Below are 112,973 nucleotides of genomic sequence, written 5' to 3' on the forward strand. Positions count from 1 at the left end.
AGCCCACATCTGGGCTGATGCCGAACCGCCGGCACAACTCACGCCGGTTCGCTCCCTCCTGCATGGCAAGCCACACGAACTCTCGTCGTTGATCCATCACCGACACCTCGTTCCAGGGCATGGACGGTCTCCCGAATCGACCAATCCAGCCCATTTTGATGTGTCAGCTATGTCTCCGAACACCCGTCAGTGATCTGTCCGGGCTAAACACTTCGCGGGCGATGACAGCGAGGGGCTGAACGACCAAATCTCATCCTCATCACGACATTTTCTCATCCCGGCCGCGGTTGCATTTCCGGCGTTGCATCATATGATGCTTATCATCTTTCCAATTATCGCCAGGGAGTTCCGTCATGGCCGAAGCTGCCGATCCCGTCGTCATTGTCTCCGCCGCCCGCACCCCGCTCGGCCGCTTCATGGGCGAATTGTCGCCGCTTGCCGCGCACAAGCTCGGCTCGCACGTGATCGGGGCCGCACTCGAGCGCGCCAGGCTCGCGCCGGAGAAGGTCGACGAGGTCTTCATGGGCTGCGTGCTGCCGGCCGGACAAGGCCAGGCGCCGGCACGCCAGGCGGCACGCAGCGCCGGTTTGCCCGACGCCACCGGCGCCACCACCGTCAACAAGGTCTGCGGCTCCGGCATGAAGGCGACCATGCTGGCGCACGACATCATCCGCGCCGGTTCGGCCGAGATCGTCGTCTCCGGCGGCATGGAGAGCATGAGCAACGCGCCGTATCTGCTGGCCAAGGCGCGCGGCGGCTATCGCGTCGGCCATGACCGCATCATCGACCACATGATGATGGACGGGCTGGAAGATGCCTATGAGAGCGGCCGCTCCATGGGCGATTTCGGCGAGGCGACGGCAGAAGCCTACCAGTTCACCCGCAAGGACCAGGACGCCTATGCGATGGAGACGCTCACCCGCGCCCGCAAGGCGGTCGAGGGCGGCGCGTTCAAGGCCGAGATCGCGCCGATCACGCTGACCGAGAAGGCGGGTCCCCGCGTGATCGCCAATGACGAGCATCCGTTGAAGGTCGACCCCGCCAAGATCCCGGGCCTCAAGCCGGCATTCCGCGCCAACGGCACCATCACGCCGGCGGCCTCCTCCGCCAATGCCGATGGCGCGGCGGCGCTCGTGCTGACGAAACGCTCGCTCGCCGATCGGAGCAGCCTGCCGGTTCTCGCCGAGATCAAGGGCCATGCCACCCACAGCCAGGAGCCGCAATGGTTCACCACGGCGCCGATCCCGGCGATCCGCAAGCTGCTGGACAAGGTCGGCTGGGCCGCCTCCGATGTCGACCTGTTCGAGATCAACGAGGCCTTCGCCGTGGTGGCGATGGCGGCGCAGCGCGATCTCGGCATTCCCCGCGACAAGCTGAACGTCAACGGCGGCGCCTGCGCGCTCGGCCACCCCATCGGCGCCACCGGCGCGCGGTTGATCGTGACGCTGTTGCATGCGCTCGAGGCGCAGAACCTCAAGCGCGGTGTCGCCGCGCTGTGCATCGGCGGCGGTGAAGCCACGGCAATCGCCGTCGAGCGGCTGGCCCACTGACGTCTCAATGTCCGAAATTGAGGGAAGTATGACATTTTAGACTTCCCTCGTCTGTGCCAAAGATTGCAACGAGATGCGGGTCCTTCTGGGGCTCGACAACCATGATTGAGGCCTGATGATCTCGAACTGGCTCGCGGCGGCACTGTCCCGCCGCGACATCCATTACGGTTGGGTGATGGTCGGCGTGACCTTCCTTGCCGCGCTGATCAGCGCCGGCACGGTCGGCGCGCCCGGCGTGTTCATCGTGCCGCTGCAGAAGGAATTCGGCTGGAGCACGGCGGAAATCTCCTCGGCGCTGTCGATCCGCTTCATCCTGTTCGGACTGATGGCGCCGTTCGCAGCCGCCCTGCTCAACCGCTATGGCCTGCGCAACGTCACGCTGGCCGCGCAGCTGATCGTGGTCTCGGCACTCGTAGCCTCGCTCGGCATGACCGAGGTCTGGCAGCTCATCGCGCTGTGGGGCGTCGTGATCGGCATCGGCACCGGCATGACCGCCTTGGTGCTGGGCGCGACGATCGCGACGCGCTGGTTCGCGGCAAGGCGCGGCCTCGTGGTCGGCATCATGACCGCGAGCGTCGCCACCGGCCAGCTCGTGTTCCTGCCGCTGCTTGCAAGCCTCACCGAACGTTACGGCTGGCGGCTCGCGCTCGGCTTCGTCTGCATCATGCTCGGCGTCTCCGCACTGGCCGTCTTGCTCGCAATGCGCGACCGGCCGAGCGATGTCGGCCTGCGCCCGTTCGGCGACGAAGGCACCGACCCCCTGCCCGCGCCGCCCGTCAGCCACGGCTCGATCACGGCGGTGGCGCTCGGCACGCTGGCCGACGCCTCGAAGTCGACCGCGTTCTGGATCCTGTTTGGGACCTTCTTCGTCTGCGGTGCCTCGACCAACGGTCTCGTCCAGGTGCACCTGATTCCGATGTGCCTCGATTTCGGCATCCCGCAGGTGCAGGCGGCGAGCCTGCTCGCCGCGATGGGCATCTTCGACTTCTTCGGCACCATCATGTCGGGCTGGCTGTCGGACCGCTACGACAACCGCTATCTGCTGTTCTGGTATTATGGCCTGCGCGGGCTCTCGCTGATCTTCCTGCCCTTCAGCGATTTCTCGTTCTATGGCCTCTCCGTCTTCGCGATCTTCTACGGGCTCGACTGGATCGCGACCGTGCCGCCCACGGTGCGGCTTACCGCGCAGAAGTTCGGGCCCGAGCGCGCCAATCTGGTGTTCGGCTGGATCTTCGCCGGCCATCAGCTCGGCGCCGGCGCCGCGGCGTTCGGGGCAGGTTTCTCGCGAACGGTCTATCAGAGCTACCTGCCCGCCTTCTTCATCGCCGGCGCGCTCTGCGTGTTCGCCGCGCTGATCGTGCTGGCGCTGTCGCGGCAACCGAAGCCGCAGGCGGCGATGGCGTAAGGCGGCACAAGCATGTCTCCCCGGTGCGACGTGCACCGGCAGGACAGAGGGCTCGCAACTCTCTCCTCCTGACCATTGCGAGCGCAGCGAAGCAATCCAGGACTGGTACCGCGGAGAGATTCTGGATTGCTTCGCTGCGCTCGCAATGACGGAGCAAGTTGCATTGTCTCAGAACCTGATGAGCACTGCTCTTGCAGACGCGGCTCTTGCAGGCACGCTTTCGCGTTCTCGCGGCTCATTTCGCCCGAGCTTCAGGCGGGCTCCTCAGGATGAGGATCGCCTGCGCGACTACAGTTTCAACGAGCGCCGATGCCGATTAGCCTCGTCCTGAGGAGGCGCGGAAGCGCCGTCTCGAAGGACGGGGCGTGCGCGCAGGCTGCCGCAGCGGGGCCATGAGCTCTTCCCTACGCCGGACCCGGCATGTTGCCTGCGAACTGCGGATAGCATTCGCGCAGCTCCTCGCGGATCCGGCCCCGGATCAAGGCCAGTGTCGCCTCGTCCGGCGACGGCGTCGTGACCTCACATTGCTCGTTGTCGTACGCAAAGCCCGTCGTGCCGCGAATGTCGCGCCAATCATACCCTGGATGCGTGCTCTCGAGGCGAAAGCGTCCCGCCTCGCGCTTGAAGGAAAACAACGCCGCATTGGTCAGCAGCGCATGCGGGCCGCCGCGCCGATAGACCGTCTCGTCGGTGACGCCAGGCGCAGACACGAAGTCGACGCGCTCGACCAGGGAGCGCAGGCTGTGCTCTTCCCGGAACAGGATGACTCGCGGAACGAGGAAATAAAGGTAGGCGGAGCCGAACGAGCCGGGCCATCTGACCGGATTGTTCGGATAGTCGCCGGTGCCGACCAGATTGACGTTGCCCTGGCCGTCGATCTGGCCGCCTCCGAGAAAGAAGGCGTCCAAACGTCCCTGCGCCGCGCAATCGAACAGCTCCTCGGCACCGCCGGTGAACGAATTGTGCTTGACCGAGCCGAGGATCGAGACCTGCACGCGCTCCAGTCCGTCACGCTCGTTGAGCGCGCGCAACAGCATCGCTCCCGCCGCCGGCATCGGCGATGATTGACCGACCGCAACATGCCGCACACCCTTCAGCAGCCGCGAGATCGTGTAGATCATCAACTCACGGCTGGTGCACGGCTCGCTCATGCCGCGCTCCTCGAACCCCGGATGTAGGCCTGGAAACCTTCCGGCGAGCGCGCCGCGCGCGCGTATTTCTCGACCTCCTGCCCGTCCCTGGGATATTCGGCGTAGAGCCCGGTGGGCCACCCGCCGTTCTTCAGCTGTGCCACCGCGCTCACGTAGATCGCGGGCAGGACGCCGGCGGCCATGCTCTCGTCTTCGAGCAGCGAGACCTCGGAAATGCGCTCGACGGTCACGAAGGCCTGCTTCGACGCGTGCGCGAGCAACATCACCTCGCGCCGGCGCCCCAGCCGGACGTTGCCGAACCGGTCCGCTTCAGGCGCATGAAACAAGGCGATGTCGGGCTGGATCGCCGAGACCACCACGATCTTCTCACCGTCGTCGAACGGATTGGACATCACTTTCCAGTCGTCCCGTTTCTTCAGGACGTCACTGCCGATGATGCCGCGGATCGGCATGAACGGAACGCCCTTCTCGGCGGCCGTGAGCCCAGCGAACACCGCTGGACAGGTCGCGTCGCGAAGGCGAATGGATCCGTCGCGGACAGCCCGGCTGAAACACGGCGCGCCGCCCGCTTCGCCGAGACTGACGGCGCTGGTCTCCAGTGTCGCCACGGCACCGGCGCCGATGAGCATATCGACCTGCATGCCGCCGATCGGCGCACAGACCACGTGCAGATCGCGAATGCCGCGGTCGATCAGCAACCGAACCAGTCCCGGCGCCGCAGCATAGTCGTCCGGTGCGAGACCAAGCTTGCACCCCGACGGTATCATCTCCGCCATCTTCTGCGGCGTTACAAAGTCCGTCATCTCTTCACACCTCCCATCGATTTCCAATCATGCCGACGACCGAACAGGGTCGATTTCGCGATCGGTCCGCAGCATCGGATCCTGTGGCCCCCGATCGCGACCATACGGCCCCAGTCAGCCGCGCCCCATGCTGTAGAATTCCGCGTTCGGACGCATGCTGGTGACGTTGGCAAGCCGGTTGGAGAGGCCGAAGAAGGCCGTGATCGCGGCAATGTCCCAGACGTCCTCTTCCGTGAACCCGTGCGATTTCAGCGTGGCGAAATCGGATTCGGAAACCTTGTAGGCCTCCGTCGAGACGCGGACGGCGAAGTCGAGCATCGCCTTCTGCCGATCCGTGATATCGGCCTTGCGGTAATTGACCGCGACCTGATCGGCGATCAACGGATCCTTGGCGCGGATGCGCAGGATCGCGCCGTGCGCGATGACGCAATATTGGCATTGATTGAGATTGCTGGTCGCAACCACGATCATTTCCCGCTCGGCCTTGGTGAGGTTGCCCGGCTTGTCCATGAGCGCATCGTGGTAGGCGAAGAACGCGCGAAACTCGTCCGGCCGGTGCGCGAGCACGAGGAAGACGTTCGGAATGAAGCCGGACTTCTCCTGGACGGCCAGGATACGGGCGCGAATGTCGTCTGGCAGGTCGGCGAGATCAGGGACAGGAAAGCGACTGATGGCAGGTGCCTGGGTCATGGCCTGAATATCCTTGGGGCTTCCTTGGGGCTATTCTACGGGACTCCCCCTCGCCTTCTTCATGTCCTTGGGCCCGGGTCATTGCAAGAAATCCACGGGGTGAATGCGTCGAGCGCGTCGGGGCGTCGTTCCCCGCAATCAATGCCCGCTTCGATGCCGTAAGGCAATGCGGGTTGCTGTAGACCAGCCCCGCGCGCAGGTGACGGTCCGCTCAGGATGAGGCGACGCAGCATCCGGGTTCGTCGAGACCTGTGCCGCGCACCCGGTTCTCATCCTCAGGGCCCGCCGGCGGCCGGCGTCTCGAAGGATGGGCGCAGGCAAGACCCGCTCCAATATGCAATAGCCCTGTCCGCTCGCGCGAGACTAACAGGTCTTCTGCTGCAAATGCTGGACGCAGGTGCAGGTGGTCACCCCCGCTCCATATTTCACGTCGTAATAGGGAAAGCTAGAGGAGCCGCCCGGGCCGTTGGTCGAGCAGCGCGGGAACAGGTAATAGCTGTCGGACAGCTTGACGGTGCCCGCGATGGTGAAGCCGAGATTGGGCGTGTAGTCGTAGGACACCTCGCTCAGGATGAGGGAGATGTTGGCATTGGTGGTGCCGCCTGGCGCGGTGAAGGACGACAAGGTCATGGAGGAGCCCTTCGTTCTCGCGGCCGACGCGTTGGTCGACCTGCTCCATTGCACCGTCGCATTGCCGCTGCTGTCGGTCGAGACTTCCGAGACAGTGATCGTCATCAAGGACGTGCCGCCGTTCGTGATGGGATATGGCGCCATGATGGCACTCGCAGCCGCGAGAATGCCGTCCATTTGGGTCGTGCTGACGGCCGTGTTCTGCGTGATCATGTCGGCAACACTGTGCGCGGTCGCGCTGACCTTGACGTTCATGGAGAGCGCGTTGCCGAGCTCGACGCCGCCGACATAGAGCAACAGCATGAACGGCGTCACGATGGCGAACTCGGTCGCTGCAACGGCGCGGACATCGGTCAACAGGTGACGGGCGCGAGACGACAGGGCGGAGATCATCAGGTGGCTCATGGCTCGTTCTGGAACGCGGCGGACGACATGATCAGCCGGTTGCCGTTGCTGAGGTTCGAGAGGTTGAAACCGAGCGGACCGAGGACGACCGGCCACTCGTACATGATGCGGAGCACGACGATATCGCCGGGCTGGCCGGGGTTATATTGCCAGACATTGGAGACCTTGCCCGAGCCGTCATAGGTCAGGGTCGGCATCCCCGTGTTCGCGGACGTCCACGAGGTCGCCACCTGCAGGTCGACCATCAGGCCGCTGCAGTTGAACAGGATCAAGATCTGGTCGCAGACCTTCTGCTTGAAGACGGCCTGGGTCATATTCGCTGACTGGACCTGTCCGGTCATGACGAGGCGCGCCGACTGGCGCACGATGGATTCGAGCGTCTGCTGGGCGAAGAAGACCAGAAAGGTCTGGATCAGCGCAATGACGAGGGCGAGGAACGGCGCAGCGACGAGCGCGAACTCGACTGCCGTGGCGCCCCTGCTATCCCGCGCGAAAGCGGCGCAGCGATCGCGGCGTCTCCTCATTGTGGCGGCGGATACGGACATGGCCTCTTCCTACTGCACGAGGCTTGCCGTGCTCGACGCAACCTTGATGAACAGGTCCGTCAGCGCCTGGTTGATGTCGCCGCCATTCTGAACGTTCGCGTACAGGCCTGGAGACGCACAGGACTTCAGCCGTTGTGCGATCGTGCCCGTCGACGAGGTCGGGTTGTTGAACTGCGCGATCCGGCTGTTGTACCAGCCGTCGCTCGGCAGTTGCAGATACTCGGTGTAGAGGATCGCGATACGGATGTTCCGCTTCTTGATAGTATCGCATATTGCCGTGTTGAGCGGCTGCTGGCATCGCAAAGTCGTCGAGTTGGCCTGCGGAAGCGGGTAGGTCGCATTGGGATCGCAGCTGCCCCCCGTCTTCGGAATCAGCTTGTCCTCGACGCCGTCGGTGACAAGGAAGACCACTTCCTGGGGCGTCCCGGCCGCGGTACCGTCGCCGGGATTGGGCATAATCGCATTGAGGTCCGTCAGCCCCTTCGAGATGTCGGTGCCGTAGTCGGTCGTGTAGATGCAGGCGCCCTTGCTGTCGACAACGGGGCAGTTCTGATGGTCGACCTTCAGGAGCTGAATGTTGCCGATCTTCGTGCCAGCGGTGGTCGGGGTGGTCAGCGTCTGGATCGTGTTCAGGGCGTAGTCGAAAGTGTAGATGGCAGCCTGATAGGTCGTGTTGTTGATCGCCGACATGCACTGCATGACGCCGCCCGAGGTGCCCGATTGCGGGCAGGACCACGGCCCGACCATCAATTGCTTGACGGCATTGGTCACGAGATCGATCCGCAGCGTGATGTTGTTCGCACGCGCGACCGTGAGATTGTCCTTGTTCGTCGCGCTGGGGCTTGCGTTGTTGGGGCGCGCCTCGTGGCAGGCGAATGCGCAATTCCTCGCGTAAGAGGGCTGGCTCTTCGTGGCGAGAACCATGTTGTCGATGTCTTTCTGGGTGGCCGCCAGCGCCATCGACGGGGAATCATCCAGCAACAGGTAGAAATTCATGTTCGGGGCGCTGGACGCCTTCGCCGTCGCCGAACCCGCCACCTTCCAGGTCTGCTTGCCGAGAACGCCGGGGAAATTGTTGACGGACTCCGCAGCGTAGGACACCGTGATGGTCCGCGACAAACCGACATCCGTGACCGTGACCGTCGGCGTCGGCACGGCGGCGAGCCCAGGAAGATTGGCCTTCGCAGCAAAGACGGCAGCCGCCGTGTTCTCGATGGTGGTCTTGTTGGTCTGCGTCAGCATCGCGGGCCGCACGGCTGCGATCGCGGCCGCATCGGCGGCTGCGTTCAATTGCTCGCGCTTGCGCAAGGCCAGCGTGTAGTCGAGCGTCATGCCCAGGAGAAAGATGATAGGAACCATCGTCAGCGCGAAGATGATGGCGACGTTGGCCTTCCGGTCTGTCGCGAAACAGAGCATTGCGCGGCGGAGCATGTCGTTCATCCTGGCTGCCGTCGTTGCGGCAGCGGTCCTTTCCCTGAGATCGACGGAAGAGGCCGCCGGGTTTGGATCCCGGCGCTCGCCCATCACGGGCGGAATATGGCGATGGCTCTCTTAATCAACGCTTACGGGGAATCCGCAAACAGCGGCCGAAGCGGTTCGAGATGTCTCAGATCGAGATGGCATCATTAACGTCGCTTGAATCCGATCGCAGAGATTGGCGGTAAACCCAAAGCATCCCAGTAAAAATACCGGAGGAGACGTGACATGCGCGGGCCGACGGAGCGCGTCGGTCGCTGGAAATCCGAAGGCCAATCCCATGCCCCCGGCCGGCGCAAGCCTGCCCGCCTGGACATCCGGGTGAGAGGCATATTTTGCCGTTAGACTCCACGGCGCAAACGTGGACAATGCTCCGAAGCACGCCACGTGCGCAGTGCACATCAAGATGCGCCAGGGGAAACAAATGCCGGTTGCCGGTCCGTCGTCCGAACCCATCATTCCAACCGTTCCGCTCACCGCCCAGATGCGCGATTCGCTGCGCGCGATCGTGGGCGAGAAGGGCCTTATCGAGGACGAGCACGGCAAGCAGCCCTTCGTGACGGATTGGCGCGGATTGCTGGTTGGATGTGCCGGCGCCGTGGTTCGTCCCGGCAGCACCCAGGAAGTGGCGCAGGTGGTCAGGCTCTGCCATCAGCACGGAATCGCGATCGTGCCGCAGGGCGGAAACACCGGCCTGATGGGCGGCGCCACGCCCTGGCCCGCGCACACGGGAATCGTGCTGTCGCTTGGCCGCATGAACCGCGTGCTGGACATCGATGCCACGGGATACACGATGACGGTCGAGGCCGGCTGCGTGCTGCAGACCCTGCAGGAGACGGCGGCAAGGCACGACAGGTTCCTGCCCCTCAGCCTCGGCGCCCAGGGCTCGTGCATGATCGGCGGCAATCTGTCGACCAACGCCGGCGGCGTGCAGGTGCTCCGCTACGGCAATGCCCGCAATCTCGTGCTCGGACTCGAGGTCGTGCTGGCGAGCGGCGAGGTCTGGGACGGCTTGCGCGCGCTCAAGAAGGACAATACGGGCTACGACCTCAAGCACCTCTTCATGGGCGCCGAAGGAACGCTCGGCATCATCACCAAGGCCGTGCTCAAGCTGTGGCCAGCGCCCAAGGACGTCTGCACGGCGTGGCTGGCGATCCGGGATCCGCGCGCGGCGCTGGAGATCCTGTCGGAAGCCCACAGCGCGTCCGAGGACAATGTCGGCTCCTGCGAGCTGATGAGCCGCGCCGCGGTCGACATGGTGCTCCGCCACATTCCCGGCACGCAGGATCCGCTCAGAGCGGACACGCCATGGTACCTGCTGCTGGAATGGTCGTCGGCGCGGGCACGGCAGGACGGGACCGCGGGCATCGCCGAGAAGATGGAGCAGTTTCTCGCCGATCAACTCGAGGCCGGACGCGTGCTCGACGCGGTCATCGCCCAGACCGGGCATCAATCGCACAACATGTGGCGCATTCGGGAGAGCGTCGCAGAGGCCTCGCGCGCCGAGGGGCCGGGGCTGAGCTATGACGTCTCGGTGGCGATCTCGAGGATTCCGGAGTTCATCGATCTCGGGCTCGAGGCCGTGCTCGACATTCTCCCGACCATCCGGCCCTATCCTTTGGGTCACATCGGCGACGGCAATCTGCACTTCTCGTTCATGGCGCCGCTGGGCATGGACCAGCAGACGCTGACGCAATACAAGGCCGCCATCACGCGGGCCGTGAACGACCTCGTCACCTCCATGGACGGCTCGATCTCGGCCGAGCACGGCATCGGCATCGACAAGCTGGACGAGCTCAGCCACTACCGCTCGAAGACCGAGCTCGACATCATGCGCACCATCAAGCGCGCGCTCGATCCGCAGAACATCATGAATCCCGGCAAGGTGCTGCGGCTTTGACTCGAGAGGGCGTAGGATGGGTAGAGCGCTTGCGAAACCCATCACAGCTATTCGGCCGGAGAGATCGCGATGCGTTTCGCTGCGCTCTACCCATCCTACAGCCTCTGCCGGTGAGAGGCGCTACTGCAGGATCGCAGCCGCGATCTTCTCCGCCGACATCAACACCGGAAAATTGGTGTTGGCGCACGGTACCACCGGGAAGATCGAGGCGTCGACGACGCGCAGGCCCTGGATGCCCTTGACGCGGCCCTGGTTGTCGACCACCGCCATCGGATCCTCAGTGCGGCCCATGCGGCATGAACAGGAGGCGTGCCACACGCCGATGGTGGCCTTGCGCACGAAGGCCTCCAGCGCCTCATCGTCGTTCATGACCTGATCGAAGGTGAAGCCTTCGACCACGAAATTGTCGATCATGTAATGGCGCAGCGCTGCCGGCCCGTCCATCAGGGCCGCGGCGATCCTGGTCAGAATCCTGTTCCTGGTATTGACCACGCCGATCTTGCGCACCTTGTCGGTGTAGGCGGCCGGAAACGGCTTGTCCGTCACGCGCTTGACGATGTCGCTCATCTGAATGGCCGCCATCTTGCGGAAGCCGCTCATCAGGCGATCGAGATCGCGCCGGTCGGACAGCAGATTGAACTCGACAATCGGCTCCGCGGAGGGATCGCGCGAGGCAAGCCTGACCTGTCCGGTCTCCGAATAGGTCTTGTTGACAAAGGTCAGGAGCGAGCCGATCTGCTCACCGACCGCGTGCCAGGCCGACTTCGAGAGCAGGACGACGAACATGTCGCCCTTCGGCACGCCTGCAAGGCCCGAGGAGTAGCGCAGGCCCAGCTGCATGTGGCGCCTTGTATGCTCGTTCATGCGCGCGCCGCGGCGAACGAAGGACGACAGCGAGATCGAGGGATGATCCATCAGGCGCTGGCCGACGCCCGGCAGGCCCATCAGCACGGGAATGCCCATATCCTTGAGGTGGCCGACCGGCCCGATGCCGGCACGCAGGAGATGCGCTGGCGAATGGATGGCGCCGCTGGAGAGGATGATCTCGCGTCCCCGGAATTCCTGCTCGCGTCCGTCGACGACGGCCTTCACGCCAATGCATTGCGTGCCTTCGAACAGCAGCTCGCGCACCTGAGTATTGGTGGAGATGGTGAGATTGGCGCGCTTTCGGGTGTCGCGATCGAGATAACCCATGGCGGCCGAGACGCGCTGCTCGCCCTGGTTGGAATGCGTCACCGGGAAAAAGCCGTCGACGAACTCGCCGTTCTGGTCCGCCAGGAACTGATGGCCGGCCTGCTGGAAGGCCTCGGCAAACGCCTGCGAATGCTTGGTCCAGTGCTCCCTGGGGATGCGGCGGACCGGGATCTTGCCGTCCTTGCCGTGATAAGGACCGTCGAAATCGAGGTCGCGCTCGACCTTCTTGAAGAAGGGCAGCACCTCGTTCCACGTCCACCCTTCGGCGCCGCGCGCGTCCCATTCGTCGTAATCGGTCGGTGCGCCGCGATTGGCCATCTGGCCGTTGATCGAGGAACCGCCGCCGAGCACGCGCGCCTGCTCGTATTTGCGCAAGGGAGGCCGCGCCTCGTTCGGATTGTTGTGGCTGACGACCTGGGTCGTGACCTTGAGCTCGGTCCAGTGGAAGCGCGGATCGAAATAGGCGGTGCCCGGATAGCTGTCGCGAATTTCAGCCGGCTCGTTGCCGGGCGGTGTGTCCTGTCCGGCCTCGCACAGCAGGACCCTGTTGGCGCTTCTGGCCGAGAGCCGGTGCGCCAGCACGGACCCCGCCGAGCCGCCGCCGACGATAATGAAGTCGTACACGATTGGCGTTTCCTGTTGTTTTTGTTGGAGGAGCTTAGCGCGGGACTGCGACGCGTTGGAAGCTTGATTGCATCGCCATCAACCCGTCATCCTGAGGCGCTCGCGCAGCGAGCCTCGAAGGATGCACGGCCCCGATGCAGCCGGGCCGTCGTCCTTCGAGGCTCGTCCTGCGTTGCAGGACGAGCGCCTCAGGATGACGGTGATGGAGTTGTGCTTCAGCCGCGTCTAAGGCCTGATCGAAAAGTTCTCCGGCGGCCCCGGCTTGCGCAGCGGCTCCGCGAGGCGCGCGAACTCGCACAGCAGCGAGCGCGTCTTGCGGGGATCGATGATCTCCTCGACCCAGAATTTCTCGGCCGAGCGGAACGGCGAGCGCAGCTTGTTGAGACGCTGCTGGATCTCCTCCAGCTTCGCCGCCTTGTCCTCGGCCGCATCGATGTCGGCGCGATAGGCGGCCTCGATGCCCCCTTCTAGCGGCAACGAGCCCCAATAGGCCGACGGCCAGGCGTAGCGGATCGAGAAGCGGTCGGCCGGCTGATGCACGACCCCCGCAACGCCGAACGCGTTGCGCAGGATCACGGTGCACCAGGGCACGGTGGTCTGGTTCACCGCGGCCATGGCGCGGACGCCGTGGCGGATGGTCGCCGCCTTCTCGGCATCGAGCCCGATCATGAAGCCGGGGCAGTCCATGAGGTAGACGATCGGCAGGTGGAAGGTCTCGGCGAAGTCGACCCAGCGCACCACCTTCTGGCAGGCGTCCGCCGTCCAGGAGCCGCCATAGTGGAAGCTGTCGCTGGCCAGCACCATGACCGCCCTGCCCTCGAGCCGGGCCAGGCCGACGATGATGGGCTTGCCGAAATTCCTGGCAACCTCGAAGAACGAGCCCTTGTCCACGACGGACTCGATGATCGGCCGTATCTTGTAGACCTGCTTGCGGTTGCGCGGCACCGCGTTCATCAGCGCTTCGTCGCCGCGCTCCGGATTGTCGGTGCAGGGCAAGGTCGGCGGCAGCTCGTAGACCGATGACGGCAGGTAGGACAGGAAACGCCGCGCGCAGGCGAACGCCTCTTCCTCGGTATCGACGGCATGGTCGATTGCGCCGGCGCGAGTCTGGATGTCGGCGCCGCCGAGCTCCTCCTTCGAGAGGTCCTGCCCCAGCGCCTTCACCACCGGCGGCCCCGCGACGAACATCGCGGACTTCCGGGTCATGATGGAATAGTGGCTGGCGGCAAGGCGCGCGGCTCCCAGGCCCGCCACCGAACCGAGGCCGAGCGCGACCACCGGCACGCACGACAGGTTCTCCGTCGTGAAGCGGTACCAGCGCGTGCCGCCGATGCCGCCCGGCAGGTTGGCCGCACCCTTGGTCTCGATGGTCTTGACCGAGCCGCCGCCGCCGGAGCCCTCGATGATGCGGACGATGGGCAGGCGCAAATCGTGCGCCATCTCCTCCGCCATCAACGGCTTTGCCGAAATGGACGCATCAGCCGAACCGCCGCGGACCGTAAAATCGTCGCCGACCACGACCAATGTACGCCCGTCGACGCGGGCGCGGCCGAACACGCAGTTCGCCGGCGTCAACTTCTGCAATTCGCCGCTGGCATCGTACTCGCCGATGCCGGAGACGGTGCCGATCTCGTGAAAGCTGCCCTTGTCGGTCAGCTTGTCGATGCGCTCCCGAACAGTCAGCCGGCCCTGGTCATGCTGTCGCTTGACCTTGTCAACGCCGCCCATCTCCCGCGCGAAGGCTTCGCGCCGGGCGAGCTCGTCGAGTTCCGGCTTCCAGTTCATTCACTCCCTCCGAACGGATCGGCTTGTTGTTGTTGTGCACGGCCATCGCGACCGGTTTACGCGCGATGCGGTTGTTGAAGACGTCACCCTCCGCGCCCTCGAGCAGGCCGCCGAGCGAACGCCCGAGCTCGAGCATCAATGGCGCGACTTCGGCATGCAGCCGCTCCTCGTCATACATCGCCGAGAGCAGGCCGATCGTGATGACCACGAAGGTCTGGTATTGCGGCGACCATATCGGCAGCGCGAGACCATTGATGTGCGGGCTCCACAGGCCGCAGGCCACGACATAGCCGCGCTCGCGCAGCATCTGCCGGTTGGCTTCGATGCGCGGCTTCAGGATCTTCGCCGCCTCGGGAGCTTCCCGCTCCATCTCCGCGATGAAGGCATCGCCGACCTCCGGCGCCAGCGCCGCGGTGTAGGCCGCGCCCGCGGCGGTGGAGGCCATCGCGATGCGGCTGCCGGTGCCCTCGTGCAGGCCGAGTGCGGTCGCCGAGCGCGCGAACAGGAGATAGACGAGATGGAAGCGATCCGGAACGACGAAGCCGACCGTTCCCGGCAATTGCTCGGCGACGTCCTGCAGCCGCTGGCGAATCATGCTGCGCAGCTGCGCGCCCTTCATCATCGTGGCGCTCATCGCGACCGCGCTCGGGCCGATGCGATATTTCTGATCGCGCGGCAGATAGACCAGTTGTCCCATCCGCGTCAGCGTGTGCGTGAGCCGCGACACCGTCGAGCGCGGCAGGCCGCAGCGATTTGAAATCTCGAGATTGCCGAGCCTGGCCTCGTGGCCCTCGAAGCATCGCAACACGTCGAACGCGCGCGAGACCACTTGGATGACATCTCCCTCACCGGCATCGCCAGCGTGCACGCCTTGCCTACTCAACCGCTCCGATCGTCGTCCCATGTTCCCTACCGTATGTTCCGCTGTGCGGAATTAAATTCCGCTTGCAGACGACGCTACCTCAGGCATTTTGCGGCGACAACAAAAAGGCGATGGCATGCCAGAAATTAAGATCGTCACCGAGATCGCGGGACGCATCTGCGCAACTCCCGTGCAAGTTGGAGGAACCGTCGCAGATGGCGATGACGTTGTGGTGGTCGAAGCCATGAAGATGGAGATACCGGTGTCCTCGCCCGCAAGCGGCACGATCACGTCTCTGCTGGTGAAACTCGACGACGTCGTCGCGGAGGGTCAGGCGATCGCGATCGTCGCGTGCTGAGTGTTCTGTCCGGAGTTTGCGCGACAATCTGTCAGCCTCATTCCCGCATGCGCGGTACGGCGTTGCCATCGCTCGATCGCGGTGACATGATCTGTTGCAACAAAACGTTGTTTCAAACAAAGAACGAAAATCTTCGCGGCAAAGCGAGGATCATGGGAGGGAAACATGCTTCGTGGGCTGCTCGTGCTCGCGCCTGCCTTGGTGGCAGGCATTTCTTTTGCGTCTACACGCTACTCGTTCGCCGAAGACATCAAGCTGCCGGCGACGCTGGCCTTCACCGCCTATGACACCGGCACCGCCGGCTTCAACATCGCGGTCGGCGTCGGCAAGATGATGAAGGACAAGTACGGCACCGACGTGCGCGTGCTCCCCGCCGGCAACGACGTCGCCCGCCTTGCGCCGCTGCGCGCCAAGCGCGCGGTGTCCTCGGCGATGGGGTCTGGCACCTATTTCGCGCAGGAAGGCGTGTTCGAGTTCGGCGCGAAGGAATGGGGCCCGCAACCGCTTCAGACCCTGCTCTCGACCGTCGACTGCAATTGCGCCTCGCTTGCGGTGGCCGCCGACACCGGCGTGAAGGAGCTGAAGGACCTGAAGGGCAAGCGCGTCGGCTTCGTGGTCGGCTCGCCCGCGCTGAACCAGAACTCGCTGGCGGTGCTTGCCTTCGCCGGGCTGACCAAGAACGACGTCAAGGCCGTCGAATTCGCCAGCTATGGGGCGATGTGGAAGGGCCTCATCAACAACGACGTCGATGCCGCCTTCGGCACCACCATCACCGGCCCCGCCAAGGAAGCCGAGACCTCGCCGCGCGGCCTGATCTGGCCGCCGCTGCCCGCCAAGGACAAGGAAGGCTGGGCGCGGATGCAGAAGGTCGGCTCGTTCTTCTTCCCGCAGGTCGCTACCTGCGGAGCCGGCATCTCGCCGGAGAAACCGGTCGAGCTCGGCAATTACCCCTACCCGATCTTCGTGGCCTACGCCTCGCAGCCGGCCGATCAGGTCTATGCGATGACCAAGGCCATGATCGTGAATTACGACGCCTACAAGGATTCCGCGCCCGGCGCCGGCGGCCTCGCTGCCGATCGCCAGACCAAGAACTGGGTGGTGCCGGTGCATCCCGGCGCGGTGAAGGCGCTGAAGGAGGCCGGGCAATGGAGCGATGCGCAGGAGGCGCACAACAACAAGCTGATCAAGCGGCAAGAGGTGCTCGGCGCGGCGTGGACCGATTACGGCAAGTCCAATCCGCCGGCGGACGACAAGGCGTTTCTCGAGGGCTGGATGAAGGCTCGCGCGGCGGCGCTTACGAAAGCCGGCATGCCGAACGGGTTCGAGGAATAGAGCGAATGTTGTTGGGTTTGATGCCGCTCCGCAAGAGGTGCGCCCCCTCTCCCGCTTGCGGGAGAGAGTTGGGGAGAGGGTATCTCCACAGTGGGATTCCCCCAGAGGCGAAAGCCCTCACCCGGCGCTGCGCGCCGACCTCTCCCGCACGCGGGAGAGGTTGAATCCGCGGCCCGAGCGATTCAAACAACGGCCATTCGCTTAGTCAGTTACCAGCCCACGCCCGGGATCAATGATGTCCTCCTCCACCACCACCGCCCCGCAAGACGAGGCCAAGCGGGTCGTGTTCGACGATCCGCATGGCGCCGCCGCCAACATGCAGGAAGCGGAGGTCACGCGTGTGCGTACGCTGCGCGGCGCCTGGCGCTGGCTGCTGGTGGCCGCGACCGCGGCGACCATCCTGCTGTGCATCAACCAGCAATTCTCGCTGCGATTCTTCGTCGGCTATACCCAGCTCAACACGGAATATTTCTACCTCCTGATCGCGTTGATGCTGCCGTTCACCTTCCTGATCTTCCCGGGCACCGAGCGCGCGCCGCTCGACCGGATACCCTGGTATGACCTTGTCCTGTTCGTCGCGACCTTCGCCGCCGCGCTGCTGCTGATGTCGAACGTCCGCAAGGCGGCGGAGGCCGGCTGGGAATTCGGCGGCGCGCCGAACAACGTGATCGCCGCGGGCCTCGTGATGTGGGTGATGCTGATGGAGGCGCTGCGCCGCACCGGGGGCTGGAGCCTGCTGCTGAGCGTCTTGCCCTTCACCGTCTATCCGCTGTTCGCCGAGGCCGGCTGGCTCGGACCGTTCCGCGGCACGCAATCGACGATCGAACAGGCGACTGCCTATCACGTGCTGTCGGGCGAGAGCCTGCTTGGCATTCCGATCCAGGCCTTTGCCGACACCGTGATCGGCTTTTTGGTGTTCGGCACCGCGCTGATGATGACCGGCGCAGGAAAATTCTTTATCAACCTCTCTTTCGCGCTGTGCGGCACCTTCCGCGGCGGTGCGGCCAAGGTCTGCATCTTCGCCAGCGGCCTGCTCGGCATGATGTCGGGCTCGATCATCTCCAACGTGCTCACCGCCGGGACCATGACCATCCCGGTGATGAAGAAGAGCGGCTTCCGCGCCTCCTATGCGGCAGCTATCGAGGCCTGTGCCTCGACCGGCGCGGTGCTGGCACCGCCGGTGATGGGCGCCACCGCGTTCGTGATCGCGCAGTTCCTCAACGTCAGCTACGCCGATGTCGCCCTCGCCGCGATCATTCCGGCCGTGCTCTATTACGCCGGCCTGTTCATGCAGGTCGACGCCTACGCCGCGCGCCACAAGCTGAAGGGCATTCCGCGCGCCGAGCTGCCGCGCGTCATGGATACGATCAAGGACGGCTGGTACTACGTCTTCGTCATCGCGCTGTTGATCGTGATGCTGCTCTACTTCAAGCGCGAGAGCCATGCGCCGTTCTACGCCACCGCGCTGCTGCTCGTGCTCAACCAGTTCTTCTCCAAGGACACGCGCTGGACGCTTACGACCATCGGCAAATTCCTCGAGGTCAACGGCCGGACCTTCGTCGAGCTCGTCGGCATCCTCGCCGGCTGCGGCCTGCTGATCGGCGCCTTCTCGATGACCGGCGTGGTGTCGAGCCTCGCCAACGACCTCTTGCATATCGCCGGCGACAATCCCTTCCTGCTGCTGGCGATGTGCGCCCTCACCAGCCTCATCCTTGGCCTCGGGCTGACGACGACGGCCTGCTACATCTTCCTCGCCATCCTGGTCGCGCCCGCGCTGGAGAAGCTCGGGCTCAACCGCATGGCGGTGCACATGTTCATCTTCTATTGGGGCATGCTGTCGTCGATCACCCCGCCGGTCGCGATCGCCTCCTTCGCGGCCGCCGGCATTGCCGGCTCGCCGGCGATGAAGACCGGCTGGGAATCGATGTGGGTCGGCAGCATCATCTATTTCCTCCCGTTCTTCTTCGTGCTCAATCCGGCGCTGGTGCTGCAGGGGCCGAGCCCGTATCTCGCCGGCCTCGGCCTGATGGGGCTCGCGGCGTTCGGCACGCTGTTCATCTGCGGCGGCATTCAGGGCTACCAGCCTTTCGTCGGGGACTTGCGCGGCGCCGGCGTGCTGGAATGGCCTCTCCGCGTGCTGCTGGTGATCGGCGGCTTCGTGGTGGCCACGCCCGGCGGCGGCATCATGCCGCTGTCGCAGCTGCAGGTGACGCTGCTCGGCCTTGGGATCCTCCTGCCGACGATCTTGATCGCGCTTCTGCTGATCCGACGCCAGCCCGCGATGCCGGACGGGTTGCGCGTCCCCTGATTGCGTTGCACAAGTGAGGCGATGACACCGCTCTCGCCTCTCGCAGCCGCCTGGACCCGCTCGAAACCGCCTTTGCTGCGGTTTCTGGACAATTGCCTCAACGAATTCTCTGCCGAAACTTCAGGCAGCGTTGCCGACTACATTCCCGAGCTGAGCAAGGCCGACCCTGCCTGTTTCGGCATCAGCCTCGCCACCCTGGATGGCCACGTCTACGAGGTCGGCGACTCCAGGGTGCCCTTCACCATCCAGTCGATGTCGAAACCGTTCGTGTTCGCGCTGGCGCTGGATCTGCTCGGCGCCGGCAGGGTCGAGAGCGCGATCGGCGTCGAGCCCTCCGGCGATCCCTTCAACTCGATCCGCCTCAACTCCGAGAACCACCCGTTCAACCCGATGGTCAACGCCGGCGCCATCGCCTGCACCGGGCTGATCCACGACAGCAAGGGCGCAGAAGCCTTCGAGCAGATCCGTCTCGCACTCGGTCGCTTTGCGGGCCGCGAGCTCGCCGTGGACGAGGCCGTCTATGCTTCCGAAAGCCAGACCGGCGACCGCAACCGCGCCATCGCCTATCTCCTCAAGACCAACGCGGTGATCTCAGACGACGTCGCCGCCGTGCTCGACGTCTATTTCCGGCAATGCGCGGTGCTGGTGACCGCGCGCGACATCGCGGTGATGGCGGCAACGCTGGCCAATCGCGGCGTCAATCCGGTCACCGGCGAGCAGGTGCTGACGCCTTACGCGATCTCGCGTACCCTCTCGGTGATGACCTCGTCGGGCATGTACGATTATGCCGGTGAGTGGATCTACCGCATCGGCATTCCCGCCAAGAGCGGCGTCGGCGGCGGCATTCTGGCGGCGCTCCCTGCCCGCCTCGGGCTCGGCAGCTATTCACCGCGCCTCGACAAGCACGGCAACAGCGTGCGCGGCATCAAGGTCTGCGAGGCGCTGTCCTCACACTATGACCTGCACATGCTCAACCGCAGCGACGATGCCCGCAACGCCGTCATCGCCGATTACGATATCGGCAAGAGCCCGTCGCGCCGCGTGCGCCGGCCACAGGAGCGCGAGATCCTGGCCGCGCACGAGCAGGAGGTACGGGTCATCGAGCTGGTCGGCACGCTGTCGCTGTCGGCCGTCGACTACGTCTCGCGCCGGCTGGCCGGACGACCGCGGCCGCAAATCGTCGTGTTCGACCTGCACCGTGTCACGTCCACCACCCGCGCAGGCGCGCGGCTGATTGCCGAAGCCTTCGAGGAGCTCGCGGCCCTGAACGTCACTGTGGTGCTGTCCGGCGTCAGGCGCGCCTCCAGGGAATGGGAGTCTTTGCGGGAATGGACCGCCGAGCTGAAGAACGTCCGCGACTTCTACCTGCTCGACACCGCGGTCGAATGGGCCGAAGACCAGATCGTCTACCGCTATGGCGGCTCGATCGACTTTCACGAGACCACCGAGCTTGCCGAGCAGCCGCTGCTATCAGGCATGAGCGAGGAAGAGCTGACGGATCTCGCCTCGATCTGCACGATCCGAACGTTTCAGGCCGGCGCGAAGATCATCACCACGGGAGATCCCGCAGAGTCCCTGTTCTTCCTGCGCAGCGGCGCGGTGCATGTCACGCTGCCCGACGGCGTGCGGCTGGCGACGCTGACCGCCGGCATGGCGTTCGGCGAGATGGCGCTGCTGGAGCCGACGCGTTCGGCCGACGTGTTCGCCGACATGGCGGCGACCGCGTTCGAAGTGCCGCTGAAGGAGTTCGAACGCTTCCGTAAGCAGCACCCCCGCGCCAGCGAGCGCGTCATGCGCAACCTCGCGCAGCTGCTCGCCGACCGCCTGATCGTCGCGAATGCGAAGGTGGATATTCTGACGTCGACGTGAGTGATCCAAGGCATGATGAAATGAGCCGCGCCTGCCGCCCCAATGGAGGTGCGTTCCCTCCCCCCTTGTGGGGGAGGGTTAGGGAGAGGGGTGGCCCAGCAAAAGGTGCGGCTCGTGACGATAAGTATAGGAGCACGAACGAGAGAGTCCCTTCGTGGCACCCCCCTCCCTGCCCCTCCCCCACAAGGGGGGAGGGAACGGAGAGAGCTTTGCTGTGGCCGAGCCTCAACCTCAGTCGGTGGCGCTCTAACGGCTCGCCGCCTCGCTCAGCCGTCGCTTGATCTTCTTTGCGCTCGCTTCGAGCAACTCTGACGGCTGCTGGCCGGTCGCGGCGCAAAGGCAGGCCCAGTAGTAGATGACATCGCCGAGCTCATCGACCAGACCCGCCTTGTCGAGCCAGTCGTCGCGCAGCAGCTTCTTGATGTGATCGGCGACCTCGCCGGCTTCACCGGCAAGACCGAGGCCGAGATAGGACAGCCGCTCGTTGGACGGATGCTCACCGACCTTGGCAATGGTCGCGGCCCAGGCCGCATATTCGTCGATCGTCATCGGCATCTCTCGCCGCGTTCTTGGGTCAGCCTACCACTTCGGTGACGGGTTGGAGATCGATTTCGAAGGTCTCCAGAAATTTCGAGGTCATGATGTAGAAACCGACCGAGAGCTGCAGCTCGACCAGCGCGGCCGGCGTCAGCTTCGACGCGATCGCCTTGAAGGTCGCATCGGTCGGCTTCCTCAGCTTGACGATCTCGTCGGTGAAGGCGAGCGCGGCGCGCTGCACCTCGTTGAAGCAGGTCGCCGCCTGCCAGTTCTCGAGCGCCTCGTTCTGCGCGTCGGTGACGCCGACATTCTTGCCGATCCGCTTGTGCGCAACGATCTCGTACGGCGCCTCACACAGGATCCCGGTGCGGGTGATCGCGAGCTCGCGCACGATCGGATCGAGCTCGCCCTTGTGGCGGATCGCGCCCCCGAGCCGGCAGTACTGCTCGAAATAGCTCGGCGAGTGCGCCATCATGCGGAAGATGTTGGCGTTGCGGTTCTTGTCGAGGATCTCGCGGGTGCGGTCGGATGCCTTGGACAGGTCGCTGTACTGAATGCGGGCCATGATTTTCCTGAAGTTTTCCCAGAGCTCTTTATTCTTTTTGTAGTCGCCGGCGAGAGTTCCTCGAAACTCTAGTCTTGCACCGACGCGGGAGCAACATCATCGAGTCAAAATGCCGCCGCATTGCTGATCGACCTTGAGACAGTCGATATTCGCCGCGTGGGGACACATTGCGGTGAGTACTCGAGAAGTGGGGTGTTCCGAGTAAAACAATTGGCCGTCGGGTGCGCTAGCCGCACAACGATGAGTCACGCCCAAGTCTAGGGAGAAAACGGCATGAAGGAAGCCACCAAGGGGGCGGCCTCGGGAGCGCTCGCGCATATGCTGGCGGTGACGGCGATGCTCGTCATCGCCAGCATCTTGTTCTACGGGCGTTAGAGTCCTTGTTTGCGCATGATCCTTCCGGAAAGCCGGCTCACACCTTTTCCGGATCATGCGCGCAGCGTTTTCGTCATTCCGGGGTGGCTCTCGCACAGGCCAGGCCCAGAATACCCGTTCCAGGCTCGGTCCTCCGGACCGCCCCCGAATGACGAATCCCGCTCCGTGGTCCCCACTATTTCTTCCTGGCAAAGAACGGCACGAGCTTGCCGGCAAAGGGTCTGAAGCTCGCGATGACCGAATCGCCGATCGCAAGGTCATTCTCCCCGTGCGCCATCATGCGAAAACCTTCGGCGCAATCGACCAGCAGGATGTTGTAGGGCACGTGCGCCCGCGTCTCGGGCGTGGCGGCACGGCAGATCAGCGAGGCCGCATAGACCCTGCCCTTGCCGCTGGCGCGCAGCACGCGGGAATCCGATTCTCCGCACGCCGCGCAGAAGGCCCGGTGAAAATACTGCACGTGCCCGCATGAGGTGCAGGCCTGGTAAGTGATGGCCTCTTCGCCTTTGGTCCAGTCCGCCGGAGGCTCACTCATCGCACCCGCTCCAGGAACATGCTCACGTGCGACGACAGGACGCCGCCGTCGCCATGCAGCAGCGCGATCGAGGCATCGCGCACCTGGCGGGCAGCCGCCCGCCCCGTCATCTGCAAATGCGCCTCGACCAGATGCGCCATGGCGCCGCCGACGCCGCAATGGCCGTAGCTGAGCAGGCCGCCATGGGTGTTCAGCGGCATCGCGCCGTCGCGGCCGAAATGACCTGAGCGCACGCGGGCCGCGGCTTCGCCGCGACCGGCAAGGCCAAGGTCTTCCAGCAGCATGGCGAGCGTGATCGTGAAACTGTCGTAGATCGCGGCGTAGCGCACGTCGGAGATCGCAAGGCCGCAAGCCTCCCTGGCCCGCGCGATGGAGATCTCGGCGCCGAGCTCGTGAAGCGCGGGCGCGGCCGTGACATGCTGATGGGTATGCGCCTGGGCACAGCCGCGGATGCGCACGCCCGCCTCGACGGTTCGCTCGCGGCTGATGACGAAGGCCGCGCCGCCGTCGGACACCGGGCAGCAGTCGAGCAGCTTGAGCGGTATCGCCACCGGCTTCGAGGCCATGACGTCGGCGACCGTGATGGGATCGCGGAATTGCGCGCCGGGATGGGTGCAGGCGTGGCTGCGCATCAACACCGCGAACTCGGCGAGATCCTGTTCGGTCACGCCGTATTCGTGCATGTATCTGCTGGCGACGAGGCCGTAATAGGCGGGAATGGTCGGTCCTAACGGCACCTCGTAGTCGGGATGGCCGACCTGTGCCAGCGCCTGGATCGAGGCATCGCGGCTCTGCCCGGTGAGGCGGTTCTCGCCGGCGACGACGAGCACGTGGCGCGCCACGCCTGACGTGACGAGGTGATGCGCCAGCATCGTCATCGCGAGCCCCGTGGCGCCGCCGACCTGCACGGCGTGAGCGTAGGCAGGGCGGATGCCGAAATGCTCGGCGAACACGGTCGCCAGCATGATGTGGGGCGAGACGGTGGAATAGCCGCAAAGAATGCCGTCGATGTCCGAACGCTTCAGCCCGGCATCGTCGAGCGCGGCTTGCGCCGCTTTGCTCATCAGGTCCAGCGAGGACGAGCCCTCGTGCTTGCCGAACGACGTGAGGCCGACGCCGGTGACGAAGCTCATGCTCTCTCTCCGCTGTCATTCCGGGGCGGCCCGAAGGACCGAGCCCGGAATCTCGAGATTCCGGGTTCGATGCTGACGCATCGCCCCGGAATGACGGATGAGGGAGTCGCTGTCATATCGTCATTCCCTACTCCGGCGCCGACCGCGTCACACCATCGCGGACCATGGCGGCGATCTCGTCAGCGGAATAGCCGAGCTCGCGCAAAATCTCCGCGCCGTGCTCGTTCAGCCGCGGCGCCAGCCGCACCGGCTCGGCGTCGGTCTCCGACCAGGTCGCCGTCACCTTCATGCTGCGGATCGGGCCCTCCGTCGGATGGGTTACGACCGGGAAGAAATTCGTCGCCTCCAGATGCGGATCGTGCAGGATCGAGGCAAGATCATGCATCGGCATCACGGGCACGTCGGCCTTCGTCAGCAGCTCGATCCATTCGGCCGTGCTGCGCGTCTCGAAGATGCGCGCGAGCTCGGCATAGACGACGTCGATGTTGGCGGCACGTCCCGCGAAGGTCGCGAATTTTGGATCGGCGCGCAGGTCGTCGCGCGCCGTCGCCTTGAAGAAGTTCTCCCACTGCTTGTCGTTGTAGACGATGACGCTGAGATAGCCGTCCGAGGTCTTGTAGGGCCTGCGGTCGCGCGAGAGGTGGCGGGCATAGCCGCCCTTGTCGAGCGGCGGCTCGTAAGTGAGGCCGCCCATATGGTCGCCCATGACGAAGCCGGCCATGGTCTCGAACATCGGGACGTCGACGCGCTGGCCGCGGCCGGTGCGGTCGCGGTGCACCAGGCTGGCGCAGATCGCGCCGACGGCGGTGAGACCGACGATGCGGTCGACCAGCGCGTTCGGCACGTAGCGCGGCACGCCGTCGCCGGTCTGCGCCATCAGCGCCGGCAGGGCCGTGGCGCCCTGGATCAGATCGTCATAGGCGGGCTTTGCGGCATAGGGCCCGTCCTGGCCGAATCCGAACACGCCGGCATAGACGAGACGCGGATTGATGGCGGACACGACATCGTAGCCGAGCTGAAGCCGCGCCATCGCCTGCGGACGGACGTTGTAGACGAGGACGTCGGCGTCCTTGAGCAGCCGCAGCACTGCCTCGCGGCCGGCAGGCTTCTTCAAGTCGAGGCAGATCGAGCGCTTGCTGCGGTTGGTGTTGAGGAACACCGGGCCCATGCCGGCGTGGCGCATCGGGCCGATCAGGCGGGTGACGTCGCCGTCGAGCGATTCCACCTTGATGACGTCAGCCCCGTAGTCCCCGAGCATCTGGGTCGCATAGGGCCCCATCAGCACGGTCGTCATGTCGATGACCTTGATGCCCTTCAGCGGCCCCATCGTTCGCTCCCGATTGCGCAGGGCTCAAGGCGCGGCCCCGCGATTTCGGTCCAGCTAAAGGCAGCGAGGCCGCACGTGCAAGGGCGGCCGGCGTATGGCCGCATGCGCCGCGCGGCGATACCGGCCGCTATTTCTTCTGGCGGGATTCGCGGATCTTGAGCAGCCGGTCGAGTTCGTCGTTCTGCTGGTTGATCCGGTCGGCGATGCGCGACTCGCTCTGCTCGCCCGAGGCGGCCGCGGCCTGCTCGATCAGCTGGCGGATATTGTCCTCGAGGATCGCGATGCGATCGTTGAGTGCGTCCATCGACAGCGAGTCTTCGTACTCAGTGCTCATGATGCGTTCCCTGCTAGTCAATCAGGAGCTTTAAGGGCCCCCTTTGGGCCCACCATGATCTAGCGCAAGAAAGAAGTCGTAGGGTGGATTAGCCGCAGGCGTAATCCACCAACTCTGTCTCCGCGGAGACAAAAGAGGTGGGTTACGCCAGCACCTGCGCTTCGCGCAGCCGCAGGCTAACCCGCCCTACAAGCTTACTTCAGCGGCTCCAGGATGGAGACGTAGTTGGCGACCGCGGCCCCGCCCATGTTGAAAATGCCGCCGAGCTTGGCATTGTTGAGCTGCATGCCCTCGGGCGCCTGGCCTGCGAGCTGCATCGCGGTCATCACGTGCATCGAGACGCCGGTGGCGCCGATCGGATGGCCCTTGGCCTTCAGACCGCCGGACGGGTTGACCGGCAGCTTGCCGTCCTTCAGCGTCCAGCCTTCCTTGATGGCGCGGGCGCCCTGCCCCTTCGGCGTCAGGCCCATCGCTTCGTACTCGATCAGCTCGGCGACGGTGAAGCAGTCGTGGGTTTCGACGAAGGAGAGATCGGACAGCGTCACCCCCGCCTTCTCCAGCGCGCGCTGCCAGGCGACGGTGCAGCCCTCGAACTGGAGGATGTCGCGCTTGCTCATCGGCAGGAAGTCCTGGGCGTGCGCGGTGGCGCGGAAGCCGATCGACTTGGCCATTCCCTTGGCGGTCTCGGCATCGGCCAAGACCAGCGCCGCGGCGCCGTCCGACACCAGCGAGCAGTCGGTGCGCTTCAGGGGGCCGGCGACGTAAGGATTCTTCTCGCTCTCGGCGCGGCAGAAGTCGAAGCCGAAATCCTTGCGCATCTGGGCAAAGGGATTGGCGACGCCGTTCTTGTGGTTCTTGGCCGCGATCAGCGCCAGCGCATCGGACTGGTCGCCGTATTTCTGGAAGTAGGAGCTGGCGATCTTGCCGAACACGCCGGCAAAGCCGCCGACGGTGTCACCGTCCTCGGGCAGATAGGAGGCCTTGAGCAGGTTCTTGCCGATCTCCGCGCTGGGGGTGCGGGTCATCTGCTCGACGCCGACGACGAGCACGATCTTGGCGGCGCCTGCGGCAATCGCGCGCAGGCCCTGATGCACCGCGGCAGATCCCGTGGCACAGGCGTTCTCGACGCGGGTCGCCGGCTTGAAGCGCAGCTTCGGATCGGCCTGGAGCACCAGCGAGGCGGTAAAATCCTGCGGCGAGAAGCCGGCGTTGAAATGGCCGAGCACGATCTCGTCGACATCGCCGGCCGAAATGCCGGCATCCGCCATCGCCTCATTGGCAACGCGGGTGACGAGGCTTTCGACGGTTTCGGTGTCGAACTTGCCGAACGGCGTATGCGCCCATCCGACGATGCTGGCGGTCATGATGTTCTCTCCCTGGGGATCTTGTCCTGAGCTAAGTCTTAGCCCAGGGATGGCAAGACTTCACGCGGCTTTCAGGGCTTTCAGGGTGCGCTGGCAGATGGCTGTTATGCCGGCCCAGTTCCCGGCCCTGATCTCCGCCGTTGGGCAAAGCCAGGAACCGCCAACCGCGACCACGTTGGGCTCGGCGAGCCAGCTCGCCGCATTGGCCTCGCCGATGCCACCGGTCGGGCAGAACCGGACGTTCGGGAACGGCCCGCCGAGCGAGCGCAGGCCCTTGATGCCGCCGGCCTGCTCGGCCGGGAAGAATTTTGCCACGTCGAAGCCGTGCGCCAGCGCCATCATCAGCTCGGACGCCGTGGCGATGCCCGGCGCGAACGGCAGGGAGCTATGGGTGGCGGCCTTGAGAAGGTCGGGGGTCAGGCCCGGGCTGATGCCGAACGCGACGCCGAGCTTCTCGACACGGGTGAAGTCGGCCGGATTGAGGATCGTGCCGATGCCGACGACCGCCTCGGGCACTTCGGCCATCATCGCCCGCGCCGCCTCGATCGCAACGGGGGTGCGCAGGGTCACCTCCAGCGTGCGGACGCCGCCGGCGACCAGCGCACGCGCCAGCGGCACGGCGTCCTGGATGCGCTCGATGGTGAGGACGGGTATGACGGTCGCGTCCCTGAACAGCGCGACGAGGTGGTTCTGTTGGGCAGTCGTGGGCATAGGATCTCGATTCACTTGGTCGCTTGACGCGGGGCCGCCGGCCGGTGCCGCTTCTTCGGCGGCATGGCATAGCCCGGAATGATGGCGCCGGGATAGCAGATCACGAGGCTGGCGAGGCGATGCCCGGCCTGGGCGGCCTCGACCGGATCGGAACCGGCGAGCCGGGCGGCAATGTAGGCGGCAGCAAAGCTGTCGCCGGCCGCCGTGGTGTCGACGACCGGCTTGGACATCGGTTCGGCGCGGACCTCGCTCGTGCCGCCGGGGAAGCGCAGCAGGCTGACCGGCTCGGCGAGGCGGAATACCAGCTCGGGCGCCGGGATGCGCGCCATCAACTGGTCGTTGCTCTCGCCGGGATAGAGCGCGAGCAGATCCTCGGTCGAGGTCAGCACGATGTCGGCGGTCGCGAAGGCTGCGGCAAAGACCTCCCGCGCGACGTCGCGGTCCGGCCATCCCCGCGCGCGGAAATTGGTGTCGAACACGAAGCGGGTGCCGAGCAGGCGGGCGCGCTTGATCGCCGCGAACAGGCGCTCGCGCCCCGGAGCATCGTAGATCGAGAGCGTGATCGCGGAGAGATAGACGATGTCGTAGCTCATCAGCGAATTGAGCAGCTCGTCGGTCTCCGGCAGATTCATCAGCTGGCGCGCCGCCGCGCTGTCGCGCCAGTGAAAGAACTGGCGCTCGCCCTTCGCATCCGTCTGGATCATGTAGAGGCCGGGCAGCTTGCCCGCCAGCCGAACGACACGCCGCGTGCCGACGCCCTCCGTCGTCCAGGCCGCGATCATCTCGTCGCTGAGGGCATCGTCGCCGAGCGCGGTGAGATAGTCGACCTTGATTTCGAGCCGCGCCAGATAGACTGCGGTGTTGAGGGTGTCACCGCCGAAGCCGCGTGAATAAAGCCCGCCGCCCTGCCCGGCAGACGCCCCGCCCTGGGCCTGCCGGAGCTCGACCATGCATTCGCCGATGCAAGCAACGCTCGCCATCACCAGGACCCGCTCAGTCAGAGATCAGGCGACGAAATTGCCGCCGAGCTCGTCTTCGATGTGAATTCGGATGATGTCGTCGAAGGTCTTCTCGGCGGTGGTGAAGCCGAGCTCGAGCGCCCGCTTTGGGTTGAAATTGCGCGGCCAGCCGCCGACGATACCGACGATGAAGGGATCGGGCTCGCGCTTGATGCGGGCAGCGACCTTCTCACCGGCAACGCGCTTCAGGGCCGCGATCTGCTCGCCGACCGTGGCCGAAAGTCCCGGCATGGTCAGGTTGCGGCGCGGGCCGACCGCGGCGAGATCCATGGTGCCGGCATGGAGCAGGAAGCCGACGGCCGAGCGCGGCGTGGCGTGCCAGTGGCGGACGTCCTCGGAAACCGGGAGCACCGCTTCCTTGCCGGCCAGCGGCTCGCGCAGGATGTTGGAGAAGAAGCCGGAGGCCGCCTTGTTGGGCAGGCCGGGCCGGATGCAGATGGTCGGCAGGCGGATGCCGATGCCGTCGAGGAAGCCGCGGCGCGAATAGTCGGCCAGCAGGAGTTCGCCGATCGCCTTCTGCGTGCCGTAGCTGAGCAGCGGGGTGTGGAAGAACTCGTCGCCGATTGCATCCGGGAACGGCGCGCCGAACACCGCGATCGAGGACGTGAAGACGACGCGTGGCTTGTAGCCGCCGCCAACCAGCCTGACGGCATCGAGCAGCATCCGCGTGCCGTCCAGATTGATGCGGTAGCCCTTGTCGAAATCGAGCTCGGCCTCGCCCGAAACGATCGCAGCCAGATGGAAGATCACGTCGGGACGGCCGGCGATCAGCTTTTCGGCCGCGCCCGGCACGGCGAAATCGCCCGACACCGTCTCGACGGAGAAACCGGCCTTCTCCGGCTTCTTCGGCTCGACCACGTCATGCATGGTCAGTTTGGTGATGTCGCTCTTGCCGAGCCGACCGTCGCCGAGCAGCCGTTCACAGAGTTTGCGGCCGACCATGCCGGCGGCGCCCAGAACCAGAATGTGCAAGAGCTCAACTCCTTGTCATTGGCCGGAGCGCGCCGCTCCTGGCGCGCTCTTAAGCAGCCCGGCGGTCATTCCTTCACGGCGCCGGTCATCGCGGACACATAATGCTCCACGAAGAAGGCGTAAAGGATGACGAGCGGCAACGAGCCGGCCAGGGCTCCCGCCATCAGCGAGCCCCAGCGGTAGATGTCGCCGTCCACGAACTCGTTGACGATCGCGACCGGCACCGTCTTGTTGCTGGTCGATTGCAGGAACGTCAACGCGTAAATGAACTCGTTCCAGCACAGTGTGAAGCAGAAGATGAAGGCCGAGATCAGGCCGGGAATGGCGAGCGGCAGCACGATCTTGATCAGGATCTGCCAGCGGCTCGCCCCGTCGATCAGCGCACATTCCTCGAGCTCGAACGGGATGGTCTTGAAATAGCCCATCAAGAGCCAGGTCGAGAACGGGATCAGGATGGTCGGATAGGTCAGGATCAGCGCCAGCGGCGAGTCGAACAGGCCGTACTGAAACACGACGGTGGCGAGCGGGATGAACAGGATCGAGGGCGGCACCAGATAGGCGAGGAAGATCAGTCCGCCGACGAGATTGGCGCCCTTGTAACGCAACCGTACGATGGCGTAGGCCGCAAACACCGATGCGACGATCGAGAGAATGGTGGCGCAGATCGCCACGTACATCGTGTTCCAGAGCCAGTACGGATAATAGCTCTCGAACAGCAGCTTGTGGAAGTGCTTGAAGGTCGGATTCCAGGTCCAGAACGGGTTGTACCTGTCGAGGTCGAGCAGCTGCTCGTCCGGCTTCACCGAGGTCAGCGCCATCCAGTAGAACGGAAACAGGAGGACCACGACGATGATCGCGAGCGGCAGGTACAGCGTCACGAGCCGGCGCGGCACCGACTGCAGATAGCTCATGCCCTCGCTGTTATCGACGCGCGCGGACGCCGACAGCACCGACTTGAGATCGACCTTGGAGGCAGGAAGATCAGTCATTGTTCTCTCCCTGTTGCCACTTGCGGCGCTGCAGGCCGAACCAGGACACCATGATCGCAGCGAGCAGGAACGGAATCATGGCGCTGGAGATCGCCGCGCCCTCGCCGAGCTGCCCGGCGATGATCGCGCGCTGATAGGACAGCGTCGCCATCAGATGGGTGGCGTTGACCGGGCCGCCGCGAGTCATCGCCCAGATCAGCTGGAAGTCGGTGAAGGTGAACAGCACCGAGAAGGTCATCACGACGGCGATGATCGGGGTCAGCAGCGGATAGGTGATGTAGCGGAAATTCTGCCAGCGCGTGGCGCCGTCGAGCGTCGCGGCTTCGTAGAGCGACGGCGACACCGTCTGCAGGCCGGCGAGCAGCGTGATCGCCACGAACGGCACGCCGCGCCAGATGTTGGCGAAGATCACGCAAATGCGTGCCCAGGTCGTGTCGCCGAGGAAGTTGATGTTCTGATCGATCACACCGAGATGCTTCAACGACCAGGAGATGATGGAGAATTGAGAGTCGAAGATCCACCAGAACGCCAATGCCGAGAGCACCGTCGGCACGATGAAGGGGATCAGGACCATCGCGCGAAGCATCGCCTTGAACGGCATGTTCTCGTTCAGCAGCAGCGCGAGATAGAGCCCGATCGCGAATTTGAGGGCACTGGCGACGAAGGTGTAGAGCAGCGTGTTGAACACCGACAGCCAGAAGATGGAATCGTCCCACAGCCACTCATAGTTCTCGGTGCCGACGAATTGCCCCACCCTGCCGATGCGGGTGTCGGTGAAGGACAGCCAGATACCGAGCCCCAGCGGATAGGCCAGGAAGAAGATCAGGAACGCCATGGCCGGCACCATGAACCAGAAGCCGAGCCAGTTGCGGTTGTGTTTAAGCTGGGTCCAGGCGCCGCCCTCGCTCATCTGAGGCTTGGCCCGGGGAATTGCGACATCAGCCATGCCCGATATCCCTGATCGAAATGTTGACGAGCGGGCGGCGCGACTGCCGCCCGCTCCGTGATCCTCAGCGATAGATGCGCTTCAGCTGGCGCTCGGCTTCCGCCATCGCGCCCTTCGCATCCTTGGTGCCGGTGCAGTAATTGGCGAACATGTCGACGACGATGAAGTCGGCGATGGCCGTTGCCGCCTTTTCGCCGACCGTGCCGATGCCGGAGGCCGGCAGCGTGCGCTTGGAAGCCTGCGAGAACACCTCGTTCTTGGGATCGGCCTTCCAGATCGGCGCCGCCTCGTAGGCGTTCAAGGTCTGGGTCAGATAGCCCTGCGCGCCGTCCAGCCACTTCTCGTAGTTCTCCTTCTCCAGCATGAAGGCGACGAAGGCCTTCGCCGCGTTCGGATATTTGGTGAAGTTGAAGGCGAGAATCGGCAGCGCCAGCTGCAGCTCGGTCGGCTTGCCGACCGGCCCGACCGGCCAGAGCGCATGATACGTGTCTGCGGTCAGCTCCTTCTTGCTCGCATCGGTCTTGGCGGCGACGTAGATCGAGATGCCGTTGGCCGTGCAATAGAGCTCGCCGGCGAGGAACGCCTTGTTGTTGGAGGAATCGTTCCAGGACGCCGTGCCCGGAATGAAGTTGTCATACAGCGCCTTGCAGTACTCCAGCGCCTTCGCCGTCTCCGGCGAGTTGATGACGATCTTGTCGTTCTGGTCGACCGTGTAGGCACCGTGGCCCCACAGCACCCAGTGCAGCCACGAATTGCCGTCGCCCGACGCATGCCCGAGCGCGAAGCCAGCCGGCGTGTTGTTGGCCTTCAGCGCCTTGCACATCTCGAGGAAGCCGGGGAAGTCCTTCGGGAACTCCTTGAAGCCGGCCTTGTCGAGCGCCGACTTTCGGTACGTCATGTAACCGCCGTTGGTCGCGACGGGGATGCCGAGCCAGTCGTTGCCCTGCATGCAGGTCTTGGCGGCCGCATCGGTCCAGCCGCCGTATTTCTTGCCGAGATAATCGGCGACGTCGTTCATCTTCAGCACTTTGGTCGGGAACAGCTGCGGCAGCGTGTGCAGGCCCCAGGCGAGGTCGAGCCCCGAGCCGGTATTGGCCGCAACCGAGGCCTTCGGCTGCACGTCCTCGAAGGATTCGCTGAACACGTTCATCTCGGTGCCGGTCGCAGCCTTGAACGCTGCCACCATCTGGTTGAACGCATCGTCCTCTGCAGGCACGAAGCGCTTCCAGCGCATCACGGTCAGCTTGGCGCCCGCCTCCGGCTTCCAGGGCGCGCTCTGCGCCCAGGCCTTGGCGAAGTCGAACAGCGCCGGCCCGGTGAGCATGCCGGTCGCAGCCAGTGCCGTTCCGCCTTGAAGCAGCGTCCGGCGGGTAAAGTCTTGCATGTCGTCCTCCCTGTGATGCTTTTTATTGTCTTAAGTAAAACTCACACTACGCGTTCAGGCGTTTTCCCGTCGCCTCGTCGAACAAGTGCACCAGTGACGGATCGGGCTTCAGCCGGATCTTGTCGCCCGGGTTGAACTGGTGACGCTCGCGGAAGACCGCGACGACCTGCTCGCCGCCGATCTTGGCGAACACCTGCGTCTCCGAGCCGGTCGGCTCGACCACGATGATCTCCGCTTCGGCACCGTCGTCGGCGATGGTGAAATGCTCGGGCCGCACGCCGTACACCGCAGGACGGCCGTCGGACGCCGCGGGCGCGGTCTTGAGCGGCAGCTTGACGCCGTTCGGCCCCTCGAAGGTCGCGACACCGTTGGCGCGCACATGCCCCTTCAGGAAGTTCATCGCGGGCGAGCCGATGAAGCCGGCGACGAACTGGTTGTCGGGCTTGTCGTACAGCTCGAGCGGCGTACCCATCTGCTCGACGATACCGTCATGCATGACGACGATCTTGTCGGCCATGGTCATGGCCTCGATCTGGTCGTGGGTGACGTAGACGGTCGTCGTCTTCAGCCGCTGGTGCAGCTCCTTGATCTCCGTGCGCATGGCGACGCGCAGCTTGGCGTCGAGGTTCGACAAGGGCTCGTCGAAGAGGAAGACCTGCGGGTCGCGCACGATGGCGCGGCCCATCGCGACGCGCTGGCGCTGGCCGCCGGAGAGCTGGCGCGGGTAGCGATCGAGCAGCGGCGCCAGAGCGAGGATCTCGGCGGCGCGCTTGACGCGCTTGTTGATCTCGTCGGCGCTCGCATTCCGCAGCTTGAGCGAGAAGCCCATGTTGTCGGCAACGGTCATGTGCGGATAGAGCGCGTAGTTCTGGAACACCATCGCAATGTCCCGCTCCTTGGGCTGGACATTGTTGACGACGCGGTCGCCGATCGAGATCGTGCCGGAGGTGATATTCTCGAGACCGGCGAGCATGCGCAGAAGCGTCGACTTGCCGCAGCCGGAGGGGCCGACCAGGACGACGAACTGTCCATCCTCGATCGGTACGGTCACGCCGTGCAGGACTTCAAAATTGCCGAACGATTTCCGCACGTCGCGGATGTGCACAGACGACATCTAGCTCCCTCCTCGATAGTCCACGACGCCCCTGGCGCCGCGACCGTCTTGTTTTTCAGACTTCGCCGAACGAAGCCCGACCGTAGCGGGCAACATTGTCGGCAGTTTGTGCGGTTTTGGCAATTTGTCTTTGGTTAGTCGCTGCTGGTAGCGCTGTCAACGTTCCTTTGTTTGCGGGACTGACTGTGTTAAGAGCAGCAAATGGGTCGAAAACGCACCAAGTCAGGCAAAATCCGGCTGGCGGAAGTCGCCGAGCTTGCCGGCGTCAGCCCGATTACGGCGTCCCGCTTCTTTCGTAATCCGGAAGCCCTCTCGGTCGCCAAGCGGACGCGGGTGGAGAGCGCGGCCAAGGAGCTCGGCTACGTCCCGAACCTTGCGGCACGCGCGCTGGCCTCGCAACGCACCGAGGTCATCGGTGTCTTGATCCCCTCTCTTACAAATAACGTGTTCTCGGACGTGCTGCGCGGCATCTACGATGCGTCCGAAGGCAGCCGCTACTCGATCCAGCTGTCCAACACGCGCTACAGCATTCTCCAGGAAGAGAAGCTGCTGCGCCTGTTTCTCGCGCAGAAGCCGGCCGGGCTGATCGTCACCGGAATCGACCAGACCGCCGAATCGCGCGCGATGCTGGAGGCCGCCGACTGCCCGATCGTGCAGATCATGGAGATCGGCCCCGATCCGGTCGACATGATGATCGGCTTTTCGCACTATGATGCGGCCCGCGCAGCGGTTGCGCACCTGTTCGACCAAGCCCGCCGCAAGATCGGCTTCATCGGTGCGCGCATGGATCCCAGGGTGCAGCGGCGGCTGGACGGATATGTCTCGGCCATGAAGGACGCCGCATTGTTCGAGCAGCGCCTCGTCGTCACCACTGCGACACCGACCTCGGTGACGCTCGGCTGCGCCCTGTTCGCCGATCTCCTGGCGCGGGAGCCCGACCTCGACGCGGTGTTCTGCGCCAATGACGACCTCGCGCTCGGCGTGCTGTTCGAATGCCGCCGCCGCGAGATCGCGGTCCCCGACCAGATCGCAATCGTCGGCTTCAACGACCTCGAATTCATGGCGTCCGCCGTCCCCACCCTCACCAGCGTGCGCACCAACCGCTACGAGATGGGCAACACGGCCGCCACCATGCTGATCGAGGCGATCGACGGACGCCGCCCAGCGCAGCCGGTGCTCGATCTCGGCTTCAAGGTGATCGAGCGGCAGAGCTCGTCGTCGCGTCATTCGGACAGCAGGCCGGCCGTATCCGGCGCGGCTGCGGCGAACAAAATGGTAGCGTTACCAAGCGCTCATGACTAGTATCGGATTTGTGAGGAAACGACCCGCCAGCGGGCCAGCGATCCATCATTCGCGCCGCTGGGCATCGCACAAGCCGAGACCCCGGGACGGACGCTGGTGCGTTTGCATTGCAGGAGAAACCAATGACAAAGAAACCAACCAATGGGCACGCGCCCGCCGGCAACGGCTCGCGACGCCATCTTCGCTCGCAGGAATGGTTCAACAACCCGCATAATCCGGGCATGACCGCGCTCTACATGGAGCGCTACCTCAATTACGGCCTCACGCGCGCCGAGCTGCAATCCGGCAAGCCGATCATCGGCATCGCCCAGACCGGCAACGACCTCTCGCCCTGCAACCGCCACCATATCGAGCTGGCCCATCGGGTCCGCGAGGGCATCCGCGAGGCCGGCGGCATTGCGATGGAATTCCCGACCCATCCGATCCAGGAGACCGGCAAGCGCCCGACCGCGGCGCTCGACCGCAACCTCGCCTATCTCGGCCTGGTCGAGATCCTCTACGGCTATCCGCTCGACGGCGTCGTGCTCACCACCGGCTGCGACAAGACCACGCCGGCCTGCATGATGGCGGCGGCGACCGTGAACCTGCCCGCGATCGTGCTGTCGGGCGGCCCGATGCTGAACGGCTGGCATGCCGGCGAGCGCACCGGCTCCGGCACCATCGTCTGGAAGTCGCGCGAGCGGCTCGCCGCGGGCGAGATCGACTATGAAGAGTTCATGGAGATCGTGGCCTCCTCCGCGCCCTCGGTCGGGCATTGCAACACCATGGGCACCGCCTCGACCATGAACGGGCTCGCCGAAGCGCTCGGCTTCTCGCTGCCGGGCTGCGCGGCGATCCCCGCCCCCTATCGCGAGCGCGGCCAGATCGCCTACGAGACGGGAAAACGCATCGTCGAGATGGTCTGGGAAGACCTCAAGCCTTCGGACATCCTGACCCGCAAGGCGTTCGAGAACTGCATCGTGATCAATTCGGCGATCGGCGGCTCGACCAACGCGCCGATCCACATCAATGCGCTGGCCCGCCACATCGGCGTCGAGCTCACGATCGAGGACTGGCAGAAGGTCGGCCACGACGTGCCGCTCCTGGTCAACATGCAGCCGGCCGGCTTCTATCTCGGCGAGGAATTCCACCGCGCCGGCGGCGTGCCGGCCGTGGTGCGCGAATTGATGAAGCACAAGCGCATCCATGAGGACGCCGTCACGGTCAACGGCCGCGGCATCGGCGAGAACTGCGCCAATGCGCCAAAGCCCGACAACGACGTGATCTGGGCCTACGACAAGCCGCTGGTGAAGGACGCCGGCTTCTTGGTGCTGAAGGGCAATCTGTTCGATTCCGCGATCATGAAGACCTCCGTGATCTCCAAGGAATTCCGCGACCGCTATCTCAACAACCCGAAGGACCTCAACGCCTTCGAGGGCCGCGCCATCGTGTTCGAAGGTCCGGAGGACTATCACGCGCGGATCGATGATCCCTCGCTCGACATCGACGAGCGCTGCGTGCTGTTCATCCGCGGCACCGGCCCGATCGGCTATCCCGGCGGCGCCGAAGTCGTGAACATGCAGCCGCCGGCGGCGCTGATCAAACGCGGCATCCTGTCCCTGCCCTGCATCGGCGACGGCCGCCAGTCCGGCACCTCGGGCTCCCCCTCGATCCTGAACGCCTCGCCGGAAGCCGCGGCCAATGGCGGCCTTGCGATCCTCAGGACCGGCGACAAGGTCCGCATCGACCTCAACAAGGGCAGCGCCAACATCCTGATCTCGGACGAGGAGCTGAAGAAGCGCCACGCCGAGCTGAAGGCCAGCGGCGGCTTCAAGCATCCGCCGAACCAGACGCCGTGGCAGGAGATCTATCGCAACACCGTCGGTCAGCAATCGACCGGCGCCTGCATGGAGCTCGCCACGCGCTACCAGAACGTCGCCGGCACGTTCGGCGTGGCGCGGGATAATCACTGACGGCCACACGTCATTGCGAGCGAAGCGAAGCAATCCAGAGATTTGTCCACGGAGACAGCCTGGATTGCTTCGTCGCAAGTGCTCCTCGCAATGACGGCGGATCGATGACAATTCAAAGGAGTGAACAACATGGCAGACCGCCTTAAGGGCAAACGCGCCGTCGTCACGGCTGCAGCCGCCGGCATCGGCCGCGCCTGCGCCGTCGCATTCGCGCGTGAGGGTGCAACCGTCATTGCCACCGACATCAACGAGGCCGGCATCGCTGGCCTGACCAAGGAAGGCATCGCCGAGGTCGCAAAGCTCGACGTCCGCAACACCGCCGACGTCAATGCCTTTGCCAAGCGTGTCGGTAAGATCGACATCCTGCTCAACGCGGCGGGCTTCGTGCACCACGGCACCATCCTGGAGTGCTCGGAAGAGGACTTCGACTTCTCGTTCGACCTCAACGTCAAGTCGATGCACCGGACCATCAAGGCGTTCCTGCCCGACATGATCGCCGGCGGCGGCGGCAGCATCGTCAACATCTCGTCATGCGCGGCCTTGAGGCCGCCGGCGAACCGTTACGTCTACAGCTCGTCGAAGGCCGCGGTGTCGCTGCTGTCGCGTGCGGTGGCGCTCGACTTCATCACCAAGGGCATCCGCTGCAACTCGATCTGCCCCGGCACCGTCGAAACGCCCTCGATGCTCGACCGCGCCGCCGCGCAGGGACCGCAGGGCAAGGAGATGTTCATCTCCCGCCAGAAGATGGGCCGGCTCGGCACCGCCGAGGAGATCGCGTCCATGGCGGTCTATCTCGGCAGCGACGAGAGCGCCTTCACCACCGGCGTCGACCTCGTCGTCGACGGCGGCTACATGCTCTGACGCCAGAGGCCTGCGGCATGAACAAGATCGATCTCAACGGGCGCGTTGCCGTCGTCACCGGTGGCGCGCAGGGCTTTGGCCGCGCCATCACCGAGCGTTTCGTCGCCTCCGGCGCCAAGGTTGCGATCTGGGATTTCGATGCGGCGCTGGCTGAGAAGACCGCAAAGGAGATCGGCGACAACGCCCGCGTGTTCAAGGTCGACGTCACCGACACCGCGGCCGTCGAGCAGGCCCGCGATGCGACGCTCAAGGCCTTCGGCAAGATCGACATCCTCGTCAACAATGCCGGCATCGCCGGAATCAACAAGCCGGTCTGGGAGACCGACCTCGAGGAATGGCGCAAGGTTCTGCGCATCAACCTCGACGGCCCCTTCATCGTGAGCAAGGCGATCGTGCCCGCGATGCTCAGGCAGAAATACGGGCGCATCGTCAACATCGCCTCCATCGCCGGCAAGGAAGGCAATCCGAACGCGGCGCATTATTCGGCGTCCAAGGCCGGTCTGATCGCGCTGACGAAGTCGCTCGGCAAGGAGCTCGCGGCGCACGACATCCTCGTCAACGCGGTGACCCCGGCGGCGGCAAAGACCGCGATCTTCGACCAGATGACGCAGCAGCATATCGACTTCATGCTGTCGAAGATCCCGAAGGGGCGCTTCGTGCTGGTGGAAGAGCTGGCTGCGATGGTGAGCTGGCTGGCCTCGGAGGACTGCGCGTTCTCAACCGGGGCCGTGTTCGACATTTCGGGTGGGCGCGCAACCTATTGAGGACATCATGATCCGGGAAGGCGGTTGCCTGTGCGGCGCGGTGCGGTTCAGGGCGGAGGGCGAGCCGCTCAATGTCCGCATCTGCCATTGCCGCATCTGCCAGAAGGCAATGGGCTCGCCCTTCTTCGCCCGGGCGCAGTTCGACCAGCGCGCGCTGACCGTCGACGGCGACACGGAGCGCTACGCGTCATCGGAGAACATCGACCGTGTGTTCTGCAAGCGCTGCGGCACGCGCCTGTTCGCCTGGCGGCGCAACGGCACGCTCGCGGGGGTGGCGCTTGCGACCTTCGACGACCGCAACGCCTTCGCGCCGACCGAGCACATCTGGGTCTCGGAAAAGCCCGACTGGCTGAGGCTCGATGACGGTCTGACGCAGTATCCGGGGACGATCCCTGCGTAAGTCCGCACGGACGGCGTGGCGACCTCGGGCCGCCGATCATCAGCGGCGTGGCATTTCTGAATCGGCCACCCTATGTTGCGCTGAAGCGCTGCTGCACCGCCGGTTCGGCCGGGTCATCTGCAAGGCCGCAGGCTAACCGGGATCAACGAGCCGTGAACATTTCCCTTTATGACCTTTCCGTCTGGGTGCTGCCGCTGGTGCTCGCCATCACCTTTCATGAGGCTGCACACGCCTTTGTCGCGGACCGGCTCGGCGACAACACGGCCTCGCAGCTCGGCCGCGTCAGCTTCAACCCGCTACGGCATATCGATCCGTTCGGAACCGTGATCCTGCCGGCGATGCTGCTGTTCGCACATTCGCCGTTCCTGTTCGGCTATGCCAAGCCGGTGCCGGTCAACTTCCGCAAGCTGAACAACCCCAGGCTCGACATGGTCTGGGTGGCGCTGGCGGGACCTGCCACCAACATCCTGCTGGCGCTTGCCGCCGCCTTGGCTTTTCATGCCCTGCCTCTGGTGCCGGCGAGCGCGGCGAAATGGGTGGCCGACAACCTCAAGAACGCTCTGATCATCAACGCGATCCTGGCGGTCTTCAACATGATGCCGATCCCGCCGCTGGATGGCGGGCGCGTCGCGGTCGGGCTGTTGCCCCGCCCGCTCGCCTTGCCCCTCGCCCGTCTCGAGCCGTTCGGTATGCTGATCCTGATCGGGCTGTTGATTTTGCTGCCCCTTGCAGGTTCCCAGTTCGGTCTAAATCTTGATGTTATTTCAGCAATACTGCGGACGTTGACCGGTTATGTGATTCAGGCTGTTCTCTTCCTGACCGGCAATGCGTAGTTGAAGTGCGACACCGAACACAGGCCGAAGGGCCAGAGGCCGACTTGGTCAAAGCTGCCGATATGCTGATCGCGCGACGCGCCGACACCCGCGCCCGCGCCGATTTCGCCACCTGGAAGATGATGGCCAAGCTCAACGGGGCGTCCGCATTGCCCCCGGAGGCCCAAGAATTCCTGGCGAGCTACCAGAACCTGCTGGCGCAGATGAGCGAGGACGAGGCCACCGAGGCCACCATCGGCGCGATCTACAAAGCCTATTATGCCGAGATGGGCGGCGCCGGAACTGCGCCCGACGTCCGCCCTCGCGCGGCTAAACCGGCAGCGGACAATGTTACCGCCTTCCGCCGCCCCGCACCGGCGCCGAAGAAGTCCGCCTCCGTCGGGGCAGCAGCATTCGCTGGACCCCAGAAACGACCGCTCCCGGTAGCCCTGATCTTCGCGTGTCTGGTCGTGGTCTATGTCGGGATCCGGCTCTATTGGCGCTGAGCCGTCTTCTTCTTTTTCGCCTCCGGCGGCGTGAAGATGATATCGACGGTGCGCTCGAACCGGTCCTCGGTCAGGCCGGCAGGCGGCTGCGGGATGGGATCGGACTTGCGGACGATCGAGACCGCGGCCGCATCGTAGGCGGCGTCCCCTGACGATTCCACGACATCCACCGACAGCACGTTGCCCTTCCGGTTGATCGCGAAGCTCACCTTGACCTTCTGATTGTTGGGCTGTTTGCCCTCCGGATTGATCTTGTGCAGCGACAGATGCGCGCTGATCTTGCGGTTCCAGTCGGCCGTCAGCTTCAGGATGTCCTTGCCGATGCCGATGACGGGCGCCAGCGCCTTCTCGGCCTCGCGCGCATCCTCCTCGAGCGTCTGCCGTGCCGTCGCAACCGATTTGGGCGAGGCTTCGGCGGCCGGCGTTTCGACCGCCTGAATCTTCGGATCGTCTTCCGTCGGCTTCTTCGCGTTGTTCTCGGTCACGACGCGGTCGGGATCCTCGACCTCCTGCGACTGATCCCTTGGAAGCTCCGTCTCCTTGGTCTCGGCCTTTTGCTCGGGCAGCGCCTGCTGCTCCTGCATCGCTTCGCTGTCCGGCCCGGGCGGCAGATCGGTTTCGGGCGCCTTGGGCGATGCCATCTCCACGGCGAACTCGGCACCGTTCGCACCCAGGCCGTCGCCGTCGTCGTCGGCGCGCAAATGAGCCAGTGCGAGCGCAGCGCCGCCCAGATGAAGCGCGAGCGCCGCCACCGCCGCCAGGATCCAGAGCTTTCGGGATGGTCTGAGTTCGTCCGACATAGCGTGTCTTCTTAAGGCTGCGCGGCGCCGGCCGCAGGCGCTCCCGGAGCGCCTTCCAGCGCCACCAGCTTCACCCGCGTATAGCCGCCTGAGCGCAACAGCTCCATGACCCCCATCAACTCCCCATACGGTACCGACTTGTCGGCGCGCAGGAACACGTACTTGTCCTTGCTCATGTCGGACAGGCCGTCGAGCGTCCCGATCAACTCGGCCCGGTGCACCGGGTTCTCTCCGATCGCAAGCGTCAGATCGGGCTTGATGCTGAGATAGGTCGGCTTGTCCGGCTTCTTCTGCGGCGTCGCGCTCGACGTCGGCAGATCGATCGGCAGATCGACCGTGGAGAGCGGGGCTGCGACCATGAAGATGATCAGCAGCACCAGGATGACGTCGATGAACGGCGTGACGTTGATGTCATGCGTTTCCGAGAAGTCGTCGTCGTCATCGTTGTCTGCGAGCGAAACGGCCATGGTTCACTCCGCTGCGCGCGAATGCACGCTGCCGTGGCTGCGATCGAGATCGCGCGAGAGCAGCCGTCCTGCCGCCCCCGAGGCGCGGTTGACGAGCTCGAGATAGCCCTTCGTCACGCGCGAGAAGTGGTTGTAGATGATGACGGCGGGGATCGCCGCGACGAGGCCGATCGCGGTGGCGAGCAGCGCCTCGGCGATGCCGGGCGCGACGACGGCGAGGTTCGTGGTCTGCGACTTCGAGATGCCGATGAAGCTGTTCATGATGCCCCAGACCGTGCCGAACAGTCCGACGAAGGGCGACGTGGAGCCGATGGTCGCAAGCACGCCCATGCCGATCCGGATGCGCCGCGCCTCGGCGCGCACGATCTCGGAAAAGCTGGAGGCCGCGCGCTCCTTGATGCCGGCATCGCTGGACAGGCCGGCCGACATCCGCGCTTCGCGCAGGGCCGCCGCCAGGAAGGACGACAGGATGCCCTCCTTGGCGCCGACCGCCATCTGCGCTTCGGCAAGGGAGCGCGTCTCCGCGATCTTCTTCAGGGCCGAGCGAAGCCTGGTGGAGGCGACCGACAGCTCGATCGACTTGGCGATGAAGACGGTCCAGGTCATCAGCGATGCGAAGGCGAGCCCGATCATCACCGCCTTCACGATGACGTCGGCCGACATGAACATGACCCAGGGCGACAATTCCTTCATGGCCGGCGCGATACCGGATGCCGCCTCGGGCTTTGCAGGCGCCGGAGCGGTCGCGGTCGAAGCCGCAGGTGCGGTTGCCGAGGGTGCCGCCGCCGGGGCCGAGCTGGCCACGGGCGGCTGCGCCGCCTGCTGCGTCGCCGCCGAGGGCGGGGTCTGTGTCTGGGCGGAAACAGGGGTCGCGAGCCAGGCGGCCGCCAGCATGACGGCTGCGGCAAGGCTTGCTTGGAAGGTCATGGTCTTCATACTTCGGCCCAGTAGCGAATGAGGTTGTGATAGATACCCGTCAATTTGACCGTTTCGGGATCGTCACGCCCGAGCCGTTCCACCAGCGCCTGTATCGCGGTGTCGAGGTCAAAGATCATGCTCCGGGCTTGATCGTCCCGTATCATGCTCTGAAGCCAGAAGAAAGACGCAACCCGCGTTTCGTGATCTCGATGTCGTTGGCCGGGGTGAACTTGGTCGAGATGAATCTGCCCCGGCGATCGTCGGTCACGTCGTCGCGGCCGGCGACGTTGGCGTCCTGGAACAAGCCGCCAGCGCGCTTGGTCTGGTTGGATTGCTGCGCTTGCGCGCCGCGCGACACCGATGCCAGCGCGCTCATGCCTGCAACCGCCGAAGCCTTCTTGCCGGAAACGCCCGCGAATTTCTCATCCACCGGATCGAATGCTGCGACCGAACGCAACGACCTCGGTGCGAGCACCTGCTCCATTGCCAAACGCCCCATCTTGTTCGCTCATTCACTTCGACGAACGATGAGTGTTGGTATCGGCCGCAAAATAGCGGGTCAATGCGAGCGCCTTGCAAGACCCCTTGAATCAATCCAGATCAAAACAATTCTAAACCACAGTTTGAAACCGTTCTAAATTGCGATCGGACTCGTCGTAAAAAATCAGCGCCCGCCGCGCAATCGCAGCCTCCCTCACGGCATCAATCGCTGCTTGGAGGCTTCATCAGCGGAAACAATTCGTCGACGGTTTTCTGCGCGACGACGCGCGCGATCGGTGCCGTCCATGCCCCGCGATGTCGACGCCGTTTAGTCGGTGAGGAAGCGCAAGGGATCGCGCTGATCAGAATCTGACACGCGATCAGCTTGCGTTCAATTCGTCCATGCGGCGCGTCATTGGCGGCGCCAATATGGACGATGCCGAAATTGCCGACAACGAAACGGCGCCCGCGAAAATGCGCCACTGCACAGCGGCGCGCCAGAGCACTGCCCACACGGTGCAAAGCTTTCCAATTGTTTAGGATTATCAACGGATAGTGCTGTTTACACTGGAACTTGGCGTGTATTATACACCGCGTTGGAACCCTGCGATTGCCCTATCCATTCTTAGCTGAGGGGCATACGAGCCGACACGAGACGACATGAAAAAGTCCCGGCCGATCCTCTGGCTTCTGATCATCGCGGCCGTGGCCTCCGCGGGTTACTATGGTTGGCAGAAGTTCGGAGCCGGGGCCGGAAGAACCCAGACCGCGCAGAAGGGTCCACCCCGCCCGCCCGCCGTCCCCGTAAGCGTTGCGCCGGTCCAGAAGATCGACTTTCCCGTCTACCTGACCGGTCTCGGCACGGTTCAGGGTTTCAACACCGTCCAGGTCCGCAGCCGGGTGGATGGTCAGATCGACAAGCTCACCTTCAGGGAAGGCCAGATCGTCCAGCAGGGCGAGCTTCTGGTCTCGATCGATCCCCGTCCCTATCAGGCCGCGCTCGACCAGGCCAAGGCCAAGAAGGCGCAGGACGAGGCGAGCCTCGCCAACGCCAATCTCGAACTTCAGCGCGCCACGAAGCTCGGCGAATTCGCGACCGCGCAGCGGGTCGACACCCAGCGCTCGACCGTGGCCCAGCTCACCGCGCAGATCGCCGCCGACGAAGCCGCGATCGCCAACGCCCAGACCCAGCTCGACTACACCCAGGTCAAGGCGCCGATCACCGGCGTCGCCGGCCTGCGCCAGGTCGATGTCGGCAACATCGTCAACGCCTCGACGCAGACCGGCATCGTCACGATCTCGCAGGTCGAGCCGATCTCCGTGATCTTCACCGCGCCGGAAGACCAGCTTCCCTATATCAGCGAGGGCCAGAAGAGCGGCGCGCTCAAGGTGATCGCCTTCACCACCGACGGCAAGAAGACGTTGGCCGAGGGCAAGCTTGCGGTCATCAACAACCAGGTCGATACGAGCAGCGGGACGATCCGGCTCAAGGCCGTGTTCGAAAACAAGGACCACGCGCTGTGGCCGGGCCAATCGGTCTCGACGCGGCTTCTGGTGCGGACGCTGAAGGACGCGACCGTGGTTCCGGATGACGCGGTCCAGCACTCCACCAACGGCCTCTATGCCTACACCGTCAGTCAGGACAACAAGGCCGAGCTGCATAAGGTCAAGGTCAGTTATGCCATCGATGGACGTTCGGTCATCGAAGAAGGCTTGAGCCCCGGCCAGCAGGTGATCACCGGCGGCCAGTTCAAGGTGCAGCCCGGAAGCCTCGTCTCGACGGCGGTGGCGAGCTCGAACCCGGCCCAGAACAAGGTACGACAGGAATGACCGAGGGCGGGATTTCGGCACCTTTCATCCGTTATCCCATCGGCACCTCGCTGCTGATGGCCGGCATCCTCTTTGTCGGTCTCGTCGCCTATCCCCTGCTTCCAGTCGCACCGCTGCCGCAGGTCGACTTCCCGACCATCCAAATCACCGCCAATTTGCCGGGCGGCAGCCCCGAGACAATGGCCTCGTCCGTGGCCCAGCCGCTGGAGCGCCAGTTCGCCCAGATCCCCGGCATCGCCCAGATGACCTCGACGAGCTATCTCGGTACCGCGTCGATCACCATCCAGTTCGACCTCAACCGCAGCATCGACGGCGCCGCCAACGACGTGCAGGGCGCCATCAACGCCGCCAGCGGCCAGTTGCCGAAGAACCTGCCCTCGCCGCCGACCTACCGCAAGGTCAACCCGGCCGACGCGCCGATCCTGCTATTGTCGGCGACGTCGGAGACACTGCCTCTGACCAGCGTCAGCGACGCGGTCGATGCCCAGCTCGCCCAGCAGATCAGTCAGCTGTCGGGCGTGGCGCAGGTCTTCATCGGCGGCCAGCAGAAGCCCTCCATCCGCATCCAGGTCGATCCGGCCAAGCTGGTCGCCAAGGGCCTGTCGCTGGAGGACGTCCGCAGCCAGATCGCGATCACCACGGTCGACAGTCCCAAGGGCAATATCGACGGCGAGAAGCGCGCCTACACGATCTACGCCAACGACCAGCTCACGCAGGCGAAGGACTGGAACGACGTCATCATCGCCTATCGCAACGGCGGCCCGTTGCGCATCCGCGACATCGGCCAGGCGGTCAGCGCCGCCGAAGACGCCAAGCAGGCGGCCTGGGCGAACGGCAAGCGCGGCGTGTTCCTGGTGATCTTCAAGCAGCCCGGCGCCAACGTCATCGAGACCGTCGACAGGATCAAGGCGACCCTGCCTCGCCTCGTGGCGGCGATCCCGCCCGCGATCAAGATCGAGCTCATCAGCGATCGTACCACGACCATCCGCGCGGCGGTCGAGGACGTCCAGTTCACGCTGCTGCTGACCATCGCCCTCGTGGTCATGGTGATCTTCATCTTCCTGCGCAGCTTCTGGGCCACCGTCATTCCCGCCGTCACGGTTCCGCTGGCGCTGCTCGGCGCCTGCGCCCTGATGTGGGTCGCCGGCTATTCGCTCGACAATCTGTCGCTGATGGCGCTCACCATCGCGGTCGGATTCGTCGTCGACGATGCCATCGTGATGCTCGAGAACATCACGCGCTACATCGAGGAAGGCGAACAGCCGATGGCGGCCGCCTTCCGGGGCGCGAAGGAAATCGGCTTCACCATCGTGTCGATCAGCATCTCGCTGGTGGCGGTGCTGATCCCGCTGCTGTTGATGGGCGGCATCATCGGGCGCCTGTTCCGCGAATTCGCCGTCGTGCTGGCGATGACCATCTTCGTCTCGATGTTCGTGTCGCTGACCCTGACGCCGATGATGGCCTCGCGCTTCCTGCGTGCCCATGGCGAGGTGCAGCACGGCCGCTTCTATCAGTGGAGCGAGCGCGCCTTCGACGCGATGCTGCGCGGCTACGAATCCGTTCTGGATCACGCCCTGGCCTGGCGGCGCACCACGCTTGCGATCTTCTTCGTCACGCTCGGCCTGTCGATCTACCTGTTCGTCCTGATCCCGAAGGGCTTCTTCCCGCAGCAGGACGTCGGCCTGATCACCGCCACCTCGGAAGCCTCGCAGGACATCTCGTTCAAGGAGATGACCCGGCGCCAGGAACAGCTCGGCAAGATCATCCTGGCCGATCCCGACGTCGCCAGCGTCGCCATGTCGATCGGCGGCAGCGGCCGCGCCGGCAACAACGGCAACATCTTCATCACGCTGAAGCCTCGCGACCAGCGCGAGGCCTCGGCCCAGCAGATCATCGCGCGACTGCGTCCCCAGTTCGACAAGGTCGAGGGCGCCCGCCTCTATATGCAGGCGGCCCAGGACGTGCGGCTCGGCGGCCGGCCGACGCGCACGCAGTTCGAATTCACGCTGCAGGACGCCAATCTGGACGAGCTCAACGAATGGGCGCCCAAGATCCTCGCCAAGATGCAGACGCTGCCGGAGCTGCGTGACGTCGCGACCGATCAGCAGACGCAGGGCACCACCGTCCAGCTCAAGATCAACCGCGATACCGCCTCACGCTACGGCATCCAGCCGCAGCTGATCGACGACACGCTGTATGACGCCTTCGGACAGCGGCAGGTCACGCAGTATTTCACCCAGCTCAACACCTACAAGGTGATCCTGGAGATCCTGCCGGAGATGCAGGGCAATCTCGACAGCCTCAACAAGCTTTATCTCAAATCGCCGCTGACCGGCGACCAGGTGCCGCTGTCGACGTTCGCGACCTGGACCACCGATCCGGTCCGCCCGCTCTCGATCAGCCATCAGGGCCAATTCCCGTCAATCACCATCAGCTTCAACCTCGCGCAAGGCGTCGCGCTCGGCCAGGCGACCGAGGCGGTGCAGAAGGCGATGGCCGATCTCGGCGCGCCGCCGACGCTCAATTCCAGCTTCCAGGGCACCGCGCAGGCGTTCCAGCAGTCGCTCGGCACCGTGCCGCTGCTGATCCTCGCCGCGCTCGTCGTGGTCTACCTGATCCTCGGCATCCTCTACGAGAGCTACATCCATCCGATCACGATTCTGTCGACGCTGCCCTCGGCCGGTGTCGGCGCGCTCGCGATCCTGATGGCGGCCGGCTTCGACTTCAGCCTGATCGCGTTGATCGGCATCATCCTGCTGATCGGCATCGTGAAGAAGAACGGCATCATGATGGTCGATTTTGCGATCGCCGCCGAACGCGACGAGCACAAGACGCCGGAGGAATCGATCCGCCAGGCCGCGCTGCTGCGCTTCCGCCCCATCATGATGACGACGATGGCCGCGCTGCTCGGCGGCGTACCCCTGATGCTCGGCCACGGCACCGGCGCCGAGATCCGCCAGCCGCTCGGCTACGCCATGGTCGGCGGCCTGATCGTCAGCCAGGCGCTGACACTGTTCACCACGCCCGTGGTCTATCTCTATCTCGACAAGCTCAACAACTGGTTCTCCACCTGGGGCCGTTCGGGTGACGACGAAGGCGACGAGGCGCCCGCGCCTGGCACTGTCAAGGAAGCCGCCGAGTAAGCTTGCGCCGCGGCCGCCGCGACGCTACAGCGAGACCCTCGATTAACGCCAAAATGGTCTCGTCATGCCCATGCAATCCAGACTTGTCGCCCTCGCCGCCGCTGCCCTGTTGCCCTGGGCCGCCGCGCACGCCCAGCAGAGCGCGAAGAAGAACGCAGCGCCTGCCCCGGCCGCGCAGCCCTCGCCTGCGCCGACGCAAACACAGGCCGACGGTGCTCCCGGGCAGCCCGGCTGGATCGTCCGTTGCACCAGCGCCAGCCGCGAGGCCCCGCTCGAATGCGCGATGGAGCAGAACGCGGTGCTGACCAAGACCGGCCAGACCGTCGTCCTGATCAACATCCGCATCGCGCCCGACACCCGCACGCCGATCGCGCTGTTGCAATTGCCGCTCGGCCTCAACCTTCCCGTCGGCGCCAAGCTCCAGGTCGACGAAGGCAAGACGTTCGACCTGCAGATCCAGACCTGCGAGAACCGCGGCTGCTACGCCTCGACCCCGATCGCGGCGGACCTGCTCGCCGCTTTGAGGTCGGGCAAGCAGTTGAAGGTCTCCTTCCAGAACATGGCCAAGGAGACGATCGCGATTCCGATGCCGCTCGGCGATTTCGCGGCCGCCTACGACAAGATCAAGTAGCACGCCTCTCGTCAGCCGATCACGTCGCTCGCCCGCAGCAGCGTGGTGAAGCCGCCGTAGATCATGCGCTTGCCGTCAAACGGCATGCCCTCCATCTTCAGGCGCGGGTCTGCCATCACCTTCTTGTTGACGGCATCGCGGGTCTCCCGGTCGCGGTAGACGATCCAGGAGAACACCACCACCTCGTCCTCCTTCGCCATCACTGCGCGCGGAAACGAGGTCAGCTCGCCATAGGGAACGTCGTCGCCGATGCATTCGACATAATCGAGCGCGCCGTGCTCCATCCAGAGCGCACAGGCGGTGGTCGCCAGCGTCTTGTAGGCATCGATCTTGTCCTTGGGCACGGCCAGAACGAAACCATCGACATAGGGCATCACGGATCTCCTTGGGTTGTATGGCCCAAGGACGATGGAGCGCGCCGCGATCCGACGTCGAGATGCGATTTCAGGATGAGGCAAACCGTCGCCAGCGGCAGCGCGGTCAGGGACCGAACGTCCCTGCCGACGGCCTGCAAAGAGTTGGACGCTGGGGGAAAAGTGCCCGGAACTGGCTGGGGAACCTGGATTCGAACCAAGACAAACAGAGTCAGAGTCTGTTGTGCTACCGTTACACCATTCCCCAACGGAATAGTCGAACAAATTCAATAACTTGCTGATTTGTTCGACTGTCGCCGGCAGCGCGTTTGGCGCAAATCACGGCTCAGGCGTGGCAGGGTTCTACCCGCTCGTCCCCGGACTGGCAAGCACTGCGGTGGATGGATCACACCTACTCCAGCTTGATGTTCGCGGCCTCGATCACCTTCTTCCAGCGCGCCGTCTCGGCGGCGATGTAGGCCGCAAACGGCTCGGAATCCACGGCGACCGCGGTGGCGCCGAGCTCGGACAATTTCTGCACCGTCTCCGGCTGCTGCATGAAGGCGCGGATCTCGGCGGAGAGCTTCTCGACGATCGGCTTCGGCGTCCCGGCAGGAGCGAAGAAGCCGTGCCAGGCCACCGCCTCGAAGCCGGGCAGGAATTCGGCAACGGCCGGCGCCTGCGGGTCGAAGTCGGCGCGCTTGGGCGTTGCGGTCGCGAGCAGCGCGAGCTGGCCCGTCTTCACCTGCGGCAGCAGCAGCGGCACGTTGTCGAAGGCGAGGTCGATCTGTCCGCTCAGCAGGTCCGTCAGCATCTGGCTCGAGCCCTTGTAGGGCACGTGCACCATCTTGGTGCCGGTCATCTGCTGGAACAGCTCGCCGGCCAGATGCTGCGAGGTGCCGACACCGGCCGAGCCGAACGAGATCTTGTCCGGATTTGCCTTCAGATAGGCGATCAGCTCCGGCACGGTGCGCGCCTTGATCTTGTTGGGATTGACGACGAGCACGTTGGGCACGACGCTGATCTGCGCGACCGGCACCAGATCCCTGTCCGGCTGGTAGCTGAGCTTGGGCCCGTAGAGCGACGGGTTGATCGCAAGCGCGGACGTGCTGGCAACGCCGAGCGTGATGCCGTCCGGCGCCGATTTCGCCAGCCGCGTCACCCCGAGGATCGAGCCGGCACCGCCGACATTCTCGACCACGAAAGGCTTGCCGAACTTCGCCTGCAAATGGTTGGAGACCATGCGCGCGAAGATGTCCGCCGTGCCGCCGGCGGCGAAGGGAACGATCACCGTCACCTGCTTGGACGGATAAGCCTCCTGCGCCTTCGCCGGCGACATCGCCAGCACCATTGCCGACACAAGACCAAACCACATCGATCTCATCGAAGTTTCCTCTGCTTCACTGTTTTGTTGATTGACTGCCGCGAGCGGCAGATGGGCTAGAACGCGGCCTCGTACATGTTCAGGATCGCATCCCGACCGAGGTCGCGCGGATTGTTGTCGAGCAGGCGGCGAATGGCGTGCGCCTCGTCGGCCATCACGCCGAGATCGTTCCTGGGCACGCCGAGAGCGGAGAGCCGCATCTCGATGCCGAGATCCTTGCAGAAGGCGTAGGTGGCGTCGAATGCGAGCTGCGGATCGGTGCGCTCCGGCAAGCCGAGCGCACCCAGCACCGCGACCGTCTTCGCCTCCACGGCGGGCATGTTGAAGGCCAGCGTGTGCGGGAAGATCATTGCGCAGGCCAATCCATGCGCCACATGGTGACGCGTGCCGAGCGGATAGGCCACCGCATGGCCGGCTGTCGTATTGACCGGTCCCAGGCAATAGCCGCCGTAGAGCGAGGCCAGCGCCAGGCCGGCACGCGCCTCGCGGTCGTCGCCGTCGGCCACCGCGCGCTTGAGATAACGTCCGACCAAGCGGGCGCCTTCGAGCGCGTAGAGATCGATCGCCAGATGCGCCTTGCGGCTGGTATAGGCCTCGACGCAATGCGCCAGCGCGTCGACCCCGGTCGCCGCGGTGACCTCCTTCGGCACGGTCATCGTCAGGTCCGGATCGACGATGGCGATGTCGGCCAGCATGAAGCGGCTCTGCACCGCCTGCTTGTTCTGGCTGACGGGATCGGTGACGAGCGCGCGGGTGCCGGCCTCGCTACCGGTGCCGGACGTCGTCGGGATCTGCATCAGCGCGACGCTGCGGCCGGCCACCTTTTCCGGCCCGACGATGTCGGCAAAGGGCACGTCACCCCTGCACATCACCGCAACCAGCTTGGCGAGGTCCATCGCGCTGCCGCCGCCGAAGCCGACCACGAGATCGGGCTTGACGTCCTTTGCCATCGCCACCGCCTTCTCGAGATTGGGCAGGTCCGGCTCGGGCTTGACCTCGCCGAACACCTTGACGGCGCCTGGCAGCGCCAGCATGTCGACGCGACTCGCGTTGAACGGGTCGGAGATCACCAGCGGCCGCTGGGCGCCGATCCGCTCGGCAAAGCGCGCCGCGCCGACGATCGTGCCGTTGCCGAACTCGAGGATGGTGGGACGCTGGATTTCAATGGGCGTGAAGGCGTTGGTCATCGTGCGTTCGATCTCATGATTTGGATGCGGAGGCGCCGGCGGCCAGCCGTTCGGCATAGTCGATGGCCTCGATCAGGCTGTGCTCGTTGGCGATGCCCTTGCCGGCGATGTCGAAGGCGGTGCCGTGATCGACGGAGGTGCGGATGATCGGCAGGCCCAGCGTGATGTTGACGCCGGAGAGCTCCTGCCAGCGGCCGGTCGCGGGATCGACCTGGAAGCCGAGCAGCTTGACCGGAATGTGCCCCTGGTCGTGATACATCGCGACCGCTGCATCGTACTGGCCGGCGCGCAGCTTGACGAAGATGGTGTCCCCGGGCACGGGGCCGACGACGTCGAGACCATCCGCAACTGCCTTGGCGATCGTCGGCGCGGACACGTCGATATCCTGCCGGCCGAACAGGCCGCCCTCGCCGGCATGCGGATTGAGCGCGGCGATGGCGATCTTCGGCTTGGCGATGCCGAGCCGCAGCAAGGCATCGTTGGTGAGTTCGATCACCATGCGCAGCCGCTCCGGCGTCAGACGCTTCGGCACATCCTCCAGCGCCACGTGGGTCGAGACGTGGCTGACACGCATGTTGCCATGGGCGAGCAGCATCACCGAGCCGCGCACGCCGGTGAGATGCGCCAGCATCTCGGTATGGCCGGGGAAATGATAGCCGGCCTTGTTGAGCGCTTCCTTGTTGAGCGGCGCGGTGACGATCGCCGCGGTCCGCCCCGCCTGCGTCAGGCGCACGCCCTGCTCGATCGCCTTGTAGGCGAAGCGGCCGCCATCGGCGCTGAGCACGCCGGGCTGGATCGGGTCGCCCTCGGCGTCGGCTTGCAGGTAGCAGAGGTTGGGCCAGTCGCGGTCCTCCGCGGAGACCTGGGGGATCGCGATGTCGGTGCCGAGCGCGGCCTTGGCGCCATCGAGCGCCGCGCCGCTGCCGATGACCAGCAGGCGCAGATCTCCGCTCGCGATCCTGTCCCTCAGCCCCACACAGGCCTTGACGATGATCTCCGGCCCGATCCCCGCCGGATCGCCCATGGTGACGGCAAGATGACGAGAGGTCATGTCGGACTCTCCATTCTGAGCAGATGATTGTCCCGCAGCAGGTCGCGCCACAGCGCGCTCGGGCCGAATGCGCCTGATTTCGAGATGACATCGACACCGGCCCAGCGGCCGCCCTGCAGGATCGAGCGCGGCAACCCCGGCACGATACGTCCTGTCACCTGCAGCGCATGCGCGCCGAGGGCGACGCAGGCGGCCTTCAGGGTTTCTCCACCGGCCACGATCAGCGTGCCCGGCGGTTCGAGGGACGCGATCAGCCCGGTCATCTCGCGCACGATTCGCCGCGCCGCCTCGACGCGCGACAGCCCGTCGGCGAGAGAGAATTTGACCAGCGCCACGCCCTCGTCAGCCAGCTTGCGTCGAACGCCGGCACCGCCCGCGCCCTTGGTCAGCGCGATGGTGGCTTCGCCGCATGCCGCGAGCTGCGATGCGGTGGCCGCCTGGTCGGAGCCGAACAAGCCCAGCACCGGCAGCTTCAATTGGCTCGGTGCATCGGCACGATGGCTCCGGGCAAGCGCACCGGCGAGGCCGCCGCTACCACACCACAGCACGGGCCCCGGCATGCGCCGCGCCATCTCGACGACGCGATCGAGGTCGAGATCGCTCTCGGCATCGAACACCTGAACGCCGCCTTGCGAGAGCGTGTCGGGCGTGCCCTGTCGTGCCTCGATGCCGTCTTGCCTCAATTGATCCAGCAGATTGTCGCCGACCTTATGCCAATCGCCATGCACGGTGCGGGCGAATTGCTGGCCGCCGACGGTGCAGCGCCCCTGATAGTCGAACGCGGGCGCGACCACGCAGGAGGCCCAATACCCATTGCGCAGGCAGGCGCCCAGCTCGGCCGCCCAAGCGCCCCGCAGGAGGCTGTCGACTTTCTTGTAGGCGATCGTCCCGCCCTGAAGGTATGGCACCAGCCGCTCGACGATCTCGACGCTCTCGGCCTTCGAGCGCTCACGGGTGCCGCTATCGATGGCAAGGCTGCCGGAGTCCCGCGGCGCAAACGCTGCCGACCAGACGACGTCGAACGGTCCGCCCAGCCCGACGAACTCCGCCGCGGTGTCGAGCGCACCGGTGAGATCGTCGGCCAGCAGGCGGATGCTCGTCATGGTCATGCCGCTCCCGCGCCGAAGATCTTGCCCGGATTCATCAGGCCATTCGGATCGAACAGCCGCTTGATATCGCGCATCAGGTCGATGTCGAGCGGGTCGGTGACGCGGGCGAGCCGGCCGCGATTGGTGATGCCGATGCCGTGCTCGGCACTGATCGCCCCGCCCTGCGCCGCGGTCTCGTCGTCGACGATCTCGTTGATCTCGGCGACCAGAGCGGCCGTCGCGGCCGGGTCCTGGCAACGGGCGCGATCGATCAGTGCAACGACGTGGATGTTGCCGTCGCCGATATGGCCGTGCATCACCACGTTCGCATGGGGAACGGCGGCCTTGATCCGGGCCTCGACGTTGGCGACGAAGGCCGCCTGCCGCTCCAGCGGCACCACGCTGTCATGCGACACGACGTAGCCGCTGCGCTTGTTGCCTTCGGAGACGCTGTGCCTGACCGCCCAGATCGCCTTGGCCTGCGCGAGATTGGACGCGAGGATCACGTCTTCGGCGAGCTTCGCCTCCATCGCCTCCGCCAGCACCGTGGCGAGCGGCTCGTCGAGGTCGACGCCGGGAAGCGTGTCGGTCAGCTCGACGATCAGATACCACGGCGTCGTCAGCTCGAACGGGATCGTGACATGCGGCACCGTCGCTGCGATCGCCTCGATCTGCGACCGCGACATGATTTCGAGGCTGCCGAGCCGGTCGCCGACCGTGCCGCGCAGAAGCTGCATGATTTCGAGCGCCTGCTCCACGCCCTGCAATTTCAGCAGCGCCAGCGCCGAGCTGCGCGGCGGCGCGAACAGCTTCAGCACGGTTGCGGTGACGATGCCGAGCGTCCCCTCTGCCCCGATGAAAAGCTGCTTGAGCGCGTAGCCGGTGTTGTCCTTGCGCAATGCACGCAGGCCGTCGAAGACGCGTCCGTCGGGCAGCACGACCTCCAGCCCGAGCACGAGATCGCGTGTCGGACCGTAGCGGAGCACGGCCGTGCCGCCGGCATTGGTCGAGATGTTGCCGCCGATCTGGCAGGAGCCTTCGGCGCCCAGGCTCAAGGGGAAATACCGGTCGACGGCACGGGCCGCATTCTGCACCTCGGACAGGATGCAGCCGGCCTCCACCGTGATCGTGTTGGCGAGCGGACTGACGTTGCGCACCGCCCGCATCCGGTCGAGCCGGATCACGACATTGCCCGGACGATCGTCCGGCGTCGAGGCGCCGCACATGCCGGTGTTGCCGCCTTGCGGCACGATCGCAAGCTGCCGTGCCGCGCAAAACTTGACGACCGCGGCGACCTCTGCGGTCGAGCCGGGCTTCACCACCGCGGCGGCGCGGCCGTGATAGCGCCCGCGCCAGTCCACAACGTAGGGCTCCTGATCGGACCCGGGCGCGATGACGCGCTTGTCGCCGACGATCGCAGCAAGCCCGGCCACCACATCCTGCAAAGAGTCGGACATCGGATCGCCTCGCCTCTCGGGCCTGGCCTTAAGCGGCGGCTGCGAATGCAGCGGCCGTCGCCAGCAGCTCCTTCGCCTGGGCCGACGGCAAGGATTCCAGCGGCGGCCGCAGGCGCTGCCATCCGGCATGGCCGGTGCGCTCGGCCACCAGCGTCTTCAGCGACGCCATCTGCGGGAAGCGCGAGACCAGTTCGCGCGCTTTCACGATGCGCGCCTGCGCCGCCTGGAGCGCCGCGTCGTCGTCGCTGTCGCGAAAATGCTTGTAGACATAGGCCAGGTCGCGCGCGACCAGATTGGAGGTCGCTGTGATGCAGCCCGCGCCGCCCTTGCGCAGCAGCGGCAGCAGCAAGGGATCGGCTCCGACCAGGACCGAAAAGCCCGGGAAGCGTTCGACCATGGCGGTCATGTTGGCGAAGTCGCCCGAGGAATCCTTGATCCCCATGAACGTCGCCGGATAGGCCGCACGCAGCCGCTCGATCAGCGCATGCGAGATCGGCTGCGCCGACATCTGCGGGATGTGATAGAGCACGACCTTGAGCCTGGCATCGCCGATGCGCTGAACGATTTCGCTGTAGGAGGCGTAGATGCCGTCGTCGCTGACGCCCTTGTAGTAGAACGGCGGCAGCATCACGACGGTATCGACGCCGACCGAGAGCGCGTGCCGCGTCAGGGCGATGGTCTCGCTGAGTGCGGCAACACCGGTGCCCGGCAGAAGACGTTGCGGAGCGATGCCGGCGGCCACCACCGCCTCGAGCAGAGCCGTGCGTTCGGCGACGGAGAAGGAGTTCGCCTCCCCTGTCGTGCCCAGCAGCGCGATGCCGTCGCAGCCTTCATCCAGAAGATAGCGGCAATGCGCGACGAAGCGCGCGTGATCGGGGGCGAGCTCGGCATCGAGCGGCGTCAGCGCGGCGGAAAACACGCCATGAGGGTGCAGCGATGATGTCGACAAGCTTCCTCCGATCGTCAAATCAGCATTGTTCGGAATGCGAACATTTGTTATTACCTTGACCTGTCGTAAAATCAGCCGGCCGCCACGTCAAGGGCGATGGCTGCCATTGGCAAGGTATTCGAGCATGGCCAAGGCCGATAAGAAGGCCACCAAGCGCAAATCGGAATCGCTCCCGAAAAATCCAAAGAACCATGTTGCTTCCGTCGGGAAGGCCTTTGCCGTGCTCCGGAGCTTCAGCAGCGAGCATTTCGAGCTGACCCTGAGCGAGATTGCCGCAACTGCCGGTCTCGATCGCGGGACCACGTTTCGCCTGATCCAGACCCTGGTCGAGCTCGGCTATCTCCAGGCCGTTCCGCAGAGCCGACGGTTCCGCCTCGGGATTGCCTGTCTCGACCTCGGTTACACCGTGCTGTCACGCGGATCGTTGCGGCCGATGGCCGAGCCGCTGCTGCGCGACCTCGTGCCTGATGTTGGCGATGCGGCCTCGCTCGGCATCCTCGACGGCGGCGACGTCGTCTATCTCGCGCGGGTCGGCGCGGGCCTTGACCGCCACAAGATGGACCGCCGCCCCGGCACGCGCATTCCCGCATACAGCGCCGCGCTCGGCCACGTCATGCTGGCGCATCTGTCGCGGGACGAGCAGATCGCGCGGCTGGAAGCGCGCCCACGCGTCAAACTGTCGGAGCGGACGCTGACCGATCTCGATGCCCTGCTCTCCCGGCTCGACCAGGTGAAGAAGAAGGGCCACGCCGTGTCCGACGGCGAGAATGCCTATGGCTTGCGCACGCTGGCAACGCCGATCTTCGACGCGCAGGGACTGGTCATCGGAGGATTGAGCGTCACCGTCGATGCGATGCGCATGGAGATGGCCGCCTTCCGCGACCAGGCGCTGCCGAGGCTGATGCAGGTGACGGCTCAAGTGCAGGATCTCGCGATCAAGTCGGGATTGACGAGCTGAGCGCCGGCCTAGATCACGATGTGATCGAAATCGGCGGCGATCCGGGTGTTCGGAAAGATCCGCGCCGCCTCGGCCAGGATCTCGTCGTCCTCGTATCGTCCGGACAGATGGGTCAGCACGAGCTGGCGGACGTTGCCGGCGGCAGCGAGAGCGGCCGCTTCCGCCGCGGTCAGATGGCCGTAATCCCGCGCGGTTGCGGCGTCGCGCTCGAGGAAGGTCGCCTCGATCACCAGCAGGTCGGCGCCGGCGACGTGTTGCGGCAATCCCTCGGTGGTTTCGGTGTCGCCGATCACCACGAGCTTCTTGCCGCCGCTCGGCGGCCCCAGAACATCTTCCGGATCGACCATGCGATCGCCCTCGATCACGACCGCTCGACCTGCGGCCAACTCGCCGCGCAAGGGACCGTCGGGAACGCCCAACGCCGCGAGCCGATCCGGCTGAAGGTGGCGGCGTGAGGGGCTTTGGAAGGCGAATCCAAAACTGTCGGTATCGCGATGACGAACCGGAAAGCAGGCGATGGCGAAATCGCCGGCGTCGATGACCTGTCCTTCGGACAGCGCTGCGAACTCGACCGCGATCGGCGCCCTGCCCGCACCCCACAGGCCGGCGAGCATTCGGATGACGATGTCGAGCGTGCCCGGCCCGCCGTGAATGCTCATCACCTCGGCGCTCTGCCGCAGCCCCAATGTTGAAAACAGACCGGGGATGCCGAGCACATGATCGAGATGAGCATGCGTCAGCAGCACGCGGTCGAGCCGCCGAAAGCCCGAGCCGCTCCTCAAGAGCTGGCGCTGCGTGCCCTCGCCGCAATCGACCAGGACACGCTTGCCCGCGGCCTCCACGAGGAGTGCCGGATGATTACGTTCCGCAGAGGGAACGCTTGCAGAGGTGCCGAGGAATGTCAGGGCAAACATGGTCGTCGATGTCCAGGACCGCCCTTCTCCGCGACGGCGCCTCAACGGCCAGCACGGGCGGTCTCACCGCCCCCAATGCCACGCGAGCAGCAGCGCGTACAGCCCCATCGAAGCGGCATAGAGCGCGGCAAGAAGTACGTAGCCTGCGATCCGGCGACTGATCGCCGCCTTCGGCGCAACCCACCAGTCCCGTCTGAAGCAAGTGCAGTCATGGCTTACGCCCCTTCGATGCCCGCGGCCCGGTCTTTTCGTGCGCGCACCGATGCAGGGTGCAGGTGTTGACGCGCCAAAGTGCCAGAACTGTATGTAGAAACCCTTAGAACGTTCCGCATCGATTCGGTTTCCGGCGGACGACGCTCAGGTCTTCGCTGCAAGCGGGGCGCTCAAAACAAAAATCGCGAAAACAACCCCATGCACAGTAAAAATCATTGAAGAATTTCGCGCCGCCTGGTGCGAGCCCTGTCAGCAGGCACGCTTGACACGTCGGGCAAAACAGGCGCCGAATTGCGCGATCGCCGACTTTGGATTTACCCTCGCCCCGACGGCAATAACCGCCAGTAAGGCATCGAGTTCAGACGCACGCCCGAACGGCGATCAAGGCAAGAAGCCCTTGAGAGCGCCAAGAAACAGTTGCGGCGCTTGCAGCTGTGGCACGTGCGCGCATCCTGGAATGATCTTGAGTTCGGCGCGCGGCAATCCCGCGGCCAGCTCATGCGACATCGGCGGCGGCGTCGCCTCGTCCTGTTCGCCGACCATGACGAGCACCGGCACGCTCACGCCGCCGAGCTCGGCACGAAGATCAAGGCTTGCCAACGCATCGCACGCGGCGCGAAACACATCGGGGTCTGTCCGCAGAAAGGCTTCCCGACGCCCGCGCATCAGGTCGGGGTGCTGGGCCTGAAAGTCGGGTGCGAACAGGCGCCGCATCGCGACGTCACTGATTGCCTCCAGCCCCTTCTCTCGCGATATCTTCGCCATGTTGCGGAACGCCTCGCGGCCCGGCTCGGAGAAAGCTGCGCCGCAATCAGCCAAAATGAGCCGGCTGGCAATTCCCGGATGGCTGATCGCCATCTGCAAGGCGACGAAGCCGCCATAGCCATTGCCGAGCACGATCGACGGCGCGCCGCCCGCGGCATCCCGCACAGCCTCTGCCATCCGGTCCGCGACAGCAGCAAGCCCGCCCGCGACCGGGCGTGAACGGCCGAACCCGGGCAACTCCGGCACGATGGTCTGAAACGATCCCGCAAGCTCCGGCACGATCGCATCGAAGCTGGCCCGATCCGATAGCAGCGAATGGAAGAGAAAAAGCGGCGGCCCCTCGCCCGCCTGCGCGGCGTTGACGGTCTCATTGGCAAGAAGCCTGTCCATGTCCGGCCTGTCCCAAACTGCATCGATCGGATCACGCCCTCTCGCGTGCCCTGGAAGCTCCGATTGATAAATCAATTGACAGGGAATTCAAGCATTCGGCACTTGACATGAAATATCACGAGTAGGATATTAGCCAGCAGGAGACACCAATTTCCATGCTTTTGCGCGAGAATATCTACGATCTTCTTAGAGCTGATATTTTAGCCTGTCGCTTTGCGCCAGGCGATGAAATGCGAGAGCAATATCTGGCCGAACGCTATTCGGTGAGCCGGCAACCGGTCCGGGACGCGCTTTTGCGGCTCCAGCGCGAGCACCTCGTCACGGTCCAGCCCCGTCAGGGCTATCGGGTCACGCCGATCTCGCTCTCGGACGCCCGCGACCTCCTGCGCTTCCGCCTCGCGCTGGAGCCGGCCTGCGTCACCGAGGCGATCGAGAGCGCTCCGGACAGCGTCTTGAAGTCGCTCGACGAATTTCGCCGCTTCTCGGGCAGCCACGAAGACTTCATCACCTACAACCGCGGCTTTCACACCGCGCTGGCTCATGCCTCCGGCAATCGCCGCATGGCGACCGCGCTGTGCGACCTGATCGGCCAGGCTGACCGGCTGGTTCGCGTCAGCGTCTCCAACCTGAAAGGGCACGACCCGGCCAAGCTCGTCGCCGAGCACGTCGCCCTGATCGACGCCATGCAGAGCCGCGAAACGCGAACCGCGGCGCGCATCATCAAGGCCCACATCGGGGCCACCGAAAAACGTGTGCTGCCGGCCCTCAAGCGCAACGCCGTCATCGTCGAAGAGAGGTCATCATGAACGTGCCATCCAAACCCGCGTCGATCGACGTCGAAACCCACGGCAACTTCATCGATGGGCGTGAAGTCGAGGCCGGAGGCGGCGCGATGCTGGACGTCCGCAATCCCGCCACCGGCGACGTGATCGCCCGCATTCCCAATTCGACCGCCGAAGACATCGATCGCGCGATGAAGAGCGCGCGTGCAGCCTTCGAAGGCAAGGCCTGGGGCGGCATGGACACGCGCGCGCGTGCCAGGCTGGTCAACAGGCTGGCCGATGCCTTCGAAGCCAATCTCGACAGCCTGTATCGGCTGGAAACCCTCAACAATGGCCGCCCAATCAACGAGACCCGCGCCCAGCTCTCCCGCCTGCCCGATTTCTTCCGCTACTTCGCGGGCCTCGCGCTGTCGCGCCGCGATTCCGTGATCCCCGTTGAAGGCGCCTATCTGAACTACACGCTCCGCACCCCCATCGGCATCGTCGCCAATTGCACGCCGTTCAATCACCCCCTGATGATCCTGTGCAAGTCGCTCGCCGTTGTGCTGGCGACCGGATGCGTGACCGTCGTCAAGCCGTCAGAATACACGCCGCTGACGACCCTGAAGCTGGCGCAGATCTTCACGGATGCGGGCCTGCCGCCCGGCGTCTTCAATATCGTGCTGGGCCTCGGCCCCAGCGCCGGCAAGATGCTGGCCGAGCATGGCGACATCAACAAGCTGGTCCTGACCGGCGGCACCGAGGCGGGCCGCATCGCCGGCAGCGCAGCCGCAAAAGTGTTTGCGCACCAGACCATGGAGCTTGGCGGCAAGACGCCGGTGATGGTATTCGACGATTTCGACGTCGACCGCGCCGTCAACTATGCCGCCTTCGGCGCCTTCATCGGCGCCGGGCAGACCTGCGTCTGCGCCTCGCGCCATCTCGTCCAGGCCTCGATCTACGACGAGTTCGTCGAGAAGCTGCAGGCCAAGACCCGCACGATCCGCGTCGGCGATCCCTTCGATCCCAGCACCCAGATGGGCCCCGTGATCTCGGCCAAGCAGCGCGACCGCGTTCTCGCCTATGCGGGCTATGGTCACGCCGAGGGTGCGCGTCTCCTCACCGGCGGTGTCGCCGCCAAGGTACCGGGCCACGACAACGGCTATTTCGTCGAGCCGACGGTGTTCGCCGACGTCAAATCCGACATGCGCATCTTCCAGGAGGAAGTGTTCGGTCCCTTCACCTCGGTGACGCCGTTCAAGGACGAGGCCGATGCGCTTCGGCTCGCCAACGACTCGCCGTTTGGCCTCGCCGCAGCCATCCGCACCCGCGACGTCGCCCGCGCTCACCGTGTCGCCGCCGCGGTCAAGGCCGGCATCGTCTGGATCAACGATCATCACCGGCTCGATCCGGCCTCGCCCTGGGGCGGCGTCGACGATTCCGGCATCGGCCGGGAATGCGGCACCGAAAGCTTCGACGACCACTTCAACACCAAGAGCGTGATGGTCGCGACGCACGAGCAGCCGTTCGACTGGTATCGCGACACGGCCAATCAGAAGCGGCTGAACTAGCAGGACTGCACCCGGCCGACCGCCCATAGAAGGCGGGCCGCATCAACCAGAATGACAGTCAAGGGAGAGCGTCAATGTCGACATCGGTGAACGCAGGCAGCCGTCTCGATCGGCTTCCGATCGGTCCATTCCACCGCCGCATCATGCTGCTGATCGGCATCGGAATGTTCTTCGACGGTTTCGACATCTACATTGCCGGGACGGTGCTCAGCGTCACGCTGAAATCAGGCTTTTCGACGCTCGCTCAGAACGCGGCCTTCATCTCCGCGACGTTCGTCGGCATGATGCTGGGATCGTTCGGCACCGGCTTCCTCGGCGACCGCCATGGGCGCCGCTTCACCTATCAGTTCAATTTGCTCCTTTTCGGCATCGCTTCCCTTGCGGCGGCATTCGCGCCGAACATGGACTTCCTGATCGCCTGCCGCTTCGTGATGGGCGTCGGGCTCGGCGCGGAGAACGTCGTCGGCTATTCGACGATGACGGAGTTCGTGCCCGCCCGCACCCGCGGCAAATGGCTCGGCCTCACCGCCGTATGCGTCGTGACGGGCTTGCCAGCGGCACTTTTGATCGCATCCGTGCTCGTTCCGCAATTCGGCTGGCGCTCGATGTTCGTGCTCGGCGGCATCGGCGCGCTCGTCGTCTGGTACATGCGCAAGTCGCTGCCGGAATCCCCGCGCTGGCTCGAAGCCGTGGGACGCACCGCCGAGGCGGAAGCGTTGATGCAGGCGATCGAGAAGGAGGCGGCGCAAGGACAGCCCCTGCCTGCTCCAGCGCCCACGACACCCGCTCCGGTCGCGCCCGATCTCGGCACGTTGTTCACTGCGCCCTTGCTGTCGCGGATGATCGTCGGCGCCATCTGCCTGATCACGATCAACACCCTGCTCTATGGCTTCGTGACCTGGTTGCCCGTGTTCTTCGTCAAGCAGGGCCTGTCGGTCGCGACATCGTTCGGCTATTCGCTGCTGATGGCGCTCGGCGCGCCAATCGGCGCGGCCATCGGCGCATTGACCGCCGACCGCTGGGGCCGCAAGCCAACGATCATCGGCGCGTCGCTGATCTCGGTGGCGCTGGGCATGCTCTATCCCATGATCTCGGATCCGATCCTGCTGCCGGCCGTAGGCTTCGCGCTGACGGTGCCGATCTACGTCCTGGTCGCGCTCCTGTTCGGCATCTACATTCCAGAGCTGTTTCCGACCGAGGTCCGGCTGCGTGCGTCAGGCATCGTCAATACGATGGGGCGCGGCGCCACGATCGTCACGCCGTTCCTGGTCGTGTCGCTGTTCGAGTCGCGCGGCGTTGCGGGCGTCATGGCCCTGATGATCGGCTTGCTCGTGGTGCAGATCGTCACGGTCTGGGTACTCGGCATCGAGCCTCGACATCGCAGCCTCGAAGAGCTCAAGGCCGAAGAGACTGCCGCGCCGGTCCTCAAGGAAGCGTCCTGAGAGGCGGCCGGAGGCGCAGGACCTGCAAGATTCGAGACGCCCGCTCGGCGGGCTCCTCACCACGAGGGCCGATCGTGCCGCAAATCGCCACCTCATCCTCAGGCCCTCCGTAGGCGTGCGTCGCGAAGGACAGGACCGCAGGCAAGCTTGCCACCCCGACCGATGGGCAGATCTGCGATCCGCGAGATAGCTACGTCTTGTCAGTCGATTGCGCTTCCACCGCCTGCACCGCGACGCTCGCGACCTGCCGCAGCGCTTCGCGGTCCGCGCCTGAAGACGCCATCACGCCCATGCCGACGGACACCGCGGAGACATAACGCGCAAGCGCGGCGGGATCGGCGCTTTCCTTGAGATCACCTTCGGCCTTGGCGCGAACGAAGCGCTCGCGGAGCTGGTCCTCGTTCTGGCCGCGGCGGGCGGCGAGCTCGAAGGGGACGTTCTCGGAGCCGGTGCCGCAGGCGATGCCGCCTTGCACAAGCAGGCAACCGGGCGGATTGGCAGGGTCGGTCTGCTTGTCGGCGATGCCCATTAGCATCCGCTCGGCGACGGCGCGGGCGGTCGGTGCCGCGACCACCTCGTCCATCCAGGCGCCGCGCAATTTGGTGTAGCGATCGAGCGCAGCCTTCAGCAGGCCTTCCTTGTTGCCGAAGCAGGCATAGAGACTCGGAGGATTGATGCCCATGGCCTCGGTGAGCTGGGCGATGGTGGCGCCCTCATAGCCATGGCGCCAAAACACTTCCATCGCCTGATCCAACGCCGTTTCGGCGTCGAATTCGCGGGGGCGTCCCATGCGCATGTGCCCTGTCTCCTCGGAATTGGCGGACCGTATCAGCCTAACGCCAGCCCTATCTATTTGTTCTGGCTTTCTTTTCTTGTGTCTTCCAATTGTCGCGGTATCGACGTACATTTTTTTCTTAGTGATTGGTACATAAGTATCTTGCGCTGCGGTATCCAGCTCCACATCTGTAGTGAACACTACATATCTGGAGCGCGCAAATGCACCCCTCCCAAGAAACGTCTTCCGCCGGCCGTTTTCGCCGCCTTCTCGGCGGCGTCGCCGTCGTGGGCGCCCTCGCCCTCGCAGGCTCGATCGCGACCGGCCACTATTTCCACGCCGCCCAGGCGACGGCAACGGCCGCGGCAGCTGAACAGGCCGTCTCCGTCACCGTCGCGCTGATCGAACCGAAGCAGACCGTGCTGTGGGACGATTTCTCCGGCCGGCTCGAAGCCATCCACCGCGTCGAGCTACGCCCGCGCGTTGCGGGCGCGATCCTCTCCGCCAACTTCACCGAAGGCGCGCTGGTGAAGGCCGGCGACGTCCTGTTCAAGATCGACCCGGCGCCCTACGCGGCCGAGGTCGACAAGGCCAATGCCCAGCTCGAGGCGGCAAAAGCACGCGTGGTGTTCACCAACAGCGAGGTCGAACGCGGCGCGCAGCTGGTCGGCAACGCCGTGGTAACGCGGCGCGATTTCGACCAGCGCGAGAACGCCAACCGCGAAGCGATCGCCAACGTGAAGGCGGCCGAGGCGACGCTCCAGACCGCAAGGCTCAATCTCGACTACACCGAGGTGCGCGCGCCCGTGGACGGCCGCGTCGGCAAGATCGAGGTCACCGTCGGCAATCTCGTCGCCGCCGGCACCGCCTCCCCGGTGCTGACCTCGCTGGTCTCGGTCAATCCGATCTACGCCTCGTTCGATGCGGATGAAGAGGTCGTGCTGCGCGCGCTGAACTCGATCGCGGATGCCTCCGGCCAGCGCGGCAAGCTCGACCAGATCCCCGTGGAGATGACGACTTCCGGCGGCCTCTCGGCGAAGGGCCACATCCAGCTCATCGACAACCAGGTCAACGGCCAGAGCGGCACCATCCGGGTCCGGGCGGTGTTCCGGAACGAGGATGGCCGTCTCATTCCCGGCCAGTTCGCCCGCGTGCGCATGGGGCAGCCGAAGCAGCAGTCGCTGGTGATGATCGACGAGCGCGCGATCGGCACCGACCAGGACAAGAAGTTCGTGATGGCGGTCGGCGACGACAGCCGGGCGGTGTACCGGCCGGTCACGCTCGGCGGCGCCGTGGATGGGTTGCGCGTCGTGACCGAGGGTCTGAAGCCCGGCGACCGCATCGTCGTCAACGGCCTGCAGCGCGTGCGACCGGGTGCGCTGCTCAAGACGGAGGTGGCGGCAATGGGTGCGCGTGGGCAGCAGGCCTCCAATCACAGCAATCAGGACGTGGTGCAACGCTAACGTCATCCCGGGGCGCGCGTAGCGCGAACCCGGGATCCAGCAGTTACGAGACTCCGATCGCTTCACCTCCAGATTCCGGGTTCGCGCTTCGCGCGCCCCGGAATGACGACGGAGCTGTGTGGAGACGACCAAGATATTGCCCAGGGGCAAGGCCATGAATCTCTCAAAGTTCTTCATCGATCGTCCGATTTTCGCCGGCGTGCTGTCGGTCCTGATCTTCCTTGCCGGCCTGATCTCGCTGTTCGCGATGCCGATCTCGGAATACCCCGATGTCGTGCCGCCCTCCGTCGTCGTGCGCGCGACCTATCCCGGCGCCAATCCCAAGGTGATTGCGGAAACGGTGGCAACGCCGATCGAGGAGCAGATCAACGGCGTCGAGAACATGCTGTATATGTCGAGCCAGGCGACCACCGACGGCGCGATGACGCTGACGGTGACGTTCCGGCTCGGGACCGACCCCGACAAGGCGACGCAGCTGGTGCAGAACCGCGTGCAGCAGGCCGAGCCGCGCCTGCCCGCCGTGGTCCGCCAGCTCGGCATCATCACCAAGAAGTCCTCGCCCGACCTCACGATGGTCGTGCATCTGTTGTCGCCGAACGGCCGCTACGACATGACGTATTTGCGCAATTACGCGGTGCTCAACGTCAAGGACCGGCTGGCGCGGATCGACGGCGTGGGCGACGTGCAGCTCTATGGGGCCGGCGACTATTCGATGCGAGTCTGGGTCGATCCGCAGAAGGCCGCCGAGCACGGCCTGACCGCGAGCGACATCGTGCGCGCGATCCAGGCGCAGAATGTCGAGGCCGCCGCCGGCGTGGTCGGCTCCTCCCCGAACGTCAAGGGCATCGACCTGCAACTGTCCGTCAACGCAGAAGGCCGGCTCGCCAACGAGGAGCAGTTCGGCGACATCGTGGTCAAGACCGGCACGCGCGGCGAAATCGTGCGCCTGCGCGACCTCGCGCGCATCGAGCTCGGCGCCTCCGAATACGGCCTGCGCTCGCTACTGGACAACAAGCAGGCGGTGGCGATCCCGATCTTCCAGGCACCCGGCTCCAACGCGCTGCAGATCTCCGACAACGTCCGCGCGACCATGGCCGAGATCAAGAAGAACATGCCGGAGGGCGTGTCCTATCAGATCGTCTACGACCCCACCCAGTTCGTACGCTCCTCGATCGAGGCGGTGATCCATACGCTGCTGGAAGCGATCGCGCTGGTGGTGCTGGTCGTGATCCTGTTCCTGCAGACCTGGCGCGCCTCGATCATCCCGCTGCTGGCGGTGCCGGTGTCGATCGTCGGCACCTTTGCCGTGATGCACGTGTTCGGGTTCTCCATCAACGCGCTCAGCCTGTTCGGCCTCGTGCTCGCGATCGGCATCGTCGTCGACGACGCCATCGTCGTGGTCGAGAACGTCGAGCGCAACATCGAGGCCGGGCTGTCGCCGCGCGATGCCACCTATCAGGCGATGCGCGAGGTGTCGGGGCCCATCATCGCCATCGCGATGGTGCTGATCGCGGTGTTCGTGCCGCTCGCCTTCATCTCCGGCCTCACCGGGCAGTTCTACAAGCAATTCGCGCTGACGATCGCGATCTCGACGGTGATCTCCGCCGTCAACTCCCTGACGCTGTCGCCGGCGCTGTCGGCGCTGCTGCTCAAGGGGCACAACGAGCCGAAGGACCGGCTGACGCGGATCATGGAAAAGAGCCTCGGCTGGTTCTTCCGTGGCTTCAACAAGGCCTTCACACGCTCCTCGGAGAACTACGGCGCCTCCGTCACCAAGGTGATCTCGGGAAAGGCTGCCGTGATGGGCCTGTATGTGCTGCTGGTCGGCCTCACCGCCCTGTTGTTCCAGCAGGTGCCGAGCGGCTTCGTGCCCGGTCAGGACAAGCAGTACCTGGTCGGCTTCGCCCGCCTGCCCGACGGCGCGACCCTCGACCGCACCGAAGAGGTGATCCGCAAGATGAGCGACATCGCGCTGACCCAGCCCGGTGTCGAAAGCTCGGTGGCCTTCCCCGGCCTGTCGATCTCCGGCTTCACCAACTCGTCCAATGCCGGCATCGTGTTCTCGACGCTGAAGCCATTCGACGAGCGCAAGGATCCCTCGCTGAGCGGGAATGCCATTGCGGCCGAGCTGAACAAGAAATATGCCGGCATCCAGGAAGCCTTCATCGCCATGTTCCCGCCGCCGCCGGTCAACGGTCTCGGCACCATCGGCGGCTTCAAGCTACAGATCGAGGACCGCGCCGGTCTCGGCTATGACGCGCTGAACGAGGCGACCAAAGCGTTCATGGCGGCGATGCAGAAGGCGCCCGAGATCGCCGGCGTGTTCTCGAGCTTCCAGGTCAACGTGCCCCAGCTGTTCGCCGACATCGACCGCACCAAGGCGCTACAGCTTGGCGTGCCCGTCACCGAGGTCTTCAACACGCTCCAGATCTACCTTGGCTCCTACTACGTCAACGACTTCAACAAGTTCGGCCGCACCTATTCCGTCCGCGTCCAGGCCGACGCGCCGTTCCGCGCGCGTGCCGACGACATCAGGCAGTTGAAGGTGCGCTCGTCCTCGGGCGACATGGTGCCGTTGTCGGCGCTGCTCAAGATCCGCCAGAGCGCGGGGCCGGAGCGCGCGATCCGCTACAACGGATTCCTGTCATCCGACATCAACGCGGCGGCCGCGCCCGGCTTCTCCTCAGGCCAGGCCCAGGAGGCGGCGACGCGGATCGCGGCCGAGGTGCTGCCGCCCGGCTTTGCCTTCGAATGGACGGACCTGACTTATCAGGAGTTCATCGCCGGCAATTCCGGCATCTGGGTGTTCCCGCTGGCGATCCTGCTGGTCTTCCTGGTGCTGGCCGCGCTTTATGAAAGCCTGACGCTGCCGCTCTCGATCATCATGATCGTGCCGATGGGCCTCTTGGCTGCGATGTTCGGCGTCTGGGTCTCCAAGGGCGACAACAACGTCTTCACCCAGATCGGTCTGATCGTCCTCGTGGGTCTCTCGGCCAAGAACGCGATCCTGATCGTCGAATTCGCGCGCGAGCTCGAATTCGCAGGCCGCACGCCGATCCGGGCCGCGATCGAGGCGAGCCGCTTGCGGCTTCGTCCGATCCTGATGACGTCGATGGCGTTCATCATGGGCGTGCTGCCGCTGGTGCTCTCGACCGGCGCAGGCTCGGAGATGCGGCGCGCCATGGGCGTCGCCGTGTTCTCCGGCATGATCGGCGTCACCGTGTTCGGCCTGTTCCTGACGCCGGTGTTCTATGTGCTGCTGCGGACCGTCACCGGCATGAAGCCGCTGACGCATCACGGCAGCGACATCAGCGCGGCGCCGGCCCAGCCTGTGAGCCACTAAAGCATGATGGGATGAGGCCTGGGTGCCGCGATGAGGGAGCTGCACTCCCTCTCCCGCTTGCGGGAGAGGGCTGGGGAGAGGGTGTCTCCCCAATGGGACCCCAAGAGGAGAAAGCCCTCTCCCGGCGCGCGGGACGATGCTTCGCATCGCCCGGACGCGCCGACCTCTCCCGCAAGCGGGAGAGGTGAACGACCCTGCTGCAATCGGTTCAACCTAAAGCCATTCCGCTCCAAACCTGGGAGATTCCCGCGAGCCGCAACAACGAGCACGGTCTTGCGAAAGACCGTCTCGTTGACGCGGGGGAACGCGATCACGCCGAGCGCGGAGCCGCCGAACAACGCCGGCAGGCCGATGGCGAGGTCGACGAAGACCTCGCCGGCATCGGCAAGCTATTTCCGGTTCTCCTCGCAGAACTTCAACGCGGCCAGCGCTTCGCCGGCGCGCGGTATCTGCATCTCGATGCTGTCGTCGTCATCGTCTTCGAAGTCGAGCGTGAGGCGCTTGGCCTTCGACAGGCGGTCCATCATCGACTGGTCGTATTCGAAGATGCCGCGCACGGTGGTCCTGTCCATGACCTCCCACTTCGCCTTCTTCATGATGTCCGCATCGTCAGTGCCGATATCGGCCCGAAGGATCTCGCCGACCGTCTCCCACTCCCAGCCGTCGTAGATCATCACGATCACGATCGTCTTCTCGGAATAGGTGATCACGATGACGTAGTCGCGGTTCTCGTCGTCCTTATCCTTGTAGCCCCGGCTTGCATTGCAATGCGTATCCTGCGTCCGCTTTTCGATGGTCCAGTCACCGACCCTGGATTTTTGCGCCAGCGCCGGCCCTGCCCCCAGGACGCCTGCGGCCAGCAAAACGGCGAGAAGGAATCGGTTCATGTCAGCCTCCAGCGCGCATCCCGAGCGAGATGACCATCTCCGCGGGAGAGCCGCAAGGGTCCGTGCCGGCCGGAAGACGTGCCTTCATCCTGATCCGGCCCCGGGATTTGGTGCGGCCGCAGCGCACAAACCCGCCTTCCGGGTTCCCCGCGAAACCCCATTCCCGACGCGACGAAACACCCCTGAAACAGATCGCCGGTTAAGTGGTTGTCAAAACAAGTACAGGGACGGCCACCATGCAATTCCTTCTTGACCTGATCTACGAATATTCCTGCTGTCAGAACCTCGTCGCCCAGCCGCCACGGGAGGACGAGCTATGATCGAGCTGATCTCCGCCCTTCTTGCCCTTTGCAGCGTCGGCGTTTTCGCAGCGCATGCGGTGGATGCCTACCGCACCACGCACTCCTGATCGGTTCGCTCTTCCGGCACTAAAGCGCGATGCAATCAAGATGAATCGTCATCGCGCTTTAGGTTGTTGTTAAGCATGATCACTTCGGAAAACCGCTGCGCACTTTTCCGGATCATGCTTCAGAACGGTCGCCGGTAGAAATGCTCCGAGTGCGTTGCCGCTGGAAAGCGGTTGGCGAGCGCCAACGCTCCCCTCTCGTCCGTTTCGAGCGCGATCTTCTGCGCCAGCATCACGTCGCCCGGGACGAGAAAGCCCGACGGGACGAAGCACCAGCCCATCGTCGCATGCCCGGCCTCGTCGATCTCGTGGACATTGGCGGCGGTGCCGTAGTGGATGCGGTATGTCCTTCCGGTATCACAGCCGACGACGTCGAAATACCGGTGCTCTTCGAACTGCGCGCGCTGCGCCGGCGACAGCCATTCAGCCAGAAGCCGGCGGCCACGAGCATCCGGCGTGTTCTCGCCGAAGAACCGCCGATAGAGTTCACGCAGCGCGTGCAAACGGGCACGCGCCGGCGCGCGGAGCCAAACTGCCGCGATCATGTGCAGCTCAGATCAACCGCCGACCAGGCGGGGATAGAACAGCGTTTCCTGCGCGGTCGGATCGAACGATTTGATGCGGGTGACCTCGCCAGGTCCGGTTCGCAGGGCGGCGGTGAAGCCGGCCCCGGTCAGCTCCCGAAAGCGCCGTTCGGCTCGCGCCAGCGCTTCGGCATTGCCAGGATCAAACTCGTGGCGCGTATCGCCCGTCTGGTCCATCACGATCTGGGTTGCCATGTTGAGTCTCCTCATGCCCACCCCTGAAGCTGATCAAAGCAAACGTCGTGCCGTCGGTTCCTGTTGGCAACAATTTTCTCGTGCCGGCGCATCACGCCTTGCTGAACTGGTCAGCGCGAGGCGGCCGCCGCTCCGCCCTCGTCGATCTGCCGGCCCATCAAAGCGATCGCCTTTTGATAGACGCCGGCGGCATTCCAGGCCTCGATAGCGGCGAAATTCGGCTCGCCCGGCTGGTACCCGGCTCCTGCGCGCCAGCCATGAGCCCTCAGGAAATTCGCCGTCGAATTCAGCGCGTTGGCGGCCACCTCGAGATTGCCGGTGCCATAGGCCAGGATGCTCTTGGGCATGAACTGGGTCTGGCCGACCTCCCCGTGCATGGAGCCGCGGGTCGCCCCCGACAGCGTGCCGCGGTCGATCAGCTTCAGCGCGGCGTAGAGCTGGTCGGTGAAGAATTCGGGACGGCGGCAGTCATAGGCAAGCGTTGCGATCGACGACAGCATGTTCTGGTTGCCGCGTTGGCTGCCGAAACCGGTCTCCATGCCCCAGATCGCGATCAAGGGTCCGGGCGGGACGCCATAGCGCTGCTGGATGGAGGCGAACAAGGCAGCCTGTGACTGCTTGAGCTGCCGCCCCTTGGCGACGATGGTGGTGGCGCCGCGCTTGGCGAGAAACTGGTCGAGCGTCAGTGAAAAGCTGCGCTGGCCGCGGTCGGCCGCGATGGTGGCACTGGCGTAGTTGGCCTGCATCAGGGCCGCGAGCGCGGTCTGGCCGATGCCCTTGCCTTGCGCCTCCGCGCTGAACTCGCGCTTCCAGGCCTCGAACCCGCCGGGTCCGTTGCCGCAAGTGGCAGCCTCGGCGGCGGGCGCCAGGCACCCAAACAGCGCCATCGCGCCAAAAACCGCTCCCGCAACAGCCCTGCCCCTGATCATGCCCAGCATCTCCCGTCCTGTACCGATCGGCAATCTTACCCCCTCGAAGGCGCCGACTCCATGGCGCGATCATAGGTCAATTCCAGCCCCGCCAGATTGCCTTCCCTGCGCCATTTGTCGAGCAGCCGCAGGAACGCCACCGGCCCGCGCCAATATTGGCTGTTTCTTGCCGCGATCGGATCGAACACGCCTTCATTGTTGTAGTAGCCGGGCGTGCATTCGGCGAGATAGGTCTGCCGGCCGATCGCGGCCTTGACGACCTCGTCGACCCAGGCATTCTCGGCGGCAAGTGTCGGCTCGAGCGTTCTGGCGCCGCGCTTGCGTGTCTGGTCGATGACATAGGCGATGTGCTGCGACTGCTCGTCGATGATGTGCGGGAAGTTGGCGCTCTGGCCGGCTTGCACGGTGACGATCAGGAAGCAATTCGGGAAGCCGCGGCTGTAGAAGCCATGCATCGTCTTGACGCCGCCCTGCCAGCGTTCGGACAGGCTCATGCCGCCGCGGCCATAGACCTCAAAGCCCATCCGCCGGGCGTAATCGGTGCCGACCTCGAAACCGCTGGCGTAGATCAGGCAGTCGAGCTCATAGGCCTTGCCGCCCGCCATCACCGCATTCCCGGTGATGCGATCGACGCCGCGCCCTTTGGTGTCGACGAGATGAACGTTGGGACGATTGAAAGTGTCGAGATATTCGTCGTGAAAGCATGGCCGCTTGCAGAACGCCTTGTACCAGGGCTTGAGCGCCTCCGCCGTCGCCTTGTCCTTGACGACCGCGTCGACCCGGGCGCGGATCTCCTCCATCTTGCGGTAGTCGGCCTGCTCGATGACCTTCAGCGCCTCCTCCATCGAGGTGACCGGTTGCGGCTGCCGACGCGGCGCGAGCAGGATCTCGCCGAGCAGACCGGTCCAGCCGTCCTGCACCAGATCCCGCTCGAACGGCTCGCCTGAGATCACGGCGGTGAAATTGTCCATGCGCTCGCGCTGCCAGCCCGCCTTCAGGCTCTCTGCCCAGCCCGGATCCGTCGGCCGGTCGTCGCGCACGCCGATCGCGGACGGCGTGCGCTGGAAGACATAGAGCTCCTTCGCCGAACGGCCGAGATGCGGCACGCATTGCACGGCGGTGGCACCGGTGCCGATGATGCCGACGCGCTTGTCGGCAAGTCCGGTCAGACCGCCATCGGCGTTGCCGCCGGTGTAGCCGTAGTCCCAACGGCTGGTATGAAAGCTGTGGCCTTCGAAGCTCTCGATGCCGGGAATGCCGGGCAGCTTCGGCCGGCTGAGCGGGCCTCCGGCAAGAATGACGAAGCGTGCGCGGACCTGGTCGCCCCGATCGGTCTCGACCAGCCAACGCGCCTCCTCCTCCTGCCACACCATGCGGGAGATGACGGTCTGAAACAGCGCGCGCTCGTAGAGACCGAAATGACGGCCGATGCGGCGGGAATGCTCGTAGATCTCCGGCGCCCGGGCGTATTTGCGCACCGGCATGTAGCCGGTCTCTTCCAGCAGCGGCAGGTAGATGTAGCTCTCGGTATCGCAGGCGGCTCCAGGATAACGATTCCAGTACCAGGTGCCGCCGAAATCGGCCGCCTTTTCCACGATGCGGAAATCATCGATGCCGGCCTCGCGCAAGCGCGCGCCACATAGAAGCCCGCCGAAGCCGCCGCCGACGACAAGCACCTCGGTCTCTTCACGGACAGGTGCGCGCGCAAAGCCGGGATCGGCCCAGGGGTCGTCGAGGTAGCGACTGAGGCCGCCGACCACCTCGACATATTGAGCCTTGCCTTCGGCACGCAAACGGCGATCGCGCTCCTCGCGATAGCGCGCACGAAGGGCCGCGATGTCGACGGTAGGTTCGCCGGCTGCACCGGTCTTGTGTCTTTCCGCTGACATGCATGTCCTCCACTCAGGGTGCTGCTTCGTCGGCAGCTCGCCTCACGTTAGCCCCGAAGAAGTGAGGCATGCAATCACGTCCAACTTTTTTGCGTGAACGCCGCGCGACGTTCCGCTAACCTCGCGCGCAAATCACAAGCGTGCGCCACGCAACGACGTGGCTTCCGGAGGAGACCATGCAGGGATTGATGATGGACATGCCGCTTCTGATCAGCGGCTTGATCCAGTATGCCGCCGACTATCACGGCGAGGCCGAGGTCGTCGCACGCGAAATCGAGGGCGACATTCATCGCTACACCTATGCGGATGCCCACCCGCGCATCAAGCGCATGGCGCTGGCGTTGAAGCGGCTCGGCATGACGCAAGGCGACCGCGTTGGCACGCTGGCCTGGAACACCCATCGGCATTTCGAGATGTTCTACGCCGCACCGGGCATGGGCTACGTGCTGCACACCGTCAACCCGCGGCTGTTTCCCGAGCAGCTCGTCTACATCATCAACCACGCCGAAGACCGCCTGCTGTTCATCGACCGCGCCACGCTGCCGATCGTCGAAGCGATCGCGCCGCAGCTCAAGACGGTCGAGGCTTACGTCGTGATGTCCTCGCGCGAGCGGATGCCCGAGACGAAGCTCGCAAGCGTGCATTGCTACGAGGAGCTTCTGGAGACGGAGAACGACGCAGGCTTCACCTGGCCGGAGTTCGACGAGAAGTCCGCTTCGACCATCTGTTACACCTCGGGCACGACCGGTAATCCCAAGGGCGTGATCTATTCGCACCGCGCCGCCATCCTGCAGACCATGACCTGCTGCAATTTCGATTTCCTGCCGGGTCATGTCGAAGGCGTGCGCGAAGTGATGGTGCCGATGGCGCCGCTGTTCCACGGCAACGGCTGGAACATGCCGTTCACCGCGCCCTATACCGGCTCGAAGCTGGTGCTACCCGGCCGCAATTACGAGCCCGACAAGCTCTACGAGCTGCTCGAAGGCGAGAAGGTGACGCTGTCGGCCGGCGTGCCGAGCTTCTGGCTGATCCTGCTCGATTGGCTCGGTCGCACCGGCAACAGGTTCTCCACCCTGCGCGCGACGTTGTCGTCGGGCTCGGCCCCGCCGCGCGCGATGGTCGAGAAGCTGAAGCGCGAGTACGGCATCGACTATATCCAGGCCTGGGGCATGACCGAGGCCCTGGGCTGCTCGATGCCGGGTCTGCGGCCCGGCTCGGAGCACCTCAGCGAGAAGGAGAAATTCGACCGCCGCCAGGTGTCGGGCCGCGCCTGTTTCGGCACCTCTCTTCGTATCGTGGACGACGCCGGAAACGAGCTGCCGCGCGACGGCAAGACCGTCGGTCATCTGCGCGCCCGCGGCCCCTGGGTCGCCTCCGGCTATATGAAGCTGGACGAAGGTCTCGACCGCGACGGCTGGCTGATCACCGGCGACATGGCGGTGATCGACCACCAAGGCCACGTCACGCTGACCGACCGCTCCAAGGACGTGATCAAATCCGGCGGCGAATGGATCTCCTCGATCCAGCTCGAGGACGTCGCGCTGTCGCATCCCGATGTGCTGCAGGCTGCGGTGGTCGCGATCCATCATGACAAATGGCAGGAGCGCCCCCTGCTGCTCGTTGTCCGCAAGAAAGGCGCGACCGTCGACGGCAAGACGCTGCTCGACCATATGCGCCCGAAGATCGCGAGCTGGTGGATGCCGGACGCGGTCGAATTCCTCGACGAGTTTCCGATGACGGGGACCGGAAAGGTGCTGAAGTCGGCGCTGCGCGAGAAATTCAAGGAATATCGCGTCGCATAGGCCGGCGCGCGCGAAAGAATGCCGTCCACCGATCAAGGGAAACGAAAGATGCTCTACCCGATGTCGCCCAAAGTCGTCGAGCTCAAGCGCAAGCTCGAGAGTTTCATGGACCGGCACATCTATCCGAACGAGGAGCGCTTCTATCGCGAGGCCGAGGAACTCGGGCCGTGGAAGGTCTATCCGGTCGTCGAGGAGTTGAAGCCGCTGGCGCGCGCAGAGGGCCTGTGGAATCTGTTCCTGCCGGAATCCAGCCATGGCGCCGGCCTCACCAATCTCGACTATGCTCCGCTCTGCGAGGTGATGGGCCGCTCGCATCTTGCGCCCGAGGTGTTCAACTGCTCGGCGCCCGACACCGGCAACATGGAGGTGCTGGAGCGCTATGGCACCGAGAAGGACAAGGAGCGCTGGCTGAAGCCGTTGCTCGCGGGCGAGATCCGCTCCTGCTTCGCCATGACCGAACCTGCTGTCGCATCATCGGACGCGACCAACATCGAAAGCTCGATCGTCCGCGACGGCGACCATTACGTCATCAACGGGCGCAAATGGTACACGACCAACGCAACCGATCCCCGCTGCAAGATCTGCATCTTCATGGGCAAGACCGATCCGGACAATCCGGACCGGCACAAGCAGCAGTCCATGATTCTGGTGCCGATGGACACGCCCGGCATCGAGGTGAAGCGCCCCCTGCCCGTGTTCGGCTTCTACGGCGTGCCCGATCGGGCCTCCGAGGTCGTGTTCACCAATGTGCGGGTGCCCCGGGAGAACATGCTGCTCGGCGAGGGTCGCGGCTTCGAGATCGCGCAGGGCCGCCTCGGTCCCGGCCGCATCCACCACTGCATGCGGCTGATTGGCCTTGCCGAGCGCACCCTGGAGAAGATGTGCCGCCGCGTGCGCAGCCGCGTCGCCTTCGGCAAGCCGGTCTCCGAGCAGACCGTGACGCAGGAGCGCATCGCGGAAGCCCGCATCATGATCGAGCAGGCCCGGCTGCTGACGCTCAACGCCGCCTCTGCCATGGACACGGTCGGCAACAAGGTGGCGAAGGCCGAAATCGCGATGATCAAGGTCGCCGTGCCCAACATGGCCTGCCAGATCATCGACTGGGCGATCCAGGCCCATGGCGGCGGCGGCACCTCGAACGATTTCGGCTTGACCCAGGCCTACGCCACCGCGCGCTTGCTGCGGCTTGCAGATGGCCCCGACGAAGTGCACAGGAACCAGATCGCGCGGCTCGAGCTGAGGAAGTATTCGAATGCGTAGCTGGCATTGTCTGTTTCGCTAACCGGCGGCGGCGACTTTCTTCCTTCTCCCCTTGTGGGAGAAGGTGGCGCGAAGCGCCGGATGAGAGGTATCCATCCGCACGCACGAATTTAGAGTTTCGCGCGCGGAGACATACCCCTCACCCGAGCTAGCTTTTGTCTACGAGCGGAGTTGCCCTCTCCCACAAGGGGAGAGGGCGCAATAATGCGCAGCGTCTCAGCCTCAGTTCACCACATACACATCAGGGTCGGCGCTCGAACTCGGCTTCTTGAAGGCGTTGCGCAAGGCCGAAGACATCGGGACGTTGTAGTTGAGGCCGTTCGGCGGCGTCGGCGATTGCAGCCACTTCTTGTAGAGCACCTCGATCTCCGGGCTGGCGTAGAGCTCTGCGGTGGCGCGATCGGCTAGCGCCTTGAACGGCCCGTCCTCCCGTCGCAGCATGATGCCGTAAGGCTCCGGCTTCGAAAACGCCTCCTCGCTGATCATGTAGAGCTGCGGCTCCTTGGAGCGCGCGATCGCAACTGCCAGCTGCACGTCATCGAGTGCGTAGGCCTGGGCGCGGTCGGTTTCCAGCAACAGGAAGGCCTCGGCCTGGTCCTTCGCCGGCATCACGTTGAGGCCGAGATTGCGCTCGGTATTGACCTTGGCGAGCTGCGTCAGGTTGACCGAGCCGGCCACGGCCGTGACCGCCTTGCCCTTGAGATCGTCGATGGTGTTGATCTTCGCGGCCTTCTTGGCCGCGAACCGTGTCGCGCTGAGGAAGTGCGTGTTGGTGAAGGCGACCTGCTTCTGGCGATCGGCGTTATTCGTTGTCGCCGAGCAGTGCAGATCGAGCGTGCCGTTGACCATCAACGGGATCCGGTTCGACGAGGTCACGGCGAGCGTGTCGACGGCGATGTCGGGCATGCTCAGCTGCTTCTTCACGGCATCGACGATCTTGAGGCAGATGTCCATGGCAAAGCCGACCGGATTCTGGTTGCCGTCCAGATAGCTGAACGGGACCGAGGCCTCCTGATAGCCCAGCGTGATCTTTTTGGTCTCCTTGATCTTCTGGAGAGTCCCCGAGAGATCTTCGGCTGACGCTGCGCCCGCAAGACATGTCAGGGCCAGGAAAAGAACGGGTAGACGCATCAGTTGCTCCTCAATGGGGTCGTCGACCTTGTCGCGACGGGATTGCAGAGGTGATAACCGACACATGCAGCATCCGCCAGACGGGACCGCGACTACCAGCTATCGCGCTTTTCAATACTGGGCGAACGGGAGCCGCTTCACTGGCACGTCAGCTGCTGTTCGAACCAGCCGCCCAACTGCTCCGCCAGGGGTGGCCACATCCGCTGAAAGTTCGCGAGCTTACCGACATTGGCGCGGTACATGTCCCGCAACTCGCGCTCGATGGCCGGCAGATCGACACCCGTGCAACCCCCTTCCCTCACGATGGTCTTGCCGGCGACGACGACCTCCTTCACCAGAGACGCATTACCCCTTGCGAACAGCAGCGCCATCGGATCGACCGGCATGATCCGGTCGCGGTCCAGCCGATCGAGATCGATCACCACGTAGTCGGCCGGGTTGCCGGCGACGAGCTCGCCATTTCCAGGAGCCCCCGTCGCGCGGCGTCCGTTGCGGATGGCGAGCGAGAACAGCTCGGCCGGCATCCATGTTGCCTTGAAGCCAAGGCCGCCATGAGCCATCTGCACCAGCCGCATCTCGCGCAGGATGTCGTCATCCTCGTCCAGCGCCAGCCCGTCGACGCCAACGGCGATGGCACAGCCGCATTTGTGCGCGGCGGCGATCGGAGCGAGGCCCGAGCGCAGATGCATGTTCGAGCTGAAATTGGTGACGATGCGGGCGCCAGAGGCCGCGATCATCTCCAGCTCATCCGGGCGCGCGTGGATGCAGTGCGCGAGCGTCAGCCGCTCCGAGAGGAAGCCGATATCGCGCAGCCAGCGGACCATGTCCGGAAAATTCCGGTCGGCCCAGGCGCGCTGGTACGCGGTCTCTAGGAGATGCATGTGGATGCGGCGGCCGGTCCGCGCCGAATTCTCGGCCACCGCCTCCAGCAGCGGCTTCGAGCACCATTGCACGCCGGCAGGCCCGAGCTGCACGTCCACCATCGGGCCGGCCATCGCGGCGGCAATGGCGTCGGTCAGCTCGATATACGCTTTGGGCGACATTGGCGCGCGGACGAACAGATCGTCGATGGTCTTGCGGTCGTCGCGCGACAGTCCCGAGAGCACCGGCTCGGCATCGCCATAGACGATCGGATTCTGGTCGCGCACGGCCATCGCAAACGCGATGCGGATACCGACGTCGGACGCAGCCTTCGCGATGGCCTTGGCCTCGTCCACCAGGGGCATTGTCCCGCTTGGGCGTGTGTAGTGCACCATCATGGCCGCGCAGCCGGCCTTGGCCGAACGCGCCAGCGCCGAGGCCGCGGTCAGATAGGGATCGACGGGCGTGCCGAGCACGGTCCGCAGAATCCAGCTCTCCAGGGGCATGCCGACCGCGCCGAAGGACGACGCCGTGGCGCGGGCATGATCATGCGCATTGACGAAGGCCGGGATGACCAGGGAGCGAGATGCTGGCCCCGCACCATCCGCAATCTCGGTGATGACACCGCCCTCGTGCCGCAGCACGACATTGTCGGCGACGGCGCGATCAGGGCCACGGAACAGGCTGGTTGCCGAAATCTCCGTGGCCATAATCAACCTCCCAATCAGTTGGCGGTATACACCAGCTCCCGCTCCGCGCGCGGCGGCAGAAATTCGCGCGAGAACACTTCCGCAGGCGTCGGGGCGCGGGCGAGCTGGTAGCCCTCGACTACGATGCCAATGGCGCGCGTCATGCGGTCGTCCTTGATGTCGCCGATGCCGATCTCCTTCATCTCCGGCGAGACGATCAGCTTCTCGAAGGAATATTGCAGCCGCCGCTTCTCGACATCCGCGTTGATGAGGTTGTCGTAGTTCACCGCCGCCTTCATGCCGGCATTCTGGTCCTTTGCAATCGCGATCGCGCCCTTGTTGATGGCGCGCACCAGGCCCGCGACGGCCTTCGGGTTCGAGGCGATCAGCTTGCGGGAGACCATCACGCCGTTGGAGTAGAGGTCGAGGCCGTACTCACCGAACGAGAACCATTTGAAATCCTTGTCCGGATCCTGGCGGTTCAGCACCAGGTTGAAATAGCTGGTGATGTTGAAGACGAGCGCAGCGTCGATATCGCCCTTGATCAGCATCGGCTCCTGCAGGTTCGGCGCCATGTTGGAGATCTTGATCTTCTCGCCGTCGAGCCCGTTCTTGCGCGTGAACACGGGCAGGAGGCGCGTTGTCGGCGTGCCCTGCGCGCCGCCGAGCGTGCGGCCCTCGAAATCCTTGATGGTGTTGATGCCGCTGGTCTTCTTGGCGACGATCGCGAACGGCGGCTGATTCCACATCATGTAGACCATGACGGGCGCCTCCTGCGGCTTGGTCGCGGCGTTCTGGATGATGGCGTTGACGTCGCCGAAGCCGGCGTCATAGGCGCCGGACATGATGCGCGTGACGGTGGCCCCGGAGCCCTCGCCCTGGTCGATGACGACGTTGAGGCCCTCCTCTTTGAAGAAGCCGTTGTCCTTGGCGTAAAAGAACGCGGCATCGCTGCCTTGGGTCTTCCAGCCCAGCGTGAACTTGATCGTGGTCTCCTGGGCCGTCGCGGCCCCCGTGCACAGGGCCAATCCCAGCAGCGCGGCAGTCATTTTTCTCAACATCGAGACCTCCTCAAGCTTCGTTGCATGACGGTTGGAAAATTCAGGTGGCGATCACGTCGTTCTTGCGCGTCGCCCAGCCGGTGACCCGCCCTTCGATCAGCGAGAACACGACGTAGAGCGCAACGCCGAGACCGGCGAGTACGAACAGGCCGGCGAAGACCAGTGGCACGTTGAAATTGGAGGACGCGGTCATCATGACGTTGCCGATGCCACGGTTGGAAGCGACCGTCTCCGACAGTACGGCGCCGACGAACGCATAGGAGATCGCGACCTTCAGCGAGGCGAAGAAGAACGGCATGGTCCTGGGCAGGCCGACGTTCCAGAGGATGTCGAGCTTGCTGGCGCCGAGCGCCTTCAACACGTCTTCGAGCTCGGGCTCGGTGGTCGCAAGGCCCGTGGCGATATTCACGACGATCGGGAAGAAGCAGATCGACAGCGCGGTCAGCACCGCCGGCACCGTGCCCGAGCCGAACCACAGCACGAAGATCGGCACCACCGCGACCTTCGGGATCGAGGAGAAGCCGATCAGCAGCGGATAGCAGGTGTCGTAGGCTGTCTTCGAGACACCGATGATCGCGCCGAGTGCGACGCCGAGCGCTACCCCAAGCACGAAGCCGAACATGGTGGTGGCCAGCGTCTGCACGATGTGCGGCCACAGCACCGGAAAGCGCTCGACCAGGGTCACGAACACCTGCGACGGCCGCGGCAGCACGAGATCCGACATGCCGGTCATCAGGCAGAACAGCTCCCACGCGACGAAGAACAGCACGATCAATCCGGCCGACCACGCCTTCTGCCTGACATCGATCCCGAACATCAGTCTGCTCCCCGCTGGGCCGCGCTACGCGCGTCCTCGATGAAGGCGCGCAGCTTCTGGTTCAGCGCGACGAAATCCGGCTCGAAGGTCATGGCGACGGTGCGCGGCCGCGCGAAGTCGACGCGGCTGTCGTCGAGGATGCGGCCGGGCCGCGCGCTCATCACGCAGATGCGGCTGGCGAGGAAGCCTGCCTCGCGCAGATCGTGCGTTACCAGCAGCACCGTCGGCTTGTGCGTCATCCAGAGCGTCTGGAGGATCGCCCACAGCTCCTCGCGGGTGAACTGGTCGAGCGCGCCGAAGGGCTCGTCCAGCAGCAGCATGCGCGGCTCATGGATCAGCGCGCGGCAGAGATTGGCACGCTGGAGCATCCCGCCGGAGAGCTGCCAGGGATAGCGGTTGCCGAAGCCCTTGAGGCCGACCTGCTCCAGCAATGCGTTGGCCTTGTCGCGAAACTCGGTCTTGCGCAGCCTGCGGAAGCTCGAGCGGAACGGCTCGACGATCTTCAGCGGCAGCATGATGTTCCGCTCGATCGTCATCCACGGCAGCATGGTCGGGTTCTGGAAGGCCATGCCCACCCGCATCGCCCGGGCCGCCACCTCGCGGCCGCCGACGATGACGACGCCGCCGGTCGGCTGCACCAGACCGCTGACGAGGCGCAAAATGGTCGATTTTCCGCAGCCGGACGGGCCGACCAGTGCGACAAACTCGCCGTCGGCGATCTTCAGCGTGGTCTTCGACAGAGCCGGCACGGCGCGGTCGCCGCGCCCGAAGGTCACGGAAGCCTCGGACAGCTCGATGGCGGTCGCAGCAGCGCCCTCCGGAATGGGCCGGCCGCTAAACTGGGCGTGGGGTTGCATGCGCATCACAGGCAAAGTGTATGCAAGCGAGGTGCCAAGCGACCTGCTGCGCAAAATCAACGACTTGATCAGCAGACGCTCCAACGGGCCGGATTCGATTTAGGCAGGCCGGTCGTCAAACTGCATGCAATTGGAGCGCTTGATTGGCACCACGCTGTGCTAAAGAAAACGCTCGACCCCTCCCTCGAGGATTCGCCGATGGCGGCGCGCTCGCCCACCAAGACTTCTGAACCATCGGACAAGGTCAGCGTGATCTGTCGCGCACTCCGGCGCGCGATCATCGAGCAGGCGCTTGAGCCCGGCGCCAAGCTGCCGGAGGATTCACTTGGCGAGCGCTTTGGCGTCAGCCGCACCATCGCCCGCCACGCGCTGGGGCAGCTCGCCGCCGAGGGCTTGGTCGAGCTCCGCCGCAACCGGATCGCCGTGGTGGCGACGCCAAGCTGGCAGGAGGCGCGCGACGCCTTCGACATCCGCATCGAGCTCGAGCGCCTCGTGGTCCGCCAACTCGCCGGCAAGCTGACCAAGGCGCAGATCGCCGAGCTGAACGCCCATGTCGACGCCGAGGAACGTGCCCGCGGCGGTTCGGACGCCGTATCGATTCGCCTGGCCACCGAATTCCACATCCTGCTCGCCCACATGACGAACAGTCCGATCCTGGTACGCTATGTCAGCGAGGTCGCCTATCGCTGCTGTCTGACGCTGTCGCTTTACAGCCGGCCGCATTCTACCGAATGCGCCATCAATGAGCATCGCGCCATCATCGCAGCGCTCGGCAAGGGCGATGCCGCCAAGGTGATGGAATTGATGCATCATCACCTGGATTCCGTGGCCAATCGCGCATTGGTCGCTCCTACTCCGCAGCGTGGCCGCGACCTGCTCGACATCCTCGCGCCCTATGCTGACGAAGTGACGGGCGAGCGCGTGGTCAAACTGACGAAGGTCGCTCGAAGAGGTTAGGCTTCGATGCCGCGCTGAACCAGGATGCGCTCGGCGCTGTCATTCCAGACGTCCATCTTCACGATCTGGCCGCCCTTGACGACGAAACGATCGACATAGCGATTACCCTCGAACGGCGTGCCGTCCATCCACTCGCCGTAGAGCGTACCGACGCTGTAGACCACGGTCTCGTCCTCGCCGGGGCAGACGTCAAACCGATCCATCCTCTTCTTGACCCAGCGATAGCGCTTGGCGTTGAAGCCCGTCGGCCCGCGCGGATGATCGAACTCGCGCCCACCGGTGAAGGTGATCACCGTACCCGGCTTCATGTAGGCCGCCGCCGCGTCGGGATCGGGAATCATCGAGGCGGTCAGGTAAGCCTCAACGATCTCGGCGTCGGTCATCGGGTGATCGGCTTTGGCGGGAGCTGACATGGCTGTTCTCCAGAGTACCTGCACTCTACAATTCAGAGCCCAAAGTGCATGCACATTTTTTGCACAATCTGATAGCTCGATTGCACACAATCTGGTGCTGCCCGCGCTCATGGCTTCCGGTACGCTGCTTCAGCTGAATCCAATACCATGATCACGCCCGCCGCCTTCGACCTGATCCTCCGCAACGCGCTGTTGCGATCGTCCGCCGTACCCGTCGATATCGGCGTGAAGGGCGGCCGCATCGCCGCGATCGAGCCGCGGCTTGCCTGCGAAGCGGCCGAGGTCGACCTTGGCGGACACCTCGCCCTGCCCGGCTTCGTCGACACCCACATCCATCTCGACAAGGCCTGCCTGCTCGGCCGCTGCGGCCACGATCACGGCAGCGTCTCCGAGGCGATCCGCGCCGTCGCCGGCATGAAGAAGGATTTCACGGTCGAGGACGTCTACGCGCGCGGCGGAAAGGTGCTCGAACGCGCCATCGTGCACGGCACGACGCGCATGCGAACCCATGTCGAGATCGATCCGCGCATCGGCCTGCGCGGCTTCGAGGCGGTCAAGGCGCTCAAGCGCGACTACGCCTGGGCGATTGACCTGTCACTCTGCGTCTTCCCGCAGGAAGGCCTGACCAACGATCCCGGCAGCGACGAGCTGCTGGTGCAGGCGCTGCGCGACGGCGCCGAAGCGATCGGCGGCTGTCCCTATATGGACAGCGATCCGAACGCCCATCTCGCACGCATCTTCGATCTCGCGGAGCAGTTCGACATCGACATCGACCTTCACCTGGATTTCGATCTCGATCCATCCTGGTGGCATCTCGACGAAGTCTGCCGGCAGACCGAGCGGCGCAACTATCACGGACGGGTCGCGATCGGCCATGCGACAAAACTCTCGGCCCTGCCGCCGGAGCGGATGAAGGCTGCCACCGCGCAACTGGCAAGAGCCGGCGTCGCCGTCACCGTGCTGCCCGCGACCGATCTCTATCTGATGGGCCGCGAGGCCACCCACAACGCGCCGCGCGGGCTGACACTCGCCCACAAGCTCGCCTGCGATGGCGTCGTGTGCTCGGTCGCGACCAACAACGTGCTCAATCCCTTCACGCCGTTCGGCGACGCTTCGCTGCTGCGGATGGCGAACTTCTACGCCAATGTCGCGCACGCCGCGGTGACCGATTTCGACACCTGCCTCGATCTCGTGACCGAACAGCCGGCGCGGCTGATGAACCTCGCCGATTACGGCATCAAGGTCGGAAATCCCGCCGATCTCATCGTGCTCGATACGACGGATAGCCGCTTCGCTGTCGCCGAGCTGCCTGATGTCGTGATGGGCTTCAAGCGCGGCCGGCAGACGTTTGAGCGGCAGCGGCCCACCCTGTTCCGGCCCGGAACCTGAACGCGCTTCCAGTCGAAACACCAATGGTAAAATCGTCGGGAAACGCAGCCGAGCACAGGACGTTTCGCGCCGATTTCACTGCCGATCTCCCCCCAAAATCCGCGCCCGGTAGAATCCCGGACCGTAGCTGTGCGCATTGAACAAGAGGCCGTCCGGATCATACTAAGGGGCGCTCTGAACCAGCCGGGTTCAGTGGGGAAGTCTGTCTATGTTCAACGCTTTCAGTAGCATCGATTATCGCTCCATTCGGGCCAACACACCTGCGGAAACCGCCGTCAAGCGACTGAACGGAATCGGCGAAGTCCTGTCGGACCTCGATATCTCGGCGATCCACACGCAGGACGACATGACTCGCGCACTCTGGACGCTCGATACCGCCGACAAGTGCATCCGCATGATCGTCTCGGAGTTCCGCACCGCGGCCGCCAAGGAGCAGGTTGTCCGCAAGGCCAAGAGCCTGATCGATGCGATCGAGCTCGCGCGCGACGAAATCTCGAACTATCGCGACGGCCGCAGGGTCTTGAGCTGAACGCAAGCGCGCGACGTCAGCGCTTGATCTTCGCCAATATCCGGTCTGCCTCGGTGCGCCAATCGGCGCTGCGGGCGAACTCCTTGGTGCCCCTGGCGCCGAACAGCCCTTCGTCGGCGAGATCGGCCACCCACGCCTGCCGTTCGGCCGTACCCTGCGCGGACCATGGTGTCAGCCCCGCCTCGCGCACTGTCTCGGCGACCTCCCGCACCTCTTCGGCACGCCGGCGGCCGTGCTCGATCACGCGCTGGAAGAAATAGGCGCCCTGCTTCTCCCAGTTGATCCCGGGAAACGTCTCCGCGAGCGAGGCCAGCACCGCATCCTCGACCCCATAGGCGCGCGCCGTGGTGAAGCTTTCGATGACCATGGCCTCGAGGCCTTTGATCATGATGCTGCGGCACATCTTCACCGCGGAGGACACGCCGAGCTCGTCGCTCGCAACCTTCGCTGCAAAGCCGATCGCATTGAGAAGCGGCTCGATCTCCCTCGCGCCGGGGCCGCCGAGCAGCAGCGGCACCTTGATGCGATAGGGCGGTACCGAGGTCATCACCGCGCCCTCGACGTAGCGACCACCTCCACCATCAATCAGCGCCGCCGCGCGCTGCTTGGCACCGGGAGAGGCCGAATTGAAATCGAGGAACCAGCTGCCCTGGTTGAGCGCGGCGGCACAGGCGTTCGCCACCGGCACGGCCTGGCTGGCGGTGACGGCGGAGATGATGAAGTCGGATTTCGCAGCCAGCTCGGCGTGCGAAGCCGCGAGCGCCACACCGAATTCTGCCGCATGCTGCTTCAGCGAGGCGCCCTGCTCGCTTCCGAACTTGATGTCGTAGGCGGAGACCTTGATGTCCTGCTGGCGCAAATCCTCGGCCAGAATCCGGCCGACCTCGCCATACCCGACCAGCCCGATCTGCCAGCGCTTCGGATCCGCCATCAGTTCAATCCTCGTGTCGTCTCGTCGAACAGCTCCTCGACCCCATAGCGGCGCGGGATCAGCGACTGCTGGAAGGCATAGTCGACGATCAGCTCGAGCGGCTTCCTGTTGGCCTCGATCCCGAACGGAACGAGATCGGGTGCCGCCGCAGGCCCCATCTGTTCCTTGTTCCGCTTGAGCAGATCATAAACGCCCGCGACCACGTCGCGACGCGACTTCGCGAGCTTCTCAGTCACCACCACGAGATGATTGACCGGCACGACGCCGCGCCGCGCGTACCATCTGGCGGCCTCCGCGGCCGGATCAGGGAATAGAGGCTTGAGCCTCGGATCATCCGTGGTCTCGCCAAGCACGGCATCGAGCTCGCCGTCGAGCAGCATCTGAAGGATCTTCTTGTCCTTGGGCGCACGCTCGGTGGTATCGACATATTCGGCGACGTGCGGATCCTCGAAGGTGATCCAGCGGATGTTGTCGAGATTGACGCCGTAATCGTTGGCGAGGATGCCCCTGATCCAGGCGCCTGTCGTCGTGCTGAACGAGCGGATGCCGACGCGCCTGCCTTCGAGATCGGTCGGCCCGAGCGATCCACGTGCGGGATCGTAGAGCGCGTAGGAATGCTGGAAACGGCCCAGCATGGTCGCCGGCAGCAGCACCAGCGGCTTGCCATGCGCCTTCGCCATCAGATAGGTGACGATCGCCATCTCGCAGACGTCGAAGGCCTGCTCGCGCACCATCGGCTTGAACGCCGTGTTGGTCGGTGTGTACTCGATGAAGTCGAGATCAAACAGCTCGGAGCGGAGCTCGCCGCTCTTGACCGCCTGCACATGGCGGTGGCTGCCGAGCACGGCCTTCAGCTTGAGACGATCCATCCGCCCGCTCCGCTTGTCTTCGCCTTAGACGTCCTCGGGATTGTCGACATAGACGAGCCCGGCCTTCGCCAGCGCCTCGCGCATATTGTACATGTCAAGGCCAAGCTCGCCCGCGGCGAGGCGCTTGCGCTTGCCGCCCTCGTCAGCGTTGCGCCTCTTCGCCTTCTCGGCGACCTCCGCCGCGTAGCGCTTCGGCACCACCACGACGCCGTCGTCGTCGGCGACGACGATGTCGCCGGGATCGACGTTGACGCCGGCACAGACCACGGGGACGTTGACCGAGCCGAGCGTCGCCTTGACCGTGCCCTTGGCCGAGACCGCGCGCGACCAGACCGGAAATCTCATCTTGTGCAGCGCTTTGACGTCGCGGCAGCCGGCATCGATGATCAGCCCTTGCACACCGCGCGCCTGGAGCGAGGTCGCCAGCAGCTCACCGAACATGCCGTCGGTATTGTCGGTGGTGCAGCCGACGACGAGGATGTCGCCCTTCCTGCACTGTTCGACGGCGACATGGATCATCCAATTGTCGCCGGGCTGCGCCAGCACGGTGACCGCGGAACCGGCAATCGCCGCGCCCGGCCAGACGGGCCGCAAGTAAGGCTTCATCAGGCCGAGTCGGCCATGGGCCTCGTGCACGGTCGAGACGCCAAACGCGGCCATGCCGGCAGGGTCGGCTCGCTTGATGTGGCGAACGACGACCGGCTTCATGCCAGCTCCTCCGCAACCGTCGGGAACAGGCGCTGATAGGCCTCGCCATAGGTCATGGGCACGCCGGTGTTGCGGCTGCCCTGGATGCCGCGATTGAGGGCGACGCGCTCGTAATAGCCCCACAGATGCTTCTGCGCGGCCAGGATCTGGAACGCCTCGTACTTCTCCTTCCAGACCTCGTCGATCTTGAGGAGGAGGTCCGGCTTGTAGTTGCATTGCTCCGGCTGGTGCGGCTCGAACAGAAACACCGGTGGCGCGGCATATTTGTACTGCGCGCCGGGCTTATGGCCCATCGCCTGCGCGACCACGCGCGTCTCCTGCGCGAAATGAGCCGCGTTCGGATGATCGAAATTATAGGGGTCCTCCAGCGCGTGCGTCAGCACGAAGCTCGGATTGAGCTCGCGATAGATGTCGACCATGCGGTCGAAATGCGCCTCGGTGAGCTTCAGTGGATAGTCGCCGCAGTCGAAGAACTCGATCTCGGCGCCCAGCAGCTTCGCCGCGCGCTCCGCCTCGTCCTTACGCCCCGCCTTGACCGATTCCAGCGTCGCGCCCTTCTCCTTCCAGGCGAACTGGCTCTCGCCGCGTTCGCCGAAGGACAGGCAGACGATCTTCATGCGATAGCCCTTCTTCGCATGCAGCGCGATAGCGCCGCCGGCGCGCCAGACGAAATCGCCGGGATGGGCGGTGACCACGAGACCTGTCTTCATGGGACGAACTCCCTTCTTTCGTTTGTAGGCATCAAATCGATCGCGGCCCCTTCATTGGTCGAAGCCAAACAGGCGCGCGGGATTGTCGACCAGAATCTTCTGCTGAAGCTCCGGCTCCGGCGCGAACAGCGGGATCAGATCGACGAGGTCTCCATCGTTCGGCATCACCTTGACGTTGGGATGCGGCCAGTCCGTGCCCCAGATGACGCGATCGGGCGCCGTCTCGACGATCTTCCGTGCGAACGGCACCGCATCGGTAAACGGCGGACCGGCCGAGGACACCCGCTCCGAGCCGCAGACCTTGACCCAGCATTTCTCGTCGCGCTGCATCAGCTCGATCAGGATCCTGAACGGGAGCTGGTCGAGCCCCTCGGCGGCTTTCACCCGCCCCATATGGTCGATCGTGTAGCTCAGCGGCAACTTTGCCAGCATGTCGGCATAGTCCGGCAAGTCGACCGCGTCGAAATGCAGGTCGATGTGCCAGCCGAGCGGCGCGACCATGGCAATGACGCGGTCGAACACGCCCTTGTCGGGCACGCCGCCGAGATGGCGGACGAAATTGAAGCGGCAGCCGCGGAAGCCGCCCTCATGCAACACGCGAAGCCCGCGCTCGGTGATGGAGTCGTCGATATTGGCGACAGCACGGTAGGCGCCGTTGCTCTCAGCGATCGCATCGAGCGCGACCGTATTTTCGGTGCCGTGCACGCTGGCATTGACGATGACCGCGCGCTCGACGCCGAGCTTGGCATGCAGCACCCTGAAATCCTCCAGCGGCGCGTCCGGCGGCGTGTAGGAACGATCCGGCGCATAAGGATATTTCGCGCCGGGCCCGAAGATGTGGCAATGCGCGTCGCAAGACAGCTTCGGCAGCTTGAACTTCGGCGTGCGCGTGTTGGGATCGGGCGGCGGAATGGTCGGCGTGTACATCATGGTCATCAGGTGAACCCGCCGAAGCGAGACCGCTTGTTTCAAGTCTTGCTGCTGACGACCGGCCGGCGCCGTGCCGGCGCGGCATGATCGAGCGGCGGCGCCTGGAACGCGGCAACCGTCGCCTGCACCAATTGCTCGATGGCCGTGGCGGCATCGCCGCCGTCGGCCTCGCCGCGCGACAGGCGCGAAACGCGGTCCGGCGTCACCAGTGAATAATAGAGCGCGCCGAGCAGGAAGTGGCTGCGCCAGACGATCTCGGTGCGCGGAATGTGCGGCAGGCTTTCGTGGACCGCATCGATGAAGGCGTGACTGGTGTCATCAAAGGTCTGCGCGATGATCTTTCGCGCGACCTCGTTGCCCTCCGCCGACATGACGGCGCGCAGCCGCGTGAAGCGCGCCCCGCCGCCGGCGAGATCGCTGCCCGAGGTGAAGGCCGGCACCACATAGGCGCGCACGATCGCTTCCAGCCGGTCCTGCAGATCGCGCACGCGCCTGGCGGCCGCGAGCAGCTCAGAACGGCGCAGATTCATCGGCCCGCAATGGCGCCGATAGATCTCCAGCAGCAGACCGTCCTTGGTCTTGAAATGATAGGTCACGCTGCCGGGATTGGCCCCGGCCGCGTGCGCGATGTCGCGCACCGAGACGGCATTGAAGCCGTTGGTGGCGAACAGCTCCTCGGCCGCGGCGAGGATAGCCTCGCGCATATTCGGCTTGCGGGCCGTCTCCTTGCTGGTGGGCTTGCGTACCATGTGATTTGTACTATCGTACAAAAGATCAGGTCTCGTCAACAAAAACCGGGGCGGTCGGCTCCGCCAAGGAGTTTGACGCCTACATGCACGCCGAGGCGACCAAATGGGAGCCGGTGCTGAAGGCGGCCAATATCCGCGCACAGTGAGACGCATATGAGGATCTCGTCCAGACGCGCGTAGTCCCCGGCCCGCTGCAGCACGCGTGCCGGGGCTCAGAGTGGGATGCCTCCAATACCTCCACGCATCTCGCGGCGAACTTCAATTCCTGTTGCTGCAAGTCAACGCAACAACATGGATAAAGCGTCATTTGTGTTTTGCACGGCTCTGCGCGAGCACGGTCTGGAAAGCACCGAGGACGACGAATGAGCAAACCCGCATTGTTGAGACTTCATCGCTGGATCACTCTGCTCTTCGCCCTTCCCCTGCTCGCGATCATCGTCACCGGCCTGATCCTGTCGATCGAGCCCCTCGTGCAAACGAGTAGCATGAGCGGTGCAGCGATCGAGGCCGGCCGTGTCGTCGAGCTGGTGAGGCGATACGATCCCGACGGCAAGGCGCGCGGGCTCTCCATCGACACGGGCAGCCACAGCATGACGCTCCGGGGCACCAACGTGCCGGCGATCGATCTTGCAACCGGCGAAGCCGCGTCGGTGGGTTCGACCCTGTCCAATGTCTTCCTCTGGGCGCGGTTCACGCATGAACGTCTCATGGGACAGGCCTGGCTGGTGACGGCGTCCACGCTGGCCATGGTGATCATCATGCTGCTCGGCATCGTCATGGGATTGCCGCGGCTGCGCAACACGCTGTCGGGATGGCACAAGGGGACCGCCTGGTTCATGCTGCCGCTGATCCTGCTCAGTCCGCTGACCGGCCTGTGCATGGCGTTCGGCCTGACATTCCAGAGTGGCGCTGCTCCGGCCGCAGCCGGCCGCCCTCTGGCCCTGCCGGACGCGATCCGCATGGTCGCGGCCTCGCACGAGCTGTCGCATGTGATCTCGATCGGCATGCGCGGCGGCCGCATGATGGCGAGACTTTATGACGGCGGCGAGTTGCGCGCCTATGCGGTCACGTCGTCCGAGGTCGCCCCCCTGCCGCGCAACTGGCCGCGCCTGATCCACGAGGGAAACTGGTCGGCCCTTATCGCCGCGCCGCTCAATGTCGTGACGTCGATCGCGCTGCTGATCCTGCTATCGACCGGCCTCCTGATCTGGGCGCGGCGAACGTTGCGCAAGCGGCGACCGCGCGCGGAGGGGCCGGCCGACGCGGCAATGGTCGGCGCCGGCTGATCGCGCGGAGAGTCAATTGCGCGCGCCCGCCCGCACCTTCTCCGGTGCGACGCGCTGGAGGAGATCGCCATCGTTGTCGGCCGACGGGATCAGGATCGCGCGATCGCGCGGCAGCGCTTCCGGCATCTCGTCGCGAATGAAGGCCACGAGCTTTTCCCTGATCTCGCAGCGCAGATCCCAGGATTGCGGCGCGTTCCGCGCGCTGACCAGCGCGCGCAGCTCGATGGTGCGCGAATCCGCGTCGATGACTTGAAGATTGACGACGGCCCCGTCCCAGAGCTTGGACTGCTTCACCGCCTCCTCCAGCCAGCGCCGAATGCGCGGAACGTCGGCACGATAATCGAGATGAAGCGCGATCACACCGATCAGGGATGCGGTGTCGCGAGTCCAGTTCTGGAACGGTTTCTCGATGAAATAGGACAGCGGCACCACCATGCGCCGCCAGTCCCACAGCCGGATCACGACATAGGTCGAGGCGATGTCCTCGATCCAGCCCCACTCGTTCTCGATGATCACCGCGTCCTCGATGCGGATCGGCTGGGTGATCGCGATCTGCAAGCCCGCGATCAGATTGCTCAGCAGCGGGCGCGCCGCAAGGCCGACGATGATACCGGCAGCACCTGCCGAGGCGAACAGGCTGACGCCGTATTGCCTGACGGAATCGAACGTCATCAGCGCGGTGGACACCGTGATGATGACGATGATGGTGTCGGTGACGCGCTTGAACACGCGAACCTGCGTGACGTGCTTGCGCGCGACGAAATTCTCGGTGACATCGCGAAAATTCTGCAGGTAGCGCGCCGCGCTCATGTCGACGATCCTGATCGAGATCCAGCCGATCAGGGCGATGACGGCGACGACGAACAGGCGCATCATCGGCGTGCGGATCGTGTCGTCGAGCGGCGCGAGCGGCAGGACCAAGGCGACGGCCGCCAGGCACAGCGCCAGCTGGGCCGGGCCGGAGGTCCGCTCGATGAACACGCTCAGCATTGGAAGGCGGGTTCCAAAGGCGCGGTTAAGCAGCCATTTGGCAATCCGGTAAAACGACAGGGCAAGGAGGATTGCTCCCGCAACGAGGCTGAGACCGATGAACCATGACGGTATCCAGCCGAACATCCTGTCGATGTCGGCCATCAAGGCCTGCCAATGCATAGCTTTTCCCCACGTTGCTCTGCGGTAGCCGGCTCAACGCCTCTCGGCCGGCTTCGCTCCCCCCGCCCTGTGCAATGCAGCATTCCATAGGTGCAAGTGTTGCCGAACTGGGCTAATTTGGAGCGCTCATGACTCGACGTAGCGGCAGCGCCGATCTTCCCTTGCACACCGGCCGGGTTCCGCCCTGGCTTGCAAGCCGCATGGCCTCGCTCGGGTCGATCGTCACGCAGGCGATCGTGCATCATTATGGCCGCGATGCATTTCTGCAGCGGCTGTCCCATCCGTTCTGGTTCCAGTCGTTCGGTGCCGTGATGGGAATGGACTGGCACTCCTCGGGCATCACGACCTCCGTGATCGGCGCGTTGAAGCGCGGGCTGGGGCCGCTTCAGGACGAGCTCGGGATTTACGTCTGCGGCGGCCGAGGCCAGCATTCGCGCAAGACACCGGACGAGCTGATGCAACTCGCTGACCGCGTCGGATTCGACGGTGCAAAGCTGACCCGCGCCAGCCGCCTGGTGGCGAAGGTCGACAGCGCGGCCGTGCAGGACGGTTTCGACCTCTACCTCCACGGCTTCTTCGTCACCGCCGACGGCAAATGGACGGTGGTGCAGCAGGGCATGAACGGCGACAAGCGCCAGGCCCGCCGCTATCACTGGCATTCCGAGGCGCTGAAGAGCTTCGTCGATACGCCGCATAGCGCGATCGACGGCCCGCAACAGGGCAAGATCGTCAATCTCACCGACCATCGCGCCGAGATCTCACGCAGCGCGCAGCTCGATCTCCTGGGTGATCTCGGTCCCGATCGCATCGTCTTGGAATTCGAACGGCTTGTCGGGACTGTGTCCGAGCCGGCACAGGCCATGCTGCCGCATCTGATTATGCCGACGCATCACGACGTCAGGCCGAAGGACGTATTCGCGCGACGCCTGCACGGCACGCTGGCCGCGGCAGCCGAGCGCGGCCCAATCGACTTTCCGGAATTGCTGCTGACCCCCGGCGTCGGCGCCCGCACCGTGCGCTCGCTGGCGATGGTCGCAGAGGTCGTGCATGGCGCGCCCTATCGCTTCACGGACCCCGCGCGTTTTTCGCTCGCCCATGGCGGCAAGGACCGGCATCCCTATCCCGTGCCGATCAAGGTCTATGACGAGACCATCCGCGTGCTGAAGGGCGCGATCCAGAGCGCCAAGCTCGGGCGTGAGGAAGAGATGCAGGCGATGAAACGGCTCGACGATCAGGCACGGCGACTGGAGCGGACTGCGCGCGGGCCTTCGGTGGAGGCCTACATCGCCGGCGAGCGCGCCGCCTCGCCCGATCTCGACGGCCGCTCCGTGTTCGGCTGGGAACGCGACCTCGCACCCACAAACAAGCGGACCGGCTGAACACCGGTCCGCGAGTTGGTCGGGAGGAACGCTCTTAGGACTCGTCGGCCTCCGGCTTCTCGTCGAGCCGGTTGGCGGCGTGGTCCTGATATTGTTCGGTCTGGATGGTCTTGCCGTCCATGCCACGAATGTCCGAATGCTGCTTCTTGTCGCGGTTGGACAGGACCATGTTGTCGCCGATCATGTCCTTCGGCACGTCGGTCAGTCCGCCGGTGCCGTCGCCCTTGCCGTGCATGCCGGATCTGAAATGCGTCTTGCTGCCGTGCCCACCTGGCATCGGTTTCTCCTCTTGCAGTGATCTTCCGAATCTAGCGCTTCTGTTGCGCCGGCGTCGGTTTCGGCGGCCTGTGGCCGCTCTGGCCGGAATCGTTGTGCTTGTTGTGGTCACTCTCCTGGTTGAGACCGCCGCGGCTCACGGGAAATTCGCTGTGCCGGGCTTCGGGCCGCGCGCGACGGACTGCGGCGCCTTCCGGATTGCGCCCGATCGCCTGATCGAGCTCGCGCGAGTCCGGAACATCGGGTTTGCGCTCGAGGATACGAACCTGTTGCTCGTGGGTCTTTCTACCCTGCATGCGAGACCTCCAGTCTTCACCTGCCTCCGCCCTTGCCTGCCTCGTCGTGCGCGTGATGGGAGTCGTGCTCGCCTCCGCCACCAGAGACGCGGCTGTGGCTACGCCGTGAATCATCCGCAGGCGGCTTCTTCACCTGCAACGGCGCCTTGGCGTTCTCGTGTGATGCGCCGGGTCCGCCCTGGCGAATGCTGTTCGGTGTCTTGGTGGATGTCGACATGAATGCCGCCCTCCTTAACGATCCTGCTGATAGCCTTGATTGGTCGTGTTCTGCTTGATGTTGCCCTGCTGTCCCTGCTGGTCCGGATTTTGCGCGCGCTGCTGGCCGTGCGGCGCCTGATCGGCGGACATTTTCTTTTTGTCGCCGGTTCCCTTGCGGCTCTGATTGTCCGGCGGAACAGGTGGCATTTTGCTGGTCATGATCTTGTCTCCGGTTCAGACATCGACCTGCGACATCGACGGCCGTGGAACCCGTCGTCGCGTCCGATGTGCCAGTGACAACAGGACGAACGGCACACCGTTCCTGATCGATTGCGCGCCAAGAAGATTTTCCGAAGGGACGCTTGTGAGTCAGCCGGCCGCGGTGAGGGAACGATCGATGCTCGCTTCTTTGTGTGCAGTCGCCGGTGTTCCACGCGTCTCCGTCACGGGAAGTTTCGCGATCGCACGCAAGCCCGGCCGCTTGCGCCAGTGGACCTCGGCGGGATCGACCGCCAGTCCAAGTTTCGGCCATCGTACGAACAGCGCTTCCAGCGCGCAGGCCGCCTCGATGCGCGCGAGTTGATGGCCGAGGCAGAAATGGATTCCTGTTCCGAACGAGACGTGACGGTTCGGCTTGCGTTCGAGATCGAGCCGCTCCGGACGGTCATGGATCGCCGGATCCATGTTTGCGGCGGCGAGCATCGCCATGACACGATCGCCCTTGTTCAGACGTACGCCTTCGACCACGACATCCTGTCGGACATAGCGCGGCTTGGAGAACTGCACTGGCGAGACGAAGCGCAGGAACTCCTCGACGGCGAGCCCAACGCGGCTCCAGTCCTGCTCCAGCCAATCGCGCAAGTCCGGACTTCTGAGGAGCTCGTAAGCGGAGCCGCTGATGAGATGCGTGGTGGTCTCCGACCCCGCCGCGAGCAGCAGAAAGACCATCGAGACCATTTCATCCGGCGTGATCTGGCCACCCTCGCGCTCGACCTGGACCAGCTCTGCGATCAGGCCCTCGCCGCCCCGTTCGCGCGCGACCTGCAATTGTCGGCCCAGATAGGCACGCATCTTGCGGAACGCGAACAGCAGGCGGAAGAAGCTGACGACATTGGTCAGCGAGGACATCGTATTGGCCCAGGCGATGAAGCGAGGACGATCGGCCAGCGGCAACCCGAGCAACTCCGAGATCACCGCGAGCGGCAGGATACGCGCGTAGCGCTGGACCAGATCGGCCGGACTTCCCGCCGAGAACAGCTCGTCCGCGAGACCGTCGGCGATGGCGCGGATGCGGGGCTCCATAGCGACGATCGCGCGGCGGCGAAAGGCCTCATCCACGATGCTGCGCAGCCGGGTGTGATCCGGTTCGTCCATCGTCAGCATGTTGTTGGCGATGGTCCTGACGTATCGCGGCATCCACCAGCGCAGACCGGCGACGTCGCCATCTTCCTTTCGCAACGTGAAGGTCGCGCTGTCCTTCAGGACCCGCGCGGCGGCGTCATGGGTCGTGGTGACCCAGACGTCGCCGACGAGAGGGAATCGTGTCGCAACCACGGGCCCGGACATGCGCAACGTCGCGATGGCCTTGGGTGGATCGCGAAAGAAGGCCTCGCTGGTGAAATCGAGGCGCACAATCATGGGATCACCGGACTGATTGCTGGCGTCTCACCCAGATGGTGCGCGGCGCGGCCGAAGCAAGGGGCCTTCCCCCTTCGGAAACGAGCCGCGTCTATCCGCGTTCCGGCGAACGCTGCCCCGTCTTGCGCTGCTGTTGGGTATAGGCGTCCCAATGGCTCCAACTGCCATTGCTGAGACTCTGCAGGTCGGTTGCGAGCGGACGGCGTGTGCGCTTGTCGTAATCGGCGATCACGCGCTCGGACTGGGCGATCTTGCGCTTGATTTCCGCGACCGCTTTCTGAGTCTGGCCGTTCCGCTTCGACGAGGCGATCTCCCCCATCGTGAAGCGCGCGGTCTCGAGCGCCTTCAACTCGGCGCGATTCTTCTTCAACTGAACCCGGTGCCAGGCGATGTTGCTGTCGCTGTCCGCAACCATGTGGGAACTCCGCTGATTCGCTCCCACAGTGTATCAAGCGGCGAATCGGCGCCGCAACGCCCGCCCGACGGCGAAAATACGGTCTTTCTGCGGACTTAGCGCTCGGCGAAGGCCTTTTCGACCACGAATTGGGCCGGCTCGCCGTGATTGCCCTCGACGAAGCCCCGCTCGCCGAGGAGCACGCGGGTGTCCGCCACCAGCGCGGGGCTGCCACAGATCATGACGCGGTCATGGGCTGCTTCCAGCACCGGCAGGCCGATATCGCTGAACAGCTTGCCCGAGGTGATCAGATCGGTGATGCGGCCGCGATTGCGGAAGGGATCCCGAGTCACGGTGGGGTAGTAGATCAGCTGCTCGCGGATGTATTCGCCGATCAGCTCGTCCTTCGGCAGGGTCTGCGTGATCATCTCGCCATAGGCGAGCTCCTTGACGTGCCGGCAGCCATGCAGCAGCACCACCTTCTCGAACCGCTCGTAGGTCTCGGGGTCCTTGATCACGCTCAGGAACGGCGCAAGGCCGGTGCCGGTGCCGATGAGGTAGAGGTTGCGCCCCTCCTCCAGATTGTCGATCACCAGCGTGCCGGTGGCCTTGCGGCTGACGATGATCTCGTCGCCTTCCTTCAGGTGCTGGAGGCGCGAGGTCAGCGGTCCGTCCGGCACCTTGATCGAGAAGAACTCCAGCGTGTCCTCGTAATTGGCGCTGGCGACGCTGTAGGCCCGCAGCAGCGGCTTCTCGCCGACCTTGAGCCCGATCATGGTGAACTCGCCGTTGCGGAAGCGGAAGGTCGGGCTGCGGGTGGTCTTGAAGGAGAACAGCGTGTCGGTCCAGTGATGGACGCTCAAAACGCTTTCCTGATTGAAATTGCTCATCTCACCTTCCCTGTCGCGTCAATTGCGGTTCGAGGCGGTCCAGCTATGCGTCGTTTGTACACGATCATTCGTATACTAATGAATAATCCCGCTTGATCCCGAGGTCAAGGCTGCCCAAGATCGAAAGCATTGCAGTTAGGAATAAGGAGCCCCTTCCATGGCGCATGACGCACCCCAGGCCACCGGACCCTCCAAGCTCGTGATCCGGAATATCGGCCTGATCCTGTCCGGCGCTCTGGAAAAGCCGATCCTGGACGGCGACACCATCGTCGCCGAGAACGGCAAGATCACCGCGATCGGCCGCTTCAAGGACGTCGACATCGAGGGCGCGACCACCATCGTCGACGCCCAGGGCACCACGGTGGCGCCGGGCCTGATCGACAGTCACGTTCACCCCGTCGCCGGCGACTGGACGCCGCGCCAGAACCAGATCAACTGGATCGACAGTTACCTCCACGGCGGCGTCACCACCATGATCTCCGCCGGCGAAGTGCACATGCCCGGCCGCCCCCGCGACGTGGTCGGCCTGAAGGCCATGGCCGTGTTCGCACAGCGCGCGTTCTGGACCTTGCGTCCCGGCGGCGTGAAGGTTCACGCCGGCGCGCCGGTGATCGAATGCGAGATGGTCGAGGAGGATTTCAAGGAGATGGCCGCGAACGGCGTCAAGCTGCTCGGCGAGGTCGGTCTCGGCGGGGTCAAGGACGGCCCGACCGCGCGCAAGATGGTGGGCTGGGCGCGCAAATACGGCATCCAGAGCACGATCCACACCGGCGGCCCCTCGATCCCCGGCTCCGGCCTGATCGACAAGGACGTGGTGCTGGAGGCCGACACCGACGTCGTCGGCCACATCAACGGCGGCCACACGGCGCTGCCCGACGACCAGATCCGCTGCATCTGCGAGGGCTGCAAGCGCGGGCTCGAGCTGGTGCACAACGGCAACGAGCGCTCGGCTCTGTTCACGCTACGCACCGCGCGCGAGATGGGCGACCTGCACCGCGTCATCCTCGGCACCGACGCGCCGGCCGGCTCCGGCGTGCAGCCGCTCGGCATCCTGCGCATGGTCTCGATGCTGTCCTCGCTCGGCGAGCTGCCGGCCGAGATCGCGTTCTGTCTCGCCACCGGCAACACCGCGCGGATGCGGCAGCTCGATTGCGGCCTGATCGAGGTCGGCCGCTCCGCCGACTTCGTCATCATGGACAAGGCGCAGCACTCGCCCGGCAAGAACATCCTGGAGAGCGTCCAGCTCGGCGACCTCCCCGGCATCGGCATGACCATCATTGACGGCATCGTGCGCACCCAGCGCAGTCGCAATACCCCGCCGGCGGGGAAAGTGCCGGAAGTGGTGACGAAGTAGGCCCGGGCGGAGCGGCCAACCGCTCCGCATCGTCCCTCGAAGGGTTTGAACAGGTTTGCGGCCTGCTGCGTCTAACGCAGGCAGCCCTCGGCGGCGGCAGTTCATTGCTGGACCATCGAGGGAGACATGAAAAGCTCATCGCGAATAGCCGTCGGCGTTGCCGGCGCGGTGGCGGGCTATATCGCCACTTTTGTGCTGTTGTCCTTTGTCGATTTCGGCAACCGGGCGGACCCGATCACATCGGGTCTGCTGGGACTGTTCGTCTACTCCCCCATCGGCGCAATCGCCGGCGCGGTGCTCGCAAGCTGGCTGGTGACGCGCCCAGAGACGGACGCAAGCAACGGAAGCGTCGCCCGCACCAGTCTGAAATCCCTTGGTATCGTCGCACTCTTCTGCGTCGCAGCTGCCGCCACTTACCTCGCCTACGCCTATGCGACCGCGACGCCGTGGCTCAATCCGAACGCGGCCAATCCTCTTCTCGTGTTCGAGGTCCGTTTTCCGGCAGGAGTAACGGTGCCGGCATCAGCACAGGGCATCACCATCGAATTGCAGACCGACCTCAACACCATGCCCGCCGAATTGACCCCGGCCGCCTTCCATCGCGACGGCGACCAGCCCGTCATCGCAGGCGAAGTTGAACTCGCCTTTCGAACCTCGCACCGTCAACTCGCTGTGAGCATCCAGGGCCAGCCGACCCGGATCTACCCGATCGACTTGACGGCCCGTGCGCCGCATACGCCGGAGTTCGGAACGTGGCGGCGGCTCGCTGACGGCAGCGAAATCCGCTACCGCGCCAAATGGCCGGGCAAGACATAAACGTTGAGAACGGCACTCTTTTGGAACTTCACGACGCGCATAGATCTGCGCTCCTTGTTCAACTGAAGGATGGGAAAGGGGCGAAGCGCCGTGCCCACGATCTTTTACTGATTGAGAAAGATGGTGGGCATGCTCGCGCCTTCGCTCTGCGAGCTACGGCGGACAAGTCGCTTTGCCCACCCTACGGCACCGTCGTTACCGTAGCTTGTTCAAGAGCGTCATCAGCGTCTCGCGCTCTTTCGCATCAAGCGGCGCCAGCGTCTCACGCGTGATCGCCAGTGCATTCGGCGCGACCTTCTCCGCGAGCTGCTGGCCGGCCCGCGTCAGACTCACCAGCAGACGCCGTCCATCCTCGGGGTCCTGACTGGTCTCGGTCAGGCCGCGCGCCGTGAGGCGGTCGATCACGCCCTTGATGGTGGCGACATCCATCGCGGTCAGGCGGCCGAGCTGGTTCTGCGAGCACGGACCGGTCTCGGCGAGCTTGGACAGCGCCGCCCATTGCGTCGGCGTCAGATTGGTGCCGATATCGCGGGCGAAGATCGAGCTGTGGCGCTGCCAGACCTGGCGCAGGATGAAGCCAACCTGCTCGTCGAGCACGTAAGGCGGTTTTGCCGGTTTGATGTTCTTCTTCGCCGTGACGCTTCTCGCCATCCGCTCGCAGCCCTTCCCTTTGCCCTCACAACGACAGATGCGCGTCGCGGATATCAGGACGCGCGTCGAGCTCGGCCATGGTGCCGCCGAAGCAGATGCGGCCGCGCTCGATGATGTAGGCGCGATCCGAGATCAAGCGCGCGAAGTGCAGATTCTGCTCGGAGACGACGATGCTGACACCCTCCTTCTTCATGGTCAGGATGGCATCGACCATCTGCTCCACGATCTTCGGCGACAGGCCTTCCGAGGGCTCGTCGAGCAGTACCAGCGAGGGATTGCCCATCAGCGTGCGGGCAATGGTGAGCATCTGCTGCTCGCCGCCGCTCATGCGGCCGCCCGGTCGGTTCTTCATCTCACCCAGATTGGGAAACAGCGCGAACAGCTTTTCGCGTGTCCAGTACGGCGCGTTCGCACGCTTCGGCTGCTTGCCGACTTCGAGATTCTCTTCAACCGTCAAATCGGTGAAGATACGCCGCTCCTCCGGCACGTAGCCGAGCCCCTCGCGCACGATCTCGTGGGTCGGCTTTGCCGAGACATCCTTGCCCTCGAACATGATGCGGCCGGTTCGCTGTGCGACGAGACCGACGATCGAGCGGAACGTGGTCGACTTGCCGGCGCCGTTGCGCCCCAGCAGCGCCACCACCTCGCCCTCACCGACCTCGAAGCCGATGTCGAACAGGATATGCGCTGGGCCGTAATGGCTGTTGAGGTCCTGCACCGTGAGCTTCATGCCGAGGTTCCCTCGCGGTGGCGGGCATCGTAGACGAGGCCCTCGCCGAGATAGACTGCCTGCACCTGCGGATTGCCGCGAACTTCCGCGGGCGAGCCCTCGGCGATCAGCGTGCCGCGGTTGAGCACGATGATGCGGTCGGCATGCTCGAACACCACGTCCATGTCGTGCTCGGTGAAGAGCACGCCGATCGACTTCTCTCGCGCGATCTGCGCCGTGAGCCGCATCAGATCGACGCGCTCGCGCGGCGCCATGCCCGCGGTCGGCTCATCCATCAGCAGCAGCTTCGGCTGGTTGGCGAGCGCGACCGCAAGCTCGAGCCGCTTGAGGTCGCCATAGGCGAGCTCGCCGCAGGGGCGATCCGCATAGCCGCCCATTCCGACCAGTTCGAGCAGGCGGCCGGCTTCGTCGCGGTCGAACTTGGGTGCCGAGCCGAACAGATTGAACAGCTGCTTCCCGTGCGAGATCAACGCGACCTGCACGTTCTCGCGCACGGTCATGGTGGCGAAGGTCGCGGTGATCTGGAAGGTGCGCCCGACGCCGAGCCGCCAGACATCGCGCGGTTTCCTGCCGGTGATCTCTTCACCGAGCAGGCGAACATGGCCGCTATCCGGCTTGTTCTGGCCGTTGAGCATATCGAAGCAGGTGCTCTTTCCCGCGCCGTTCGGCCCGATCAGCGCAAGGATTTCGCCGGCTCGCAGCGAGAACGACACGCCGCGCACGGCGTGGATGCCGCCATAGGATTTGGTCAGACCTTCGACCGCAAGAAGTGGGGGTGCAACGCTCATTCGGCAGACTCGATCGGCTTGGCAAGCAGGGGTGAGGCCGGCGGCGCCACTTTCCTGCGGCGTTGTGCCAACGTTTCCAGCATGCCGACGATGCCCTTGGGGAAGACGACGACGATCAGCATGATGAAACCGCCGAGGACAAGCTTCGACAGATCGGTCTGGCTGACCAGCCAGATGTTGAGCGCCTTGTAGACGATGGCGCCGATCACCGCGCCCGACACCGTCTCGACGCCGCCGAGCAGCACCATGACGAGCGCATCGACCGACAGCGAGATGCCGAGATTGTCAGGGAAAACGCTGCCCTTGAGGTAAGCGAACAGCGCACCGCCGATACCGGCGGTCGTGCCTGCGATCACGAACGCCGTCCACTGGATGCGTTTGGCGTCGATGCCGATCGCTTCGCTGCGCAGCAGCGAGTCGCGCGTGGCGCGAAGCGCGTAGCCGAATGGCGAGAACACCATGGCCCGCAGCGCGATGGTCACCAGCGCCGCAACGCCGAGCGTCAGCCAATAGAAGTGCGACGGGCTCGCCGCCCACTTTTCCGGCCAGACGCCCAGGATGCCGTTGTCGCCGCCTGTCACGCTCACCCATTGGAACGCGATCGACCAGACGATCTGTGCAAAAGCCAGCGTCAGCATCGCAAAGTAGACACCGGACAGCTGCACGGCAAAGAAGCCGAATATCGCGGCGCCCATGCAGCCGAGCAGCGGCCCGAGCAAGAGGCAGACGATCATCGGCAGCCCCGCCATCTTGGCAAGGAATGCGATGCCATACGCACCGAGGCCGAAATAGGCGGCATGGCCGAAGGACGCCAGCCCGCCGACCGACATCAGGAAATGCAAGGAGACGGCGAAGATCACGAAGATCGCGATCTCCGAGCCGACGGTCAGCGCATAATTGCCGGCGAACAGCGGCAGCGTCGCCGCGATGACCAGCGCCGCAAGCGCGGCCAGTCGCTCGTTCGACGTCAACGGCCGCCACGGATTGACGGTGAGCCCCGGCGTCTTGCGCGCGGGCGCCTCCGGCTTTCCGAACAGGCCCCAGGGGCGCACGATCAGCACCACCGCCATCACCAGGAAGACCAGGATGATGGAGATCTTCGGGAAGATCAGGATGCCGAAGGCATTGAGCTCGGAGACCAGCACCGCCGCGACGAAGGCGCCGATGATGCTGCCGAGGCCGCCGATCACCACGACGACGAAGACCTCGACGATGATGCGCAGATCCATGGCGTGATGCACGGCATCGCGCGGGATCTGGAGAGCGCCGCCGAGGGCGGCGAGGAAGACGCCGACCGCGAACACCGATGTGAACAGCCATTTCTGATTGACGCCGAGGGCGGCAACCATGTCGCGGTCCTGCGTCGCGGCGCGCACCAGAACGCCCCACCGCGTGCGTTGAAACAGCAGCCAGAGGATGCCGAGCACGACCGGCCCGAGCACGATCAGGAACAGATCGTAGCTCGGGATGTTCTGGCCGAAGAAATCGATGGCACCCCTGAAGCCCGGCGCGCGGCGGCCGACGAGATCGTCGGGCCCCCAGACCAGCACCACGAGATCCTCGACCATCAGGGTCAGGCCGAAGGTCGCGAGCAGCTGGAACAGCTCGGGTGCGTGATAGATGCGGCGGAGCAGCACCATCTCGACGATGATGCCGATCATCGCCACGGCCAGCGCGGCCAGCACGATGCTGCCCCAGAAGCCGAAGGCGCCCGACAGCCGCTCGGTGAGCGTAAAGGCGATGTAGGCGCCGATCATGTAGAAGGCGCCATGCGCGAAATTCACGATCCGCGTCACGCCGAAGATGATCGACAGGCCCGAGGCCACCAGGAACAGCGACGCCGCGCTGGCGAGACCGGTCAGAAACTGTACGACATAAAAGGCCATCGGCGGTCCGGATTGGTTGGATCTCAGTGCTGGGCTTCATCCTTCGAGACGGCGCTCCGCGCCTCCTCAGGATGAGGTCCGGGACCCTCATGGTGAGGAGCGCGGCGACGCCGCGCGTCTCGAACCATGGAGGCCCCGGTCTCTCTTGCTTCAATCCTTCGGCCGCAGCTTCTCGACTTCGGCGTCACCAGGCAGGTAGTCCGCGCCCTTCTTGTAGGACGAATCCACCATCACGCCCTTGCCGTCCTTCAGCGCGGTCTTGCCGACGAAGGCACCGAGTGTCGACTGGTGATCGATCTTGCGGAAGGTGATCTCGCCGAACGGCGACGGCACGGAGAGGCCTTCCGCCGCGGCAATCAGCTTCTCCGGATCGGTCGAGCCGGCCTTCGCGAGAATGGCGGCGGCCGACTTGATGGTCTGGTAGCCGACGATCGAGCCGAGGCGCGGATAATCGTTGTACTTGGCCTGGTAGGCCTTCAGGAACGCGTCATGCTCGGGCGTCTTGATCGAGTACCAGGGATAGCCGGTGACGATCCACCCCTCGGGCGTTTCGTCCTTGAGCGGATCGAGATATTCGGGCTCGCCGGTCAGGAACGAGACGACCTCGCGCCCCTTGAACAGGCCGCGGGTGTTGCCTTCACGCACGAGCTTGACGAGGTCGGCGCCGAAGGTGACGTTGAGGATCGCTTCCGGGTTGGCGGCGGCAACCGCCTGCACCACGGGACCCGCGTCGATCTTGCCCTGCGGCGGCCATTGCTCGTCGACCCACTGGATGTCCGGACGCTTCTCCGACATCAGCTTCTTGAACACCGCGACCGCCGACTGACCGTACTCGTAATTTGGCGCGATCGTCGCCCAGCGCTTGGCCGGCAGCTTGCTGGCGGCTTCCACCAGCATCGCGGCCTGCATGTAATTGGAGGGGCGCAGGCGGAAGGTGTATTTGTTGCCCTTCGACCAGGTGATGGCGTCCGTCAGCGGCTCGGCCGCGAGGAAGAACACCTTCTTCTGGTTGGCGAAGTCGCTGACGGCAAGGCCGATATTGGACAGGAACGTGCCGGCGAGCATCGCAACCCCTTCGCTCGACACCAGCTCGTTGGCCGCGGTCTGCGCGTCCGCCGGCTTGCCGCCATCGTCCTTGGAGATGACGACGAGCTTCTTGCCGTTGATGCCGCCGGCTGCGTTGACCTCCTCGACCGCGAGCTGCCAGCCCTTGCGATAGGGCTCGGTGAACGCCGGCAGCAGCGAATAGCTGTTGATCTCGCCGATCTTGATGTCTTGCGCCAGGGCCGAATGTGCCATGCCGCCCGCCAGAAGCGCGAAGGCCGCTCCCACAAAAGTGTTTCTCGCTCGCATCCCAACCTCCAGTTTTTGAACTCTTGACGTCTTCAGCGTGACCTTGTCGGAGAAGCTGTGCCCGCCTCCCCGGTTCGAACCTATCTCAGACCGTCTTCGCCCTTGATCTCCGCGACCGTGAGCCCGCCGACGCGTGGCAGCGGACGACCGCTGTCGGTGACGGCGACGGCGACCATGATCTCGTTGGCCCGCGGCGCATCGTTGATCTGCACCTCCATGCCGTCGAAATGGCTGCGCACGAAAGCCGCATCCTTGTGCCCCAGCGGAATGTCGAGCGTCGTGCCCGGCCCGCTGCGCTTCTTCGACGACGGGATCAGCGCCGCGCCCTTGCTCAGGACTTTACGCACCGGCGCCCCCATTTTCGGGTGCAGGATCGCGGCGGCGTGCTCCAACTCGCCGTTCTCGCCGACGGCCGCGGCCTTGCCATAGCTCTGCGCCTTCGCGCCATCGATGCCGAGAGCAGCCACCGCACGCTTCGACAAAAGCTCGCCCAGCTCCTCGCCGATCGCGATCAGCGGCGAGAGATCCTCGACATATTGTCCAGCGAAAGGATTTTCGATCACGGCGATCGCCGCGGCACGCCGGGTCGGCGGCGAGACCTGGCGGCCCATCTCCATCTGCGTCTCTTCGACGACGGTGACGATCTTGCGGATGATCGCGCTCATGGTTCGCTTCCCTGTTCAGGCACAGACCGCGTTCTCCGGCAGACGCGGGCGCGTTCGTTGCTCTTCGATATCCTTAGGTCCGATGACAAGCATATCACCACAAAGCTGCAATACGGCACCCTCGATCAAGCCACGATCGAACAATTGACGTGCACATTCCGCGCCAGATTCGAGGGCGGCTGCGATCTCATTCTGTGACAATTCACCGACATGCCGGGTGACAAGACGCGCGCCGAGATCGCTGTCGGGCTGAAGCTCGCAAGCCGGCTGCCTGACGATGGCAGGATGCCCCGGAAGATCGACGGCATTGGCGACGACCGTCGCCGCGGCATCGGCCTGTGACGCCGTTGCAGCCAGCACCGTTACCGCATCGGCAATCCCGAGCGAAAAGCTGCGGCCGTGGCGTCCGCTGGTCGCGACGCCCCCTACCTGGTCATCCGCATCGACCCGCATGGCGCGCATGACGCCGTCACGATCGGGACGATCCATCAGGCCAATCGAAAAATGCTCGCCTCTGCCAAGATGAAGGGCGATATCGCCGCCATTGTTGACATAGGCGCGATCGAGCGCCGCAGCGCCCAGCATGGCGCCGAGAATCTCCTCCGCCACGCTACCGGCAACGGCGGCCATCGGCGTGATGAAGCCATCGGCGGCAAAGGGCGCGACCGCCGCGTGCATCCGGCGCGCCACCACACCCCTCAGCGAGGTCCGCGCCTCGGCTGCGGCGCGCAGCTCCGGCAGCTCCGCGCAGAGCTCGTCGAGCAATCCGGTGAACCGCTGCGCCGCGGTCTCATAGGCCGCACGGACCGCGTCCGCACGCCCCCTCGCCTCGATGATCAGGTCGATCGGGCCATCCTGCAAATGCAGCCGCCGGCCGTCGGACAGCAATGCGATTTGCGGCAGCCTCGTCATGCCCGTGGCCCAGGGATCGGGTTCTGCCACGGCAGCTGCCGCACATCGTCGCCGTTCTGCACCTCGGACAGCGGCTTCACGTAATCCATGTGGCCGCCGAGCGCGGCGTAATCAGACAGCTTCATCGTGAACTCGATCGGCGCGACCAGCGCCGGGGTCGGAACGTAGCCGAACGCGCCCGCCGGCATCTGCGTCACATCGACCATGTAGGTGATGCCGCCGCCGGGCCAGACATAGACCGGCGCGCCGCCGCTGGTGACGCGCGTCAGCGCGTCCTTCACCGAGCGCGTCAACCGCACAGGATTGTCGGTGACGCCGGCGCGCAAGGAACCACCCGCACCCGCCATGAACAGCACCGTGCACAGCGCCGGCTCGCAATTCTCCTGGATGCGCTCGACCGAGAACTTCAGATCGGCCGGCATCTCGGTCTCGACCGGCTTCAGGGCCTCGTCGAGCACGTAATAGGACGAGTGCTCGCCGGTCGTGGAGACCATCAGCATGGTCAGACCGGGTCGCGCCTCCTTGGCATCGAACGGCCCCAGGATCGCCAGCGGATCGGAAATGTTGGTGCCGCCCCACCCCGTGCCGGGATCGGCGACCTGGAAATAGCGGCCCGGCGTCGAGCGCCGGCCCTTCATCTTGATGCCGGTGTCGGCGATGTCGAGCAGCTTGCCGGCCTGGTGCTCGCTCAGCACGCCGGTGATGTGGTCGTCGACCACGACGACTTCATCCACCTTGCCGTGCCATTGCTTGGCGAACATGCCGATCGTCGCCGAGCCGCAGCCGACGCGCATGCGCTCTTCCCGGATGCCGTTGACGATCGGCGGCTGCCCGGCCTGCACCACCACGGTAGCGCCGCCGTCGATGGTGAGCTCGACCGCCTTGCAATTGGCGAGGTCCATCAGCGTGTCGCAGGTGACGCGGCCCTCCTTCTTGGAGCCGCCGGTCAGGTGATGCACGCCGCCGAGCGACAGCATCTGCGAGCCGTATTCGCTGGTGGTGACGTGGCCGACCGCCTCACCCTGGGCGCGCACGGTCGCGGTCTCCGGCCCGAGATAGCGGTCGGTGTCGATCTTCACCTTGACGCCGCAATAGGAGAAGATGCCCTCGGTGACCACAGTCACCATGTCGACGCCGTCAACCTCGGCGGAGACGATGAAGGGCGCCGGCTTGTAATCGGGGTAGGTCGTGCCCGCACCGATCGCGGTGACGAAGGTCGAGGGCTCATGGACGATCTTGCCGTCCCAGTCTTCGGTGCGGCTGAACGGAACCAGCTTGCCGCCATGCGAGACAGTGCGCTCCAGGATCACGTGCGGATCGACCCGGACGAGCTTGCCGTCGTGGTTGGCGTAGCGGTCGCAGGCACCCGCCGCGCCCGGCTTGATATAGCACATCACCGGACACGCATCGCAGCGGATCTTGTCGATGGCGGCGCTCGTCGTTTCAGTCACCATGTCGGACCCAGCTGGCGCGGGTTATCATTCGTATACGAACGATGTTGCGCGCGGTCGCCTCCGGCTGTCAAGCGGCGGTGCAGTGCAAAAGATGCAGCTGCCGCATAAAACCTCATTTGCCTATCCGCTCTGTCCACTAACAAGGCAGTCGCGCTGCACTGCGGCATGCACGGCTTGCACGTTTGTGTACAAACGGTATCGTCGCGATGTCGAATTTGATGCGGGCTTGGACCCAAGACTTGGACCTAAGGATGACGCAGACACCGATCCGCCTCACCGTGAACGGCAGGATCCACGAGATCGATGCGGCGCCGGAGACGCCGCTGCTCTACGTGCTGCGCAACGATCTCGCGCTCAACGGCCCGAAATATGGATGCGGGCTCGGCGAATGCGGCACCTGCACTGTCCTGATCGACGGAGCCGCAGCACGCGCCTGCGTCATTCCCGTCAGCGGCTGCGCCGGCCGCGACATCGTGACGCTCGAAGGTCTCGGCACGCGCGATAAGCCCGATGCCGTGCAGCAGGCCTTCATCGACGAGCAGGCCGCGCAATGCGGCTATTGTCTCAACGGCATGATCATGACCACCAAGGCGTTGCTCGCGATCAACCCGCGGCCGACCGAACAGGAGGCGCTGGCGGCATTGCGCTACAATCTCTGCCGCTGCGGCACCCATGTCGAAATCCTGCGCGCCGTGATGCGGGCGTCGGGCCAGCTCACCGAGGCGGCTGACTGATGGCCTCCCCTGTTTCGAACGGAGCCGACCGGTCATCGGGATCGCTTGTCGTCGTCCGCACCGTGGACGAGGTTACATCCGAGACCTTCGTCCGCATCACCGCCGACGGTTCGGTCACGGCCTATAACGGCCATGTCGATCTCGGCACCGGCATTCGCACGGCACTCGGTCAGATCGTCGCCGAAGAGCTCGATGTATCCTTCGCGCGCGTCGTGATCGTGCTCGGCGACACTGCCTTGGTGCCGAACCAGGGCGCGACCATCGCCAGCGAGACCATCCAGATCACCGCCGTGCCCTTGCGCAAGGCCGCAGCGCAGGCGCGACACTTCCTGATCGCGCGCGCAGCGGAGCGGCTGGAGTTGCCGGAGGCCGATCTCAGGATCGAGGACGGCCTCGTGCGCGGGCACGACAATCGCAGCGTCAGCTATGGCGAGCTGATCGGCGGCGAAGAGATCCGGCTCGAGCTTGCCGACGATGTCGCGGTCAAACCCGTCGGCGACTACGCCATCGTCGGTCAATCCGTCCCACGCGTCGACCTGCCGGCCAAGGCCACGGGCGAGTTGACCTTCGTCCATGACATCCGCGTGCCCGGCATGCTGCACGGCCGCGTGGTGCGACCGCCCTATGCCGGTGTCGATGCAGGCCCCTTTGTCGGCACCAGCCTGATCGCGGTCGATGAAGCATCGGTCCGCGGCATTCCCGGCCTCGTGGCCGTGGTGCGCATCGGCGATTTCGTCGGTGTCGTCGCGGAGCGCGAGGAGAATGCGATCCGCGCGGCGGAGCAGCTCAAGGTGAGCTGGAAGCCGACTCCCACCCTCACCGATCTTTCCGACGTTGAGACCGCACTGCGCGCCAATCCATCGACCCCGCGCACGCTGATCGACAAGGGCGATGTTGGCGCGGCGATATCAGGCGCGGCCAAGCTGATGCAGCGCACTTATGTCTGGCCGTATCAGATGCACGCGTCGATCGGCCCGTCCTGCGCGGTCGCGGATTTTCAGGACGGCAATATCCGGGTCTGGTCGGGCACGCAGAACCCGCAGGTGCTGCGCAGCGATCTTGCGCTCCTGATCGAGCGGCCCGAGAGCGAGATCGAGGTCATCCGCCTCGAGGCCGCGGGCTGCTACGGCCGCAACTGCGCCGACGACGTCACCGCCGACGCGCTGCTGCTGTCGCGCGCGGTCGGCCGTCCCGTGCGCGTGCAGCTGTCGCGCGAGCAGGAGCACGCCTGGGAGCCCAAGGGCACCGCGCAGCTCATCGACGTCAATGGCGGGCTCGATGCCAACGGCGGCATCGCCGGTTACGACCTCGCCACGCGCTATCCCTCGAACGCCGCGCCCACGCTGGCCCTGCTGCTCACCGGCCGGATCTCCCCCGAGCCAGCCGTGCTCCAGATGGGAGATCGCACCGCGATCCCGCCCTATGACTACGAGCACATGCGCGTCGTCGCCCACGACACGCCGCCGATCGTGCGCGCATCCTGGTTTCGCGGCGTCTCCGCGCTGCCGAACACCTTTGCGCACGAATCCTACATCGACGAGGCCGCCACCGAGGCCGGAATCGACCCGATCGAATATCGCCTGCGTTACCTGAAGGACCAGCGCGCCATCGATCTCGTCAATGCCGTGGCGGAGCGCGCCGGCTGGACGCCACGCCCTGTGAGGCAGGACAAGGACGGCGAGATCGTGCACGGGCGAGGCTTTGCCTATGCCCTTTACGTCCACAGCAAGTTTCCCGGCTACGGCGCGGCGTGGTCGGCCTGGGTGACGGACGTCTCGGTGAACAAGACCACCGGCGACGTCAGCGTGACCCGTGTCGTGGCCGGGCAGGATTCCGGCCTGATGATCAACCCGGACGGCGTACGCCACCAGATCCACGGCAACGTGATCCAGTCCACCAGCCGCGCGCTGATGGAAGAGGTCTCGTTCGAACGCGGCGCCGTGGCGGCGCGCGAATGGGGCGCCTATCCGATCATCCCCTTCCCCGACGTACCCAAGATCGACGTCCTGATGCTGCCGCGGCAGGACCAGCCGCCGCTCGGCGTTGGCGAGTCCGCCTCGGTGCCGAGTGCGGCGGCGATTGCCAATGCGATCTTCGATGCCACCGGCGTGCGCTTCCGCGAGCCGCCGTTCACGCCCGAGCGCATCCTGAGGGGGCTTCACGGCGAAACATCGACCGCGCCCCAGCCCCTGCCCGCGCCCACGGCCCCGCCGCCGTCTCGCATCTGGGAAAATCCGTTCGCCAAGCGCGCCGGCATCTTCGCAGCAATTACGGCGGTGTGCACTGCTGCGATCGGCATTGGCGCCGCGCTGCTGCCAGGGCGCGCCATCGCGCCAATCGCGCGACCGGATGCATCGGTCTATTCCGCGGCGACGATCGCCCGCGGCGCGCAGCTCGCGGCGCTCGGCAATTGCGCGGAGTGCCACACCACGCTTCGAGGCTCGCTCAATGCCGGCGGCCGCGCGCTGGAGACCCCGTTCGGCACGATCTACAGCACCAACATCACGCCCGATGTCGACACCGGCATCGGCGCATGGTCCTATCCCGCCTTCGAGCGCGCGATGCGCGACGGGTTGCATCGTGATGGGCGGCAGCTCTATCCGGCCTTCCCCTACACGCATTTCGCCAAGACCAGCGACGCCGACATGCAGGCGCTCTACGCCTATCTGATGGCGCAGCCTGCGGTGCACGCGACGCCGCCGGCGAACGAGCTCGCCTTCCCGTTCAATCTCCGTCCGCTGCTTGCGGGCTGGAATGCATTGTTCCATCAGACCCGGGAGTTCAGGCCCGATCCCGCGAAGTCGGAAGCTTGGAATCGCGGTGCCTATCTCGTCGAAGGTCTTGGCCATTGCAGCGGCTGCCATTCGCCGCGCAACGCGCTCGGCGCCGAGCAGCGCAATGCCTATCTTGCCGGCGGCTTCGCCGAAGGCTGGGAAGCGCCGCCGCTGACCGCGCTCTCGCACGCGCCGATCCCATGGAGCGAGGACGAGCTGTTCGCGTACTTGCGCACCGGCCATTCGCGCTATCACGGCGTCGCCGCCGGTCCGATGGCACCTGTGGTCAGGGACCTCAGAGCCCTGCCGGATCAGGACATTCGCGCGATGGTGGTCTATCTCAACTCCTTCAACGACGCCGCCGCCGATGCGCCTGCTCTCGCCGCGAAACTGGAGAGCGCAACGCAGGTCACCGTCGCCTCGTCCGCCGGCGCGCGGCTCTATCAGGGCGCCTGCGCGGTGTGCCACGAGGTCGGCGGCCTGCCGCTGTTCGGCAGCCGCCCCTCGCTCGCGCTGAACAGCAACCTGCACAGCGCGACGGCGGACAATCTGGTCCAGGTGATCCTGCATGGGATCGCCGAACCGGTCACAAGCGATCTCGGCTACATGCCCGCGTTCAGGAACAGCATGAGCGATGCGCAAATCGAGGAGCTCGTCACCTTCCTGCGCAAG

The 112,973-nt window shown here is 64.9% G+C and carries 106 protein-coding genes, 1 tRNA gene and 2 pseudogenes (1 of these 109 running past the window's edge); 35 read left to right on the plus strand and 74 right to left on the minus strand.

Annotated features, from left to right (window positions below; translation table 11 throughout):
* Positions 1–121: pseudogene (locus tag AC066S_RS26760) on the minus strand (IS481 family transposase); the annotation flags it as partial.
* 232 nt (positions 122–353) lie between these two features.
* Here AC066S_RS26760 and AC066S_RS26765 point away from each other — a divergent pair.
* Both AC066S_RS26765 and AC066S_RS26770 read left to right on the plus strand, forming a co-directional pair.
* A complete protein-coding gene (locus tag AC066S_RS26765; protein ID WP_478271029.1) occupies positions 354–1,550 on the plus strand; it encodes an acetyl-CoA C-acyltransferase in 1,197 nt (398 codons plus the stop codon).
* 115 nt (positions 1,551–1,665) lie between these two features.
* Positions 1,666–2,955 carry an MFS transporter gene (locus AC066S_RS26770; RefSeq protein WP_135168409.1) on the plus strand — a complete coding sequence of 430 codons (1,290 nt, stop codon included), beginning with the start codon at positions 1,666–1,668 and terminating at the stop codon, positions 2,953–2,955.
* 404 nt (positions 2,956–3,359) lie between these two features.
* Here AC066S_RS26770 and AC066S_RS26775 read toward each other — a convergent pair whose 3' ends face one another.
* The 6 genes from AC066S_RS26775 to AC066S_RS26800 form a co-directional block, all read right to left on the minus strand.
* Positions 3,360–4,106: a CoA-transferase gene (locus AC066S_RS26775; protein WP_126261127.1), complete on the minus strand. Its 747-nt coding sequence runs from the start codon at positions 4,104–4,106 to the stop codon at positions 3,360–3,362.
* Positions 4,103–4,909, minus strand: coding sequence for a CoA transferase subunit A (locus AC066S_RS26780; protein WP_167767364.1), 807 nt, complete (start codon positions 4,907–4,909; stop codon positions 4,103–4,105). Before AC066S_RS26780 ends, AC066S_RS26775 begins: the two co-directional genes overlap by 4 nt.
* 114 nt (positions 4,910–5,023) lie before the next feature.
* Positions 5,024–5,599 carry a peroxidase-related enzyme gene (locus tag AC066S_RS26785; protein ID WP_126261128.1) on the minus strand — a complete coding sequence of 192 codons (576 nt, stop codon included), beginning with the start codon at positions 5,597–5,599 and terminating at the stop codon, positions 5,024–5,026.
* 363 nt (positions 5,600–5,962) lie between these two features.
* Entirely contained in the window at positions 5,963–6,622 is a 660-nt protein-coding gene (locus tag AC066S_RS26790; RefSeq protein ID WP_126261234.1) for a TadE/TadG family type IV pilus assembly protein, read from the minus strand.
* 8 nt (positions 6,623–6,630) lie between these two features.
* Positions 6,631–7,179: a TadE/TadG family type IV pilus assembly protein gene (locus tag AC066S_RS26795; protein ID WP_135168407.1), complete on the minus strand. Its 549-nt coding sequence runs from the start codon at positions 7,177–7,179 to the stop codon at positions 6,631–6,633.
* A 9-nt stretch (positions 7,180–7,188) separates the two neighbouring features.
* Positions 7,189–8,610: a TadE/TadG family type IV pilus assembly protein gene (locus AC066S_RS26800; RefSeq protein ID WP_126261130.1), complete on the minus strand. Its 1,422-nt coding sequence runs from the start codon at positions 8,608–8,610 to the stop codon at positions 7,189–7,191.
* A gap of 469 nt (positions 8,611–9,079) precedes the next feature.
* Between AC066S_RS26800 and AC066S_RS26805 the strand changes: the two genes are divergently transcribed.
* Complete coding sequence (locus AC066S_RS26805) at positions 9,080–10,555, plus strand: FAD-binding oxidoreductase (protein WP_478271030.1); 1,476 nt, start codon at positions 9,080–9,082, stop codon at positions 10,553–10,555.
* 120 nt (positions 10,556–10,675) lie between these two features.
* On the opposite strand, the gene AC066S_RS26810 is transcribed toward AC066S_RS26805, so the two are convergent.
* The 3 genes from AC066S_RS26810 to AC066S_RS26820 all read right to left on the minus strand — a co-directional run bounded on the left by AC066S_RS26810 (position 10,676) and on the right by AC066S_RS26820 (position 15,062).
* Entirely contained in the window at positions 10,676–12,373 is a 1,698-nt protein-coding gene (locus AC066S_RS26810) for a GMC family oxidoreductase (RefSeq protein WP_478271031.1), read from the minus strand.
* A 225-nt stretch (positions 12,374–12,598) separates the two neighbouring features.
* Positions 12,599–14,158: an acyl-CoA carboxylase subunit beta gene (locus AC066S_RS26815; RefSeq protein ID WP_478271032.1), complete on the minus strand. Its 1,560-nt coding sequence runs from the start codon at positions 14,156–14,158 to the stop codon at positions 12,599–12,601.
* Positions 14,088–15,062: an IclR family transcriptional regulator gene (locus AC066S_RS26820; protein WP_135168403.1), complete on the minus strand. Its 975-nt coding sequence runs from the start codon at positions 15,060–15,062 to the stop codon at positions 14,088–14,090. Before AC066S_RS26820 ends, AC066S_RS26815 begins: the two co-directional genes overlap by 71 nt.
* A 94-nt stretch (positions 15,063–15,156) precedes the next feature.
* Here AC066S_RS26820 and AC066S_RS26825 point away from each other — a divergent pair, with 94 nt between their 5' ends.
* The 4 genes from AC066S_RS26825 (at position 15,157) to glsA (ending at position 20,887) form a co-directional block, all read left to right on the plus strand.
* Complete coding sequence (locus AC066S_RS26825; protein ID WP_126261135.1) at positions 15,157–15,378, plus strand: acyl-CoA carboxylase biotin carboxyl carrier protein subunit; 222 nt, start codon at positions 15,157–15,159, stop codon at positions 15,376–15,378.
* A 165-nt stretch (positions 15,379–15,543) separates the two neighbouring features.
* Entirely contained in the window at positions 15,544–16,710 is a 1,167-nt protein-coding gene (locus tag AC066S_RS26830) for a TAXI family TRAP transporter solute-binding subunit (protein ID WP_135168402.1), read from the plus strand.
* A gap of 232 nt (positions 16,711–16,942) precedes the next feature.
* The gene (locus AC066S_RS26835; protein WP_478271033.1) at positions 16,943–19,018 is read left to right on the plus strand and encodes a TRAP transporter permease; all 2,076 of its coding nucleotides are present in this window, start codon (positions 16,943–16,945) and stop codon (positions 19,016–19,018) included.
* A gap of 21 nt (positions 19,019–19,039) precedes the next feature.
* Positions 19,040–20,887, plus strand: coding sequence for a glutaminase A (gene glsA, locus AC066S_RS26840; protein ID WP_478271034.1), 1,848 nt, complete (start codon positions 19,040–19,042; stop codon positions 20,885–20,887).
* Between the two features lie 246 nt (positions 20,888–21,133).
* Here glsA and AC066S_RS26845 read toward each other — a convergent pair whose 3' ends face one another.
* The 14 genes from AC066S_RS26845 to AC066S_RS26910 all read right to left on the minus strand — a co-directional run bounded on the left by AC066S_RS26845 (position 21,134) and on the right by AC066S_RS26910 (position 34,192).
* Complete coding sequence (locus tag AC066S_RS26845; protein ID WP_164719024.1) at positions 21,134–21,436, minus strand: nucleoside triphosphate pyrophosphohydrolase family protein; 303 nt, start codon at positions 21,434–21,436, stop codon at positions 21,134–21,136.
* 25 nt (positions 21,437–21,461) lie between these two features.
* Entirely contained in the window at positions 21,462–21,989 is a 528-nt protein-coding gene (locus AC066S_RS26850) for a carboxymuconolactone decarboxylase family protein (RefSeq protein ID WP_478271035.1), read from the minus strand.
* Between the two features lie 550 nt (positions 21,990–22,539).
* Positions 22,540–22,899, minus strand: coding sequence for a Zn-ribbon domain-containing OB-fold protein (locus AC066S_RS26855; RefSeq protein ID WP_126261141.1), 360 nt, complete (start codon positions 22,897–22,899; stop codon positions 22,540–22,542).
* On the minus strand, positions 22,896–24,032 hold the full coding sequence (locus AC066S_RS26860) for a thiolase family protein (RefSeq protein WP_478271036.1): 1,137 nt from the start codon (positions 24,030–24,032) through the stop codon (positions 22,896–22,898). The genes AC066S_RS26855 and AC066S_RS26860 overlap by 4 nt, the downstream gene beginning before the upstream one ends.
* A 127-nt stretch (positions 24,033–24,159) precedes the next feature.
* Complete coding sequence (locus AC066S_RS26865) at positions 24,160–25,359, minus strand: CaiB/BaiF CoA transferase family protein (RefSeq protein WP_126261143.1); 1,200 nt, start codon at positions 25,357–25,359, stop codon at positions 24,160–24,162.
* Between the two features lie 127 nt (positions 25,360–25,486).
* On the minus strand, positions 25,487–25,693 hold the full coding sequence (locus AC066S_RS26870) for a hypothetical protein (protein WP_126261144.1): 207 nt from the start codon (positions 25,691–25,693) through the stop codon (positions 25,487–25,489).
* A gap of 194 nt (positions 25,694–25,887) precedes the next feature.
* Positions 25,888–27,057 (minus strand): acetyl-CoA acetyltransferase, encoded by a 1,170-nt coding sequence (locus tag AC066S_RS26875; RefSeq protein ID WP_478271037.1) that lies wholly within the window; start codon positions 27,055–27,057, stop codon positions 25,888–25,890.
* A gap of 60 nt (positions 27,058–27,117) precedes the next feature.
* Positions 27,118–27,768: a bifunctional 4-hydroxy-2-oxoglutarate aldolase/2-dehydro-3-deoxy-phosphogluconate aldolase gene (eda, locus tag AC066S_RS26880; RefSeq protein WP_126261146.1), complete on the minus strand. Its 651-nt coding sequence runs from the start codon at positions 27,766–27,768 to the stop codon at positions 27,118–27,120.
* An 11-nt stretch (positions 27,769–27,779) separates the two neighbouring features.
* Complete coding sequence (locus tag AC066S_RS26885) at positions 27,780–28,748, minus strand: sugar kinase (RefSeq protein ID WP_478271038.1); 969 nt, start codon at positions 28,746–28,748, stop codon at positions 27,780–27,782.
* 24 nt (positions 28,749–28,772) lie between these two features.
* Positions 28,773–29,759 (minus strand): D-erythronate dehydrogenase, encoded by a 987-nt coding sequence (gene denD / locus AC066S_RS26890; RefSeq protein ID WP_478271039.1) that lies wholly within the window; start codon positions 29,757–29,759, stop codon positions 28,773–28,775.
* A gap of 65 nt (positions 29,760–29,824) precedes the next feature.
* Entirely contained in the window at positions 29,825–30,748 is a 924-nt protein-coding gene (locus AC066S_RS26895; protein WP_126261149.1) for a carbohydrate ABC transporter permease, read from the minus strand.
* Positions 30,741–31,658, minus strand: a complete 918-nt coding sequence (locus AC066S_RS26900) for a carbohydrate ABC transporter permease (protein ID WP_164719031.1) — start codon at positions 31,656–31,658, stop codon at positions 30,741–30,743. Before AC066S_RS26900 ends, AC066S_RS26895 begins: the two co-directional genes overlap by 8 nt.
* Before the next feature lie 100 nt (positions 31,659–31,758).
* Entirely contained in the window at positions 31,759–33,078 is a 1,320-nt protein-coding gene (locus tag AC066S_RS26905; RefSeq protein WP_478271040.1) for an ABC transporter substrate-binding protein, read from the minus strand.
* Positions 33,079–33,124: 46 nt separating this feature from the next.
* Positions 33,125–34,192 (minus strand): ABC transporter ATP-binding protein, encoded by a 1,068-nt coding sequence (locus tag AC066S_RS26910; RefSeq protein WP_126261152.1) that lies wholly within the window; start codon positions 34,190–34,192, stop codon positions 33,125–33,127.
* A 201-nt stretch (positions 34,193–34,393) separates the two neighbouring features.
* On the opposite strand from AC066S_RS26910, the gene gntR reads away from it, so the two are divergent.
* The 7 genes from gntR (at position 34,394) to AC066S_RS26945 (ending at position 40,789) form a co-directional block, all read left to right on the plus strand.
* Positions 34,394–35,494, plus strand: coding sequence for an HTH-type transcriptional regulator GntR (gene gntR / locus AC066S_RS26915; RefSeq protein ID WP_126261153.1), 1,101 nt, complete (start codon positions 34,394–34,396; stop codon positions 35,492–35,494).
* Between the two features lie 122 nt (positions 35,495–35,616).
* The gene (locus AC066S_RS26920; RefSeq protein ID WP_126261154.1) at positions 35,617–37,446 is read left to right on the plus strand and encodes an IlvD/Edd family dehydratase; all 1,830 of its coding nucleotides are present in this window, start codon (positions 35,617–35,619) and stop codon (positions 37,444–37,446) included.
* A gap of 129 nt (positions 37,447–37,575) precedes the next feature.
* Positions 37,576–38,307, plus strand: a complete 732-nt coding sequence (locus tag AC066S_RS26925; RefSeq protein WP_126261155.1) for an SDR family oxidoreductase — start codon at positions 37,576–37,578, stop codon at positions 38,305–38,307.
* Between the two features lie 17 nt (positions 38,308–38,324).
* Positions 38,325–39,071 carry an SDR family NAD(P)-dependent oxidoreductase gene (locus tag AC066S_RS26930; protein ID WP_478271041.1) on the plus strand — a complete coding sequence of 249 codons (747 nt, stop codon included), beginning with the start codon at positions 38,325–38,327 and terminating at the stop codon, positions 39,069–39,071.
* A gap of 7 nt (positions 39,072–39,078) precedes the next feature.
* Positions 39,079–39,471, plus strand: a complete 393-nt coding sequence (locus AC066S_RS26935; protein ID WP_478271042.1) for a GFA family protein — start codon at positions 39,079–39,081, stop codon at positions 39,469–39,471.
* A gap of 152 nt (positions 39,472–39,623) precedes the next feature.
* On the plus strand, positions 39,624–40,304 hold the full coding sequence (locus tag AC066S_RS26940; protein ID WP_126261235.1) for a site-2 protease family protein: 681 nt from the start codon (positions 39,624–39,626) through the stop codon (positions 40,302–40,304).
* A gap of 62 nt (positions 40,305–40,366) precedes the next feature.
* Complete coding sequence (locus AC066S_RS26945; RefSeq protein ID WP_126261236.1) at positions 40,367–40,789, plus strand: hypothetical protein; 423 nt, start codon at positions 40,367–40,369, stop codon at positions 40,787–40,789.
* Here the strand turns inward: AC066S_RS26945 and AC066S_RS26950 are convergent.
* From AC066S_RS26950 to AC066S_RS26975, 6 genes and pseudogenes are all read right to left on the minus strand, one after another.
* Entirely contained in the window at positions 40,777–41,589 is an 813-nt protein-coding gene (locus tag AC066S_RS26950) for an energy transducer TonB family protein (protein WP_126261158.1), read from the minus strand. The genes AC066S_RS26945 and AC066S_RS26950 overlap by 13 nt on opposite strands.
* 11 nt (positions 41,590–41,600) lie before the next feature.
* Positions 41,601–42,056, minus strand: a complete 456-nt coding sequence (exbD, locus tag AC066S_RS26955) for a TonB system transport protein ExbD (RefSeq protein WP_100231845.1) — start codon at positions 42,054–42,056, stop codon at positions 41,601–41,603.
* A 3-nt stretch (positions 42,057–42,059) separates the two neighbouring features.
* Positions 42,060–42,992, minus strand: coding sequence for a tonB-system energizer ExbB (exbB, locus tag AC066S_RS26960; protein ID WP_478271043.1), 933 nt, complete (start codon positions 42,990–42,992; stop codon positions 42,060–42,062).
* Positions 42,989–43,168: pseudogene (locus AC066S_RS26965) on the minus strand (PKHD-type hydroxylase); the annotation flags it as partial. The gene exbB and the pseudogene AC066S_RS26965, both read right to left, overlap by 4 nt.
* Positions 43,135–43,458 (minus strand): hypothetical protein, encoded by a 324-nt coding sequence (locus AC066S_RS26970; RefSeq protein ID WP_135168391.1) that lies wholly within the window; start codon positions 43,456–43,458, stop codon positions 43,135–43,137. The gene AC066S_RS26970 and the pseudogene AC066S_RS26965, both read right to left, overlap by 34 nt.
* Before the next feature lie 218 nt (positions 43,459–43,676).
* Positions 43,677–43,967, minus strand: a complete 291-nt coding sequence (locus AC066S_RS26975; RefSeq protein WP_478271044.1) for a hypothetical protein — start codon at positions 43,965–43,967, stop codon at positions 43,677–43,679.
* 147 nt (positions 43,968–44,114) lie between these two features.
* Here AC066S_RS26975 and AC066S_RS26980 point away from each other — a divergent pair, with 147 nt between their 5' ends.
* From AC066S_RS26980 to AC066S_RS26990, 3 genes are all read left to right on the plus strand, one after another.
* Positions 44,115–45,284, plus strand: a complete 1,170-nt coding sequence (locus AC066S_RS26980) for an efflux RND transporter periplasmic adaptor subunit (RefSeq protein WP_135168390.1) — start codon at positions 44,115–44,117, stop codon at positions 45,282–45,284.
* Positions 45,281–48,427, plus strand: a complete 3,147-nt coding sequence (locus AC066S_RS26985) for a multidrug efflux RND transporter permease subunit (protein WP_126261162.1) — start codon at positions 45,281–45,283, stop codon at positions 48,425–48,427. The genes AC066S_RS26980 and AC066S_RS26985 overlap by 4 nt, the downstream gene beginning before the upstream one ends.
* Before the next feature lie 64 nt (positions 48,428–48,491).
* Positions 48,492–49,058 (plus strand): invasion associated locus B family protein, encoded by a 567-nt coding sequence (locus AC066S_RS26990; RefSeq protein ID WP_478271045.1) that lies wholly within the window; start codon positions 48,492–48,494, stop codon positions 49,056–49,058.
* 11 nt (positions 49,059–49,069) lie between these two features.
* Here the strand turns inward: AC066S_RS26990 and AC066S_RS26995 are convergent, their stop codons facing one another.
* From AC066S_RS26995 to AC066S_RS27030, 8 genes are all read right to left on the minus strand, one after another.
* On the minus strand, positions 49,070–49,432 hold the full coding sequence (locus tag AC066S_RS26995; protein WP_164719027.1) for a DUF1428 domain-containing protein: 363 nt from the start codon (positions 49,430–49,432) through the stop codon (positions 49,070–49,072).
* Between the two features lie 173 nt (positions 49,433–49,605).
* Positions 49,606–49,679 (minus strand) — tRNA-Gln (locus AC066S_RS27000).
* 144 nt (positions 49,680–49,823) lie between these two features.
* Positions 49,824–50,795 (minus strand): Bug family tripartite tricarboxylate transporter substrate binding protein, encoded by a 972-nt coding sequence (locus AC066S_RS27005; protein ID WP_126261164.1) that lies wholly within the window; start codon positions 50,793–50,795, stop codon positions 49,824–49,826.
* 56 nt (positions 50,796–50,851) lie between these two features.
* The gene (locus tag AC066S_RS27010; protein ID WP_478271046.1) at positions 50,852–51,982 is read right to left on the minus strand and encodes an iron-containing alcohol dehydrogenase; all 1,131 of its coding nucleotides are present in this window, start codon (positions 51,980–51,982) and stop codon (positions 50,852–50,854) included.
* A 13-nt stretch (positions 51,983–51,995) separates the two neighbouring features.
* Complete coding sequence (gene pdxA / locus AC066S_RS27015; protein WP_126261166.1) at positions 51,996–53,033, minus strand: 4-hydroxythreonine-4-phosphate dehydrogenase PdxA; 1,038 nt, start codon at positions 53,031–53,033, stop codon at positions 51,996–51,998.
* Positions 53,030–54,136 carry a four-carbon acid sugar kinase family protein gene (locus AC066S_RS27020; RefSeq protein ID WP_478271096.1) on the minus strand — a complete coding sequence of 369 codons (1,107 nt, stop codon included), beginning with the start codon at positions 54,134–54,136 and terminating at the stop codon, positions 53,030–53,032. The genes pdxA and AC066S_RS27020 overlap by 4 nt, the downstream gene beginning before the upstream one ends.
* Positions 54,137–54,138: 2 nt before the next feature.
* Complete coding sequence (locus AC066S_RS27025) at positions 54,139–55,578, minus strand: FAD-binding oxidoreductase (RefSeq protein WP_478271047.1); 1,440 nt, start codon at positions 55,576–55,578, stop codon at positions 54,139–54,141.
* Between the two features lie 28 nt (positions 55,579–55,606).
* The gene (locus AC066S_RS27030) at positions 55,607–56,527 is read right to left on the minus strand and encodes a dihydrodipicolinate synthase family protein (RefSeq protein ID WP_164719028.1); all 921 of its coding nucleotides are present in this window, start codon (positions 56,525–56,527) and stop codon (positions 55,607–55,609) included.
* Between the two features lie 124 nt (positions 56,528–56,651).
* Here AC066S_RS27030 and AC066S_RS27035 point away from each other — a divergent pair, with 124 nt between their 5' ends.
* On the plus strand, positions 56,652–57,485 hold the full coding sequence (locus AC066S_RS27035; protein ID WP_126261168.1) for an IclR family transcriptional regulator: 834 nt from the start codon (positions 56,652–56,654) through the stop codon (positions 57,483–57,485).
* Positions 57,486–57,493: 8 nt separating this feature from the next.
* Here the strand turns inward: AC066S_RS27035 and rnz are convergent, their stop codons facing one another.
* Entirely contained in the window at positions 57,494–58,399 is a 906-nt protein-coding gene (gene rnz, locus AC066S_RS27040) for a ribonuclease Z (RefSeq protein ID WP_135168386.1), read from the minus strand.
* A gap of 594 nt (positions 58,400–58,993) precedes the next feature.
* A complete protein-coding gene (locus AC066S_RS27045; RefSeq protein ID WP_478271048.1) occupies positions 58,994–59,767 on the minus strand; it encodes an alpha/beta fold hydrolase in 774 nt (257 codons plus the stop codon).
* Between the two features lie 155 nt (positions 59,768–59,922).
* On the opposite strand from AC066S_RS27045, the gene AC066S_RS27050 reads away from it, so the two are divergent.
* The 3 genes from AC066S_RS27050 (at position 59,923) to AC066S_RS27060 (ending at position 63,541) form a co-directional block, all read left to right on the plus strand.
* Complete coding sequence (locus tag AC066S_RS27050; protein ID WP_478271049.1) at positions 59,923–60,573, plus strand: GntR family transcriptional regulator; 651 nt, start codon at positions 59,923–59,925, stop codon at positions 60,571–60,573.
* Positions 60,570–62,099: an aldehyde dehydrogenase gene (locus AC066S_RS27055; RefSeq protein WP_478271050.1), complete on the plus strand. Its 1,530-nt coding sequence runs from the start codon at positions 60,570–60,572 to the stop codon at positions 62,097–62,099. The genes AC066S_RS27050 and AC066S_RS27055 overlap by 4 nt, the downstream gene beginning before the upstream one ends.
* Positions 62,100–62,173: 74 nt before the next feature.
* The gene (locus AC066S_RS27060) at positions 62,174–63,541 is read left to right on the plus strand and encodes an MFS transporter (RefSeq protein WP_126261173.1); all 1,368 of its coding nucleotides are present in this window, start codon (positions 62,174–62,176) and stop codon (positions 63,539–63,541) included.
* Positions 63,542–63,731: 190 nt separating this feature from the next.
* Here the strand turns inward: AC066S_RS27060 and AC066S_RS27065 are convergent, their stop codons facing one another.
* Positions 63,732–64,337 carry a TetR/AcrR family transcriptional regulator gene (locus AC066S_RS27065; RefSeq protein ID WP_135168382.1) on the minus strand — a complete coding sequence of 202 codons (606 nt, stop codon included), beginning with the start codon at positions 64,335–64,337 and terminating at the stop codon, positions 63,732–63,734.
* A 200-nt stretch (positions 64,338–64,537) separates the two neighbouring features.
* On the opposite strand from AC066S_RS27065, the gene AC066S_RS27070 reads away from it, so the two are divergent.
* Together AC066S_RS27070 and AC066S_RS27075 are read left to right on the plus strand one after the other, a co-directional pair.
* Positions 64,538–65,779 (plus strand): efflux RND transporter periplasmic adaptor subunit, encoded by a 1,242-nt coding sequence (locus AC066S_RS27070; protein WP_126261181.1) that lies wholly within the window; start codon positions 64,538–64,540, stop codon positions 65,777–65,779.
* Between the two features lie 154 nt (positions 65,780–65,933).
* Entirely contained in the window at positions 65,934–69,122 is a 3,189-nt protein-coding gene (locus AC066S_RS27075; protein WP_478271051.1) for an efflux RND transporter permease subunit, read from the plus strand.
* A 389-nt stretch (positions 69,123–69,511) separates the two neighbouring features.
* Here the strand turns inward: AC066S_RS27075 and AC066S_RS27080 are convergent, their stop codons facing one another.
* The 5 genes from AC066S_RS27080 to AC066S_RS27100 form a co-directional block, all read right to left on the minus strand.
* Positions 69,512–70,009 (minus strand): invasion associated locus B family protein, encoded by a 498-nt coding sequence (locus tag AC066S_RS27080; protein ID WP_126261183.1) that lies wholly within the window; start codon positions 70,007–70,009, stop codon positions 69,512–69,514.
* Positions 70,010–70,537: 528 nt separating this feature from the next.
* Positions 70,538–70,960: a hypothetical protein gene (locus tag AC066S_RS27085; protein WP_126261184.1), complete on the minus strand. Its 423-nt coding sequence runs from the start codon at positions 70,958–70,960 to the stop codon at positions 70,538–70,540.
* Positions 70,961–70,972: 12 nt separating this feature from the next.
* Positions 70,973–71,194 carry a hypothetical protein gene (locus tag AC066S_RS27090; RefSeq protein ID WP_028135731.1) on the minus strand — a complete coding sequence of 74 codons (222 nt, stop codon included), beginning with the start codon at positions 71,192–71,194 and terminating at the stop codon, positions 70,973–70,975.
* Positions 71,195–71,304: 110 nt separating this feature from the next.
* Positions 71,305–72,123, minus strand: a complete 819-nt coding sequence (locus tag AC066S_RS27095; RefSeq protein WP_478271052.1) for a lytic murein transglycosylase — start codon at positions 72,121–72,123, stop codon at positions 71,305–71,307.
* Positions 72,124–72,158: 35 nt separating this feature from the next.
* Positions 72,159–74,012: a flavin-containing monooxygenase gene (locus AC066S_RS27100; RefSeq protein WP_478271053.1), complete on the minus strand. Its 1,854-nt coding sequence runs from the start codon at positions 74,010–74,012 to the stop codon at positions 72,159–72,161.
* A 176-nt stretch (positions 74,013–74,188) separates the two neighbouring features.
* On the opposite strand from AC066S_RS27100, the gene AC066S_RS27105 reads away from it, so the two are divergent.
* Both AC066S_RS27105 and AC066S_RS27110 read left to right on the plus strand, forming a co-directional pair.
* The gene (locus AC066S_RS27105) at positions 74,189–75,814 is read left to right on the plus strand and encodes a long-chain fatty acid--CoA ligase (protein WP_478271054.1); all 1,626 of its coding nucleotides are present in this window, start codon (positions 74,189–74,191) and stop codon (positions 75,812–75,814) included.
* A gap of 48 nt (positions 75,815–75,862) precedes the next feature.
* Positions 75,863–77,074, plus strand: coding sequence for an acyl-CoA dehydrogenase family protein (locus AC066S_RS27110; protein ID WP_478271055.1), 1,212 nt, complete (start codon positions 75,863–75,865; stop codon positions 77,072–77,074).
* A gap of 222 nt (positions 77,075–77,296) precedes the next feature.
* Here the strand turns inward: AC066S_RS27110 and AC066S_RS27115 are convergent, their stop codons facing one another.
* The 5 genes from AC066S_RS27115 to AC066S_RS27135 all read right to left on the minus strand — a co-directional run bounded on the left by AC066S_RS27115 (position 77,297) and on the right by AC066S_RS27135 (position 82,490).
* A complete protein-coding gene (locus tag AC066S_RS27115; RefSeq protein WP_478271056.1) occupies positions 77,297–78,205 on the minus strand; it encodes an amino acid ABC transporter substrate-binding protein in 909 nt (302 codons plus the stop codon).
* Positions 78,206–78,342: 137 nt separating this feature from the next.
* Entirely contained in the window at positions 78,343–79,776 is a 1,434-nt protein-coding gene (locus AC066S_RS27120) for an amidohydrolase family protein (protein WP_478271057.1), read from the minus strand.
* A gap of 14 nt (positions 79,777–79,790) precedes the next feature.
* A complete protein-coding gene (locus AC066S_RS27125) occupies positions 79,791–80,816 on the minus strand; it encodes an ABC transporter substrate-binding protein (protein WP_135168374.1) in 1,026 nt (341 codons plus the stop codon).
* Positions 80,817–80,856: 40 nt separating this feature from the next.
* Complete coding sequence (locus AC066S_RS27130; protein ID WP_126261191.1) at positions 80,857–81,633, minus strand: ABC transporter permease; 777 nt, start codon at positions 81,631–81,633, stop codon at positions 80,857–80,859.
* A complete protein-coding gene (locus tag AC066S_RS27135; RefSeq protein WP_478271058.1) occupies positions 81,633–82,490 on the minus strand; it encodes an ABC transporter ATP-binding protein in 858 nt (285 codons plus the stop codon). Before AC066S_RS27135 ends, AC066S_RS27130 begins: the two co-directional genes overlap by 1 nt.
* Positions 82,491–82,688: 198 nt before the next feature.
* On the opposite strand from AC066S_RS27135, the gene AC066S_RS27140 reads away from it, so the two are divergent.
* Positions 82,689–83,447, plus strand: a complete 759-nt coding sequence (locus tag AC066S_RS27140; protein WP_135168373.1) for a GntR family transcriptional regulator — start codon at positions 82,689–82,691, stop codon at positions 83,445–83,447.
* Here the strand turns inward: AC066S_RS27140 and AC066S_RS27145 are convergent.
* Positions 83,444–83,860 (minus strand): nuclear transport factor 2-like protein, encoded by a 417-nt coding sequence (locus tag AC066S_RS27145; protein ID WP_126261194.1) that lies wholly within the window; start codon positions 83,858–83,860, stop codon positions 83,444–83,446. The two genes, AC066S_RS27140 and AC066S_RS27145, sit on opposite strands and share 4 nt — an antisense overlap.
* A 147-nt stretch (positions 83,861–84,007) precedes the next feature.
* On the opposite strand from AC066S_RS27145, the gene AC066S_RS27150 reads away from it, so the two are divergent.
* Positions 84,008–85,249 (plus strand): amidohydrolase family protein, encoded by a 1,242-nt coding sequence (locus AC066S_RS27150; protein WP_478271059.1) that lies wholly within the window; start codon positions 84,008–84,010, stop codon positions 85,247–85,249.
* A 208-nt stretch (positions 85,250–85,457) separates the two neighbouring features.
* Entirely contained in the window at positions 85,458–85,778 is a 321-nt protein-coding gene (locus AC066S_RS27155; protein WP_126261196.1) for a hypothetical protein, read from the plus strand.
* Positions 85,779–85,794: 16 nt separating this feature from the next.
* Here AC066S_RS27155 and AC066S_RS27160 read toward each other — a convergent pair whose 3' ends face one another.
* The 6 genes from AC066S_RS27160 to AC066S_RS27185 are packed head-to-tail and all read right to left on the minus strand — an operon-like array spanning position 85,795 to position 90,675.
* On the minus strand, positions 85,795–86,709 hold the full coding sequence (locus tag AC066S_RS27160; protein WP_478271060.1) for a DUF1932 domain-containing protein: 915 nt from the start codon (positions 86,707–86,709) through the stop codon (positions 85,795–85,797).
* Positions 86,709–87,578, minus strand: coding sequence for a substrate-binding domain-containing protein (locus AC066S_RS27165; protein ID WP_126261198.1), 870 nt, complete (start codon positions 87,576–87,578; stop codon positions 86,709–86,711). The genes AC066S_RS27160 and AC066S_RS27165 overlap by 1 nt, the downstream gene beginning before the upstream one ends.
* A gap of 24 nt (positions 87,579–87,602) precedes the next feature.
* Positions 87,603–88,286, minus strand: a complete 684-nt coding sequence (locus tag AC066S_RS27170) for a 4-carboxy-4-hydroxy-2-oxoadipate aldolase/oxaloacetate decarboxylase (protein ID WP_126261199.1) — start codon at positions 88,284–88,286, stop codon at positions 87,603–87,605.
* A complete protein-coding gene (locus AC066S_RS27175; RefSeq protein ID WP_126261200.1) occupies positions 88,283–88,996 on the minus strand; it encodes a PIG-L deacetylase family protein in 714 nt (237 codons plus the stop codon). Before AC066S_RS27175 ends, AC066S_RS27170 begins: the two co-directional genes overlap by 4 nt.
* Positions 88,997–89,047: 51 nt before the next feature.
* Positions 89,048–89,932 carry an amidohydrolase family protein gene (locus tag AC066S_RS27180; protein ID WP_126261240.1) on the minus strand — a complete coding sequence of 295 codons (885 nt, stop codon included), beginning with the start codon at positions 89,930–89,932 and terminating at the stop codon, positions 89,048–89,050.
* Positions 89,933–89,964: 32 nt separating this feature from the next.
* Entirely contained in the window at positions 89,965–90,675 is a 711-nt protein-coding gene (locus tag AC066S_RS27185; RefSeq protein ID WP_126261201.1) for a TetR/AcrR family transcriptional regulator, read from the minus strand.
* 5 nt (positions 90,676–90,680) lie between these two features.
* Here AC066S_RS27185 and AC066S_RS27190 point away from each other — a divergent pair, with 5 nt between their 5' ends.
* Both AC066S_RS27190 and AC066S_RS27195 read left to right on the plus strand, forming a co-directional pair.
* A complete protein-coding gene (locus AC066S_RS27190; RefSeq protein WP_478271100.1) occupies positions 90,681–90,821 on the plus strand; it encodes a hypothetical protein in 141 nt (46 codons plus the stop codon).
* Between the two features lie 216 nt (positions 90,822–91,037).
* Complete coding sequence (locus AC066S_RS27195; protein WP_126261202.1) at positions 91,038–91,961, plus strand: PepSY domain-containing protein; 924 nt, start codon at positions 91,038–91,040, stop codon at positions 91,959–91,961.
* A 12-nt stretch (positions 91,962–91,973) separates the two neighbouring features.
* On the opposite strand, the gene AC066S_RS27200 is transcribed toward AC066S_RS27195, so the two are convergent.
* Positions 91,974–93,113 carry a mechanosensitive ion channel family protein gene (locus tag AC066S_RS27200; RefSeq protein ID WP_478271061.1) on the minus strand — a complete coding sequence of 380 codons (1,140 nt, stop codon included), beginning with the start codon at positions 93,111–93,113 and terminating at the stop codon, positions 91,974–91,976.
* Between the two features lie 128 nt (positions 93,114–93,241).
* On the opposite strand from AC066S_RS27200, the gene AC066S_RS27205 reads away from it, so the two are divergent.
* Positions 93,242–94,492 (plus strand): DUF763 domain-containing protein, encoded by a 1,251-nt coding sequence (locus tag AC066S_RS27205; protein WP_478271062.1) that lies wholly within the window; start codon positions 93,242–93,244, stop codon positions 94,490–94,492.
* Positions 94,493–94,526: 34 nt separating this feature from the next.
* Here AC066S_RS27205 and AC066S_RS27210 read toward each other — a convergent pair whose 3' ends face one another.
* From AC066S_RS27210 to AC066S_RS27240, 7 genes are all read right to left on the minus strand, one after another.
* Positions 94,527–94,769 carry a hypothetical protein gene (locus AC066S_RS27210; protein ID WP_126261205.1) on the minus strand — a complete coding sequence of 81 codons (243 nt, stop codon included), beginning with the start codon at positions 94,767–94,769 and terminating at the stop codon, positions 94,527–94,529.
* A gap of 31 nt (positions 94,770–94,800) precedes the next feature.
* Positions 94,801–95,064 carry a hypothetical protein gene (locus AC066S_RS27215; RefSeq protein ID WP_126261206.1) on the minus strand — a complete coding sequence of 88 codons (264 nt, stop codon included), beginning with the start codon at positions 95,062–95,064 and terminating at the stop codon, positions 94,801–94,803.
* Between the two features lie 16 nt (positions 95,065–95,080).
* Positions 95,081–95,281 (minus strand): hypothetical protein, encoded by a 201-nt coding sequence (locus tag AC066S_RS27220; RefSeq protein ID WP_126261207.1) that lies wholly within the window; start codon positions 95,279–95,281, stop codon positions 95,081–95,083.
* Positions 95,282–95,295: 14 nt separating this feature from the next.
* Entirely contained in the window at positions 95,296–95,481 is a 186-nt protein-coding gene (locus AC066S_RS27225; RefSeq protein ID WP_478271063.1) for a hypothetical protein, read from the minus strand.
* A 150-nt stretch (positions 95,482–95,631) separates the two neighbouring features.
* Positions 95,632–96,900, minus strand: a complete 1,269-nt coding sequence (locus tag AC066S_RS27230; RefSeq protein ID WP_478271064.1) for a cytochrome P450 — start codon at positions 96,898–96,900, stop codon at positions 95,632–95,634.
* 91 nt (positions 96,901–96,991) lie between these two features.
* Positions 96,992–97,315 carry a hypothetical protein gene (locus AC066S_RS27235; RefSeq protein ID WP_126261210.1) on the minus strand — a complete coding sequence of 108 codons (324 nt, stop codon included), beginning with the start codon at positions 97,313–97,315 and terminating at the stop codon, positions 96,992–96,994.
* Positions 97,316–97,410: 95 nt separating this feature from the next.
* Complete coding sequence (locus tag AC066S_RS27240) at positions 97,411–98,184, minus strand: ferredoxin--NADP reductase (protein ID WP_126261211.1); 774 nt, start codon at positions 98,182–98,184, stop codon at positions 97,411–97,413.
* 157 nt (positions 98,185–98,341) lie between these two features.
* On the opposite strand from AC066S_RS27240, the gene AC066S_RS27245 reads away from it, so the two are divergent.
* Together AC066S_RS27245 and AC066S_RS27250 are read left to right on the plus strand one after the other, a co-directional pair.
* Positions 98,342–99,538, plus strand: a complete 1,197-nt coding sequence (locus tag AC066S_RS27245) for an amidohydrolase family protein (RefSeq protein ID WP_126261212.1) — start codon at positions 98,342–98,344, stop codon at positions 99,536–99,538.
* 126 nt (positions 99,539–99,664) lie between these two features.
* On the plus strand, positions 99,665–100,354 hold the full coding sequence (locus AC066S_RS27250) for a hypothetical protein (protein WP_126261213.1): 690 nt from the start codon (positions 99,665–99,667) through the stop codon (positions 100,352–100,354).
* Between the two features lie 195 nt (positions 100,355–100,549).
* On the opposite strand, the gene AC066S_RS27255 is transcribed toward AC066S_RS27250, so the two are convergent.
* From AC066S_RS27255 to AC066S_RS27290, 8 genes are all read right to left on the minus strand, one after another.
* The gene (locus AC066S_RS27255; RefSeq protein WP_126261214.1) at positions 100,550–101,005 is read right to left on the minus strand and encodes a MarR family winged helix-turn-helix transcriptional regulator; all 456 of its coding nucleotides are present in this window, start codon (positions 101,003–101,005) and stop codon (positions 100,550–100,552) included.
* A 25-nt stretch (positions 101,006–101,030) separates the two neighbouring features.
* A complete protein-coding gene (locus AC066S_RS27260; protein ID WP_126261215.1) occupies positions 101,031–101,735 on the minus strand; it encodes an ABC transporter ATP-binding protein in 705 nt (234 codons plus the stop codon).
* Positions 101,732–102,523 carry an ABC transporter ATP-binding protein gene (locus AC066S_RS27265; protein WP_126261216.1) on the minus strand — a complete coding sequence of 264 codons (792 nt, stop codon included), beginning with the start codon at positions 102,521–102,523 and terminating at the stop codon, positions 101,732–101,734. The genes AC066S_RS27260 and AC066S_RS27265 overlap by 4 nt, the downstream gene beginning before the upstream one ends.
* A complete protein-coding gene (locus tag AC066S_RS27270) occupies positions 102,520–104,409 on the minus strand; it encodes an ABC transporter permease (protein WP_478271065.1) in 1,890 nt (629 codons plus the stop codon). Before AC066S_RS27270 ends, AC066S_RS27265 begins: the two co-directional genes overlap by 4 nt.
* 150 nt (positions 104,410–104,559) lie before the next feature.
* Complete coding sequence (locus AC066S_RS27275) at positions 104,560–105,762, minus strand: ABC transporter substrate-binding protein (RefSeq protein WP_126261218.1); 1,203 nt, start codon at positions 105,760–105,762, stop codon at positions 104,560–104,562.
* 80 nt (positions 105,763–105,842) lie between these two features.
* Positions 105,843–106,427, minus strand: coding sequence for an amino acid synthesis family protein (locus AC066S_RS27280; protein WP_126261219.1), 585 nt, complete (start codon positions 106,425–106,427; stop codon positions 105,843–105,845).
* Between the two features lie 15 nt (positions 106,428–106,442).
* Complete coding sequence (locus tag AC066S_RS27285) at positions 106,443–107,339, minus strand: UPF0280 family protein (protein WP_478271097.1); 897 nt, start codon at positions 107,337–107,339, stop codon at positions 106,443–106,445.
* Positions 107,336–108,793, minus strand: a complete 1,458-nt coding sequence (locus tag AC066S_RS27290; RefSeq protein WP_167767362.1) for a 6-hydroxynicotinate reductase — start codon at positions 108,791–108,793, stop codon at positions 107,336–107,338. The genes AC066S_RS27285 and AC066S_RS27290 overlap by 4 nt, the downstream gene beginning before the upstream one ends.
* A 251-nt stretch (positions 108,794–109,044) precedes the next feature.
* Between AC066S_RS27290 and AC066S_RS27295 the strand changes: the two genes are divergently transcribed.
* Positions 109,045–109,527, plus strand: a complete 483-nt coding sequence (locus AC066S_RS27295) for a (2Fe-2S)-binding protein (protein WP_135163888.1) — start codon at positions 109,045–109,047, stop codon at positions 109,525–109,527.
* Positions 109,527–112,973: the 5' portion of a molybdopterin cofactor-binding domain-containing protein gene (locus AC066S_RS27300; RefSeq protein ID WP_478271066.1), read on the plus strand. 75 nt of this gene lie beyond the right edge of the window; the window shows 3,447 of its 3,522 coding nt (coding positions 1–3,447); it begins with the start codon at positions 109,527–109,529; its stop codon lies off the right edge, out of view. Before AC066S_RS27295 ends, AC066S_RS27300 begins: the two co-directional genes overlap by 1 nt.

Source organism: Bradyrhizobium sp. CFUWI, from assembly GCF_056429085.1.

Bases quoted from the DNA above. Each gene is read 5' to 3' on its own strand.
- AC066S_RS27130 (WP_126261191.1), bottom strand. From the start codon at position 81,633: ATGTTCGGGATCGATGTCAGGCAGAAGGCGTGGTCGGCCGGATTGATC.
- AC066S_RS26850 (WP_478271035.1), bottom strand. From the start codon at position 21,989: ATGGCCCGCATTCAGTACAGCGACCTGTCCAAGGCATCCGACCGCACC.
- AC066S_RS27020 (WP_478271096.1), bottom strand. From the start codon at position 54,136: ATGACGAGCATCCGCCTGCTGGCCGACGATCTCACCGGTGCGCTCGAC.
- AC066S_RS26990 (WP_478271045.1), top strand. From the start codon at position 48,492: ATGCCCATGCAATCCAGACTTGTCGCCCTCGCCGCCGCTGCCCTGTTG.
- AC066S_RS26855 (WP_126261141.1), bottom strand. From the start codon at position 22,899: ATGAGTGAGCCTCCGGCGGACTGGACCAAAGGCGAAGAGGCCATCACT.
- AC066S_RS26950 (WP_126261158.1), bottom strand. From the start codon at position 41,589: ATGTCGGACGAACTCAGACCATCCCGAAAGCTCTGGATCCTGGCGGCG.
- AC066S_RS26800 (WP_126261130.1), bottom strand. From the start codon at position 8,610: ATGCTCCGCCGCGCAATGCTCTGTTTCGCGACAGACCGGAAGGCCAAC.
- AC066S_RS27255 (WP_126261214.1), bottom strand. From the start codon at position 101,005: ATGGCGAGAAGCGTCACGGCGAAGAAGAACATCAAACCGGCAAAACCG.
- pdxA (WP_126261166.1), bottom strand. From the start codon at position 53,033: ATGACCTCTCGTCATCTTGCCGTCACCATGGGCGATCCGGCGGGGATC.
- AC066S_RS27175 (WP_126261200.1), bottom strand. From the start codon at position 88,996: ATGAAGACAGGTCTCGTGGTCACCGCCCATCCCGGCGATTTCGTCTGG.
- AC066S_RS26795 (WP_135168407.1), bottom strand. From the start codon at position 7,179: ATGTCCGTATCCGCCGCCACAATGAGGAGACGCCGCGATCGCTGCGCC.
- AC066S_RS26870 (WP_126261144.1), bottom strand. From the start codon at position 25,693: ATGAGCACTGAGTACGAAGACTCGCTGTCGATGGACGCACTCAACGAT.
- AC066S_RS26820 (WP_135168403.1), bottom strand. From the start codon at position 15,062: ATGGGACGACGATCGGAGCGGTTGAGTAGGCAAGGCGTGCACGCTGGC.
- AC066S_RS26805 (WP_478271030.1), top strand. From the start codon at position 9,080: ATGCCGGTTGCCGGTCCGTCGTCCGAACCCATCATTCCAACCGTTCCG.
- AC066S_RS26865 (WP_126261143.1), bottom strand. From the start codon at position 25,359: ATGGGGCCGCTGAAGGGCATCAAGGTCATCGACATGACGACCGTGCTG.
- AC066S_RS27125 (WP_135168374.1), bottom strand. From the start codon at position 80,816: ATGTTGAGAAAAATGACTGCCGCGCTGCTGGGATTGGCCCTGTGCACG.
- AC066S_RS27045 (WP_478271048.1), bottom strand. From the start codon at position 59,767: ATGGACAGGCTTCTTGCCAATGAGACCGTCAACGCCGCGCAGGCGGGC.
- AC066S_RS26845 (WP_164719024.1), bottom strand. From the start codon at position 21,436: ATGACGATCGACGAATATGCGGCCTGGGCCGCGACCATTGCCAAGGTC.
- AC066S_RS26910 (WP_126261152.1), bottom strand. From the start codon at position 34,192: ATGTCGTCTGTGCACATCCGCGACGTGCGGAAATCGTTCGGCAATTTT.
- AC066S_RS27085 (WP_126261184.1), bottom strand. From the start codon at position 70,960: ATGATCGCGGCAGTTTGGCTCCGCGCGCCGGCGCGTGCCCGTTTGCAC.
- AC066S_RS27295 (WP_135163888.1), top strand. From the start codon at position 109,045: ATGACGCAGACACCGATCCGCCTCACCGTGAACGGCAGGATCCACGAG.
- AC066S_RS27005 (WP_126261164.1), bottom strand. From the start codon at position 50,795: ATGAGATCGATGTGGTTTGGTCTTGTGTCGGCAATGGTGCTGGCGATG.
- AC066S_RS27115 (WP_478271056.1), bottom strand. From the start codon at position 78,205: ATGCGTCTACCCGTTCTTTTCCTGGCCCTGACATGTCTTGCGGGCGCA.
- AC066S_RS26980 (WP_135168390.1), top strand. From the start codon at position 44,115: ATGAAAAAGTCCCGGCCGATCCTCTGGCTTCTGATCATCGCGGCCGTG.
- AC066S_RS27080 (WP_126261183.1), bottom strand. From the start codon at position 70,009: ATGAACCGATTCCTTCTCGCCGTTTTGCTGGCCGCAGGCGTCCTGGGG.
- AC066S_RS27185 (WP_126261201.1), bottom strand. From the start codon at position 90,675: ATGGTACGCAAGCCCACCAGCAAGGAGACGGCCCGCAAGCCGAATATG.
- AC066S_RS27195 (WP_126261202.1), top strand. From the start codon at position 91,038: ATGAGCAAACCCGCATTGTTGAGACTTCATCGCTGGATCACTCTGCTC.
- AC066S_RS27090 (WP_028135731.1), bottom strand. From the start codon at position 71,194: ATGGCAACCCAGATCGTGATGGACCAGACGGGCGATACGCGCCACGAG.
- AC066S_RS27105 (WP_478271054.1), top strand. From the start codon at position 74,189: ATGCAGGGATTGATGATGGACATGCCGCTTCTGATCAGCGGCTTGATC.
- AC066S_RS27260 (WP_126261215.1), bottom strand. From the start codon at position 101,735: ATGAAGCTCACGGTGCAGGACCTCAACAGCCATTACGGCCCAGCGCAT.
- AC066S_RS27265 (WP_126261216.1), bottom strand. From the start codon at position 102,523: ATGAGCGTTGCACCCCCACTTCTTGCGGTCGAAGGTCTGACCAAATCC.
- AC066S_RS27225 (WP_478271063.1), bottom strand. From the start codon at position 95,481: ATGACCAGCAAAATGCCACCTGTTCCGCCGGACAATCAGAGCCGCAAG.
- AC066S_RS26925 (WP_126261155.1), top strand. From the start codon at position 37,576: ATGGCAGACCGCCTTAAGGGCAAACGCGCCGTCGTCACGGCTGCAGCC.
- AC066S_RS26895 (WP_126261149.1), bottom strand. From the start codon at position 30,748: ATGACTGATCTTCCTGCCTCCAAGGTCGATCTCAAGTCGGTGCTGTCG.
- AC066S_RS27010 (WP_478271046.1), bottom strand. From the start codon at position 51,982: ATGACCAACGCCTTCACGCCCATTGAAATCCAGCGTCCCACCATCCTC.
- AC066S_RS27150 (WP_478271059.1), top strand. From the start codon at position 84,008: ATGATCACGCCCGCCGCCTTCGACCTGATCCTCCGCAACGCGCTGTTG.
- AC066S_RS27200 (WP_478271061.1), bottom strand. From the start codon at position 93,113: ATGCATTGGCAGGCCTTGATGGCCGACATCGACAGGATGTTCGGCTGG.
- AC066S_RS27110 (WP_478271055.1), top strand. From the start codon at position 75,863: ATGCTCTACCCGATGTCGCCCAAAGTCGTCGAGCTCAAGCGCAAGCTC.
- AC066S_RS27215 (WP_126261206.1), bottom strand. From the start codon at position 95,064: ATGCAGGGTAGAAAGACCCACGAGCAACAGGTTCGTATCCTCGAGCGC.
- AC066S_RS27275 (WP_126261218.1), bottom strand. From the start codon at position 105,762: ATGCGAGCGAGAAACACTTTTGTGGGAGCGGCCTTCGCGCTTCTGGCG.
- AC066S_RS27140 (WP_135168373.1), top strand. From the start codon at position 82,689: ATGGCGGCGCGCTCGCCCACCAAGACTTCTGAACCATCGGACAAGGTC.
- AC066S_RS27230 (WP_478271064.1), bottom strand. From the start codon at position 96,900: ATGATTGTGCGCCTCGATTTCACCAGCGAGGCCTTCTTTCGCGATCCA.
- AC066S_RS27100 (WP_478271053.1), bottom strand. From the start codon at position 74,012: ATGTCAGCGGAAAGACACAAGACCGGTGCAGCCGGCGAACCTACCGTC.
- AC066S_RS27070 (WP_126261181.1), top strand. From the start codon at position 64,538: ATGCACCCCTCCCAAGAAACGTCTTCCGCCGGCCGTTTTCGCCGCCTT.
- AC066S_RS27065 (WP_135168382.1), bottom strand. From the start codon at position 64,337: ATGCGCATGGGACGCCCCCGCGAATTCGACGCCGAAACGGCGTTGGAT.
- AC066S_RS26815 (WP_478271032.1), bottom strand. From the start codon at position 14,158: ATGAACTGGAAGCCGGAACTCGACGAGCTCGCCCGGCGCGAAGCCTTC.
- AC066S_RS27250 (WP_126261213.1), top strand. From the start codon at position 99,665: ATGAAAAGCTCATCGCGAATAGCCGTCGGCGTTGCCGGCGCGGTGGCG.
- AC066S_RS26835 (WP_478271033.1), top strand. From the start codon at position 16,943: ATGATGTCCTCCTCCACCACCACCGCCCCGCAAGACGAGGCCAAGCGG.
- AC066S_RS26900 (WP_164719031.1), bottom strand. From the start codon at position 31,658: ATGAGCGAGGGCGGCGCCTGGACCCAGCTTAAACACAACCGCAACTGG.
- AC066S_RS27180 (WP_126261240.1), bottom strand. From the start codon at position 89,932: ATGACCATGATGTACACGCCGACCATTCCGCCGCCCGATCCCAACACG.
- AC066S_RS27160 (WP_478271060.1), bottom strand. From the start codon at position 86,709: ATGGCGGATCCGAAGCGCTGGCAGATCGGGCTGGTCGGGTATGGCGAG.
- AC066S_RS26985 (WP_126261162.1), top strand. From the start codon at position 45,281: ATGACCGAGGGCGGGATTTCGGCACCTTTCATCCGTTATCCCATCGGC.
- AC066S_RS27285 (WP_478271097.1), bottom strand. From the start codon at position 107,339: ATGACGAGGCTGCCGCAAATCGCATTGCTGTCCGACGGCCGGCGGCTG.
- AC066S_RS27270 (WP_478271065.1), bottom strand. From the start codon at position 104,409: ATGGCCTTTTATGTCGTACAGTTTCTGACCGGTCTCGCCAGCGCGGCG.
- AC066S_RS26905 (WP_478271040.1), bottom strand. From the start codon at position 33,078: ATGCAAGACTTTACCCGCCGGACGCTGCTTCAAGGCGGAACGGCACTG.
- AC066S_RS27205 (WP_478271062.1), top strand. From the start codon at position 93,242: ATGACTCGACGTAGCGGCAGCGCCGATCTTCCCTTGCACACCGGCCGG.
- AC066S_RS26860 (WP_478271036.1), bottom strand. From the start codon at position 24,032: ATGAGCTTCGTCACCGGCGTCGGCCTCACGTCGTTCGGCAAGCACGAG.
- AC066S_RS26945 (WP_126261236.1), top strand. From the start codon at position 40,367: ATGCTGATCGCGCGACGCGCCGACACCCGCGCCCGCGCCGATTTCGCC.
- AC066S_RS27145 (WP_126261194.1), bottom strand. From the start codon at position 83,860: ATGTCAGCTCCCGCCAAAGCCGATCACCCGATGACCGACGCCGAGATC.
- AC066S_RS26930 (WP_478271041.1), top strand. From the start codon at position 38,325: ATGAACAAGATCGATCTCAACGGGCGCGTTGCCGTCGTCACCGGTGGC.
- AC066S_RS27120 (WP_478271057.1), bottom strand. From the start codon at position 79,776: ATGGCCACGGAGATTTCGGCAACCAGCCTGTTCCGTGGCCCTGATCGC.
- AC066S_RS27170 (WP_126261199.1), bottom strand. From the start codon at position 88,286: ATGAAGCCGGTCGTCGTTCGCCACATCAAGCGAGCCGACCCTGCCGGC.
- AC066S_RS27220 (WP_126261207.1), bottom strand. From the start codon at position 95,281: ATGTCGACATCCACCAAGACACCGAACAGCATTCGCCAGGGCGGACCC.
- AC066S_RS26790 (WP_126261234.1), bottom strand. From the start codon at position 6,622: ATGATCTCCGCCCTGTCGTCTCGCGCCCGTCACCTGTTGACCGATGTC.
- AC066S_RS27155 (WP_126261196.1), top strand. From the start codon at position 85,458: ATGTTCAACGCTTTCAGTAGCATCGATTATCGCTCCATTCGGGCCAAC.
- AC066S_RS27235 (WP_126261210.1), bottom strand. From the start codon at position 97,315: ATGGTTGCGGACAGCGACAGCAACATCGCCTGGCACCGGGTTCAGTTG.
- AC066S_RS27280 (WP_126261219.1), bottom strand. From the start codon at position 106,427: ATGAGCGCGATCATCCGCAAGATCGTCACCGTCGTCGAAGAGACGCAG.
- AC066S_RS27055 (WP_478271050.1), top strand. From the start codon at position 60,570: ATGAACGTGCCATCCAAACCCGCGTCGATCGACGTCGAAACCCACGGC.
- AC066S_RS27245 (WP_126261212.1), top strand. From the start codon at position 98,342: ATGGCGCATGACGCACCCCAGGCCACCGGACCCTCCAAGCTCGTGATC.
- rnz (WP_135168386.1), bottom strand. From the start codon at position 58,399: ATGTTTGCCCTGACATTCCTCGGCACCTCTGCAAGCGTTCCCTCTGCG.
- AC066S_RS26830 (WP_135168402.1), top strand. From the start codon at position 15,544: ATGCTTCGTGGGCTGCTCGTGCTCGCGCCTGCCTTGGTGGCAGGCATT.
- AC066S_RS26775 (WP_126261127.1), bottom strand. From the start codon at position 4,106: ATGAGCGAGCCGTGCACCAGCCGTGAGTTGATGATCTACACGATCTCG.
- glsA (WP_478271034.1), top strand. From the start codon at position 19,040: ATGACACCGCTCTCGCCTCTCGCAGCCGCCTGGACCCGCTCGAAACCG.
- AC066S_RS26970 (WP_135168391.1), bottom strand. From the start codon at position 43,458: ATGGAGCAGGTGCTCGCACCGAGGTCGTTGCGTTCGGTCGCAGCATTC.
- AC066S_RS26785 (WP_126261128.1), bottom strand. From the start codon at position 5,599: ATGACCCAGGCACCTGCCATCAGTCGCTTTCCTGTCCCTGATCTCGCC.
- AC066S_RS27050 (WP_478271049.1), top strand. From the start codon at position 59,923: ATGCTTTTGCGCGAGAATATCTACGATCTTCTTAGAGCTGATATTTTA.
- exbD (WP_100231845.1), bottom strand. From the start codon at position 42,056: ATGGCCGTTTCGCTCGCAGACAACGATGACGACGACGACTTCTCGGAA.
- AC066S_RS26780 (WP_167767364.1), bottom strand. From the start codon at position 4,909: ATGACGGACTTTGTAACGCCGCAGAAGATGGCGGAGATGATACCGTCG.
- AC066S_RS26920 (WP_126261154.1), top strand. From the start codon at position 35,617: ATGACAAAGAAACCAACCAATGGGCACGCGCCCGCCGGCAACGGCTCG.
- AC066S_RS26875 (WP_478271037.1), bottom strand. From the start codon at position 27,057: ATGACCGCCAGCATCGTCGGATGGGCGCATACGCCGTTCGGCAAGTTC.
- AC066S_RS27075 (WP_478271051.1), top strand. From the start codon at position 65,934: ATGAATCTCTCAAAGTTCTTCATCGATCGTCCGATTTTCGCCGGCGTG.
- AC066S_RS27165 (WP_126261198.1), bottom strand. From the start codon at position 87,578: ATGGATCGTCTCAAGCTGAAGGCCGTGCTCGGCAGCCACCGCCATGTG.
- AC066S_RS26770 (WP_135168409.1), top strand. From the start codon at position 1,666: ATGATCTCGAACTGGCTCGCGGCGGCACTGTCCCGCCGCGACATCCAT.
- AC066S_RS27135 (WP_478271058.1), bottom strand. From the start codon at position 82,490: ATGCAACCCCACGCCCAGTTTAGCGGCCGGCCCATTCCGGAGGGCGCT.
- AC066S_RS27240 (WP_126261211.1), bottom strand. From the start codon at position 98,184: ATGAGCAATTTCAATCAGGAAAGCGTTTTGAGCGTCCATCACTGGACC.
- AC066S_RS26885 (WP_478271038.1), bottom strand. From the start codon at position 28,748: ATGGCGAGCGTTGCTTGCATCGGCGAATGCATGGTCGAGCTCCGGCAG.
- AC066S_RS27035 (WP_126261168.1), top strand. From the start codon at position 56,652: ATGGCCAAGGCCGATAAGAAGGCCACCAAGCGCAAATCGGAATCGCTC.
- exbB (WP_478271043.1), bottom strand. From the start codon at position 42,992: ATGAAGACCATGACCTTCCAAGCAAGCCTTGCCGCAGCCGTCATGCTG.
- AC066S_RS27210 (WP_126261205.1), bottom strand. From the start codon at position 94,769: ATGCCAGGTGGGCACGGCAGCAAGACGCATTTCAGATCCGGCATGCAC.
- AC066S_RS27060 (WP_126261173.1), top strand. From the start codon at position 62,174: ATGTCGACATCGGTGAACGCAGGCAGCCGTCTCGATCGGCTTCCGATC.
- AC066S_RS26825 (WP_126261135.1), top strand. From the start codon at position 15,157: ATGCCAGAAATTAAGATCGTCACCGAGATCGCGGGACGCATCTGCGCA.
- AC066S_RS26995 (WP_164719027.1), bottom strand. From the start codon at position 49,432: ATGCCCTATGTCGATGGTTTCGTTCTGGCCGTGCCCAAGGACAAGATC.
- AC066S_RS27095 (WP_478271052.1), bottom strand. From the start codon at position 72,123: ATGATCAGGGGCAGGGCTGTTGCGGGAGCGGTTTTTGGCGCGATGGCG.
- AC066S_RS26935 (WP_478271042.1), top strand. From the start codon at position 39,079: ATGATCCGGGAAGGCGGTTGCCTGTGCGGCGCGGTGCGGTTCAGGGCG.
- eda (WP_126261146.1), bottom strand. From the start codon at position 27,768: ATGCCCACGACTGCCCAACAGAACCACCTCGTCGCGCTGTTCAGGGAC.
- AC066S_RS26765 (WP_478271029.1), top strand. From the start codon at position 354: ATGGCCGAAGCTGCCGATCCCGTCGTCATTGTCTCCGCCGCCCGCACC.
- AC066S_RS27025 (WP_478271047.1), bottom strand. From the start codon at position 55,578: ATGTCCGACTCTTTGCAGGATGTGGTGGCCGGGCTTGCTGCGATCGTC.
- AC066S_RS27290 (WP_167767362.1), bottom strand. From the start codon at position 108,793: ATGGTGACTGAAACGACGAGCGCCGCCATCGACAAGATCCGCTGCGAT.
- gntR (WP_126261153.1), top strand. From the start codon at position 34,394: ATGGGTCGAAAACGCACCAAGTCAGGCAAAATCCGGCTGGCGGAAGTC.